This is a genomic window from Syntrophales bacterium (assembly GCA_035363115.1).
Lineage (GTDB): Bacteria > Desulfobacterota > Syntrophia > Syntrophales > PHBD01 > PHBD01.
Window position 1 is genome coordinate 115,344 of the sequence record DAOSEM010000004.1, and the last position, 114,960, is coordinate 230,303.

Sequence of the window (114,960 nt, forward strand, 5' to 3'; positions counted from 1 at the left end):
ATGATGCACCTGAGCCGGTTCTGCGAGGACCTGATCCTGTGGTCCACGGAGGAGTTCCGGTTCATCGAGATCTCCGACGCCTTCACCACCGGCAGCAGCCTGATGCCCCAGAAGAAGAACCCCGACGTGGCGGAGCTTGTCCGGGGAAAGACGGGCCGGATCTACGGCCACCTGGTGGCCCTCCTGACCGTGCTCAAGGGGCTGCCGATGACCTACAACCGGGACCTCCAGGAGGACAAGGAGCCGGTGTTCGACGCGGTGGACACCGTCCGGGCGAGCCTGTCGATATTCACCCGGATGCTGGGGCAGGTCACCTTCCTGCGGGACAGGATGGAGGAGGCCGCGGCGGGTGGATTCTCTACGGCCACAGACGTGGCGGAGTACCTCGTCAAGGCGGGGGTTCCCTTTCGGGAGGCTCATGGAATCGCCGGCCGGATCGTTGCCTTCTGCCTGGAGCAGGGCAAGACCCTGGAGGCGCTGACGCTGGAGGAGTACCGGGCCTTTCACAAGGACTTCCGGGAGGACATCCACGAGGCGGTCACGGTTCGCCGTTCCGTCGGCGCCCGGGACATCCCCGGCGGGACTTCCGGAAAAGCTGTCCGGCAGAGGCTCCGGGAGATCGGGAGGCGGCGTGCGCGGACGAAGCGTTGAGAAGCTGGTGATCCTGGTCCTGTCGCTCGTGATCGCGGTGGCCTGGACCGGGTGCGGCAAGAAGGGCGATCCCCTTCCGCCGGATCTGGTGCTGCCGGCGGCGGCCCACGATCTCCGCATCGGGAAGGACGCGGAGAGCATCCGCGTTTCCTGGCTCCTGCCGGAGAGGGAGCGGGACATCCGCCGGGTCGTCATCCAGCGCAGCGAGTTCCAGACGGTGCTGGACCGGTGCCCTGATTGCCCCCGGGATTTCCTGATCCTGGCCGATCTTCAGCCGGGAGATCCGCGGCTTGAACGGACGGGAAATCGCGCAATGGCCTACGTGGACCGCGACGTCCGGAGCGGGCGGCTGTACATGTACCGGATTGTCGTGTGCAACAGCAGGGGAGCGTGCAGCGATCCGTCGCTGCCCGTAGAGATCAAATTCTAAACGGGGCGGGACAGCCGCCAATATTCGGGAGCCATGAACGATTTCCACTACCGGAACAACGAGCTGTGGTGCGAGGACGTCCCCCTGAAGGCCGTCGCGCGGAAGGCGGGAACGCCGACGTATGTCTACAGCCGCAGCACCCTGGAGCGGCATTTCAACGTCTTCGACCGGTCCTTCGAGAAGATCGACCACCTGGTCTGCTTTTCCGTGAAGTCGAACTCCAATACGGCGATCCTCCGGATCTTCGCCCGGGAAGGCGGCGGCGTGGACATCGTTTCGGGCGGAGAGCTGTACCGGGCCCTGCAGGCCGGTGTGGACCCCCGCAAGATCGTCTATTCCGGCGTCGGAAAGCGGGTCGACGAGATCGAGTTCGCCCTGGAGGCGGGCATCCTCCTGTTCAACGTCGAGTCTCTCCAGGAGCTCGAGGTCATCGACGCCTGTGCCGCGCGCATGGGAAAGAAGGCGCCCATCGCCTTGCGGGTAAATCCCGACGTGGATCCCCAGACGCATCCGTACATCTCCACGGGCCTCAAGGAGAACAAGTTCGGCATCAACGTGGAGCGGTCGCTCCAGGCATACCGGCAGGCCCGGAGCCTGCCCAGCGTGGAAATCCAGGGGGTCAGCTGCCACATCGGATCCCAGCTCACGAAGATCTCTCCCTTCGTGGACGCCCTGAAGCGCCTGAAGCGGCTGGTGAGCCTCCTGCGGAAGGAGGGCATCCGGATCCGCTACCTGGATCTGGGCGGGGGCCTGGGGATCACCTACCGGGAGGAGGAGCCGCCCCACCCGTCGGAGTACGCCCGGGCCGTCATGAAGGCCGCGAAAGACCTGGATGTCACCTTCATCTTCGAGCCGGGCCGCGTGATCGTGGGAAACGCGGGAATCCTTCTGACGAAGGTCCTGTATACCAAGACGAACGAAGACAAGCGGTTCATTGTGGTGGACGCGGGGATGAACGACCTGATCCGGCCCAGCCTGTATTCGTCATACCACGGAATCCAGCCGGTGCTGAAAAGCCATCGGGAGACCGTGACGGCGGACGTGGTCGGTCCCATCTGCGAGTCCGGGGATTATCTGGCAAAGGGGAGGGAACTGCCGCTGTTCGAGCGGAACGAGTTGATGGCCGTCATGAGCGCCGGCGCCTACGGGTTCACCATGTCGTCGAACTACAACTCGCGGCCCCGGGCGGCGGAGGTTCTCGTGGACGGAAGTCGGTTCTCCGTGATCCGCCGACGGGAGACGTACCGGGACCTCGTGCGGGGGGAACGGATGCCGGAGTTCCTTACGGATTGAGGATTTCAGAAAAAAACATCAAGAATGATGGAGGAGGAGGAGTCTATGTTCAAGGGAGCAATCGTCGCCATTGTGACCCCCTTCCGGGACGGGAAGGTGGATGAGGAGGCGTACCGGAAGCTCATCGAGTTCCAGATCGCCAACGGCACGGACGGCATCGTGCCCTGCGGGACCACGGGGGAATCGTCCACCCTGTCCCACGCGGAGCACGACCGGGTCATCGACATCTGCGTGGACGCGGTGAAGAAGCGCGTTCCCGTCATCGCCGGCACGGGGTCCAACAGCACCGAGGAGGCGATCCGGATGACGCGCCATGCCTACGAAGTGGGCGCCGACGGGGCCCTGATGGTCTGCCCCTACTACAACCGGCCGACCCAGGAGGGCCTGTACCAGCACTACAAGGCGGTGGCGGAGGCCGTTCCGATCCCCATCATCGTCTACAACATCCCCAGCCGCACCGGCGTCAACCTGACCCCGGACACGCTGGCCCGCCTGGCGAAGATCCCCAACATCGTGGGCGTCAAGGAGGCCTCGGGGCTGATCAAGCAGATGAGCGACATCATTGGCCTGTGCGGAAAGGACTTCACGGTCCTCTCCGGGGACGACGGGTTTACCCTGCCGCTCATGGCAGTGGGTGGACAGGGGATCATTTCGGTCATTTCGAATGTCGCCCCGGCGGACATGGCGGGCCTGGTGGACGCATTCTTCGCGGGCGATCTCAAGAAGGCGCAGGAGCTGCATCATAAGATGGCGCCGCTCATCGACGCCCTCTTCATCGAGACGAACCCGACGCCCGCCAAGGCGGCCCTCGCCATGATGGGCATGATCTCCGATGAAGTCCGGCTGCCCCTCTGGAAGCTCTCCGACGGCAGCCGCGAGAAGCTCCGGAAGGTCATGCAGAACTACGGGCTCATCAAGTAAGGAGGAAGGGCCATGGTGAAAGCCGTCGTCACCGGCGCAGGCGGAAAGATGGGGGGCCGGATCATCAACATGATCCAGGCCGCGGAAGGGATTGAACTGTCCGGCGCCGTGGAGCGGAAGGACCATCCCTGGCAGGGCCGGGACATCGGCGAGTGCCTGGGCCTGGCGATCCGGGGGATCCGGGTCGGCGACGACCTGGCCGCCGCCCTGGCCGGCGCGGACGTGGTCATCGACTTCACCCACCACGAAGCGTCGCTCCGTCACCTGGAGATCGCCCGGGATCTGGGGAAAGCCATCGTGATCGGCACGACGGGGATTCCCGCCGCCTCGATGGACAGGGTCCGGGAAATCGCGAAAGACGTCCGTTGTGTCCTGGCGCCGAACATGAGCGTCGGAGTGAACGTCCTCTTCAAGGTCCTGGACCTCGTGGCGGGGATCCTCGGGGACGACTACGACGTGGAAATCGTCGAGTCCCACCACAACCTGAAGAAGGACGCCCCCAGCGGGACGGCCATGAAGATGGCCCAGGTCATCGCCGCCCGGCTGGGCCGCGACCTGGACCAGGTGGGGGTCTACGAGCGGAAGGGGCTGATCGGGGAGCGGACGAAAAAGGAAATCGGCATCCAGACCCTCCGGGGCGGAGACATCGTCGGGGAGCACACAGTGATGTTCGTCACCGGCGGCGAGAGGCTGGAGCTGATTCACCGCGCCCACAGCCGCGACAACTTTGCCCGAGGCGCTGTCCGCGCGGCCAAGTGGATCATCGACCGGCCCAAGGGCCTCTACGACATGCAGGACGTGCTGGGGCTGCGATCCTGAGGGATATCCGATGCAGGGGGAGGAACAGGCCGTTTCCGGCGTCCTGTGCTTCATCGGGATCGGGTCCAACCTGGACGATCCCCTGGAGCGCTGCCGGGAGGCCCTCCGCCGCCTGGCGGAGACGGACGGCGTAGGATCCATTCGTCCGGCGCCGTTCTTCAAGTCGGAGCCGGCGGGGCTGTCGGACCAGCCCTGGTTCGTGAACACCGCGGCGGAGATGCGCACCGTCCTGCCGCCGAGGGAGCTCCTGGGCAGGCTGAAGGAGATCGAGGCGGCCATGGGGCGGGTTCCGGGTCCCCGCTGGGGGCCCCGCAGGATCGACCTAGACATCCTCCTCTACGGCCAGGAGGTGGTCAAAGAGGGGGACCTCGTCATCCCCCACCCGGAGATGCACCGGCGTCGGTTCGTCCTGGTGCCGCTCCACGAGATCGCCCCCTGGGCGATCCATCCCGCCTTCGGTGTTTCCGTGGCGGGGCTCATGGCAAGACTGGAAGACCCGCTCCGGGTCCTTCCACTGGAGGAGTGAAGGGCATGTTCGGACTGATACGGCTGGCGATCATTCTCCTGATCCTGTACCTTCTCTACCGGCTGTTCCGCTGGATTTTCCTGCCCGGGGGGAAGGTTGTAAAGCCGCTGCCCCGTGAAGACAGCGGATCGCCGCGGGAGGACCTGGTGGAGGATCCCGTCTGCCACACCTACCTGCCGGCGAGCCAGGCGCGGAAGGCCCGGTTCGACGAACAGGATCTGTATTTCTGCAGCGAGGAGTGCCTCGAAAAATACCGCAGGGAACTCGAAGGAGAGCAAGAGGAATGAAATTTTTCATCGATACGGCGAACATTCAGGAGATCCGGGAAGGGCTCAGCCTCGGAATGGTGGACGGGGTCACCACGAACCCGAGCCTGGTGGCGAAGGAGAAGCGGAAGTTCCAGGATGTCGTCAAGGAGATCCTGGAGATCGTCGACGGCCCCGTCAGCCTTGAGGTGGTAAGCCTGGACGCGCCGGGCATGATCAAGGAAGGCCGGAAACTGGCGAAGCTGGGCAAGAACGTCGTCATCAAGGTTCCCATGACGACGGAGGGACTGAAGGCGACGAAGATCTTCGCCGGCGAGGGGATCGACGTCAACCAGACGCTCATCTTCTCCCCGCTGCAGGCCCTGATGGCGGCCAAAGCCGGTGCCGCCTACGTGAGCCCCTTCGTCGGCCGCCTGGACGACGTCTCCACCCGGGGCATGGAGCTGGTGGAGCAGATCCTCACGATCTACGGCAATTACGGATACGAGACGGAGATCATCGTGGCCAGCGTCCGCCACCCCATGCACGTGCTGGAGGCGGCCCTGATGGGTGCGGACATCGCGACGATCCCCTTCAAGGTCATCGCCCAGCTGGCACGCCATCCCCTGACGGACCGCGGGATTGACGCCTTCCTGGAAGACTGGAAGAAAGTTCCCGGGAAGTAACGGCCCCCGTGACGACCCGGAACAAGGGAATGGAGTAAGGAAAACGCAGATTCAACAGCCTGTCGAAGCCGGCGCGCCAACGCGTGCATACCGCTCATGCTGATCGACGTCCTCAAGCAATGGTTCGACCGACTGCCTCTCTCCCCGGCGGAGCGGAAGATCTTCAACCTTCCGAACACGCTGACGATGCTTCGCATCGCCGTGGTTCCGGTCCTCTTCTTCCTCCTGCTGTCGCCCGGGGAGACGTGGAGTCTCGTCATTGCCGGGCTCTTCGTCATCGCCTCCTTCACGGACATGCTCGACGGCTGGGTTGCCCGCCGGTACGGGATTGTCACCACCATGGGGAAGTTTCTGGATCCCATCGCCGACAAGCTCGTGGTGAACACGGCGATGATCCTGATGATCCCCATCGGCCGCATTCCCGCCTGGGTGGCGGCGATCATCGTGATCCGCGACTTTGTCGTCGACGGGGTCCGCTCCATCTCTTCGGCCGACGGGATCGTGATCGCGGCCAGCCCCCTGGGAAAGCAGAAGACCGTCTGCCAGGCCTTCGCCGTGACGGCCCTCATCATCCATTATCCCTTCCTGGGGGCGGACGCGCACCTGGTCGGGACGGTCCTGATCTACCTGGCCCTGGTCCTGACCGTCTGGTCCGGCCTCGAGTACCTGCTGAAATTCTACCGATCGGCCATCAGAAAGGACGTGGAGAGCGAATGAACACGCCCGGAGGGAAATCGTACGAGGCCCTGGACCGCCCGGAGATCCTGCGCGTCCTGTTCTACCCGCGCCCGGAGTGGGGATATCCCGACCGGGGCGCCTTCGAGCCCGTTCTCATTCCCGTGGGAGGGGACGTGGTTGTGGGGGGCCGGTTTCACCCGAGCCGGAAAGAGGGGCCAAATCTCCTCTTCTTCCACGGCAACGGCGAGATCGTGGCGGATTACGACGACATGGCGCCCCTGTTCACCCGGAGGGGCATGAACCTGCTCGCCGTGGACTATCGGGGATACGGCCGCTCCACCGGAACCCCGTCGCTGGCGTCGATGATGGCGGACAGCCATGCGGTCCTGACGTTTGCCCGGGACTGGCTGGAGAAGAACGGCCACACGGGGCCCCTCGTCGTCATGGGACGCTCCCTCGGCAGCGCCTCCGCCCTGGAGCTGGCCTCCGGCCACCCCGACGAAATCGATGGCCTCATCATCGAGAGCGGCTTTGCCTGGATCGGGCCGCTTCTGGCCCTCATGGGATTCCGCCTGGAGTTTTTCGGGCTCTCGGAGGAAGACGGACCGGAGAATCTCAGGAAGATCGGGACGTTCAAGAGGCCTACCCTGGTGATCCACGCCGAGTTCGACCACATCATCGCCCACCGGGAGGGGCAGGCCCTCTATGACGCCTCCCCGGCGGCGGTCAAGCGGATGCTTACCATCGAAGGGGCCAACCACAACGACATCTTCTACCAGGGCCTGGACCGTTATCTCGACGCCGTCGAGTGGCTGGCAAACGAGGCGGCGGCCGCCCGGAACAAATAGGTCGGGAAATAGATCCGTTTTTTTGCGATGCTGAAGAATCTGACCTGCTGATCTATTTGAGAGAGGACAGCCGCGCCAGCGTCTCCTCGCAGCCGCGGGCGATCCACCGGATGACGTCCCCGGCGGGAAGGATCTCCCGGACGGCGCCGACGGCCTGGCCGATCTGTAGTTCTCCTTCGGATAGATCCCCGTCGAACATCCCCAGCTTCGTCCGCTTCTCCCCGATGAGATCGAGCAGCTCCTGCTCTCCGGCGCCGCGGGCCTCCGCGTCGAGGACCCGCCGGGTCCACTCGTTCACGATGACCCGGGCGGGGATGAGCTTCTTGAGAACGAGAAACGTGCCCGTGGGGGAGGAGTCCACCATGGCCCGCTTGAAGTTCTCGTGGGCGCTCGACTCGACCGTGGCGGCCAGGCGGGTCCCGATCTGCACGCCCTCGGCCCCCAGGGCCAGCGCCGCCGCCATGCCCCGGCCGTCGTAGATGCCTCCGGCGGCGATGACGGGTATCCGGACGGCCGCGGCGGCCTGCGGCACCAGGACCATCGTGGTCAGCTCGTCCCGTCCGTTGTGTCCCCCCGCCTCGAACCCCTCCACCACCACCGCGTCGACTCCCGCCTCCTCGCACTTGACCGCCAGCTCCGGCGTGGCGGTGACATGAACGACCTTCATCCCGGCGTCCTTGAAGCGGGGCGTGAATTTCTTCGGGCTGCCGCCGGAGGTGAAGACAACGCGGACCTTCTCCGTAACCAGGATCCGGGCCATCTCCTCGGCATGCTGGAAGAAGATGGGCAGGTTCACACCCCAGGGCCTCTCCGGGCAGGCCTCGTGCATTTTGCGGAGATGCTCCCGGAGCAGGTCCGGGGTCATGGAGCCGGCGCCGATGAGGCCCAAGGCGCCCGCTTGGGTGGAGGCCGCCGCCAGCCTCCAGCCGCTGACCCAGATCATGCCCGCCTGGATGATGGGAAGCTCGATGCCGAACAATTCCGTGATGCGCGTCCTGAGCATGGCTGACCTCCTGCCGAATCGGTTGTCAAAGGCATTATATCAGAAGTGACACGTTGAAACTTCATGCAATCCGTGTATGTTAAATCAAACACGACTTCCGTTTCCTCTGCAACCAAAGGGTTCGTCAACCTGATTTCCCGTGAAGAAACCTTCCGTTATCCCGGAGGGCCCATGAGTCAAACCTTCAGGCGCACTTTCGCCGCACTGACAGGATGGGCCGACAAAACAAACCTTACGATCACTCATGAGAAAGGAGGCTGGATATTCGAAAAGCGGATGGATGTTGAAACGCAAAAGGATTTCTTTGCGTCCGGACAAGAGGGGTTATCTCCCGGTTGGCGCGAGAGATGAAAATCACCGCTGAGCTGCCTGGAGCCCGAGATCGCGTGAGAGCCCACCGGATAACCGAAACGTCGGCAAACCATGTTACGAGGAGCAAACCCGTTCAGAAAGGGGGCTGAATATGGACAAGCTGCTCCGGATCAATATGAGTGTCGAAGGGGGTCCCAAAGTAAGTGTGGAAGGGATGGGGGATTACGCGGGACTGGCGGGCAGGGCATTGACGTCCGCCGTCGTCTCCCGGGAAGTACCACCCCTGGCCCATCCCTTGGGTGAAGACAACAAACTGGTCATCGCTCCGGGAATGTTGAGCGGCACCCTCGCGGCCATGTCCGGCCGCATCTCCGTAGGCTGCAAGAGCCCTCTCACCGGGGGGATCAAGGAGGCCAACGCAGGCGGCCAGGGTTCCCAGGTGCTGGCCCGGCTCGGCTATGCCGCGATCATCCTGGAGGGAAAGCCCCGGGATGGCGATCTCTACAGGGTATTCATCAACAAGGACGGCGTCACCATCGTTCCGGACAACAGCCTGAAGGGGCTCGGGAACTACGACCTGGTCGACAGGATGAAAAAGGAGTACGGGGACAAAATCGCCTGCATTTCCATCGGCCAGGCCGGGGAGATGAAGATGTCCGCCGCGTCCGTGGCCTTTACGGACATGGAGCTCCGGCCCACCCGCCACGCCGGGCGCGGCGGGGTCGGGGCGGTCATGGGCGCCAAGGGGGTGAAGGTCATCGTCCTGGACGATACCGGCATGACGGCCCGCACCCCGAAAGATCCGGAAAAATTCAGGGCCGCCAACAGGGTCTTCGTGGAGGGTCTCCGGAAGCACGCGGTCACCGGGGAGGGCCTTCCCACCTTCGGCACCAACGTGCTCGCGAACGTCATCAACGAGGCGGGCGGATATCCTACCCACAATTTCCTCTGGGGACGTTTTGCCGGCGTGTCCCGGATCAGCGGGGAAACGGAGGCCGAGACGGAAGTCGCCCGTGGCGGCATTGCAACCCATGGCTGCCATCGGGGCTGTACGATCCAGTGCTCCGGCATTTACATGGACAAGGACGGCCACTACCTGACGAAGCAGCCGGAATACGAGACGGTCTGGGCCCACGGGGCGAACTGCGGGATCGACAATCTGGATGCGATTGCCATGCTGGACCGCCTGGACGACGATTTCGGCCTGGACACGATCGAGATGGGCGCAACCATCGGGGTGGCCATGGAGGCGGGGCTGGCCCGGTTCGGCGACGCGGAGGCGGCCATCCGCCTCATCCGGGAAGTCGGCAAGGGAACGCCCCTGGGACGCATCCTGGGAAACGGCGCCGCCGTGACGGGCAAGGTGTTCGGCGTGGAGAGGGTTCCCGTCGTCAAGGGACAGGCCCTGCCGGCCTACGATCCCCGGGCCATCCAGGGCATGGGAGTCACCTACGCCACATCGACCATGGGGGCGGACCACACGGCGGGCTACGCGGTCACCGCGAACGTCCTTCAGGTGGGGGGATCCGTGGATCCGCTGAAGGCGGAGGGGCAGATCGAGCTGTCCCGAAATCTCCAGATCGCCACAGCGGCCATCGACGCAACGGGGATGTGCCTCTTCATCGCCTTTGCGGTCCTGGATCAGCCCCAGACCTTCCAGGCCCTGCTGGATCTGCTCAATTCGTTTTACGGACTGGAGCTGACCGGCGACGACGTGACCGCGCTGGGGAAAAAGATCCTGACGATGGAGCGGGACTTCAATCAGCGGGCCGGATTTACCAGCAGGCAGGATCGGTTGCCTGAGTTCTTCAAAAAAGAGCTCCTCCCGCCCCACAATGCTGTGTTTCTGGTCTCCGATGAAGATCTGGACAAGGTTTTCAACTGGTAGTAAATCTTCTTCTCTCAGGAATGGGGAGTGCCGTGTGCGGCCTCCCCGTTCTCATCTTTCGTCCCGGGTGCCGGAATGAGCGATGAACCGTCTGATCAACTCCCCACAAACGGACCGAACCGCCTCCTCCTGACCGTGAAGGCGGAGTTCGTTCCGTTCTTCTTTCCACTCCTGCAGAAGGGGTTCGTACAGAAAACGGAGGTCGGCTGCAGCCTCCGGGAACTCCTCGCCGAGCGGTTCGGCGTCCCCGCTGAATACATCGAAAACAGGATCCAGACGGTCTTTCTGGACGGCAAGCCCGTGGACGACATGGATGCCGCCGTGGTCCGGGACGGGGCGGTCCTGGCGCTCTCTTCCGCCATGCCCGGCCTCTTGGGCGCGATCATGCGCAAAGGGGGGTACTATTCAAGGATGCGGAGCCCCATCGGCCAGGGGACGGGCGGCGATGCGCAGCGGCGGGCGGACGGGCAGGTCGTCGTGAAGCTCTTCAACCTGACCGTCCGGGAACTGGGGCCCCTGTTTCTGGAAAGGGGAATCCGGATCGATCCGGAGGACCTGAAAAACCTCTTCCGGAATCGGCCGGAGGCTCTGGAGGAGGGCTGTGTGGAGGCCGCGGCGGACGGCAGGCGGGTCGATCCGGCGCAGCTCCCGGCCTTGGACTTTCCCGGGACACAGGTATATCTCAAACTCCGGACAGCCTGAATCAGCCTCCCGCCACCGGCGGGAAAATGCCGACCCGGTCCCCCTCGTGCAGGATCTCGTCGCTCCGGGCGCGAAGGCCGTTCAGAAAGATGAGCTTGACTTTGTCCAGGGGGACCTGGAGATCCTGGAGGATCGCGAGGATGGTCGTTCCCTCGCTCACTTCGCGGATCCTGTCCCCCGGTGCCCCCGGGTCGCGGGGGAGGTAGCGGGCCAGAGAGGCGTACAGGTTCAGTTCGACTTTCATCCTGGAACTCCTCGCTTCCTTCGCAATCCGGACCTGCTTTCTCCTTCCATTCCGTTTGTTCCGTCTTTCACGAAATAGATACCTTGTCCCGGGGCGCCGGTCAACCGGCTGCTGCAAGCCAGGAAAGGGGGTTTCCCAATGACGTCGGACATCCATCTCCGTATCCGTGAGAAGGCAGCCCGAATCACCGACCCGGCGGGGCGCGAACTTGCCGTCCTGGAGGACCCGTCCGCCCTGGAGATCTCCGCCCTCTGCGGCCCGGACCTGCACGAGATCTACCGGGAGGCGCTGGGGATCGGTGTTTATCCCGGCCGCTACGTCCGCAACCTGGACGTCATCTCTCCGACGGAGCAGCTCAAGCTGGCCGAGGCGCAGGTTGCCGTCGCCGGTGCGGGGGGGCTGGGCGGGCAGGTCATCCTGCTCCTGGCGCGGATCGGCGTCGGCCGGCTGGTGGTCGTCGATCACGACCGGTTCGACGAAACGAACCTGAACCGCCAGGCCCTGTGCAGCCGGGAAACCCTGAACAGGCCGAAAGCGGAAGCCGCCGTGGAGGTCGTGGCCTCCGTCAATCCCGGGGTCCGGGTGATCCCGCACCGGACGAAAATCGGCGCTTCAAACGCGGAGTCGCTGCTGGCCGGCGCCGATGTGATCGTCGACGCCCTGGACAACGTGCCGGACCGGCTGGTGCTGCAGGAGAGGGCCCGGCGGCTTGGGGTTCCCCTGGTGCACGGCGCGCTGGCGGGTTTTGAGGGCCGGGTCATGACGATCTACCCGGGAGATCCGGGCCTGGAGCAGCTTTACGAACCTGCGGCAGCCGAGGCCGACCCGGAGCGGCCGGAGGCCCTTCTGGGCGTTCCGGCGGTGACCGCCGCCGTTGTCGGTTCCCTCCAGGCCATGGAAGTGCTCAAGATCCTCCTGCATCGCGGGAAGCCGTTCCGGCAGATCATGGCGCACATCGACCTGGAGAGCGGTCGTTTCGAGGAGTTCCGCTTCGACGGGACGGGGGAGGGCGGATTGCCACACCGGGAATCGAAGCCCCCTCTAACGTAATGCTCCAACATGGGAAACGCCATGTGCCGTCCAGGTTTCCTTTGACATGAAATATAATCGTATCTTATGGTTCTGCCGCAAGAAAAGGCTTTCTGGAGGGAAACTACTTTCAAGGAGGGAAAGACGGATGAAGAGATTGCTGTCAGTCTTAATGATCGTGGTGTTCACCCTGGCCGGATCCGCATTTGCCATGGAAATCAAGTTTGCGCACGTGGTGAACGAGAAGGACGCTTTTCACGTGGCGGCGTTGAAGTTCAAGGAACTCGTGGAGAGCCGAACCCAGGGCGCGCTTACCGTCACCATCTTTCCCAACGCGAAACTGGGAGACGAGCGCACGCTCCTGGAGCGGATGAAGATGGGCATTGTCGATGCGGGAATCATCACCAGCGGCCCGATCATCAATTTTGTTCCTTCCTTTGGAGTGATCGATCTTCCATTTCTTTTCCGGGATCCCAAACACGCTTACAAAGTCCTCGATGGAGGCATCGGGCAGAAACTGATGGCCGATCTGGAATCCCAGGGCTGGAAGGGTCTGGCCTTCGGCGAGAGGGGATTCCGCAACCTGACGAACAGCAAGCGCCCCGTGAATACACCCAATGACATCAAGGGATTGAAGATCCGGGTCATGCAGAATCCGGTCTATGTGGATTCTTTCAAGGCCCTGGGAGCCAATGCCGTGCCGATGGCCTGGACGGAGGTCCTCACGGCGCTTCAGCAGGGAACGGTGGATGGGCAGGAAAATCCCCTCAACGTCATCATGGCGTTCAAACTTTATGAAACGCAGAAATATCTGAGCATCACACGCCACGCCTATGCCCCCGCCCCCATCATCATGAGCATGAGCACCTGGAAAAAACTCACCCCCGCCCAGCAGGGAATCGTCAAGAAAGCCGCCCAGGAAGCGGCCGAATACGAACGGGCCTGGGACAACCGGATGGAGGCTGGCTGGCTGAAGGAACTGAAGGCGAAAGGCATGGTCGTGGCATCGCCAAACCTGAATTCCTTCCGCAAGGCCGTCAAGCCGGTCTATGACCAGTACACACCCAAATACGGAAAAGGCCTGATCGAATCCATCCAGAACACGAAGTGATGGAATCCGTGACGGCGTCGGAGCGGAAACGGGGAGAGGGGGCGGCAATCGCCTCCTCCCGCCTTTTGCAGTTGAGTGACCGGATCAACGGCTGGAGTGAAAAACTCCTGTTCGTGCTGATGCTGGCCATGATCTTTTTTACCACCATTCAGGTTGTCTTTCGGGTCTTCTTCACCGCATTTTCCTGGACCGAAGAGATCACCTGCTTCCTCCTTTTTTTCGCATCCCTGGTGGGGGCTTCCGTGGCATTCAAGAGAGGCTCCCACATTGCGGTGACGTTCGTCGCCCAGCGCCTACCCGGGGCGGTGCAAAAGGCCCTGGCGATCGGCGTTCATCTCCTCGGGATCCTCTTCTTCGCTGTCATTGCAATTCACGGAACCCTGCTCATGGGGACCGAATCCCAACAGCTGTCGCCGGGCCTGCAAATTCCAATGTTTTGGATCTATGTTGCCTTTCCCGTCATGGGTGCGGTGATCATCCTGCACCTTCTGGCCGGGATCCGGCAGACGATCAAGAAGGTCTGAGTCATGGGCTGGATCCTTTTCGGAAGCTTTTTCGTCTTCCTGCTCGTCGGCGTTCCCGTCGGACTGGCGGTGGGCCTCTCCGCACTCATCATCTTTGTCGTTTCGGGCATTCCCCTGCAGATGGTGCCCCAGACCTTCTTTGAAGGAAGCAGCTCCTATGCCCTGGTTGCCGTCCCCTTTTTCATCCTTGCCGGAGACATTCTGGCCCGGGGAGGCATCTCGGAGCGGATTCTGGCCATCGCCGAAGCGACCATCGGGCGAATCCGGGGAGGCCTTGGAATCGTGGCCACCTGCACGTCCATGTTCATCGCCGCGATTTCCGGTTCCGGGGCGGCGACCACGGCGGCGGTGGGCGCATCGCTCCTGCCGGAGATGAACAAGAAAAAATACGACACGGATTTTTCCGCGGCCCTCATCGCGTCCTCCGGAACCATTGGTGTCGTCATCCCGCCCAGCGTTCCCATGGTTCTCTACGCGGTCATCGCCGGGGAATCCGTGGCCAAGCTCTTCATGGGAGGCTTCATTCCGGGAACCATGATGGGAGTCGGCCTGATCACGTATGCCATCTGGTATTCGAACCGGCAGGGCTATCCCGCCAGCGAAAAGCTTTCTGCCCGAATGGTCGCCCAGCGCTTATTCAATGCCCTCTGGGGACTTATGACCCCCGTAATCATCCTGGGTGGTATTTTTGCCGGCTATTTTACGCCTTCGGAAGCGGCTGCCATCGCCGTCGATTATACGCTGCTCATCGCCTGGCTCGTCTACAGGAGCCTGACCTTCAGGCGGTTCTATGAGCTGGTGGTCGGCGCGGGGGTCACGTCCGCCCTGATCATGTTCATCATCGGCACCGCGAAAATCTTCGGCTGGGGGCTTGCCTTCTATGAAATCCCCGAAGCCGTGGCCAAATCCATGCTCGTCATCGCCGGAAACAGTGTTTTCCTGATTTACCTGATCATGACCATCATTATCCTCATCGCCGGATTTTTCATGGAGACGGCTTCCGCCCTGATTATTTTGACGCCGATTTTCCTTCCCCTCATTGCCGCAATCGGGGGTGACACCGTTCATTTCGGCGTGATCATGACGATCGGCCTGGCCATCGGCATGGCGACCCCACCCATGGCCATCAACATTTTCGTGGCCAGCGCAATCAGCGGCCGCTCCCTGGAGCAGATCAGCAGGGCGATCTGGCCCATGGTCATCATTCTCGTCGCCGTGCTTCTGATCTGCACCTATTTCCCCTGGTTTGTCATGGTCCTGCCGAAGGCCTTCATGGGCGTGCAATAGAAGACGCCTTTTCCTCTATGATCCGGGGTCGTGTCAAAAATCTTTCGATTTCTGCATTGCCGGAAGCCGTTCCGGCCGTGCATGGCGCACATCCACCTGGAGAATGGCCGCCTCGAGGAGTTCCGGTTCGATGGAACGACGTGGGCGACGACGATCCCGGTTCGGGACATGAACCCCTCATCCGATTCCATGAAGCGCCAATCCGCCGGACGGAACGGCAATTCCAGCCGCCACGTCGTTATTGTCTCCGGTTTTCTAAAACCATGCTATCTCCGGATGGACGGGTGACGACGCCGGCGAAACGTCCTGCAGGGTGGACCGGCTTTCAGAATATTGGAGCTACTCTTTTAAGAGTGGTGGTCGAAGCCGTAGGTTTTGTTTTTTAGCAGACCATCAAGACGCCTTCCTGAAAGGTATTTTCCCATTTTTGTGTTATTTCACGGGATTTCAGGTAATAATCACAAAACTGTTTGGGGGAATGAACCCGTTGTTGCAAGTGAGGATAGATTTTGGCGACGGATGCAGAAGCTCAGACACAGCTGACAAGGAAGCGATACAACCGGATTGCCTGGTTCTATGACCGAATGGAGTCCCTTCCGGAGGTCTTCTTTTCCGGGTGGAGAGGGCGACTCCTGGCCCGGGCACAGGGAAAAATACTCGAGATCGGAGTCGGAACCGGCAAGAATTTCCAGTATTATCCTGCCGGTGCCGACGTCACGGGGGTCGACATTGCCGACCGGATGATTACTATAGCTAAAAGGAAGGCCGCCGAACGCGGGCTGCCTTTCCGGCTCGAGGAGGGAGACGCGCAGGACTTGGCCTGGCCGGACGACTCCTTTGACACGGTCGTGGCGACATTCTTATTTTGCTCCGTTCCGGATCCGGTGAAGGGCCTCCGGGAGCTCCGCAGGGTTGTCAAGCCCGATGGCAGGGTCCTGCTCCTGGAGCACGTGCGGATCGACGGGCCGTTGATGGGCCGGCTGATGGACTGGCTGAATCCGCTGGTCGTCCGCATCGTGGGGGCCAACATCAACCGGCGGACGGTGGACAACGTGAGGGCCGCGGGCTTCGTGATCGAGGAGATGGAGCATCTGGGGCCGATGAAGATGGTCAAGATGATGATCGCCCGTCCGGACAAGGCGCGGTCTGATGAAGGAGGGAAGCCATGATCAGCTACGGATTCACAAAGGAATCGAGCCTCCCGTTCGAGAAGGTCCGGGAGGCCGTCACCGAGGAACTTCAAAAGGAAGGCTTCGGAATCCTCACGGAGATCGACCTCCGGGAGAAGTTCAAGGAGAAGCTCGGTGTCGACTTCAAGAGATACGTGATCCTTGGGGCCTGCAATCCACCGAATGCGTACAAGTCCGTTCAGGCGGAGGAGAACATCGGGCTGATGCTACCTTGTAACGTGATCATCTATGAACGGGGAAACAGGACGGTCCTGTCGATCGTCAGGCCGACGGTGGCTATGCAGATGATCGACAACGTGGAGTTGAAGTCCATTGCCGAACTCATTGAGAAAAAACTGAAAAATGTCTTCGATGCGGTTCCATAGGAGGCAGCCATGAAGATCTTGCGTTTTCCGGTTCTATTGCTCCTTATTGCCGGCCTTACGGCTTGTGCTGCGGATTATCCCTACGGTCCGGGGGGTGGCTGGGGACACATGATGTATTACGGTTATGGAGGAGGGTTTATGTGGATCCTGTTTCTCGTCGCAATCGGCGTCCTGGTCTACTTCATCGTCCGGAACGCCAAGACAGGAGGGAGTGCGGGGGAGCCGGGGGAGACCCCCCTCGACATCCTGAAGAAGCGCTATGCCAGGGGTGAAATCACAAAGGAGGATTTCGACCGGATGAAAAGGGACCTTTCTGAGTAGACGGCTGACAGAGACAGGGAAGAAGTTTTGAGAAAGGAGGAAGGCATGAAAAAGAGCGCGATCTTGATCGGGTTTGTCCTATTAACAATGCTCATTGCCTTGCCGGCGATGTCCCAGCCACGCTGGGGCTATGGGCAGGGATATGACAATGAAGGCAGTTACGGCGGGCCTTGGATGGGACGGGGCTGGGGACCGGATTATGGAATGGGCCACGGCGAAATGATGGGGTATGGGGTGTATGCCTACGTACCGCAGAAACTCCCGGTTCCCAAAAGCAAGGAGTGGATCGTCAAACTAAGGGAGATCCTTGCACTGGAGCGACTTTCCTACGAACAGTACGCAACAGACGCAGACAAATACAACACGTACATGCCCTACCGGATGGTCATTCCCCAGGAGCAGGACCATGTGATGACGATTGAGCGTCTATTCGCCGCCTACAGTCTCCCCGCAGACGGGAAGCCCGCAGCGGTAAAAGACACAAAGAGCCTTGAGGACGCCTACCAGCTGTGTGTGAAAATGGAACGCGACCTGATCCCGCGTTACGAATGGCTGATTCGGAACGCGGAGGACCGAGACACAGCAGGTGTCCTTAATGAACTCTTGATCCAGACGCGTTACCACCTTGCCATGTTCGAGCATGCCCTGCAAGTTGGGGGTTGGCATGGTAGAGGGCCGCGGGGCTGGAGAGGTCGGGGCCCTGGCATGATGTGGGGTTGGTAAAAGGTTTTCTTGCAAGTGAGGAAAACAAGGACTGGTTTGCATAACCCTGTTTCCCTGAAGGAACGGGGTTTTTTCATTGTGGGAGAAACTACGTCCCTTGGCTTGGTATTTGAAGGTTCCCTGTAAAAACGCTGGAAAGGAGAGCGCCATTTAAAAAAAGTTCCGGTTGGCAGTTGTCAACGGTCAGGATCCGGACGGTACACAAAATGCACATGGGATCCACCAGTCAAGGAAGCGGAAATGGATCACGAAGGAAGGTCGCAGGACATGCATGAAAGTCACGGTGGCCCTGATATGGAACGGCACCAGATGCATAAAGGCCATGAGGCCCACGAAGGAATGCGGGCTCCGGACCACCGCGGGCATGAAATTCACGGCAGAAAAGGGCACGCCGGCCATCATGCCCACATGGTCGCTGAGTACCGGAAGCGCTTCTGGGTCTCCCTGGCCGTGACCATCCCCATCATGCTTTTGTCCCCCATGATCCAGTCTTTTCTCGGGTTCAGGGAGGGGGCAAGATTTCCCGGTAACGCTTACATCCTCTGGGCCCTTTCTTCGGCCGTTTTCTTTTACGGCGGCTGGCCGTTTCTGAAAGGCATCCATGAAGAACTGGCCAAGAAAGAGCCCGCCATGATGACCCTGATCGCCGTGGCGATTACGACAGCTTACACGTACAGCAGTGTTGTCGTGTTCGGGCTGAGAGGCAAACTGTTTTTCTGGGAGCTTACCACGCTGATCGACATTATGCTTCTGGGCCACTGGATTGAGATGAAATCCATCATGGGGGCCTCACGCGCCCTGGAGAAATTGGCACAGCTCATGCCCTCCACCGCCCACAAAGTCGCGCCCGACGGCTCCACCCGGGAAGTATCCCTAGGCGAGTTGAAGGTAGGAGACAGGGTCCTCATCAAACCCGGTGAGAAGATCCCCGCGGACGGCGACGTGATCGACGGGGAGACATCCGTGAACGAGGCCATGCTCACCGGGGAATCGAAACCGGTCATCAAACAGGCAGGAGGACGGGTCATCGGCGGTTCGATCAACGGCGAGGGATCCATTACCGTCGAGATCCAGAATACCGGCGGGGAGTCCTTTCTCTCCCAGGTTATCGAGCTTGTCCGGCAGGCCCAGGAAAGCAAATCCAGGACCCAGGATCTGGCGAACCGGGCGGCCCTCTGGCTGACAATCACCGCCCTCGGCGGGGGGACCATCACCCTGTTCATCTGGCTGGCCATCATGCACAGTGATTTTTCCTTTGCACTCGAGCGAATGGTCACCGTCATGGTGATCACGTGCCCTCATGCCCTGGGGCTCGCAGTCCCCCTGGTCGTCGCCGTTTCCACGGCACTCGCGGCCGGGAGCGGTCTCCTGATACGGAACAGGGCTGCATTCGAAAAGGGGAGAAACATCCAGGCCATCATCTTCGACAAAACGGGGACCCTGACTCAGGGGAAATTCGGCATCACCGACACGATTGTCTTTTCAGACGACATCGAAGAAAGGGAACTCCTCAAGTTCGCCGCTTCCGTGGAAGCGCGCTCGGAGCACCCCATCGCGCAGGGAATCGTCTCATCCGTGAAGGAATCCTCTCCTGTTGAGGGTTTCAAGGCCATTCCCGGCAAGGGGGCGGAAGGACAAGTCGAAGGCATAGAGGTGAAAGTCGTCAGCCCCGGCTATCTCAGGGAAAACGGAATCAGCGTGAAGGATGAAAGGATCGAAAAGCTCAGTTCCCAAGGGAAGACCGTGATCTTTGTCATGGTGGATGGAACGCTCAAAGGCGCCGTTGCCCTTGCCGATATCATCCGGCCCGAATCGAGAGAAGCTGTTTCAAGGCTCAAGGAGATGGGCATCCGCTGCATGATGCTTACCGGGGACAACAGGCTCGTGGCCAAATGGGTTTCCGACGAGATCGGGCTGGACGAATACTTCGCCGAAGTGCTGCCACAGGAAAAGGCCGAAAAAGTCAAGCAAGTTCAGTCCCGGGGCCTGATTGTCGCCATGACCGGAGATGGTGTAAATGACGCCCCGGCACTCGCACAAGCCGACGTTGGGATCGCCATCGGCGCAGGCACAGACGTGGCGGTGGAGACGGCGGATATCGTCCTCGTAAAAAGCAATCCCCTGGATGCCGTTGCGATCCTCGGACTCTCACGCGCGACCTACAGGAAGATGGTCCAGAACCTCGCCTGGGCCACAGGCTACAACACCTTCGCTATTCCCCTGGCGGCCGGTGTGCTTTACAAATTCGGCATCCTCCTGTCTCCCGCCATGGGCGCGGTTCTCATGGCCTTGAGCACGGTCATCGTGGCGATCAATGCGCGGTTTCTGAGGGTGTCCAGGTGAACAGTGGCAAAGCGAATAGCTTCTGCTGCCACCCCTCCAGAAGCTATCTCAGTTGATGGGAACCAACACTCCCCCAATATTTGTAGGTGAAATCAGATCAGGGACATACTCCCAAGAGACGTCACAGGAAGCATCTCCCTTATGGCTTGGACGACGCGGAAGCCGCTCAAGGATCGATGATTACTGGATGTCTTCGCGGGCAGGTTCCATAGATCGCAACGTCACCGATATCCCGCCGCCCGGACCTGGCGGAGCGTCGGGATTCCTTCCCGGCCGCCGAGGCGGCGGCTCACCCTTGCGGCGGCCCAGGCGCCGAAGTCGAGGGAGCGTGCGTGCTCCCAGCCGTTCAGGAGGCCATAGACGAATCCGGCGTGGAAGACGTCGCCGCAGCCCGTGGTGTCCACCGCCCTGGCCGGCCAAGCGGGCTTGCGGACGATCCGGCCGTCGAGGAGGGCGGCGTATCCCTCCGCGCCCAGGGTGACAGCGACGAGACCCGGCCCCAGGGCCGCCATCCGCTTCAGGGCCTCCCCGGGGAAGTCGTCCCCCGCCAGGGCACGGCCGAAGGTCTCCGAGGCGATGAAGCAGTCGCTTCGCCTCGCCAGGTCCAGCATTCCCTCCCGGAGCGTCCCGGCGTCGACCACGACGGGGATTCCCGCCTTCCGGGCCTCGTCCGCGGCGAACAGGGCCGACTCGATGAACAGGCCGTCGGTGTGAAAGGCATGGGCCCGGAGGAGCCTCTCCAGGTCCACTTCTTCAGGACGGAGGGGATCGCCGGTGGGGCGCTGCCAGAAGATGGTGCGGCGGCCTTTCCGGGCCGGCTCGGCGAAGATGAAGGCCTGCTGGGAGAGGGCGCCGGGGCGTGTGACGAGGCCTGCCGTGTCGATGCCCTCGGCAAGGAGGGACGCGCGGATGGCATCGCCGGCCGTGTCGTCGCCGACGACCCCCGCGAAGGTGCAGGCGACCCCCCACCGGGACAGGGCCGCCAGGGCCGTGGCGACGGGACCGCCCCCCTGGACGGTCAGCCCGGAAAACTCGCATTTCACATCCGGCGGCGGGTAGGCCGCGATCCTCCCCAGGGCATCCAGGGAGCACTGCCCGAGGCCGAACACGCGGTGCTGCGGGGAGGTCGCTTTCCGTCTCATCTGTGAACGGTCAGAGGGGCGGTTCCTGCCGGGCCGGCGCCTCCCGGCCGTTGTTCACGGCGGACAGGGCAAGATCGCATTCCCGGCGGATGTAGTCCGGCATGGAGTTGCGGGAGGCATGGGTCAGGATCTCCTCCGCCCAGGGCTCCCGGATCGTCCCGAGGGAGCGGAGCAGGAGGACTTCCTTGTAGGTCCGCGGGGGATAGACTCGCTGCACGGTCTTCCTCTCCGGGTAGAAGTACCGGCTGTAGCCCTTGCGGACGGTCCTCCCGTAGACGTTGACGGTGACGGCCACGGTGTCGTTGATGTTTTCCATCTGGTGGATCCCGTCGTCCAGGGGGCGCACCACGGTGATCTCCCGGGGCATGAGGATGCGGTCCGCCGTCTCCTCCAGCTCGGCAAACCCCTCGACGGTCCCGTCGTCGAGGCGGCGGAATTTCCGCTCCCGGATCTTGTTGATGTAGGACCCGACGATTCCCCAGGCGCCGTGGTCGTGGACCGTGTCCATGGAGCCGGGTTCCCAGATGTAGGCCAGGATCTGGAACGAGCCGTCGGGATGGCGGTGGAGGGTGATCTCGTTGGGCCAGAGGGAGGGCTTCTGCTCGGCCAGGAGCGCCCGGTCCGTCAGGAGCCGGTCGATGAACTCGGCGAACCACTCGCGGCGGCCCAGGAGCTCCGTCAGGAGAAGTCGCCCCTCGCGAAGGACGGTCGCCGTGTCCTGCTCTGCTTCGAGGAGGCTGTGAAAGAGGGAGTTGAACTCGGTCAGATTCATGGTCAGCGAAACCTCCGTTGTTGTTCTGTTCCCGGCGGTCCGCACCGGGGCGGTCCGGACCGTGCGGTCCCGGCGTTTCTCCTCAAGGGGTCCCGTACCGGCGGACGTGGGTCCAGGAGCGGTATCGCGGATCGTCCGGATCCGCCGCCAGCGCTTCAGCCTCCTGGCGGTACTTCTTCATGGCTCCTTTTTCCCGGTAGAGCTTGCGGTCTTCCCCGATGGGGCAAACCTTCGTGCAGATCCCGCATGGGTAGCAGCGGCGGCGGGTCAGCTCCTCCGCCATCTCCAGGCAGGCCGGCATGTTGTAGTCACCGACGACCCGGTCCTTCCGGAGGGTGATGGCCTTCTTGGGACAGCAGTCGGCGCAGGCGCCGCAGCGGATGCAGAGGTCCTTTTCCAGGGGGGTGTCGGCAGGCAGGTCGGCCGCCGTGAAGACCGAGACGAAGCGGACCCGGGGACCGAAGGCCGGCGTCAGGAGGCAGTGGCTCGCCCCGACGGTTCCCAGGCCGGCGTAGTACGCCGCCATGACGTGGCTGAAGGCCGCCACGGGCCGCTCATGGAAGGGCTTCAGGCTGCTGAAGCCGTCCCGGGGAAAAAAGTAGGAGGCCACCCCCAGGCGGTTCAGGAGCATGGTGAGATCGTAGGCCAGGAGGTCCAGCTTCCGGTTGACCGTGCGGTACAGTTCCATGTGGACGATGGAGGGTGTCGTCTCCACCATGGGCAGGGGCATTCCGAGGCCCAGAACGACAACGCTCCGGGCGGGCGGCCACAGGGCGGCGGGGCGGAAGTCCGGCGGGACGCGGCCGTCCTTGTCCCAGCGGTCCGCGGGGGCGATGCCCACCAGGTCGGCGCCGGCATCCCGGCTGAATGCGATGATCTTTTCTCTCAGGGCCTGGGGATCCACGGGGAAGTCTCGATTTCAGGAAGTCTCGATTTCCGTTGCAATCCGGGGAACTCTAATCTATTTTGCCTGCGGTGTAAACGTCGAAGTCCCATTCCTGAAGAAACCGGGCCGATCCCATGATTCCCATCCGCGACTCCGTCCGTTCCCGCCGCTTCCCGGCCGTCAACACGGTCCTGATCGTGCTCAACGTCGCCTTTTTCCTGGTGGAGGTCGCCCAGGGAGAGGCCCTGGAGACGTTCCTCCTGACCTGGAGCCTGGTGCCGGCCCGGCTCACCAATCCCTCCCTGTCGGCTTACTTTTCCTGGTTCCACCAGGCATCGACCTTCGTCACCTACATGTTTCTCCACGGTGGCTTCTGGCACCTGCTGGGCAACATGTGGTTCCTCTACATCTTCGGCGACAATGTGGAGGACCGGCTCGGGCATCCCCGGTACCTGCTGTTCTACCTCCTCTGCGGAATCGCCTCGGGGGTGATCCATTTCATCTCGGCACCGGGATCGCCGATGCCCACGGTGGGTGCCAGCGGGGCCATCGCCGGCGTCATGGGGGCCTATCTCGTCCTCTATCCCCGGGCGCGGGTCCTGACGTTGATCCCGATCATCATCTTTCCCTGGTTCGTCGAAATCCCGGCCTTTGTCTTCCTGGGGATCTGGATCCTCGTCCAGTTCCTGAGCGCCGCCCTGACGGCGGGCCAGGCCTCGGGCGTGGCGTGGTGGGCCCACGTCGGCGGATTCATTGTGGGAATTGCGTTCCTGAAAATCATACTTTGGCTTCCGGAGACCGGCATGTCCAGAAAGATGGGCGAGGCCACCGTCCGGGAGCGCAGCCCGCGCCTGCAGAGAACCGGCGCCCTGGAGAGGGAAGGGGAGGGGAATCTCCTGGGCGTCCTGGAGATCACTCCCCGGGAGGCCCGGGAGGGAACGAAAAAGGTCGTGACGGTCCCGAGCGGCATCCGGGACCGGCTCATCCGGGTGGCCGTGCCGCCGGGCGTCCGGGACGGGACGGTCCTGCGCCTTCAGGGAGGAGGGGTACCGGGAGAGGCAGGCGGACGAGGCGATCTCTTCCTGACGGTGCGCGTTTCCTGAAACGCTGCCACCGGCGGTGCGTTTTCAGCCATCCGCTTTCTTGTAGAAATCCGGGTACAGCTTCTGTGCGCATTCCGGGCACAGGCCGTGGCTGAACGACACGTCGATGCGCTGTGACAGGTAAGCCTCCAGCTGGTTCCAGCTTCCCTCGTCGTCGCGGATTTTTTTGCAGCTTGCGCAGATTGGAATGAATCCGGCAATCGTCTTGATCTCTTCCCTGGCCGTCTTCAATTCGTGATTGATCCTCTGGCCGTTGAGAATGATCAGCCCGATGTCCACAATCACGTACACCTCGAGTCCGACGAGAATCACCACCTGGTTGATCAGGCCCACGGACAGGACCTCGGCGGGTTCCTGCGGGCCCATGAAAGTGGAGACGGCCCGCAGGATCGGAAAAACGGAGCAGAAAATGAAAAACCAGGAGAACGTCATGTCTCTTCCGGGAATAACAGCAGGGAGGTGCCTGTAAAGGATATATGCGGCCAACAGACAGAGGGACGCCTGGACCAGCGAATAGACGATCACCCGGAGGGGATAGCTGGGCCACAGGTACGTGAAACAGAGGATGAAGACAAGAAACAGGGCCATCGTCGCGGCATAGGACCTGTTCCGCGGATTCCGCGTCGCAAACAGGCTGAGTCCGCTGGTAATCAGCATCATGGCGGCCAGCAGCAGGACATCGGCAACGATGATGCTCAAAACGTCCGTTATGATATTCCGCTGGCTGATCAGAATCATGCCCGCGGCATTGAGCAGGGATGCAAAGGTCCAGCGCAGGAAACCGGGGTAGGTCTGCTGGTGTTCCCAGATGTAAAGCATGCAGAAGAACAGGACCAGGGACGTGAACCCCGAGACGAAGATCAGCGTGCGCATATCGAGTGGATCCATGATGGGTTCCTCGCTTTGGCGGCCTGCCGCCCGCCGTTTCCGGATCGTTCGGGCCGCCGGGTGAACGACCTGCCGGCAGCATGGAAAACGCTGGTCTGCACACGCGGAGTTTAGTAGACTCCCGGCGCGGTGCGGGACGCGGAAGTCTTTCCGGGAAAAGCCCGGTCGAACCGGGGTCCGGCCGCCGGTTTCAGGGTCCGGATCAGGCGGCGGGCGCTCTTTTCCAGGTGGCGATGTATTCCCGTCCGGGAGCCTCCGGCGGGGACGCCTCGACGGCCCACTGCCCGTCCAGTCCGAGTTCCCGGGCCGCCGCCTCGAAGTGGCACATGGCGATGCCCAGGTCGACGTTCTGGAGACGGATGCCGCCGGGGAAATCTCCGTACCGGGGCGTCCGTTTCAGGAACAGGTGGTGATCCGCTCCCCGGCGGAGGATGCGCCAGGGCTGTTTGTTCGACGCTGACGGCCCGAGCCGGACGCATTCGAGCACCGGCACCCAGGGGCCTGCCGCGTCGCGGTCGAGGGACCGGTCCCAGGTCTCGCTGAAGAAAAGATCGCCCCAGGGCATGCGTTTGTCCGAAGAGGCGGTAAAACGGAAGATCCGGTCCGTCAGGGTGCGCTTTCCCGCCGGGTAGCCCACCGGCGTCACGGCCGGGATGATTTCGTCCTCCGTGAGGTTCATGGCGGAGGCGAAGCCGCTCCGGCTGAAGGTGCCGCCGAGCCAGCAGGTTCCAAGGTTCTGCTCCGTCGCGCGGAGGATCATCGTCTCCATGGCGTGGCCGAAGTCTTCCATGGCGCGCGCACCCGCCATCACCGCGCCGGCGAGGAACGTCCTGGCGCCCCGGATCACGCCGTAGGTCCCCAGCCGGGCCTGTCCGGGATCCCCCCCGTCGAGGTCGAGCAGGGTGAAGCGGACCCGGTTTCCGAAAGGCGTCCGGCGGACCTCCGCCAGGGCCTGCCGAAGCGATTCGGTGTCCATCGGTTCGAGGGGACGGCCGTCAAAGGAGCGGCAGGAAACGCGCCTGCCGACGATCTCGATCACGGATTCCATGACAACCCCGGTGAAGTTCGGCGTCCCCGGGCCGCCGGACCTCCCGGAACAGACCGGGGAGGGCGATTCGCGGGCATGCCGGATAAAGCCGAAAGAAAACGATACTTTCCTATCATCCTCTGCATTTCCTTTGCCGTTTTCATGGTACGCCTGGACGGCTACATCGTCAACATCTCCCTGCCGACCATCGCCCGGTACTTCAAGGTAGGCACCGGCGAGGTGTCGTGGATTGTTCTGGCCTACCTCCTGGTCATGACCGGCTGCATGCTGATTCTCGGCAAACTCGGCGACCGGTTCGGGCTGAAGCGGATCTTTCTTTTGGGCTATCTCGTCTTTTCCGTCTCTTCGCTGTTCTGCGGCCTGGCCCCGACCATCCACGCCCTCGATCTTTCCCGCGCCGTCCAGGGGATCGGCGGCGCCATGATGATCGTCAGCGCCTTTGCGATCGTTTCCCGGCTCCTTCCGGAGCATCTCACCGGCTGGGCCTTCGGGGTCTGCTCCTTTGCCAACTCCCTGGGCATCATGGTCGGCTCCCCCCTGGGGGGCTTCATCACGGGGTTTTTCTCCTGGCAGTGGATCTTCCTCATCAACGTTCCCATCGGGTTTGCGGCCCTGTTCCTGGCCTGGAAGATCCTGCCGGCCATCGAGCCCGACCGCGGCGCCGGCGCCAAGGCCCCCTTTGACGTCTCCGGCTCGGTCCTGAGCTTCCTCTTTTTCACCACGCTTGTCTACGGATTCAGCATGGGCCAGGAGGAGGGCTGGGATTCGCCCCTGATCGTCGGCTCCTTCGCGTTGTCCGCCGTGTCCCTGGGGGCTTTCTGGGTGCGCGAAAAGCGGGCCGCCGACCCGGTCCTGCGATTCAGCCTGCTGGCCCGGCGGGATTTCGGATCCGCCGTCGTGACCACCTTTCTTGCGATGATGCTCCTGGCGGGCGGGAACTTCCTGATGCCGTTCTACCTGGAGCTGGCGAAGGGTCTCGCGCCGGAGGCCGTGGGCGCCGTCATCATGATCTATTCGATCGTGTACATGCCCGTCGGACCTTACTCGGGACGCCTCTCGGACCGCGTTGACCCGGCCCGAATCTGCGTCGGCGCGACGCTCCTGTGCCTGGCGACCTGTCTCTTCTTCGCCTTCACCCTGTCCCGGCCGGGGCTGCTGCCGCCGATCCTGTTCCTGGTGCTTCTGGCGGTGTCCTACGGCTTCTTCTTCGCCTCGAACAACCACCTGGTCATGAGCCTTGCTCCCCGGGAGTCCCAGGGCGTCGCCTCGGGCCTGTACACCACCGTCATGAACATGGGCATGCTCCTGGGGATCTGCCTGTTCGAGACGGTCTTCTCGGGGACGCTCCCGGAAGGGGTCTCCATCCGCCACCTGACCCGGGAGCAGGCCATCCTGGTCTCCGGCCCGCTCCTCGATGCCTTCCGGAACGCTTTCCTGGCGGGCGGCGCCGTGTGCGCCCTGGCGTTTCTCTCCTCCCTGCTGACGCTTCGCGCCAGGCGGACCCCCGAAAGATAGGCCCCCCGGGACATGTCCGATTTTTTGCGCGAAACGATCGGCCCTGTTTTTAAGCCGATGGAATGTGAACCTGGCGGGTAAGGTGGTGCTCCTCGCCGAGACGGCGGGCCAGGCTCATAAAGGCGTCCGGCAGCGGCAGGTCCCGGTCCATCTGCAGAATTCCCAGATCCCGCGCCTGAACGAGAAGCCGCGTATCGTCCGATCCCTCCCGGCTGTCGCAGAGAAACTGGATCCTGAGCGCATCCGTGAGGGGGATCTTCATGTCCGGAAAATCCGATGCGATCCGCCCCATCTCTTCCCGGATCTGCGACCGGTTGTCCCGGGCGAAGGTGAGAAACGGCTCTTCCCGGTTCGGCGTCCCGAACAGCTCGTTGACGACGGCGCCGGCCAGCCTGCTCGCCTGCTCGTCCTCCAGGGACGGATCCCTTTCGGTGAGCTCCTCCTTGAGGACCCGGTAGAGCACCATCTTGATCACGTGAATCCCCTCGCGAAGGATGGGGACGATCTTGCTTTCCGCGTTCATGAATCCATCCCGGCAGATTTTCCCGGTTCTTATCACGGGAGGCGCCTGCGCACAATCCCGGCGGATCGTGGAAGACCGGAAAAAACGGGTCCTGTTCATGATGCTGCACGGCAAAACGGACTGGACCCGTTTTTCGTGCTTGACGGAAGGGAAGGATTTCTATATCTCGTATACAAGATAAGTAAAGGAGGCCGTTCCGTGTCATACGAACATGTGATCCTGTTCATCCTGGCGAAGGCCAACCAGCGGGTCCACAGCCGCTTCAAGCCCATGTTCCAGCGCTACGGCCTGACGCCCATGCAGTCCCTTGTTCTCACGGCCCTGTTTGAAGACGAGGGGCTCCCGGTCGGGGAGATCGGGAGGCGGCTCGTCCTGGACAGTGCCACCCTGTCGGGCGTCCTGGACCGGCTGCAGGACAGCGGCTGGCTCGTCCGGAGCACCCCCGACGGGGACAGGAGGGTCACGAACCTCCACCTGACACAGAAGGCCCTGGGTATCAAAGACGCCATGTTGAAAGACGTCGAGGCCATGAACCGGGAGGTCCTTTCCGTTTTCAAGCCGGAGGAGAGGCTGCTCCTGGAGCGGATGCTGAAGGACCTGTGGCGTTGAACGGCTTCGCCATGAAAGATTGTATGCAAGATAAATGACCGTGCGGAAAACGGGACACGGAAAGGAGGCGGCATGAGAACGGAAAACGGCAGTTCCTCCAGCATTGCGGATCGGGAAGCGGTCCTGGCGGATGGAACGGACTACGAGCGGATCTTCCATCCGCGCCGGGTGGCCGTGGCGGGGGTCTCGCCCGGCGGCGGCATCGGCTTCGGCACGCGGTACCTGACGTCTCTCCTGGCCATGGGCTTCGAGGGGGAGGTCTTCCCCGTCAACCCGAAGGGCGGGGAGATCGCCGGGCTGAGCATTTATAAAAACGTCGAGGACATTCCCGGTGAACTGGACCTGATCGTCATCGCCGTGGCCGCGGAGGCGGTCCTCCCGATCCTCGAGGCGGGCCGCCAGAAGGGGGCCGCCGGGGCCGTCATCATCACCTCCGGGTTCCGGGAGCTGGGAACCGCTGAGGGAATCGCCCGGGAGGAGGAGGTCCGGCGGATCGCCGATTCGGGAATCCGGGTGATCGGGCCCAACTGCTTCGGCATCTACTGCCCGAAGAGCGGCCTCACGTTCTTCCCGAATCCGGACCTGTCCCGGGAGAGCGGTCCCGTCGCCTTCCTGTCCCAGAGCGGCGGCCTGGCCAGCGACTTCATGATGACAGGCATGTGGACGGGACTGCGCTTCAGCAAGGTCGTCAGCTTCGGGAACGGAGCGGACCTCCGGGAGGCGGAGCTCCTGCGCTACCTGGGCGAAGACCCGGAGACCGGGGTCATCGCCATGTACGTGGAGGGTGTCCGGGACGGCGACGAGTTCCTGGAGGCGCTGAAATTCGCCGCCGGGAGGAAGCCCGTCGTGATCCTCAAGGGAGGCCTGTCGTCGGCGGGCGGCCGGGCCGTGGTCAGCCACACGGCGTCCCTGGGCGGGAGCCGGGTCATCTGGGAGTCGGTCCTCCGGCAGGCCGGGGCGGTCCAGGTCCGGGACCTGCAGGAGATGGCCCAGGCCTGCCTGGCCTTTTCTATGCTCCCCGGCAGGGCCTACCGGGGCCTGTCCTTCACCGGCGGGGGAGGGGCCCTGGGCATCGCCGCCTGCGACGCCGCGGAAGCCTTCGGTCTTGAGGTCCCGCCCCTGGGGGCGGAGGCAAGAAACCAGGTCGAATCCCTACTGCCCAAGTCCGGGGCCAGCGGGGCGAATCCCATCGACGTGGCGAACCCCTATACGCCCCCGGCACTCCTGGAGAAGGTGTTCCGCGCCGCCGCCGGGGACGGCCGGATCGACCTCCAGGTTCTGATCCTGCTGGCCCACCATTTCAAAGGACTGGCCCTGGACCAGGGGAAAGCGATCGAGGAAGCGTTTCCCTACCGGGAACTGGCCGACCGGCTGCACTCCGTGGCCGCGGAGACGGGCAAGCCCGTCGCCGTCGTCCTGCCGAACGCGAAGCGGGGTCTGCCCGACATGGACGTCGTGGAGGTTCATGCGAAAGTCCGGCAGGCCCTCCTGGAGAAGGGAGTGCCCGTCTTTGACGAAACCGGGGAGGTCATGCGGGCCGTCGGGCATGTCAATCGATTTTATGGGCGCTATTACGGGAAGGGGGTGGCGTCATGAACCGGGAGCAGGCTGTGAAGATCCTCGAGGGCGCCCTCGGCAAGGGGCGCAAGGTCCTGTCGGAGTACGAGTCAAAACAGATTCTCAAGGCCTGCGGGATTCCCGTGACCCGGGAGGTCCTCGTGGACCATGAGAACGATGTTCCGCAAGCGGCGGCGGAGATCGGATATCCGCTGGTGATGAAGGGCTGCTCCTCCGAGATCGCCCACAAGACGGAAAAGGGCCTGATCCGTGTGGACATCCGGACGAAAGCGGAGGCCCAGGCGGCCTTCCGGGAGATCCGGCACGGCATGGCCGGGCACGCGGGCGGTGTCCTGGTCCAGGAGATGGTCAAGGGGCGACGGGAGCTCGTCATGGGAATGACCCGGGACAGCCAGTTCGGGCCCTGCGTCATGTTCGGCCTCGGCGGCATTTTCACGGAGATCCTCCGGGACATCGTCTTCCGCAAGGCCCCTTTCGATAGGGAGGATGCCGAGGCGATGATGCAGGAGATCCGGGCCCGCGCGATCCTCGACGCAGTCCGGGGCATGGAGGCGGCGGACCGCGACCGCCTCGCCGACATGCTGATCCGGCTGGGACGGATCGGGCTCGATTTCGAATCCGTCCAGGAGATCGACCTGAATCCCGTGATCCTCTCCGGGAAAGACCCCGTTGTCGTGGACGCCCTGATCGTCCTTGCCTGAGCTCCCTCCAGAAAGCCGGACACCGGAAGCGGATCCCGCCTCCGGCGTCCGGCCGGCGCCTTGAAGCCCGGCCCTCCGGCCGAATCGCCGATCCGGCGAAAAATCGGCCACGATTCCCCTTCTGAAAATTCATAGGATGTGCAATCCCGTCATCCGGCACTCAACATGTTGCGGCGGCTGCGCAACATTTGGTGCAACGGAGGCCGCAATCGGAAACGGCAAATCCGAATCATAAGTGAAATCCTATCGATAGAACATGACCGCCGGTTGGCACCCCTCTTGCAAAAAATATCCTGATCACCGCGGAAGCCGCCGCGACGTCCACCTGCCGCAACCTGCATGCGAACCGCCTGTCCCGGGTTCCGGAAAGCCGTCATGGGATTCGAAGAAAGACGACAACGGGAGAAAGACAGCCGCAGAAACGCCATCCTCAAGACGGCCCGAAAGCTGTTCCTGGAAAAGGGCTTCAAGAACGTCACGGTGGAGAGCATCGCCAGGAAGGCCGAGTTCAGCAAGGGGTCCATCTACCTCTACTTCTCCGGGAAAGAAGAGATCTACACCCACATCCTGCTCGTGGAGATCGGAAAATTCCGGACGAAAATCGACGCGATCTTCGACGAGGGAGGCGAGGCGTCGGCGATTCTCCGGAAAACCGCCGACCTCTATGTCGATTTCTTCCTCGCCGAGCCCGAGCTGTTTAGGATCCTGATGACGTTCATGCTTCACAGCGACCAGCGGGAGTCTTCTTCGGACCTCAACCGGCAGTTGATCCGGACGACCAATTCCGCCGCCGACGGCATCGAGAGGATCTTCCGCCACGGCATCGACAGGGGTGAGTTCCACCCGGGGCTCCGGCTGCGGGCGATCCGCAACGCCGCCTGGGCTCTCCTGAACGGGGCCATATCGCTGCACCTGTACACGGGACCGGAGTACGGAAGGAGGGACCGCATCCTGTCCACCATTCACGCCATGCTGGGTGTGTTCATCGAAGGACTGAAAAGGGAGTCACCGGGGCATCCTGCAGCAGCAGGGGACAATCCGCGGGTCCCGCGCTGAGACCGGCGGACCGGCGGCTCCGGGACGCGATCAAACCGGAAAACCATTTTTACGAAAGAGGAGGTTCCTGAATCATGGGCAATTCACTGGTGAGCATGAGGGATCAGCAGTTTGTGCTCTTCGAGCAGCTCGGGATCGACAGGCTGTTCGCAAGCGAGAAGTTCAAGGATTTTTCCAGCGACGACATCCTGATGATGCTCAACGAGGCGGAGAAGATGGCCGTCAACACCATTCTTCCCACCTACGTGGAAGGAGACAAGGAAGGCTGCCACTTGAAGGACGGCAAGGTGACGACGCCGGCGTCGTTCAAGCCTGCATTCCGGAAGTTCGTCGAGGCCGGCTGGCTCTGCCCCACCAAGTCTCCCGACGTCGGCGGCCAGGGCCTGCCGATCTCCGTGGGCACGGCCCTGACGGAGGTGTTCGCCGCGGCCAACATCGCCTTCCTGATGTACAGCGGCCTCACCTTCGGGGCGGCGGGCCTCATCGAGCGCTTCGGGACGGAAGAGCAGAGGAACAAGTACATGCTCAAGATGTTCGCCGGGGAGTGGTGCGGCACCATGTGCCTCACCGAGCCGGGTGCCGGCAGCGACGTCGGCGCCCTGAAGACCACGGCCCGCCGGAATCCCGACGGAACGTTCAGCATCACCGGGACCAAGTGCTTCATCTCCGCGGGGGACCATGACCTGGCCCCGAACATCGTCCATCCCGTCCTGGCCCGGATCGAGGGGGATCCCCCGGGGACGCGGGGCATATCGATCTTCATCGTGCCGAAATACCGCGTCAATACCGACGGCAGCCTCGGGGAGCCCAACGACGTCAACACGGGCAACGTCGAGCACAAGATGGGCCTCAAGGGCAACGCCACCTGCACCCTGAACTTCGGCGAGGACGGAAAGTGCATCGGCGAGCTTCTCGGCAAGGAGCGGGAGGGGATGCGGATCATGTTTCACATGATGAACGAGGCACGCCTCGAGGTTGGCATGCAGGGCCTCGGCCACGCCTCCGCCTCCCTGGAGCACGCCGTCGCGTACGCCAAGGAGCGGATCCAGAGCACCCCGGTCTGGGAGATGAAGAACCCCGAAGCCAAGGCCGTCGCCATCATCGAGCACCCCGACGTCCGGCGCGACCTGCTGTGGATGAAGGCCTACGTGGAGGGGCTCCGGGCGCTGAACTACTTCACCGCCGCCTGCATGGACCGGGTGGAAGTGGCCGAGACGGAAGCGGAAAAGGATAAGTGGCAGGGCTTCGTGGAGCTCCTGACGCCGATCTGCAAGGCCTACTCCTCCGACCGCGGCTTCGAGGTCTGCGGCAAGGGCATCGACGTGTACGGCGGCTACGGCTACTGCCAGGAATACCCGGTGGAGCAGTACCTGCGGGACTGCAAGATCGCCAGCATCTACGAGGGGACCAACGGGATCCAGTCCCTGGACCTCGTGGGCCGGAAGCTGGGCATGCGCAAGGGCGCCAACATGATGAACCTGCTGGGCGAGATGGGCGCCACGGTCGCGAAAGCGAAGGGCAGCGAGGACCTGAAGCCCTATGCGGGCAGGCTGGAAGAGGCCATGAATGCCCTGATGGAGCTGACGATGACCTTCGCCTCCCTCGGCAAGAGCGGCAGTTTCCTGATCCCCGTTCTTTATGCGTCGCCGTTCCTGGACATCATGGGCGACGTGGTGACGGGGCACTTCCTCCTGCAGGCCGCTTCCATCGCCGAGGAGAAGCTCAAGACGATCTACGCGGAGGCGGGAGCGGAGAAATCGAAGGGCCGGCAGCGCGCCCTTGTTCGCGAGAACCGGGATGTGGCCTTCTACACCGGGAAGATCGCCAGCGCGAAGTTCTTCGCCTCGGAGATCCTGCCGACCATCAAAGGGCGGTGCGAGGCCATCAAGATCGGCGACAAGATCGCCCTCGAGATCGCCGACGAGTCCTTTTCGGTATAGGCGGCAAAAAAAGCAGTTCGCATTCGTTTTCGCACCATAAAAAAAAATGAATCGGACTTGTTTTCCCACACAAACTGCGACGGGCGCCGCCGCGACCAGAGACGGCATACGGCGGCGCCCTTCGGGAGATCACCACCAGAGGAGAGAAACCATGTCTTACCAGATCAAGAAAGCGGCAGTTCTCGGCGCCGGCGTGATGGGAGCCACCATCGCGGCCCACCTGACCAATGCGGGGATCGAGTGCGTCCTGTTGGACATCGTTCCCTTCGAGCTGACCGACGCGGACAAGGCCAAGGGCCTCACCGAAAAGAGCCCCGCCTGGCGGAACCGCTTCGCCGCGAACGGCCTGGCCGGCGTCACCAAGGCCAAGCCGGCGGCCTTCTTCGCGAAGAAAAACGCCTCCATGATCAAGATCGGAAACCTGGAGGACAACCTGAGTCTCCTGGCCGACGTCGACTGGGTCTGCGAGGTCGTTGTGGAGAACCTGAAGATCAAGCAGGAGCTCTTCGCCAAAATCGAGAAATACCTGAAGCCGGACTGCATCATCTCGACGAACACCTCCGGGATCCCCATCCGGGACATCACGGCGAAGTTCAGCCCCAAAATGAAGGAGCGCTTCCTGGGGACCCACTTCTTCAACCCGCCCCGGTACATGAAGCTCCTGGAGATCATCCCGGGCAAGGAGACGAAGAAGGACGTCGTCGATTTCATGACGCGCTTCTGCGAGGACGTCCTCGGAAAGGGCGTGGTCATCTGCAAGGACACACCCAACTTCATCGGGAACCGCATCGGCCTGTTCGACATCTCCAACGTCATCCACCTCATGATCGAGAAGGACATGAAGGTGGAGGCGATCGATGCCATCTTCGGCAAGGCCATGGGCCGCCCCGGCACGGCCATCTTCGGAACCATGGATCTCGTGGGCCTCGACACGGGCCACCACGTCATGAAGAACCTCTACGAGGCCGTCCCGGACGATGAGATGCGCGACTGGTTCCTGCCCCCCGACTGGTTGACGGCCATGATGGAGAAGAAGTGGCTCGGCAACAAGACCAAGCAGGGCATGTACAAAAAGACGAAGGACGAACGGGGTAAGAAGCAGAAACTGGTCGTCGACTGGAAGACGCTGGAGTACGGCGCCCCCGCCAAGGTATCCTTCGCGTCCGTCTCCGCGGCCAACAAGGCCGAGGGAGAGACGGCCGAAAAGATGAAGGTCCTCTTCAACGGCAAGGACGCCGCGGCGGAGTTCGTCCGCGAGTTCCTCTGCAACAACTTCATCTACGCGGCCAACCGGATTCCCGAGATCGCGGACCGGGTCCTGGAAATCGACAACGCCATGAAGTGGGGCTACAACCAGAAGCTGGGTCCCTTCGAGTCCTGGGACGCTGTCGGCGTGCGCGAGTCCGTCGAGGTGATGAAGAAGCTGAAGAAAAAGGTGCCCAAGAAGATCGAGGAGATGCTCAAGGCGGGCTGCGAGTCCTTCTACCTGAAGAAGGAGGACGGCCTGTACTATTACGACTTCGACAAGAAGGGCTATGTGAAGTTCGAGGAAAACCCGAAGATCATCCTCCTGCCCGCCCTGAAGGAGCGGCAGAAGGTCATCCGGTCGAACGGCAGCGCGAGCCTGGTGGACATGGGCGACGGCGTGGTCTGCCTCGAGTTCCACAGCAAGATGAACGCCATCGACGACCTGATGATCCACATGCTCACCGAGGGCTGCGACATCGTCGAGAAGGACTTCCTCGGCATGGTCGTGGGCAACCACGATCCCCGGGCCTTCTCCGCCGGCGCCAATGTCTTCAAGGTCCTGATCGCCATCCAGCGCGGCGCCTGGGACTTCGTGGAGGACTCCATCACGGGCATCCAGAGCGCCCTGATGCGCATGAAGTATCTCTCGAAGCCCGTGGTCACCGCCCCGGCGGGCCTGGCCCTGGGCGGCGGGTGCGAGATCGCCATGCACGGCGCCCGGTGCCAGCCCTGCGGCGAGACTTACATGGGCCTGGTCGAGGTCGGCGTCGGCGTCATTCCCGCCGGCGGCGGCTGCAAGGAGACGGCTCTGCGCCTCACCGAGGGCCTCCCGACGGGCGTCGTGGAGGGCGGACTCAACCTCCAGCAGTTCTACGCGAAGGCCTTCGAGAACATCGCTACGGCGAAAGTCTCCACCAGCGCCGCCGAGGCGATGGACCTGGGCTACATCCGCAAGACCGAGAACATCAGCCTGAACCGTGACCAGCACCTCTGGGACGCCAAGGAACTCGTCCTGGGGATGGCCCGGTACTACAAGCCGCCCCGGCCGGCCCTGATCCCCGTCATGGGGGAGAGCCTGCGGGGCATTGCCAACGCCGCCCTCTACAACATGCGGCACGGGAACTACGTCTCCGACTACGACGTCCACGTGGCCAAGAAGGTCGCCCACATCCTCTCGGGCGGCGACTGCGCCGAGGGGACCTTCGTGACGGAGCAGAACATCCTGGACCTGGAGAAGGAGGCGTTCCTCTCCCTCTGCGGCGAGTCGAAAACCCAGGACCGGATCATGCACATGCTGACGACGGGAAAGCCCCTGCGCAACTAAACCATCAAATGATCGGGGCGCGGCTCGAGGGAGCCGCCTCCCGCCGCTTATGAAGGAGGAATATCATGGGTGAAGCAGTTATCGTGGAAGCCGTCCGGAGCGCCGGCGGGCGTTCGAGAAGGGGTGGCCTCGCGGGGACGAGGGCCGACGAGTTCGGCATCCAGGTCATCAAGGGCCTCATGGCCCGCGTTCCATCCCTGGACCCGGCCGACGTGGACGACGTGATCGTGGGCTGCGCCTTCCCCGAGGGGGAGCAGGGCATGCAGATGGGAAAGATCCTGGCTGTCGGCGCCGGGCTCCCCGAGCCGGTCTGCGGCATGACCATCAACCGCTTCTGCTCCTCGGGACTCCAGTCCATCGCCGACGCGACATCGAGGATCAACAACGGCTGGGCCGAGGTCATCATTGCCGGGGGGTGTGAGTCCATGTCCCACATCCCCATGGGCGGGGGCGTGCTCCGGCCCAACTTCGACTGGCCCGCCGACCTTCCCTGGGTCTACATCTCCATGGGGTTGACGGCGGAGAATGTGGCCGAGCGCTACAAGGTCTCCCGGGAAGACATGGACGCCTTCGGCATGGAGAGCAACCGCCGGGCCTACGAGGCGATCAAGGCGGGAAAATTCAAAGGCGAAATCATCCCGATCCAGGCCTACCGCTACAAGGTCACGAAGGACGGGGAGCGGGTCCGTGAGACCTTCGTCTTCGACACCGACGACGGCGTCCGGTGGCCCGTCAGCCTGGCCGACATGGCCAAGCTGAAGTCCCCCTTCAAGAACGGCGGGACGGTCACGGCGGCCAACTCGTCCCAGACGACCGACGGCGCGGCCTTCGCCCTGGTCATGACGGCGGAGAAGGCCAAGGCCATCGGCGTGAAGCCCCTGGCGAAACTCTCCAATTTCGCCGTCGCCGGCTGCCCGCCCGAAGAGATGGGCATCGGCCCGGCCGTGGCGATCCCCAAGGTCCTGAAGCAGGCGGGGCTGAAGGCGAAGGACATCGACGTCTTCGAGATCAACGAGGCCTTCGCCTCCCAGGCCCTTTACAGCATCCGGGTGGTGGGGATCGAGGACCGGCTCAAGGCGGGCGACATCAATCCCAACGGCGGGGCCATCGCCCTGGGTCATCCCCTCGGGGCCTCCGGGGCGAAGCTGACGGCCCAGCTCCTGGCAGAGATGAAGCGCCGCGGCTCCAGGCGGGGCATCGTTTCCATGTGCATCGGCGGCGGGATGGGGGCCGCGGGCATCTTCGAGATGCTCTGAACGGATCGCTGAAATGCCCCCTGCGGGTCAAGAGGCCATGCTCCTTCGGGACATGGCCTTTTTTTTGCAAATTATTATTTCGGATGCGTTCGCTCCAAGGGAGCTGATGCCGTGCGATGCCCTGCTGATCCCGGTCGGGACGGGATGGACCTGCAGCGGGGACGCCTGCAGGTGTCCCCGCGGAGTCAAGAATCCGCTTGGAGCGTCAAAGTTTTGATCCGTCTTCCCGCGGTCGAAACGATGCCGGCGCCGTGCCGGGGCGGAAGCGGATGAACCGGCATTACATGGTTTTTCAGAGGTCTGCTCATGGGATCCGACGACAGGACGAGAGAACAGCTTCTCCAGGAACTCAAGGATAAGGAGTGCCGCCTCGCCGGGCTGGAGAAGAAGCTGTCCGAACAGGACGCACACAGGGAGCATGCGTGCATTTACCGGAGGGCTCTCGACAGGGCTGACGATCTCACGGTGATCATCCAGGACGGCAAGTATGTCTACGTCAACGACCGACACCTGGATCTTTTTGGGAGAAGCCGGCAGGATCTCATCGGCGCGCCCTTGGGCGAATTCATCCACCAGGAGGACCGCCCCCGGGTGAGGGAGTACCAGCGGCTCCGGCAGGAAGGGAAGGCCGTACCCTCCATTTATGAAGTCCGCCTGACCCTGCCCGACGGATCCGTGATGGACGGCGAGGTGTCCGCCATGGACATCGAGTATGAGGGGAGGAGCGCCTCCCTGGCCTTTGTGCGGGACATCACGGAGCGGAAACGGATCGAGGCTGCTCTCCGTGAAAGCAGGGATCAGTTCAACCGGATGATGGACAGCGTGTCGGACATCATCATGGTCCTGGACGCCCAGGGGAACGTACTGTTCGAATCGCCCTCGACGGCCCGGATCCTCGGCTATCCGCCCGGCCATTTCATCGGCGGCAGCCCCTTTCCGCTGATCCATGAGGAAGACCTGGAGACGGTCTTCAACGATTTTGGCGAGGTGATCCGCAGCGAGAACACCGGGGTGCCCACGGAGTTCCGGATCCGGAAGGCCGACGGATCCTGGATCTGGCTGGCCGCCGTCGGCAGCAATCTCAGCGAGGCGCCGGGCGTGCAGGGCATGGTGATCACGGCCCGGGACGTGACGGAAAAGCGGCAGATGGAGGACAAACTGAGGCAGAGCGAGGCCCGCTTCCGGGACCTGGCGGATCTCTTGCCCCAGGTGATCTTCGAGATGAACCAGGAGGGCGTCTTCACTTACATGAACCGTTTCGGGCTCTCCCTGTTCGGCTACACCGACAAGGACTTCGCCTCGGGGATCCATTTCCTGAAGATCATCTCGCCGGCGGATCACGCCCGGGTCTCCGAAAACATCGCCCGGGCGCTGAAAGGCGAACTGAACCAGACGCGATCGGAGTACACGGCCGTCCGGAAGAGCGGGGAGGAGTTCCCCCTGTTCGTATCTTCCTCATTCATCCAGGAGGAAGGGGTCATCCGGGGCCTCCGGGGCGTCGCCGTCGACTTCAGCGAGGTCCGTCAATCGCAGCGACTGCTGAAGGAGAGCGAGGAGCGATGGCAGTTCGCCATCGAGGGGGCGGGCGACGGGATCTGGGACTGGAACGTCCAGACGGGAACGGTCCTCTACTCCGGGCAGTGGAAGGCCATGCTGGGCTACGGGGAAGACGAGATCGGGGATTCGCTGGACGAGTGGGAGCGGCTGCTCCATCCGGACGACCGGGCCCGGGCCCACGGGGAGCTGGAGCGGCACTTCCGGAGCGAGACGCCGGTTTACACCTGCGAGCAGCGCCTTCTCTGCAAGGACGGTTCCTACAAGTGGATCCTGGATCGGGGCCGGGTCATGACCTGGACCCCAGACGGCAAACCGCTCCGGGCAATCGGCACCCACACGGACATCGACAGCCGCAAGCGGATGGACGAGGCCCTGCAGGAGTCGGAGAGCAAGTTCCGGGATCTAGCCGAGAAGTCCATCGTCGGCATCTATCTCATCCAGGATGATGTCTTCCAGTATGTCAATTCGGAGTTTCTCCGCATCTTCGGCTATGAAACGGATGAGATCACGGGCCGGGTGGGGATCCACGACGTCATCCATCCCGAAGATTTTTTGCTGGTTAGCGAGATGCTGGCAAAGAGGATGTCCGGGGAAATCAAATCCCTGCGCTATGACTTCCGGATCTGTACGAAAAGCGGAGAGGTCAGGCATGCCGAGGTCTACAGTTCCCGAACCATATACAAGGGAAGGCCGGCCGTTATCGGGACGCTGCTGGACATCACGGAGCGGAAGAACGCCGAGCAGATGCTGAAAGACAGCGAGGAAAAGTTTCGGATCCTCTTCGAATCGGCCAACGACGCCATCGTTCTCTGGGACGAGGAGCATTTCATCGACTGTAACCAGAAGGCATTGGAGATGTTCGACATCGAGTCGAAGGAGCGGGTTCAGGGGCAACCGTTCTCCATTGCTTCCCCCGCATACCAGCCGGACGGCCGGCTGTCCGAGGATGTTGCAAGAGAGCGGATCAGGGCCGCCCAGGAGGGAACCCCCCAGTTCTATGAATGGCAGCACGTCCGCAGCGACGGTTCCATTCTGGAAGCGGAAATCAACCTGCATGCCGTCGACCTCCAGGGAAGAAAGCTGGTTCAAGCCATTGTCCGCGACGTGACGGAGCGCAAGCGCAACGAGGAGGTGCTTCAGCGCCTGAGCCTTGCCCTCGAGCAGGCCGCGGAGGAGATCATCATCACGGATCCCGAGGGAATGATCGAGTACGTCAACCCGGCCTTCGAGAAGATCACAGGTTACTCGAGGCACGAGGCAATTGGCGGGACCCCGCGGCTCGTCAAGAGCGGCGTCCACGACAGGGCCTTCTACGAGAGGCTCTGGAGCACCATCAAGCGGGGGGAGATCTGGACGGGTCGGATCACGAACCGGCACAAGAAGGGGATGCTCATCCAGGAAGACGCGACCATCAGCCCCATTGTCAGCTCGTCGGAGCGCATCACCGGCTTCATCTCCCTCAAGCGGGACATCACCGAGGAGGTCAAGCTGGAGACCAAGCTTCGCCAGGCCCAGAAAATGGAGGCCATCGGCACGCTGGCCGGCGGAATCGCCCACGATTTCAACAACATTCTCGGGGCCATGATGGGATACACGGAGCTGGCCAGGCTGAAGGCCGCCGACCCGCAGATCCACTCCTACCTGGACCAGGTCCTGAAGGCCTGCAACCGCTCCCGGGACCTGGTCAACCAGATCCTCACCTTCAGCCGCCAGCGGGAGCAGGAGAAAAAGCCCGTTGCGGTGATTCCCGTCGTGAAGGAGGCCATGAAGCTGATGCGGTCCTCCTGCCCCTCCACGGTCGAGATCAAGCAGAACTACAGCCTCGACAGGGACATCGTCCTCGCGGATCCCACGCAGGTCCACCAGGTGGTCATCAACCTCTGCACCAATGCGATCTACGCGATGCGAGACAGGGAAGGGATCCTGGAGGTGAGCCTCGGCCGGAAGGACATGACGGTCTACGATCCGTTCTTCGACTCGGATCTGAGGGAAGGGCCGCACCTGGTGCTGACGGTCAGAGACACGGGCCAGGGTATCGACCCTGCCGTGAAGAACCGGATTTTCGATCCCTTCTTCACGACCAAGGTCCCGGGAGAGGGAACCGGGCTCGGGCTGTCCGTGGTATACGGCATCGTGAAGGATCACGGGGGCGCCATCGCCGTGGAGAGCGAGACCGGGAAAGGGACCGTCTTCACGGTGACCCTGCCGCTGGTCGAGGCCGACGAGGCGGGCGACAGGGGGGAAGCGAGTCCCCTTCCCCAGGGGAAGGGACGCATTCTCCTGGTCGATGACGAGGAGCCCCTGGCCGCCCTGGGCCAGGAAATGCTCACCTCCCTCGGATACGACGTCTCAGTGAGGCTGAGCAGCCTGGACGCCCTGGAGGCGTTCCGTACGAACCCGGCCCGCTTCGACCTGGTGATCACGGACATGACCATGCCGAACATGACCGGCGACCACCTGGCCCGGGAGATGCTGAAGATCCGTCCCGATATCCCGATCATCCTGACCACCGGGTTCAGCGAGCGGATCAGCGAGGAGGAGGCGAAGAGAATGGGGATCCGGGTCTTCGTCATGAAGCCCGCATCCCTCCAGGCCCTGGCCCGGGCCGTCCAGACGGCGCTGCAATAGGGCAGGGGCTCGCCCGGCCTGGACAGGAGGGTCCTCCGTCCCGTGTTCAGGGAATCCGTCGGCCGTCGAGGAACAGGCCCGTGATCAGACCCCGGCCGTCTTCCCGGAGGGCCACCTCCACCCGGAGGTCCCGGGCGTTCCTTGCCTGCTCGACGGTCCTTCCCTTTCCTTCCTCTACGAAATAGTGCTCGATGCCGTATTCGACGGCCGCCTGGCGGAAGGGGATTCTCTTCACGGACGTCACCGTCCCGGCCAGGGCCTCCCCCGCGCGGCACCGGGCATCTTCCTTCTCCCGGATCGTCGTCTGGACGCGGCCGCTTCGATCCAGGCAGAAGATCACCCGATCCCCCTCGCGGAATGAAAACCAGCGCGGCTCGAAGGTGCGCTCGCCGGAGTGGTCCGTCCGGACCGTGACCTCGTAGCGGACAGCCCGCTCGTTCACGCGGGTCACCCGCCCCCGGAGGAACTTTCCTCCCGGCGGAGCCGTCGGGCTTGCGGACGCCATGCGATACGTCCCGTCGTCACCCTTCTGAAGAACCGTCCAGATCCGGTCGTTGCGTCGGACGATCCCGCGGATTCCCGCCCGGTCGAGGTCGATGGTCGACCCGTCGTAGCTGAGGGTCACGTAATCGCCCCGGAAGAGGTCCCGCGGATCGACCGGGGCCGACTGGAGGAGGATGCGCTCCCCCGTGGCCACCCGGTATTCCCGGAAGCCGATGATTCCGACCAGGATCAGGACCTGTAGGAGGATCACGACGGCGAATTTCAGCCTCATGGCAGATCCTCCCCGACCTGGAACGATTCCAGGACGGAGCGCCGCTTCCGCTCCAGGAACACCCCGCCCGCCAGGAGAATGCATCCGCCGGCAATGAAGAAGAGCGATCTCGGCAGGAGCTTCCAGAAGAAGTCCACGTAACGCGCCGCCACGTCCAGGACGAAAAAGAAGAGGCCGATGTTGATGTACAGGGGCCGCCGGCGGATGTAGCCGAGGCAGATCAGGCCGATGATGCCCGCGGCGAGGAGCAGGTTGAACAGCAGCCGCGGCGACAGGAAGATCGGACCGGCCGGCAGTTCCGGGGCCGTTGCCGCCAGGAGACAGAGACCGGCCGTCAGCGTGGCGAGCGCCGCCAGTTCGGCCCTCCAGCCGGCATCCTGTTCGCCTTTCCGGGCGGCCATGAACGCCGCCCCGGCGAACAGGACCAGGATCCCCAGGTAAAACGGCAGCAGGTCCGGCGTTCCCAGGCTCTCCCCGCGCGTGTCGAAGGTGAGGAGAAATGCCCCCCCGTAGGTCATCAGGATCCCCGCCAGGATATACGGGAAGGAGAGCGTGCGGAACGAGGCCGTCCCTCCGTGGGCCAGGCCGACCGCCCAGACCGCCATGCCGGCCGTCCAGTAGAGGACGATGATCGGGACGTGTTGAAAAAGATCCGAAACGTGGAAGCTCGCCTCCATGCCCAGCCACAGGGAGAGCGCCAGGAGGGAGAGCAGGAGGACGCTCCGGAAGCGCAGCAGGTACGCCAGGGGCAGGATGCCCAGCCCCCACAGGAGCGGGCCGTTGGGGTAATGCACGGTGATGTTGTAGATCTGGGCAATCAGGAAGATCCCCGCTCCGAAGAGGATGGAGCCGAGCAGGATCAGCGAGGCCCCCACCCGGGGATAGCTCTTCTTTTCGTGCCGGAGCCAGTAGCCGGTTCCGTGGCTGGCCAGGAGCGAGACGAAGATGATGCCGAGCTTGGCAAAGCGGGGGATCTCCGACCAGTTGGCGGCGATGAAGAGAAGCACCCCGATCCCCACGAGAATGGAGCCGAGGATGGAAATCGTCTGGATCATCCGGCCGGAGCCGGCCTTTCGCTCGATTTCCTCGATGTGCCGGTAGCGCTCCAGGATCCGCTCCTGCTGCTCCTCCGACAGCAGGCCGTCGGCCCGCCACCGCTCCATTTCCCGCTGGAGCTTCCGCCGGAACGAATCGTCGATGGAATCCTGCGTCATGGTCCCTTCCACTGTGTATGGCTGTTTGCCGATGTCTCGCCGTTCATTTTACCCTTTCATGAACATCCGGTACATTCGCCCAGGACCCAGGGAATTTCACCCATCTCCTGCGTCCGGTTCCGGTCGATGCCCAGGTCGTCCAGCAGCGGCGCCAGGGGGGCGGGCTCCCGGTAATAGCCCAATTCCTGCAGCTCCTGCAGTGCCTCCTCACGGGAAACAAGCCCGAAATAAACGCCCGCACTGACTTCGACCACGGACTGGGGGAACAGGGTGGTTCTTGCGGCATGAAAGCGTTTGAACTGGCAATAGTCCTTCACCTTTTCAATCCGGCAACTGGTGTGCAAAAGCCCTTTTTGTCCCGGCGGCATCTGCCAGTCCATTTCCCTCCTGATAACCTCGACAACGTCACTCCACGAGCCATAGGTGACGTTGGTCTGCAGCCTGCGCAACGTGGGAATGGGCATGTCCGGATCGTTCTCCGCCCGGGCCAGGATGCTTTCCAGGGGAGCGAAAACGGGGGGAATACGCATTTTGACGGTAGCCATCAATCGCAGGATTTCGGCATTCAGGGAATAAGGCTGCAGGGTCTCCGCGGTTTTCGTGATCGTCCGCAAAAAGTTCAACGTGTTGGCACGATGATCGGGGGTTTGCTCTTTCCGGGGTTGTCCCGACTTGATTTCGCTCATCACATAGTTCATGACCGACAGCTGCACCTCTTCAACCCCGTGCATGATCAGGGGAATGTTTTCCTGCGCCGCCAGAGGGTAAAAAAGCGCATGCGCCGCCATCGGACAGAGGCAGGGAAGACCGGTGTGCTCGAACTGGCTGCGCATGGCCTGGCGGACCATGTTCCAGGGCAGGGTGCGCTCCACGAATTCCACGTCTGGAAGCAGGCGCATGGCCCGGCGGGCATTCTCCCGGCACGTTTCATTGGTGTAGGGCATGTTCCATGAGGCGACAAGCGTCCGGAGACCGAGCTTTTTTGCCAGGTACCACAGCAGGAATGTCGAGTCCTTTCCCCCCGTATACAAGACCATGACGTCAAAGCGGGAACCGGTGTTTTGAGATGCAATCCGAAGGAGATCCTCGTCTGTGGTTCCCTCCTGTGCCAGGGAGTCCGCTCCGGACTCTTTTGCCCGCTCATAGCACTGGCAAAAGGCGCACAGGCCGTTCTCATCGAATTCCAGTCCGGGCAGAAGAAAGTCGTTGTTGACGCAGCGCACGCACTGACGATGGCTGTCCCTGGTGGAAGGCAGGCGGACTTCCGCCGCCTCCACGATGACCCCTTCCGCAACCAGCCGGGCGTAGATTTCATGGTGCTTGAGGTCCGACGGCAGATCGGCGCCGGCGGTTCCGCCGTTCAGCAGTGATATGCGCTCGGCCAGTTCGCGCGGCAGGGGGATGATGTTTCGTGTATGGTTAGGCGGGTTGCGAAGGCCGTAATAGACCAGCCGCGCTCCGTCGCCGGTCTCCCGGAGATGCCAGCGGTATTGGAGGGACGGGTATTTCAGTTCGCTCATGTGCTTCTCCTTGATCGTTTTTCTTTTTTTTCAGCGGACCGTCGTTTCGGTCATCTTCCGGCCATGCGATCGGTTTCTGGTCCGATTGTCCGCAAGTCTGCTGGTCGTTTCAATCCGCCGTGACATCCACTACTTCCATGGCCGCCCGGAAAAGATCGATCACGGCAAACCTGGGTGCGAAGACAATATCGCGGTTCACAAGACCGGTCCCGCGAAGGAGATAGGCCAGCACTTCCGATGCAAGCAGAACCCCTGACAGGGCGCCGCCGATGCTTGTCGTGGCGAGCTTGCCTGTTTGAGCAACACGGTCGATCCGTTCCATGGCGGTGCGCTCGAACCGGTCGGAAACGAAAGAGGGAAAAATCCCTTTCCCGTCGGACTTCTTCATCAGGAGCGCCCAGAATTCATCGGGCATCATGCCCCGGGGATGGTGGGCGACCAGCAGGGCACCGAACCCGACGGCGCCTGCGGTAAACAGCGGAAGGTCGAACCGCCTGAGAAACTCCGGGGTCATGGCCTTCACGTCTGCTCCCTTTTCGAGATCGATCACACCCGCATAGACATCGCTGCCATCAAGAAACCGCTCCATATTGCCCGCCAGGATTCCCTCCGGAAACAGCTCCAGTTCGACATCCGGGTTGATCTCGCGGGCAAGCCGTTCGTAGACTTCGATCTTCGCCCTGCCCATGGTCGATGCGAAGGCGGCCGCCTGGCGATTCATGTCGGGAGGATCGAAAACGCCGTTTTCCGCAAGCCGGAAACGTTTCACGCCGCAGCGAACGAGATTCAGAAAGGCGCCGCCGCCGACTCCGCCAAGGCCCGCAAAGGCGATCAGCGGGGTGGAAAGCGCTTCCATCCCTTCTTTCCCCAGGATTGGAAGCGTGCGATCAAGAAAACTCTGCATGGATTTGCTCCTTTTTCATTCGCCGTCAGTGCATCCGCCCATGCATGGCAAGGGATGATCAGGAATTGCAATCCTTTGTAAATGTTGTATGAATTTTGTCAATGACGAATTTATCCTGACGTCCACCCCAGGATGATTCTCATCCGAACCGTGGTCCGGTTTCAGCCACCTCATAATCCTTAATAATATTATCTTGAACAGCATGTTCACTGACCGGCCGGGGAGTAGGGATGCCATGGCCGTGATTGAAAATCATCCATCCGCCGGTTTCGGAACCCCTGTCCGGAAGGGGGGAACTCTCCGTTCCGGGCATCCTATGTATTCGCATTGATGCAGGAATTCCATATTTCGGAAGAAGAGGGATCCATCAGCCTCCCGAAGGTGGCACGAATCTGGCTGAATACTCCCCAAGTTCTCTTGATCGATCCCTCGGGACCTTGATTCGAACAGCCGGCGCGGCCGGAAAAGGGCGTTTCGAATCGATCCGGGGAGATGATTGCCTTTGTGCGTTTGATGTCCGCATCACTCCGGGCGGGATTCCCACGGTTCCGGACGGACGCATACCCTTCTGTGCCCATAACGACGCGGCAGCGTCTCCTTCATATCCATCCATGATGGCCGCTTCATGTCCGGGACCCGGCCTGCGGGGCATCCCTGCGGAGCGGATCGACGATTCGAGCGATCCCGCTTCACCCGGGTATTCCTGCTCGGAGCGGAGCAAAGGGCCGGAATGAATGATGGAGCGGAGGGAGGGCGCCGGAAAAACCAATCCATAGAGCGGGAGGGAGCGGAATGAACAAGGATTGTTTCGAGGACTACACGGTAGGAGAGTGCCTGGTCAGCCCGGGCCGGACCATTACGGAGACGGACATTGTCTTCTTCTCGGCCTTCACCGGGGACTGGCATCCCATCCACACCGACGTGGAGTACGCGAAGAAGTCGTTTTTCGGGGAGCGCATCGCCCACGGGATGCTGGGGCTGGTCGTGGGGTCGGCCCTCATGTTCCGACTGGGTCCCAACGTTCTCCTTCCAAAGAGTTTCATCGCCTTTTACGGGATGGACAAGATCCGCTTCACCGGCCCGATCAAGATCGGCGATACGATCCGTTGCGAAGCCGTGGTGACGGAGCTCAAAGCGAAGGACGAGAAGATGGGAGTCCTCCGGTACGAGGCGAGCATCATGAACCAGCGCGACGAGACGTGCATCGTCTTTCATCCCGGATTCCTGGTGGGCCGCCGGAGGGTGTAGCGGGCGGCCGGAAATCGCAATTGCCGGGCAGGCCGACGGCCGGAGACGCGGGACAACATGGATGGAGCGGCTCACAGGGGGCGCTTCGCGGGAGAAGTTTTCCAACCGAATCGAGGAGTATCGTCAACCGATCGGAATTACAGGAGTGCAAGGAGAAACAGGAAATGACGGGTTAAACGCAACACAAGAAAAGGAGGGGAGCTATGGACGAGCGGATTGTGCAGAACATGATGCGGCGTGTGGCGTACGGGGACTGCCTGAGACGGGCGGCGCTCCGGTATCCGAAGCGGGAAGCCGTCGTGGACGGCGCGAGGCGGGTATCCTTCACGGAACTGGACGGCATGGCCAACCGGTTCGCCAATGCCCTCAAGGGCAGGGGCTTCCGGAAGGGCACGAAAATCGCGTTCATCTCCCTCAACGCCCTGGAGCACTTCGTCGCGTTCTACGGGACCGCGAAGGCGGGCATGGTCTTTGTCCCCATCAACCCCCTCTTCAAGACGGACGAGCTTGCCTTTGCCCTGAACCACGCGGACTGCGAGGTCGTGATCTTCAACGGCATGCTCTACGGCGGCTTCAAGGACGCCTTTGCCCAGGCGGAAAAAGCCAAGCTCTTCATCGCGTTCAATCCTCCCCCGGGGGACTTCCTCACGTTCGACGCCTTCCTGGAGGAGGGATCGGACACGGAGCCGGAGACCTTCATCGAGGCCGACGATGACCTCCTGATCCTCTTCACCGGCGGGACCACCAGCTATCCCAAGGCGGCCGTCCTTTCCCACCTCAACCTGTTCGTCTGCACGAACGGGATCCTCATCGACATCCCCTTCACCCACCGGGACAAGCTGTTCATGGTGATGCCGCTGTTCCACGTGGGGGCGTTCATCATCACGAGCCTCGTCAACTTCGTCGGCGGGGCGGTGCACGTCTACATGCTCCCCGACCTGAAGCAGGTGCTCGTGAACGTGGAGAAGGAGAAGATCACGTGCACCCTCCTCATCTCGCCCCTGTGGAGGCAGCTGATCGACCACCCCGACTTCGAAAAGCACGACCTCTCGTCGCTCCGTCTCTGCGTCTACTTCACGGCGGTCATGCCGGAGGACCTCCTGAAGCAGGTGATGGAGAAGGTCTGCCCCAATCTCTGCCTGTGCTTCGGCCAGACGGAGATGTCCCCGTCCACGACCTGCTTCAAGCCGGAGGACCAGCTCCGCAAGATGAAGTCTCTGGGGAACTCGACGGTGAACGTCGAGATCGCCATCATGGACGAGGCCGGGAATCTCCTGCCCACCGGCGAGGCGGGGGAGATCGTCTACCGCAGCCCCCAGGTCATGAAAGGGTACTACAAGCAGGAGGAGGAGAGCAGGCAGGTCTTCGCCCACGGCTGGTTCCACAGCGGCGACGTGGGGTATCTCGACGAGGAGAACTACCTCTATTTCCTGGACCGCAAAAAGGACATGATCAAGACGGGCGGCGAGAACGTAGCCTCTCTCGATGTGGAGAAGACGATCTACCTGGATCCGCGGGTCCAGGAGGTGCACGTCATCGGCCTGCCCCACGAGCGCTGGATGGAAGCGATCACCGCCTTCGTCATCCTCAAGCCGGGACAGACGGCGGAGGAGAAGGAGATCATCGCCCTGTGCAAGGAGAAGATGGTGGGGTTCAAGGTGCCCAAGCGGGTCGTCTTCGTGCCGGACCTGCCGCGGTCGGCCGTGGGGAAGGCCCTGAAGCGGAAGATCCGGGAGCAGTATCTCGATCTTTACCAGGGGGAACGATGAACCGCTGACACCGTTGCGACAGGAGGAGCCATGCCGAAAAATTTCTCCAGGTGGCCCAGGGGCGTTTCGAAGACGCTGGCGTATCCCGATGTGCCCCTGTTTCAGATCGTCCGTTCCTCCGCCAGGCTCTGGCCGGAGCGCAATGCGATCGTCTTTGCCGGGTTGGAGCTGACCTTCCGGGAGCTCGACCAGCTCTCCGACCGGTTCGCCGCGGCGCTGTTCGAACTGGGGGTGCGAAAGGGCGACCGGGTCGCCATCCACCTGCCCAACTGTCCCCAGTTCGCCATCGCCTATTACGGGCTCCTCAAGGCGGGGGCCGTCTTCGTTCCCATCAGCCCGCTCCTCGCGGAGAAGGAGTTCGTCTTCCAGCTCAAGGATTCCGGAGCCGGGATCTACATCGGCCTGGACCTGCTTTACGGGATGCCCCAAAAGGCCCTGCCGGAGACGCCGGTCCGGCACGTCATCCTGGTGAGCCTGGCGGACTGCTACGCCCCGCTGGCAGCACCCGCCAAGATGCTTCGGAAAAGTCCGTTCCCGGAGCCGGCCATCGACTTTTCCGAGCTTTTGTCGAAGTCGCCTCCCGAGGCGCCGGAAATCCAGTTCTCCCCGGGAGAGGACCTGGCACACATCTCCTACACGGGAGGCACCACGGGAACGCCAAAGGGGGTCATGGTGACGCATTTCAATGGCATCGCGGCCTCCTGCCAGCTCTGCTACTGGTTCCTGGGCGGAGACGTGGATTTCCGGGACGGCGTCTTTGGGGTGAAGCGATCCGACGGCGACCGGGAGGAGGATCACGTCATCCGGCGGGGCCGGGAAATGAGCCTGGTGATACCGCCCTGGTTCCACGCCATGGGGGCCTTCGCCTTCCTGAACATGCAGCTAATGGCCGGCTGCACGCTGATCGTCCAGCCCCGGTTCGATGCGGCGGATTTCCTGAACGCCATCCCGAAGTACGGGATCTCCATCTTCGGCGGCGCCCCGCAGATCTTTTACCCGCTGGTGGAGCACCCGTTCTTCCCGGAAACCGACATGTCCGGCGTCCGGCTCATCGCTTCGGGGGCCGCGCCCATCTCCCACGAACTGCTCCGGACGCTCACCGAGACCATGGAGTGCGTCATCTGCGAGGCCTATGGCATGACGGAGGTGACCGTCGGTTGCGCTTTCACCCCGGCGGAGAAGGGGGCCCTGCGCATCGGCTCGGTCGGACTCCCCATCCAGGACACGGAGATCCGGGTCGTGGACCCGGCGGACGCCTCGAAAGAGATGCCCGCGGGCAAGATCGGGGAGATCTGCGTGAAAGGTCCCCAGGTCATGAAGGGGTACTGGAACCAGCCGGAGGAGACGAACCTGGTCCTGGACGGGGAGGGATGGCTCCTGACGGGGGACATCGGCCGGTTCGACGAAGACGGGTATCTGTATATCGTCGACCGGAAGAAGGACATGCTCATCTACAAGGGCTACAATATCTATCCGCGCGACTTGGAAGAGGTTTTGAACCGACATCCCGCCGTCGTGCAGTCCGCCGTGGTCGGCAAGCGGGACGACCGGTACGGGGAGCTGCCCGTGGCGTTCGTGCAGATCGCATCCGGGAGCCCCGTCACGGCGGACGAACTGATGGAGTTCGCCAACGCCCAACTGGCAAAATACAAGAAAGTGAGATGGGTTGAAATCGTGGAGCAACTTCCGGCGAGCGCCGCCGGGAAGATCCTGCGGCGCGAGCTCAGGGACCGGGCCCAGGTCCTCGCCGTGACGGTCTGAGGGGCGGGCCGGCGGGATCACCGGGGCGCATTCGGAAGGAGCGGGATGTAAGCGGAAGATTGCCGGTCGGATCACGGGAGGTATCGTCCTGTAGCACCGTTGACACAACATCATGCACCGACGGAAGGAGGCTGCGATGACGGAGAAGACGGTTCTCATGAGCAGGCAGGGGGACATCTGCACCATCACGATCAACAGGCCCTCGGTCAGGAACGCCTGGACCCGCGAATTTGCGGGGGAGTTGGCGGAGGCCTTCCGGCTGGCCGGGAAGGAGAAGAGCAACCGGGTGATTGTCCTGGAGGGGGCGGGACGGGACTTCTCCTCCGGGGCGGACATCGCCCTCTTCAAGGCGGAGTATCCCCCCCCGGTCTGGCTGGACGGGATGAGGGACTTGAAGGAGCTGATCCTGGTCATGCGGCGGATCCCGCAGCCGGTGATCGCCAAGGTCCGGGGGGTGGCCATCGGCGGCGGCATCAACCTGGCCCTGGCGGCGGATTTCGTCGTAGCCGCCGAGACGGCCCGGTTCTGTGAGAACTTCTCGAACATCGGGATCGTCGTCGACGCGGGAGGGAACTATTTTCTGCCGCGCCTCGTGGGGCTCGTCAAGGCCCGGGAGCTGGCCATGCTCGGAGACGTCATCGACGGGAAAACGGCCGCCGCCATGGGCCTGATCCACAAGGCCGTTCCCGACGGGGAGCTCGACGCCGCCGTGGCGGCCCTGGCGGCCCGGCTGGCGGGGAAATCGCCGGAAGCCATGGCCCTGATCAAGGAGGCCCTGGACACGAGTTTCGAGATGTCGCTGCCGTTGACCCTGGAGTGGGAGGCGGCTCACCAGGCCGTCATGACGCAGACGGAGACGCTGAAGACGGCGGCCAGGCTGTTTCTTCAGTCCCGCGGGAAGGGATGAATCATGAATGTTTCGTTTTCCGAGGAGGAAATCCAGTTCCGCAATGATGTGGATGCCCTTGTCCGGCGGGAGCTCCCGCCGGACTGGGACGGGCGCGCCTTTTACTGGCCGGCGGCTTATGGCGCCATTGCGGTGTTCGAGGAGGAGCACCAGGCGTTCTGCCGCGCCTTTCTCCGCAAACTGGGGGAGCGGGGCTGGTTGAGCCTGGGGTGGCCCGGGGCCTACGGCGGCACGGGGTCGTGGATGAAGCAGGCCATCGCCGACGACGTCATCAGCTACTACCGGGCGCCCTCCAGCACCATCGCCTCCGTCATCGGCGGCCCCACGATCATCTTCGTCGGCTCGGAGGAGATGAAGCGGGAGTTCCTGCCTCCCATCGCCCGGGGGGAGATCAATTTCTGGCTGGGCTACAGCGAGCCCAACGCCGGATCGGACCTGGCCTCGCTGAAGACGACCGCCATCGCCGACGGGGACGATTTCATCATCAACGGCCAGAAGATCTGGAGCAGCGGCGCTCACGTCTCCGACTATGCGTGGCTCCTGGCCAGGACCGACTCCTCCGCAGGCGCGTACCGGGGATCGACGCTCTTCCTGGTGGACAACCGGCTGCCGGGCATCACCATCCGTCCCATCGAGAACATGGTCGGCTTTCATTCCTTCAACGAGGTCTTTTTCGACGATGTCCGCGTGCCGGGGCGCTTCGTGGTCGGCGGGGTCAACCGGGGGTTCTACAACGTCATGGTGGCCCTCCAGTTCGAGCGGCTCGTCGTGGGGATCGGCGCCTTCCGGCGGACGCTCGACGACCTGATCGGTCATATGAAGGAGAAGTATGCCCGGAAAAAGAAATGCGCATCGTATGTTGTGGCCAGAGACGCCCTGACGTCCGTGGCGATCGAAATCGAGGTCCTGTACGGCCTCTACTGGCAGAACGTCTGGATGATGGACCAGGGACGGGTGCCGGAGCTGGAGGCCTCGGCCATGAAGCTCTTCAGCACGGAGCTGAGCCGGAAGCTGGCCGGTGTAGCCGTGGACGTTCTCGGCCTGTCCGCGCAGCTGGACAGGGGCTCCCCGTATGCCCCCCTGCATGGCCGCGTCCCGGCGGGCTACCTGGATGCCGTGTCGGGACCCATCGGTGCGGGGACCTCGGAGATCCAGCGCGGCATCATCGCCACCCGCGGACTGGGGCTGCCCAGGGCCTGACGGCCCGCCCAGGGCAAAGAAAACGGCAATCATCAACCAACGAGAAGGAGAGAAGCCGATGTATTTCGACGAGACCCATGAGGCGTTCCGGGCGTCCGTCCGGAGATTCATAGACCGGGAGATCAATCCCCACATGGACGTCTGGGAAGAGGATGGCGTGCCGCTCCACGACCTGTTCGGGAAAATGGGGGAGCTGGGATTCCTGGGGATCCGCTACGATCCCCGCCACGGCGGGCAGGGCCTGGACTACTGGTACGAGACCGTGTTCATCGAGGAGCTCGGCCACGTCCACGGGTGGGGCGTTCCGACGGCGATCATGGTCCAGACGAACATGGCGACGCCGGCCATCGACATGTTCGGGAGCGAATCCCTGAAGGAGAGGTACCTGGCCCCGGCCATCGCCGGCAAGCTTGTGGCGGCCATCGCCGTCACGGAGCCCGGTGCGGGCTCCGACGTGGCTGCCCTGAAGACCCGGGCGGTCCGAGACGGCGACTCCTACGTCCTGAACGGGTCGAAGACGTTCATCACGAACGGATGCCAGGCCGACTTCCTGACCCTCCTCGCCCGGACCGCCGACGGGCCGGGGCACCACTGCTACGGCCTGTTCGTCGTTCCTACGGATCTGCCAGGCTTCGGTGTCAGCAAGCGCCTGGACAAGGTGGGCCTCCGGAGCAGCGACACGGCGGAGCTGTTCTTCGACAACCTCCGGATCCCGGTTCAGAACCTCATCGGGAAGGAAGGGGAGGGCTTCATCTACCAGATGATGCAGTTCCAGCACGAGCGCTTCACGGTTCTCCCCATGACGTACATTGCGTGCCGGGACATGATCGACATGACCGTCGCCTACATTCGGGAGAGGATCGTCTTCGGGAAGCCCCTGATCACCAAGCAGGTCCTCCGGCACCGCCTGGTGGAATGGCTGGCCGAGATCGAGAGCCTCCGCCACCTGACCTACCACATCGTCCGGATGAAACTGGCCGGGAAGGACGTTACAAAAGAGATCTCCATGGGAAAACTCCTGGCGGGTCCGCTTCTGAACAGGGTATCATCCGGCTGCCTGCAGATGTTCGGCGGGATGGGGTTCATGAACGAGACGCTGATTTCGCGCCATTTCCGGGATACCCGGGTCATGTCGATCGCCGGCGGGGCGGACGAGGTGATGAAGGACATCATCGCCCGCCAGGAGGGATTCTGAAACCATGACGAAGATCCTGGCTATCAACGGCAGCCCGCGGGCCAGGCGGGGAAACACCGACAAGATCCTGCAGCCGTTCCTGAATGGAGCCGCCGAAGCGGGCGCCACCACGGAGACCCTCTATCTGAAGGAGCTCCGGATTCAGGAATGCCAGGGCTGCTACGCCTGCCACATGGTCACGCCGGGCCGGTGCGTCCTGAAGGACGACATGGCGCGGGTGACGGAAAAGATGCTGGCGGCGGACGTACTCGTCTTCGCGTCCCCCCTGTACGTCTTTTCCGTCAGCGCCCTGCTCAAGGCGCTCCTGGACCGGATGATCGTGTTCGGCAGCCTCGACCTGGAAGTCAAGGACGGGGTCGTGGTCCATCCCCCGCGCTGGCCGGAGAAGAAATGGACCTGGGTGATCGTCTCCAACGCCGGCTTCCCGGAGCGGGAGCACTTCGCCCCCCTGGAGGACCTCTTCCGGAGATTCGCCCGGGCCATCGGCGGGGGAACCCAGGTGACCATCGGCGGGATGATTCTCAAGGGAATGGGCGAGATGTTCTCCGTTCCCGCCCTCCTTCCGAACTACGAATGGTTCTTCGATGCCTGCCGGCAGGCCGGGCGGGAGGTTGTCCGGGACGGCTCCATCGCGGAGGCGACACAGGAAATCCTGGACCGTCCGCTCGTGGAGATCAGCATGGAGGAGTTCGCCGCCATGAGCAACGCCTTTATCGAAATGGCCGTGAAGAAGGCCCGGAAACGGAAAAAGGAAGCGGCGCCGGAACGAGGAGGATGATCCATGGATTTTTCCCTGACGGAGGAACAGGCCCTTCTGCAGAAGACGGCTTGCGACTTTCTGGCGAAGTCGCTTTCCCGGGAAGCGGTGAAGCGGATGGAAGAGAGCGAGGCCGGGCATGATCTCGACCTGTGGAAGAAAATGGCCTCCCTCGGGTGGCTGGGACTTCCCTTTCCCGAGGAGTACGGCGGCAGCGGCGGCGGCCTCACCGACCTGACGGTTCTCCTGGAGGAGATGGGATACCGGGCCTGCCCGGGTCCGTACTTTTCCACCGTCGTCCTGGGCGGCCTGCCGGTCCTGGCCTTCGGCACCGAAGAGCAGAAGCGGGAGAGCCTGCCCGCCATCGCGGCGGGAGAGCGGATCATGACCTTTGCCCTGGCGGAGAAGGACGGTGGCTGGGATGCCGGCGGCATCCGCGTCCGCGCGGTTCCGTTCGGTGAGGCGTGGCGGATCAACGGGGCCAAGCGGCATGTCGCGGACGCCCATCTGGCCGACGGGTTCCTCTGTGCGGTCCGGACGGGGAAGCCGGCGAAATCCAGGGTCGGGATCACGGTTTTCCTGGTGGACGGAAGGACCCGCGGCATCCGGATCGGGGACATGAAAACGGCGACGGGGGACCGGCAGAGCGAGGTCCGGTTTTACCAGGTGCCGGCCCGGAGGGAGCAGATCGTCGGCGTCTTCGATGACGGCGCGGAGGTGGTCCGGGATACCCTCGACAAGGCGGCCGTGGCGAAGTGCGCCGAGATGATCGGCGGGGCGAGGGCCGTCCTGGACATGGCCCTGGCCTACGCCAGGGAGCGGGTCCAGTTCGGCCGGCCCATCGGCAGCTTCCAGGCGGTGCAGCATCACTTCGCCGACATGTGGACCGACATCCACGGGTCCCGGTACCTGTATCGGAAAGCGGCCCTCGAAATCGACGGCGGTGCCCCGGCGGCGCGGGTCGCCGCCATGGCCAAGGCGAGGACGGGCGAGACGTATCGCCGCGTCACGGCCTTGGGCCACCAGATCTTCGGCGCCATCGGCTTCACCATGGAGCACGAGATGCATCGCTACCACCGCCGCGCCCTGGGGGGCGACGTGACGTTCGGGGGCGGGGCGTTTCACCGGGACCGGGTGGCCGAATCGATGGGGCTGTAGGGTGACGAAGGCGGACGGTGCGACTCAGGTCCCGGCGGGCCCCCGAGCCGGATCCTCTTCTTTCATCCGCTCCAGGATCTCGATGACGCTGTGCACGCAGGGCCTGCAGATCCTGCCCATGGTGTCCTCGGCCTTGGCGTGCCGCCGTCCCTCCTCGGTCTTCAGATCGTAGCCCCGGAGAAGGTCGCGGCAGACACAGCTTCCGTGCCGTGCCGCGAAGCGTTCCATCAGCTCCACGGTCTTGAGATACGTGTGCTCCGTCGCCGGGCGGCCGTCCGCCGCGCCGCGGCCATGGCGCAGTCCCAGCACGAGGATGCCGCCGGTCACCGCGCCGCACACTTCCCCCGTCCTTCCCATTCCCGCACCGAGGCCGGTGGCGATCCTCAGCGCCAGGTCGTTATCCAGGCCCGTTTCGTCCCGAAAAGCGGACAGCACTGACTGCGCACAGTTGTATGTATCCTGGAGTCTGGTTGATGCCATTTCTTTTCGTGTGCTCATATTTATGTCACCTGATTCGTATTCATCGATTGATTCAACATCCCTCAACGGCGACCAGCAATCCCTTTGCCGCGCCTTCACGCAGTTTCTTTATCTGCTGATATTCTTTTGAGTGATACCATTCCTTCGCTTTCTGCACAGAAGGGAATTCGATGATCACGACCCTTCCCGCCGGATCGTCCCCTTCCAGCACGACGGTCTCGCCGCCCCGGGCGATATATTTCCCTCCATACCGGGCACTCACAATGGGCGTTTCCTTCAAGTATTCCCTGAATCTATCCCAATCCGTCACTTCTACCTGGACAACGACATATGCAGCCATTTGAAGACTCCTTCTTTTCTATTATTGAAACGATCAGCAATACCAACTCCTGTTGTGGTCGAGTACAGTTCCCGTCATGTCATGGTTACGATGGTTGTTAAGAAGGAAGCTGATATTCCTTCTCCCGGAAAAGCCGCAAGCAGGCATCGACCACGGCGTCGTCGTAAAGGGCTCCCCTGTTTTTCCCGATTTCCTCCAGTGCGGCCTCGATGCCCAGCGTCGGACGGTAGGGCCGATGGGAGGCCATCGATTCCACAACATCCGCCACGGCCAGAATCCGGGCCTCCAGGAGGATGTCTTCGCCCCTTAATCCGTTCGGATATCCGGAGCCGTCCATCCGCTCGTGATGCTGGAGAACGGTCCGGGCAATGGGCCAGGGGAACTCGACGTCCCTGAGAATTTCGTAACCGGCCTCGGGATGAACCTGGATCAGCTCGAATTCAACGAGAGACAGTTTCGATGGCTTGCTGAGTATCTCCGAGGGAATGGAGATCTTCCCGATATCGTGGATTACGCCGGCCACGCGGATTCCTTCGATTTGATCGCCCGGAAGCCCCATTTCACGGGCGATGGCCCGCGCCAGGTCGGACACTCTCCGCTGGTGGCCGGCCGTGTACGGATCTCTGGCCTCCACGACGGCGGTGATGGTCTGCACCGTCGCCGCCAGACCCTCTCTCAGTTTATCGATGATGACCTGCCGCTCCAGCTCCAGCCGCTTGCGCTCGGTGACGTCCCATACCGTTGAAACCGTCAGGCCTTCGCCGGGAAGGGGAATGTTCCGCGCGGTAATGTACGTGGTTTCGCTCCCTCTGCGGGTAATCGGGACATCGGGCCAGTACAGCCTTGCCGGATCTCCGCTGGCATAATCCTCGAGAACCCGCTTTTTCATTGTTTCCCTGAACTCCGGATCTTCATAAACGGCGTTCCAGAAGGCGTCTTCATTCGTGATGGCCTCCCTCGTGGTCCGGTAGTATTTGGGGAAGAGATCGTTCATATACCCGAACACGACGCGGGGATTGACGGAGTTCACGGCGACACCGATGGGCAGATTGTCCAGGACCGCCCGGATGAACCCCTCTCTTTCCCTCAACTTTTCTTCCGTCTGCTTCAGCTCGGTGATGTTTGTCCAGACCCCGATCGCCTCCCGGGGCGTTCCGCTTTCATCGCGGACAAGCCGGAGCTGATCCTGGATCCAGATCACCGTTCCGTCCTTGCGGAGGAAGCGATACTTGTGGTCCAAGGCGCCCGTTTCAAAGAGCGAGGACCAGACGTTGGCCCGAGCCTCTTCCCGGTCGTCGGGATGGAGGTGATCGTCCCACCAGCTCGGCTGCTGCAGCTCCTCCATGGTATATCCCAGGATCCCCACAATATTTTCACTCACCCAGATCGGCGAAGCCTGGTCGTTCTCGATTCGGAGGGCGTAGCTGATGACGGGACTGACGGACAGGTAGTGCTGCAGGCGCTCCATGAGCTCTTTTTGTGCGTCCTGAGCCCGCTCCAGCAGTTTCAGCCGACGGGACAAAACCACATAAAGCAGAGCGGCGCTGACGAGGACAAAACCCCAGCCCTTGTAGGTCTGCATCCACAGGCAGAGGTCGGGATCTTTCACCAGCCAGCGCAGCGCCTGGTCGGAAAGCAGGACCCACGCGCCGGCAATCAGAATATAAAGGCCGACGATCTCCAGGGTTGCTTTTCTCATCGCTTGCCTTTCCGTGAACGGTCCTGCACGGCATGGCACAGGCGGTTTCCCCGATTCAGGGCATTACAAGCGGGGCCTCCTGAGACGGGACCGACACCTGGTTTGCTACCCGGGCACCCGTAACTATTTCCCGAAGACCGTCTTCAGGATGTCCGTCACCCGGGCGGCGGGATCGGTCCGGATCTTCTTCTCCTCGCTTCCGATCATGAGGAAGAGGCCGTCCAGGGCCTTGCCGGTCACGTAGTGATCAAGGTCGATGGACTCCTTCGGCACCAGCGGCAGGGATTCAACGGGGGCCATCATGTCCTTGTAGGCCTTCGTCACGCCGACCCTGTTCATATTGGCGGCGACCGCGGGCTTGAACGCGGCGTAGAGTTTCTCCGATGTTCTGGCCCTGAAATAGTCCGTCGCGGCCGTGTCGCCTCCCTGGAGGATCTTCCGGGCATCTTCGAAGGACATGTCCCGGATGGCGTCCGCGAAGAGGTCCGCGGCTTTCGGGGCCGCCGCCTCGGCCGCCCGGTTCATGCTGAGTGTGAAACGGTCCACCTGCTTCCGGAAGCCCAGCCGGGAGGCCATGTCGGCGGCCGTCCGGACTTTTTCGGGGAGCAGGATCTTCACCAGCTCGTTGCCGAAATAACCATCCTGCTTCGACAGGGCGTTCACGGCGTTCTTCGTGCCGACGGCCAGGGCCTCTTTCAGGCCGGCGATGGTCGTCTTCTGGTCGGGACCGGCCAGGGACGCCGTTCCCTTTGCGTCGGGCAGCCTCTCCAGGATGTCATCGAGGATACCCGCCCCGGCCGGCGATGCCGCGCCCACCGCCCAGAGAAGAGCAAAAAACCACATGATCCTTTTCATCTCGCTGCCTCCTCCATCGGCCGGGCAATCCCGGGCCCGGACGAGCTTTATTTCCTTGTTTCCGGTGAACAAGCTGCCTTATGATTCCAGAAAAAAACAGGGGAGACAAGACATGTTTGCCTGGATGACCGGTATCGAGGGATGGATTGCCCTCGGAACGCTGGCGGCCCTGGAGATCGTCCTGGGCATCGACAACATCATTTTCATCTCCGTCCTCGTGGGACGGCTTCCCGCCGAAAAGCGGGACCTGGCCCGGAAGGTGGGACTCCTGTTGGCCATGCTGACGCGCCTGGTCCTGCTGTTCTCGATCGTCTGGGTTGCAGGCCTGACGCAGCCCTGGTTTTCCGCCTTCGGGATTGAGATCTCCGGACGCGACCTGATTCTGATCGGCGGTGGCCTGTTCCTGATGGCCAAGGCGACCCATGAAATCCACAACAGCCTGGAGGGCGTTCAGGAGACCGCTCACACACCCGTCAAAGCAAGCATGGCCGCCGTCCTGGCCCAGATCGCCGTCCTGGACGTCGTCTTCTCCCTGGATTCGGTCATCACCGCCGTCGGCCTGGCCCAGCACATCTCCATCATGGCCATCGCCATCGTCGTCGCCGTCGGGGTGATGCTGTTTGCCGCGGGGCCGATCAGCACGTTTGTCGACGCCCACCCGACCATCAAGATGCTGGCGCTGTCGTTTCTCATCCTCGTCGGCGTGACGCTGATCGTCGAAGGCTTCGACGTCCATGTTCCGAAGGGCTACATCTACTTTGCCATGGCGTTTTCCGTGACCGTGGAGATGCTCAATCTGCGGATGCGGAAAAAGCAGGAACGGAAGCCGGTCAAGCTCTACAAGCCGAGCCTGAACTGACGACCGCCGTGCGGGATGCCGGTTGGTCGAAGCCGGTCGAGCCCCGCCGGCCGGCGTCGTCTCCACATAATTGTCCCGCTGGCCTTCGATCGGCCGAAATTGTTTCGTTCCGACGCAATGATTCCGGGGTGCGGCAATGCTCACCATGAATGAATCCGGGCAGTTTGCCTGGCGATCCGGTCTGGTATTCAACTTGCGATAAAAAAAGGTTCAGGGGTTATCCGGCCGGAGAGGGGATGCTCCCGAGAAGGTACGCTGACTGTGAGGAGCTCCATTGACCGATTGCCCGGATACGCCCCTTTCCCTGTCGGAATTGAAGGAGATCATCGCCGCCGAAGGGATCGTCGTTCAGTTTCAGCAGATCCTGTCCGCCCGCAACCATTCCGTCATCGGGTGCGAGGGGTTGATCCGGGGCCTGTCCCCGGAGGGGTGCCTCCTGCCGCCCCTTTCCCTGTTCGACGCCGCCCGGGGCCACGGCCTTGCCCTGGAGCTCGACCGCCTTTGCCGGGAGAAGGTCCTGGCCTCCTTCCGCAATCTCCTTGATTCAGAGAGGAACCACCTGCTTTTCGTCAATCTGGAGACGTCGTTTCTCTCTTCGGAAACCGTGGGCTCGGGATATTTTCTCGATCAGGCTATCCGGAACGGGATCCCGCCCGCCAATATCGTGATCGAGTTCGTGGAGTCCCTGACGGCGGACAGCGGTGCCCTTCTCCGGTTCGTGAACGCCTACAGCGAATGCGGATTCAACATCGCCCTCGACGACGTCGGAACCGGGCACTCCAACTTCGAGCGCATCTCCCTCATGCGGCCCGACATCATCAAGGTCGACCGCTCCATCATCAGCGGGATCGCCTCCAACTATTACAAGCAGGAAATCTTTCGGTCCCTTGCCAACCTGTCGCAGGGCATCGGATCCCTGATCCTGGCCGAGGGCGTGGAAACGGGAGAGGAGGCGCTCTCCTGCCTGGAGCTCGGAGCGGACCTGTTTCAGGGGTACTACTTTGCCCGGCCCTGCGACCGCACCGGTCTCGACCCGGCCGAGGCGGAGCAGAGGCTCACGGACGCGGCGAACCACTACAAGCTCAAGTGCATCGACACGGTCAAGGCCCGCCGTCGGCGGAACAAGCTGTATCAGAGGGCGGCCCGGAGGGTCATCCGGGAGCTGGAAGGGAGGCCGCCGGAGAGGTTCGAGGGCGTACTGAGGCAAAGCATGCTGCATTTCGACTTTATCGACGCGCTGTATGTCGTGGACGACGAGGGGATTCAGCAGACGGACACCATCATGAAAGGACCCGAAAACAGGAACGTCAACCCGCTGTTCCAGGCGGCCAGGAAGCACGAAGACCTGTCCTACAAGGAATATTTCTTCCAGCTGATCAACACCGATCTGGAGCGGTATACAACGGACCACTACATCTCGTTCGCCACGGGAAACCTCTGCATCACCCTGAGCCAGCTCTTTCGGGGAGGCAACGGCCGGCGCTACATTCTCTGCCTTGATTTCCTGGCCGGCGACCGGTCGATCTGACGGCACGGCCGTTCAAGGGCCGGCTCCCATGCCGGCCCCATCCACTCCGGAGCCGTTCCCATTCACTTCCTACGTAAAGTTCCGGTGCTGGATGGCCTCGATGAAGCCCAGGGTGCCGGGGGTGATCTGGGCGGCGTTGGCCTCGTCCGTGTCAAGGTGCATGTCCATCCGGTAGGTCGGATGGACGCGGATGAGAACGTCGCCGAAGATGAGCTCCCGGACACCCTTGACCTTCACCATGACGACGTCCCGGTCCCGGAGACCCAGGTTGAGGGCCTCCTCGGGGGACATGTGGATGTGGCGCTTTGCCGAGATCACGCCCTTCTCCAGCCGGATGGTGCCCTTTTCCCCTTCCATGACGATTCCCGGCGTGCCCTCCAGGTCCCCGGAGTCCCGGATGGGGGCGTCGATGCCGAGTTTGAACTGCTCGGTCCGGGAGACCTCCACCTGGGATTCCTTCCTGAGGGGGCCGAGAATCCGGACCTTTTCGATCCGCCCCTTGGGACCCACGAGATTCACCGCCTCCACGGCGGCGAACTGGCCCGGCTGGCTCAGCTCCGAGCGCGGCGTCAGGTCCCCGCCGGGGCCGAAGAGGACGTCGAAGTCCGCCCGGCTGAGGTGGACGTGGTGGGCCGACGTGGACAGGGGGATGCCCCGGGAGCGGAACTTCTCGATGGTCTCCTGTGTGACCACCCGGCCGAGGGCATGGACCGTCTCCCGGGCGATCATCCGCTCCTCGTCCGCCGGGACGATCAGGATCCGCACCTTCGACTCGGGATCGGAGATGTCGGCGGGCTGACCCCGGCCCGCCGCGGCCGTCCGGTTCAGCTCGTCGGAAAGGTCGATGCCGAACGTCTCCAGTCCCTGACACACCCGGGCCCGGATCTCCGCGGAGTTTTCCCCGATGCCGCCGGTGAAGATCAGGACATCCAGGCCCCCCAGGGCGGCGACGTAGGAGCCGATGTACTTCCGGAGGCGGTAGCAGAAGGCGCTGACGGCAAGCTTGCAGTGCGGATCCTCCGCCTCGGCCCCCTCCAGGACCTCCCGCATGTCGTTGCTTCGGCCGCTGATTCCCTTGAGGCCGCTCTCCTTGTTGAGCATCCGGTCCACCTCTTCGAGGGTCATGCCCCGGTGCCGCATCAGGTGCAGGATCGCCCCGGGGTCGAGGTCCCCGGCCCGGGTGCCCATGATGAGCCCCTCCAGCGGCGTCATGCCCATGCTGGTGTCGATGCTCCGGCCGTGATCGATGGCGCAGACGGAGGCGCCGCTTCCCAGGTGGCAGGAGATGATCTTCATCTCCCCCACGGGCCGCTTGAGGAAGGTCGCCGCGCTCATGGCGACGAAGCGGTGGTTCGTTCCGTGGAAGCCGTAGCGCCGGATCTGCTCCTCTTCGCCGACGGCGAAGGGGATGGCATAGGTGGAGGCGGCTTCGGGCATGGTCTGGTGGAACGACGTATCGAAGACGGCCACCTGGGGGATCGCCGGCAGCAGCTTCTCCAGGGACTCGATCCCCTCGATGTTGAAGGGGTTGTGGAGGGGCGCGATGGGGATGTAGGAGCGGATGGCCTCCTTGACCTCGTCACTGACGACGGTGGAACTGGAGAATCGCTTTCCCCCGTGGACGACCCGGTGTCCCACCGCATCGATCCCGCTCAGGGATTCCAGGGCCTTGATCTCCGGGTCCGTCAGCGCGCCGAGCATGACCCCGAGGGCGTCTCCCACCGTGGCGATCCCCGCGGCGGGCAGATCCTTCCGGGTCTCCGGGGTCCGCACGTGATGGACCGCCTCGCCGGAGCCGATCTTCTCCACGGCCCCTTCCAGGAGCGGCTCCGGGGCGGCCGTGTCGAAGAGCGAGTATTTCAGGGAGGAGCTGCCGCTGTTCACGACCAGGATCTTCATCGGTTCGGAGACGGAGGAGAAATTCAGGTCGTAGGGATCAGTGTTTTCCCGGAGGGCGACGCAGGCCTTTTCCCGCTCCGCCAGGATCCGCTCGTCCGCGAGAAGCCGCCGGGTGATGATCCTGGTGATCTTTCCCAGGGTCTTGGGATTGGTTGCCACGACCCGGGACACGATTTCCCGGGGGATGCGGATGAGCTTCGACGACCAGCCGGACACGACGCTGGCCATGGCCGGCTCCCCGGTCATGATGGACATCTCCCCAAGGACGGCCCCCCGCTCCAGGGCGGCGATGGGCTTTTCCGTTCCGTCGGGGCAGGGGAGGGTGACCTCCACTTCCCCTTCGTAGACGATCCAGAGGTACCGGCCGATCTCTCCCAGACGGATGATCGGGGCGCCGTCCGTGAATTCCAGGTACTGGGAGTGTTCGGCCAGGAGTGTGATCTCCTCGTCGGTCAGATCGGAAAGAATGTCGACACTCCTGAGAAACGGGGAAAGGTCCATGGTGTCCGCTCCTTTCTGCTCTTAAAGATATTCTTCTTCGCTCATCTCGACGGCCCGGTCAATCTCCGCCTTCAGCGCGGGAGGCAGGCCCGGGATGTCGACGCTGAGGAAGCCCCGGACGATCGTCGCCGTGGCCTCGTCTTCCGTGAGGCCCCGGGACATCAGGTAGAGGATCTCCTCCTGGGCGATCTTGCCGACGGCGGCCTCATGGGACATCTCGACGCCGTCGACCCTGGCCTGCAGTTCCGGGATGGCGTGGATCAGGCCGTCCCGGAGCATCAGGCCCCGGCACTCCAGGTGGGCCTTGACGCCGGCCACCTCGCCGATCAGGTCCCCCCGGTTGATGATCCGCCCGCCGTTAGAGATGGCCCGGGCGACGATCTCCGCCCGGGTTTCCGGGGCCGAGAGAACAATCCGTCCCCCCACGTCGAGCTCCGAGCCGGGGCTTCCCACCAGGAGGCTGTAGAAGCGTGAGACGGCGCCCTTTCCCGCCAGGCGGGTGGTCGGATACATCTGGAGGGAGCGGACGGGCTTCATGCAGATGTAGTTGTTCAGGAAAAGGCCTCCTTCCTCGACGATCCCGACGGACCGGGGCCGGACACTCATTTCTTCCGCCCAGTTGTGGATCATGGTGAAGCTGAGCTTCGCGTTCTTCTTCACGAAGAACTCCGAGATCCCCACGTGGAGCCCCCGCTTGAGGTTCGGGGCGGTGGCGCAGCCGGTGATCACGTGCAGCTCCGAGTCCTCCTCGGCGATGATCAGGTTGTGGACGTACTGGCTGAGCCCCTCCTTGTGGATATAGAGACAAGCCTGGACGGGGAGGGTGACCTTTGCCCCGGGGAGGGCCCGGATGACGTAGCCGTCATGAAGATGGAGCTGGGCCGCGGCGGTGTATTTGTCGGCGTCGACGGCGACGAGCTTCCAGTAGTAATCCCGGATCCAGTCCTTTTCCTTCAGGGCGCGTTTGATCGGGAGGACCTCCAGGCCCTCCTGTCCGGAGTGGACATGGAGGACGCTCGTGTCCTTCTGGACGTACGTCCCGGAGCGGCCCTCCTCCGTGGCGTCCACGCCGGATTCCAGGATTCTCTGCCGGTCGATCATGGGGAGCTTCGTCAGGTCTTCCAGGTAGCCGTGGTCCGTCGGCTCCGCCGTGAAGGTGGAGAGATCGATGTCGGGACCGAGGGCGGCCTTCTTCTCCGCGGCCTCTGCGGCCTTTTCGCTCATCATGTCGTGCATCGCACACACTCCTCGTATCCCGCCTGCTTGATGCAGCGGAAAATCTCCAGGGGGTTCTGCTTGCAGGTCATGACCCCTTCGTACAGCACCTGGCCCCTGTCCGCCGTGACGTAGTCTAGGATGAAGCCGGTGTGGGTGATGATGAGGCCCATTTTGGTCCGCTGCCGGAGGCGGTCCTTTTGGGAGAGATCCCCGTCGATCCGGAAGTCCCTCTGGAGAAGCTCGCTGATGGTGTTGCCGATGAGGGCGATGTTTTCCAGGTCCACCCCCGATTCGGGCTCGTCGAAGAGGAGGAGGTCCGCGTCCTGCGCCATCAGCTGCAGCAGTTCGGAGCGCTTGATCTCGCCGCCGGAGAAGCCTGCGTTGATGTCCCGGTCCAGGAAGTCCGTGAAGTTGACTTTTGCCGCCAGGGCCTCCACGTCCACGGCCCTGCGCCCGCAGATCTGAATCATCTGGCGGGTCTTGAGCCCGTGGATCGTGGGCGGCCGCTGGAAGGACATGCCGATTCCCAGGCGGGTCCGCTCGTTGACGGGCATGTGGGTGATGTCCACGCCCTTGAACTCGATCTTTCCGGCGGTCACCCGGTACTGGGGGTAGCCGAGAATGGTCATGAGGAGCGTCGTCTTGCCGGACCCGTTGGGCCCGAAGAGGATGTGGGTTTCGCCGGGCTTGATCTCGAGATCGATGTGCCGGAGGACTTCCCGGTCGCCGATGCTCACCTGCAGATCTTCGATTTTCAGCATGGCCTCCTCCTTTGCAGGGCGGGGGAAAAGGGGCGGATCGGGAAATCTGCCCCTTTTCCGGCCGGTCAGGATACCAGTTCCTCGATGACTTCGCGGACTGTCTTGATCTCCCGGATGAGGGCCGCTACCTGGCCGGCCCCAGCGGGGAAGAGATCGAGGTCCCCGGCGAGCCAGCCCTTCGGTGCGTCGAAGAGGCTGTACCGCTCCGACAGCGTGACCTGGGGATCGTTCATCTCCTGATCGAGTTTCGGATTCCGGATCACCCGCATGTTCATGTTTCCCAGGTTGAGGAGGACCGTTCCGCCGTCTCCGCAATGCAGGATGGCCTCCTTCCAGGCGGCCGGGGCGGGGCTCTCCACCGTGGCGATGAGTCGCGTCCCGATCTGCACTCCCTGGGCACCCAGGGCCAGGGCGGCCCGGTAACCGCGGCGATCGGCGATTCCTCCGGCGGCGACGATGGGAACCCTCGCCGCGTCGGCCACAAGGGGAACAAGGACCAGGGTCGAGGATTCGGAGCCGAGGGACCGGAGCCCGCCCGATTCGGAGCCGGAGACGACGAGGCCGTCGACCCCCGCATCGATGGCCTTGACCGCCGCGTTCAGGGAGAGGAGGACGTGGAGGCCCTTCATGCCGAGGGCGTGGATCTGCGGGTAGAGGGCCTTCGGCGATCCCGCGGAGGTTGTCACCGTCTTTACACCCGCCTCGGCGAGGATCTCCAGGATCTTCGGGTTCTCCTGGTTCATGACCATCAGGTTCGCCCCGAACGGCTTTGCCGTGAGGGCCCGGACGCCCGCGACGAGGCGCTTTGCGTCTTCTTTGTTGCTGAAGCCGAGGGACAGCATCCCGAAGGCGCCGGCCTCGCTGACGGCGGCGGTGTAGTGGGGGGCGTTGAGCGCGCCGACGGGACCTTGAATGATCGGATGGCGGCAGTCGAGCATTTCCAGCAGTGCGGACATAAGAACCTCTCCTTTCGATGAATTCGGTCGCGGTGGGGAAATCACCACGTAATCCTTGCGTTATCCCTCCAAGCGGATGGCCTTGCGCGGACAGTCCCGGGCCGCCCGCTCGACGGCCTCCCGGTGTCGCTCCGGCTGCTTCACTTCGAAGACCGGCCGGAGATGGAGACCCCACTGGCAAAAGACGTCGAAGCAGGTTTCGATGCAGCGCTCGCACCCGTTGCAGGACTGTGGATCGATGACGATTCGCACCGGATCGATGCCCCCCTATTTCCCGGACAGTTGCCGAACCAGCTCCGGCAGGCCGTCCAGAAGCCCCTCCTCCGTTTTCTGGAAGACCAGCTCGACGTCCGGCGAGTACGGAACGAAAAAAGCATTGGATTGCCGGGCATTATAATGCGGTTTTCAGGGAAGATCAACAGGAGGGCAACGCTCAGGGATAAAACGGCTCCGCGGCCTTGTTCTTGAGGTAGGCCTCGGCAAAGATGTGCCAGCGGTCGCGTCCGCCTTTCCGGTAGAGGGTGATTCGGGTCTCGCCGTTGACGGTCTCGATGACGGCGAAGGAAGCCGGGATGGCGGCGCCGAGATACTGGTCGCCGGGATTCAGGACGACCGTGTCTCCGACGATGTCCAGGAGGGCCTGGTGGGTATGTCCGAAGAGTACCCCCCGGGCCTTTCTCTTTTTCGCCATTTTCACGAGCCGGTCGATGGTCTCCCGCCAGACCGACGGAGGGTGGTAGGGGTTCATGTCGAGCTGGAAGCCGTGGAGGAGCAGGTAGGGTCGGCCGTCGAGCTCCGCCACCTCCATGTCGGGGTAGTTGCTTCCATAATCCTCATTCCCGCGGACGCCGTAAAACGGGATTCCCGACTCGTCGGCGATCGTCCTCCCGTCAAGCACTCCATCGCCCAGGTGGATCAGGCCGTCGAAGGGACCGAAGAGTCCGACGGCGTTCCTCAGATCGTGCCGGTTGCCGTGGGTGTCGGAAACGACGAGATAGCGCATGGGACTCCCGGTATCCGTTTTTTTCCTGGGAATGTGGAAAGAATGGCTCGTGAGGTCCCAGCCTAGTCGGGGTGGGACCTCACGAGCGATGGAATTACAGGAATGGAGGCGGTTTGTCAAGGACGGCAGGCGATTCCTTGCCGATTGAGCGGCAAGGCTCCGGTGAGGCCTCCCGGCGGGGGCCTGACGCGGCGAACGCCCCGGCGCCCCCGCCCCGTCTCCGGCGGGAGGGCGCGGCAGGTGCTTAGAACTTCATGACCTTGCTGACGATCTCCTTCATGATCTCGGTGGTTCCGCCGCCGATGCTCAGGATCCGGGAGTCGCGGTACAGCCGCTCCACCATGTATTCCCGGGTATAGCCGTATCCGCCGTGGATCTGCACGGCGTCGAAGACGACCTTGTCGCAGACCTCGCAGGCGAAGTTCTTCGCCATGGAGACTTCCCGGATGCAGTCGATGCCCGCCTGCATTTTTGCTGCAACGCGGTAGTTGTATTCCTTGGCCACGGAAACCTTCGTCGCCATGTCCACGAGCTTGTGGCGGGTCACCTGGAATCCGGAAAGGGTTTTCCCGAAGGCCTCCCGGGTCTTGGCGTACTTGATCGATTCCTCCAGGGCCAGTTCCGCCGTGGCGTGGGCCATCACCGAAAGGGCGAGGCGCTCGTTCTGGAAGTTCGCCATGATGCCGTAGAACCCCATGCCTTCGCCGCCCAGGAGATTCTCCGCGGGGACGCGGCAGTCCTCGAAGGCAAGCTCCGCCGTGTCGGAGGCGTTCCAGCCCATCTTGCGGATTTTCTTGGCCACGGAGAAGCCCGGGGTGGAGGAGTCAATGACGAGCAGGCTGATCCCCTTGAAGCCGGATCCGCCGGTCCGCACCGCCGTGGTGATGTAGTTGGCCCGGCAGCCGCTGGTGATGAAGGTCTTGGCGCCGTTGACGACGTAGTGGTCGCCGTCCCGGACGGCCCGGGTGCGGATGTTTGCCACGTCGGAGCCGGCATCGGGCTCCGTGATCCCCAGGGCGGCGATCTTCTGCCCTCCGAAGACCGGCGGCAGGAAGCGCTGCTTCTGCTCCTCCGTTCCCATATGCAGGATCGGGGGGCAGGCGATGGCGTAGCTCCCCAGTCCCGACACGAGGCCGATGGAGCCGCAGCGGCAGATCTCCTCCGTGTAGGCGACGTGCATGAACTTGTCGCAGGGGATGCCGCCGTAGGCCTCCGGGAAGTCGAGGCCCATCAGCCCTGCCTGGGCGGCCTTGACGTAGAGCTCCGCCGGGAAGATCTCCGCGTCCTCCCAGTGCTCGATGTTCGGCATGATTTCCTTTTCCACGAATTTCCGGACGGTAGCGCGGAAAATCTGGTGATCTTCAGTGAAATACTCCTGGTACATGGGATGAGCCTCCTCTTTTTTGTTTTATGAGCGATACACGCCGACCCCCGGCCGCGCCCCCGCGGCTGTACGGTCTATCCGGGTCGCGGGGGCTGCCACGACCGTCATGCCTTCGTGAACTTTTCCCGCAGGATGTTCTTCAGGATCTTGCCGCTCGGGTTGCGCGGCAGGGCGTCCGTGAAGATGATCTTTTTCGGGACCTTGTAGCCCGCCATCTCGCTCTTGCAGAAGTCGATGATCTCCTTCTCGTCCAGGGTCTGCCCCGGACGCGGGACGATGACGGCCGTGACGATCTCGGACCAGCGGTCGTCGGGCATGCCGATGACGGCGGCGTCGGCCACCTTGGCGTGCTTGAACAGGGTCGCCTCCACTTCCTGGGACGACACGTTTTCGCCGCCGGTCTTGATGATGTCTTTCGCCCGGTCGACGAAGTAGACGAACCCCTCGCGGTCCATCCGGACCATGTCGCCCGTGTGGTGCCAGCCGCCGCGGAACGTGTAGGCCGTTTTTTCCTCTTCCCTGTAATAGCCCAGCATGACGGAAGGCCCCCGGGCCACCAGCTCGCCCGTCTCGCCCCGGGGAACCTCGCGTCCGTCGGGGTCGAAGACCTTCAGTTCGAGGGGCAGGTGGGACCGGCCGATCGAGTCGGGCCGCTTCGCCATGTCGTGGTGTTGGAGGCATGTACCCAGGGGGCTCATCTCGGTTTGGCCGTAGTAGTTCATGAACTCCGCGTCCGGCAGGAGCTTCCGCCAGCGGTCCAGGACGGCCGGGGGCGCCAGGGCGCCGAAGACAATGCACATCCGGAGGGAGCTCAGGTCGTAGCTATCGAAGTCCGGCACCATGGGCAGGTAGAGGTACAGGGCCGGCGGCCAGATCCAGTATGTGATCTTCTCCTCCCGGGTGAGCTTGAGGATCTCCACGGGATCCGGGGCGTACTCCATCACGTAGAGGGCACCCACGGCAAAGCTGGCGATGCACAGGTACATGGCCGCCACGTGGTACAGGGGAATGCCGCCGATGAGGACGTCCTTCTCCGTGACCTTCAGGTCGGCCAGCGCACTCAGGAGGACCATGTAGAAGTTCAGGTGCGAGTTGAGGACTCCCTTCGGAGCCGCCTCTGTCCCGGAGGTGTAGAGAAGGATCGCCGGGTCGTCGTAGTCGATCTCCGCCTCCGGCTCCGTGGCGGGATTCGCCTCACTCCAGAGGTCCTCGATGTTCATCCATCCCGCCGGTGCCTCCTTGCCCCCCAGGTCGATGTACCCGAAGGTACGGACGCTTTTCAGCTCGTCCTGCATGCCGCCGAGCTGGGGGATCAGGGCGTCCTCGACGAAGAAGACCGTTGGCTCCGAGTGGTTGATGATGTACCGGATCTCGTCCCCCTTGAGCATGAAGTTCAGGGGGGTGATGACGGCCCCTAGTTTCATGAGGGCCCACCAGTAGATGACATAATGATGGCAGTTGTGGGACAGGATGGCCGCCCGGTCGCCTTTGCCGACGCCAAGCTTTGCCAGGCCGTGGGCGCAGCGGTTGACGGCCTCGTTCAGCTCCCGGTACGTGAAGTTCCGGTCCCGAAAGCGGAGGATCCGGCGGTCGGGGGTGCGGGCCGTCGAGCGGACCAGAATATCGCCGACGGCGGTTCTGCGGATGACATTCTTCTGGAGAGACGAGAGCGTACTCATGGAAAAAGCCTCCTTTTGGCCGAAGTCCCCCCGATAGGGGGCATGGCTGCCCCCCGGGGAAGGCGTTATCTGGGGTTGAGAAACGGAGGCAGGGGCCCCGGCGGGGCCCCTCCTGTCCTGGTTGTCAGGGTTGAATGGAACTGCCGCTCAGGCAGGCTTGTAGCGGTTCAGGCTGTCCCGGGCGATGAAGGCGCGCTGCATCTCCGAGGTGCCGTAGGCAAGCTCGGCGAAGCGGGCGTCCCGGTACAGGCGCTCCACGGCGGCTCCCTTGACATATCCGTGCCCGCCGTGGACCTGCATGGCCAGGTCCGCGATCTTGTTGATGGACTCGCTCGTGAAGAGCTTTGCCGAGGCCGTGAGGATCGGCGCCTCCGTCTCCTGGTGGTCCGTGCTCCAGGCCGCACGCAAGGTCATCATCCGACCCAGGTCGTTCAGGGTAAACATGACGGCCAGCTTCGCCCCCACGCCCTCGAACAGGCCGATGGGTTTCCCGAAGGCCTTCTTCCCCTTCCCGTGTCCCGTGGAGACCTCCATGCAGGCGACTCCGAGGCCCACCGACATGGACGACAGGGAAATCTTGATCCACTCGGTGATGCGGCCGAGAAGGGCGTACCCTCCGCCCGCCTCGCCCACGAGCGCGTCCGCGGAAACGGCGCAGCCCGTCAGGCTGATGCCCGCCGTCGGGGCGCCCCGGAGACCCATCGTCTCCACCGTCTCGCCCACGGCAAGACCGGACGCGCCCTTCTCCACAACGAACAGCGACAGGCCCTTGTCGAGGCCCGCCTCCCGGTCCGTCCAGGCCAGCACCAGGAAAGCGTCCGCCACGGGGGCGTTCGTCACGAGGTCCTTCGAGCCCGTCAGGACCCACCCGTCCCCCTTCTTCTCCGCCTTCGTCACCATGCCCGAGAGATCCGAACCGGCGTCCGCCTCTGTGCACGCCAGCGCCCCGATGAACTCGCCGGCGGCGATGCCCGGCAGGTATCGTGTCTTCTGCGCCTGGGACCCGAAGCATTGAATCGCCATCCCGAAGGCCGTCCCCGAAGACATGGCCGCCAGGAACGTGGCCGGGCACGCCTTCGCCAACTCTTCGCCCGCCACGCACTGGCTGACGAAGTCCGCTTTCAGAAGGAGGTCGAAATACCCCGCCCCCGCCAGCTTCCTGAACCGGGCCCGGAGCATCTCCGGGACCTTGTCTGGCGCGGCCGCATCCAGCTCCGCCGCGGCGGGTGCGATCTCGGCCCTGCAGAACGCTACCATCCGCCCCTGCAGGTCTTTCTGTTCATTGGTCAGTTCGTAATCGATCATGATCCTTCACCTCCCTCACATCATCATGAAGCGGGCGACGATCATGCGCATGATGTCGGATGTCCCGCCGCCGAGCTGCCCCAGCTTCGCATCCCGCATGCCCCGCTCCACCGGGTACTCGTGAATGTACCCGTACCCGCCGAACAGATCGACGGCTGCCGAGCACATCTCGAATCCCTTGTCGCCCACGTACATCTTGTTGACCGAGGCCAGGAGAGGATTCAGCATCACCCCGTTGTCCTTCGAGGCCGCCACGCGGTATACCGCCAGACGCGCCGCCTCCAGGAACACCCGCATGTCGGCGATCCGGTTCTGGATTGACTGGAACTCGCCGATCGTCTTGCCGAAGGCCCGACGCTCGTTGGCATAGCGGGCGCAGTTCTCGATCATGAACATACCGCCCCCCAGGAAGGGGGAAAGCAGCGTGCTCCGGTCCCACTCCACGCCGCCCAGGGCGATCCGCCAGCCGGCGCCCTCGCCGCCCAGGATGTTCTCCGCAGGGACTTCACAGTCCTCCATGAAGACCTCCGAGGTCGTCGAGCACTTGCAGCCCATCTTGTGCATCGGCTTCCCCGTCGAGAGACCCGGAGTGCCCGCGTCCACGATGAACGTCGTGATTCCCTTGTGCCTCTTCGACTTGTCCAGCGTCGCGAAGATCACGAACACCTTCGCCAGCGGGGCGTTGGTGATGAAGGTCTTCGAGCCGTTGAGGATGTATTTGTCCCCCTTCTTCACGGCCGTCGTCGCCAGCGCCGCCGCGTCGGATCCGCTGCCCGGCTCCGTCAGCCCCATGCAGCCGATGTCCTCGCCCGTCGCCAGGCCCGGCAGGTACTTCTTCTTCTGCTCTTCCGTGCCGTGCTCCATGATGTTCGCGCCGCACAGGTACGTGTGGGCTCCCAGCGCCAGCGTGTGGCCGCCGTCGAGGCCGGCATGGCCCATGGCCTCGCCGGCCAGGCAGCAGGTGGTGAAGTCCGCTCCCGATCCGCCGTACTCCTCCGGGAACGGAAGACCCAGGAGCCCCATGGAGCCCAGCTTTTTCCAGACTTCCATGCTGAACTCCCCTTCACGGTCCGCCGCCTCGCACAGGGGAGCCACCTCCTCCTTACAGTAGCGGTAGATCGTGTCGCGGAACATCCGCTGTTCGTCGGTAAACGTAAAATCCATCTATGTGACCCTCCCTTCAGGCCTTGCGAATGCCCATGATTGCCCTCGCCTCCGCGGGCGTGGCGGGTGTCCGGTTCAGGGAGGCGGCGACCTTCACGCACCACTCCACCTGCTCCCAGCTCCCCTTGGCCAGTTCACCGTTGGGCATCCGGGTGTTGTCCTCCATGCCGACCCGCATGTTGCCGCCCATGAGGCAGGACATGACGTTGGCGGGGAACTGCTCGTTGCCCACGGCGCAGGTCGTGAAGTTGGCTGTCGCCGGGATGGCGTTGACCATGGAGATGAACACGTCGGGGCGGAACTTCTGGCCGCCGACGACGCCCCACACGAAGTTGAAGTTCATGGGCTCCGTGAAGAAGCCCTGCTTGGCGATCAGGAGCGTGTTGTCGATGCCGCCGATGTCGTAGCACTCGATCTCCGGCTTCACGCCGTTGGACTCGAAGGCCTTGCCGAAGTCCTGGAGCATGGTGAACGTGTTGTCGAAGACGTAGTCGAAGAAGATCTGTCCGGTGTGGCGGTCGACGATGCTGAAGTTCATGCTGTTGGTGTTGTACGAGGCCATCTCCGGCTTGACCGCCACGATCTGGGCCAGCCGCTGTTCCGGCGTCTTGAAGATGCCGACGGCGGAGCTCAGGCAGACGAGCAGCTCGGGGCAGCGGGCCTTGATGGCGTCGTGCACGGCCCTGATGCGGTCGATCTCGTGGGTCGGCTGGCCGTCGTCCGTTCTTGCATGGACGTGGACCATGGCGGCCCCGGACTGGTAGCACTTGTACGCTTCCTCGGCGAACTCCTCGACCGTGTAGGGCACGCTGGGGTTGTTGTTCTTCATGGTCGCGGCCCCGGTGAGAGCCGCCGTGATGATGACCTTCTTTTCATCCTTGGCCATGGTGATACCTCCTTATGGGTATTTGTTTTGTTATCGTCCAGGTGGATCCCTATGGCCGCGTCTCAGGCGGGCTCGAAGTGATCCAGCTGCATCAGGGTGTTGACGGGCCCCTCGGCGAAGACGGCCTTCACCTTCATGCCCACGTATACGTCCAGCGGATCCACATCGGCCACGATGTGGGTGAGCGGCGTGTCGGCCCCGTCCAGCTTGATCTGCCCCAGGATGTACGGTGCCTTCCGGGGAAGATGCTTGTCGTTGTAGTTGACGATGGTGTAGTTGACGAGTTCCCCCGTCGTGCCAACGTCCACCCAGTTGTCGGCGATCTTCGCCCCGCACTTGTTGCAGTATTCCCGGGGCGGGATGTAGGTGATGCCGCACGTTTCGCACTTGAGGCCCGTAATCTTCTTCTTGTCCCTCATGGCGATGATCCACTTCGAGCCGATCCGTCCCACGAAGTACTGGTTGGGCAGGGCCATCCTCGCCTCGATGACGAAGCAGTCTTTTATATTTTCACTTGTGCAGGTCATGATCCGATTCTCCTCTCCCTTAGTCGATGATTTCAAAATGGAGGATGTCACGGAAGCTGCCCGTGGGCTTCTCCGCCCAGACGGGCCGTACCCTCGATCCGATCTTCAGCTTCGAGAGGTCCTTTCGGTTGATCTCGAAGGCGAAGGCTTCCTCCGGGGTGGCATTTTCCAGCATGATCCAGGCGCAGGCGTAAGGGGTGTCCCGCACTTCGCCGGTGAGGGGATCGGGGCTGGCAAAATACACCAGGTCGAAGTTCGTGACGTACCCTTCCGGTCCCAGCTCCACGTAGTCGGTGGTGCGTACGTGGCAGAACTGGCAGATCTCCTGGGGGAGGATCAGGGTCCGCTTGCAGAGGGGACAGACGCTGGCGAGGAGCTTCTTGTCCCGAAGCCCGGCGAACCACTTGCCCATGACGGGGCCCGTGGCGAAGCGCTGGTTGATGGAGGTGACCACCTTCAGGGAAAGCAGTTCCTCCGCCTCCTCGGCATTGGGATCCACGTACTTGTCGAAATACTTGCCGGTGGCGGCGGCGGCCATCATGTCGCCGTCGATCCGGACCTTTCCGGAGGTGAAGGCGGAGGCGCCGTCGATTGTTCCGGTCATCATGCCGACATAGGTGGCGGCCTCCATGGTCATTTTCACGGCCAGGTCCGCATCGAGACCTTCCTTGAGGGTGCACGTCCCGTCGGTGATGGTGATGGTGAACTGCCCGCCGCCTTCGCCCGTCAGGTCATACCCGTATTTCAGCGTTACGCCCGCCGCCTTGTCAGGACGGAAACGGTCTCCGATGGCGGAGAGGATTCCCCGGGCGGTGACTTCCGTCTTTTTCTCCGGCACGGTGTACTGCACGAAGATCTGGGGCAGGAGCGTCATCAGCATCCGTGTGTCGCCGACGACCCTCATCTTGCCCTGGGAGAGGGCGTCGATGGCGCCGATCTTCTGCAGGGTGACGCCGATGAACGTCTCCGCGTCGGAGGCGGTGATCGTTGCCGTGCACGGTCCGAGGTCGCCCTCGACGGTCTCGATTTTGGCGGTCTGATCCTTGACGGTGAGCTTCCATTTTCCCCCGCCCTCGCCGCCGCAATCGTACCCGATGACGACGTCCACGCCCTTGGACGCCTCGGGTTTGAAGCGCTTGGGCATCGTATTGAAGATATCCGCTACGGTGGTTCCGAAGAATTCAGCCATGGTCAACCTCCTACCAGTTCAATTCTTTTTCGAGCATAAGCATAACGGTCCACAGGGTGCCGCCGAACCCGGAGGCCAGGGCATGGCGGACCTCCTTCTTGATCTGGTGGCCGCCGGCGTCTCCCCGGATCTGAAGGGCCGCCTCGGCGGGACGGAGCATGGCCGTGGCGCCGATGGGATTGCTGGCGATGACGCCTCCCGAGGGATTGACCGGGAGCTTGCCGTCCATGTCGAATTCGCCGGCTTCCATGAGCTTCAGAACCTCGTCATCCTTGAGGAGCAGGAATTCCCGGAGCCAGTCGAGGCCCCAGTAGGCGGACGGATCGTACATCTCGAAGACGTCGAAGTATTCCAGCGGGTTTTCAATGCCGTTTCGCTTGAAGAGCTTCTCCGCACAGTCGCGGTGGGTGCTCTTGGGTTTCTTCGCGCCGTACAGGTTGGACATGTTTTCCCCCCGGTGGGAGGTTTCATGATCCCGGATCCAGACGGGCGGCTTGGCGGTTCCCTTCTTCACCCGATCCTCGCTGGTGAGGATCATGGCGCAGGCCCCGTCGGACTGGGAGCACATGTGGATCAGCCGGAGCTCGCCGACGAGCTGGGGAGACGTCTCCATCAGGGTCTCCAGCTGGTCGTACTCGAGACCGAGGCGTCGGTGCGCCCGCTCGTTCAACATGGCGTGCTTGTCGATCATGATCCGGTACTTCATGGCGGCCCGGAGAACCCGCTCTTTCCCGAACTCCTTGATCATTTCCGTGGCCGTGGTGGATGTGAGCGCTCCCGTCTGGAGGTTGCGGAACCAGAGGGGGTCGGCCATGTTCGTGATGCCGCCGGTGGTGTTCCCTTCCTGGAGCTTCTCGAAGCCGAGGCACAGGACGTTGTCGTACTGGCCGGAGGCCACGAGGCTGTCGGACGCGCAGACCAGGGTGGCCCCGACAGTGCCGCCCGTGGTGATCCGGTACTCATCCTTTCCGTAGGACCCGCAGCCCAGGGCATGCCACATGTCCGGCTGGAACTGCATCTCGAAGAGCTCCATGTTGCCGTGGACGATGCAGTCGATATCGTCAAGCGTCATGTTGGCGTCCGCCAGGGCGTTGCGCACCGCCTCGGAGACCATTTCCACCTGGTTCTGGTCTTCCTTGTGGCTGGACAGGGTCGTCTGGCCGATCCCGATAATGGCTACATTTCTGTTTTTTATGTGTTTTTTCATGATGCCTGCTCCTTACGCTTCGAGAATGAGAACGGAGTGGAACTGGCCGGCGGGCCCGTTGGTCGAGTGGGCCACGGCGCATTTCGCGTCCGGAACCTGGCGGTCGCCGGCGCCGCCCTGAAGCTGGAGAGTCGCCTCGGCGGCCCGGTAGAGGCCGGCGATAATGAGCGGGTTCCCCGCCAGGGTTCCGCCGGAGAGGTTGACCCGATGCTTCCCGGGGCCGCCTTCGGCGATGAAGCGTCCGCCTTCTCCCTCTCCGCAGAAGCCCAGTCCTTCCATCCACATGGGCTGCTGGTAGGCGTAGCAGTCCATGACCTCGACCACGTCGGCGGCCTTTTTCAGGTCCTGGATGCCGGCTTTCCGGCAGGCGTTCGCGGTGGCCTTCTTGAGGGCGAAGTTGCTGGTCAGATCCCGGTCACCGAAAAAGAAGGTGTCCATGCAGTTGGCGAATCCGGTGATCCATACCGGATTGTCGGTGAATTCCTTCGCCCGCTCCTCCGAGGCCAGGAGCAGTCCCACGGCACCGTCGGAGACGGGGTAGGCGTGGAGCTGGCGGATGGGATCGCACAGCATGGGCGAGGACTTGACTTTCCCCGCCGGAATGGCTTCCTGCGCATTGGCGTAGGGGTTCTTGACGGCCCACTGGCGGCTTCGGACCACGATCTCGGCGAGCTGGTCGTCCGTGAGGCCGCTCTTTTTCATGTAGGCCCGCGCCTGCAGACCGGCGGCGTTCAGGTAATCCAGGCCCGTGGCCCGGCCGTAGAAGGGATCGAAGCCGCAATTCGTGATCATGTTGCGGCTCTCGCCCTGGGATTCCTTGCAGTGCCCCATGATCAGGACTAGATCCTTGTGCCCCGAGAGGATGATGGCGTTGGCGTAGCCGATGGCATTGAGGCCTTCCTGGGCCATCTTTTCTTCCGCGAGATACTGCCCACCGATGACGTCCGTGACGCCGTTGTTCGAGATGGTCCGGGCATCGAAGAAATCGTCGGAGGTGCTGACGATCATTTCCACGCCGCCTTCTCCGTATTTGAATCCTGTCTGCCCCTGAAGATCCTCCAGTACGTCCAGAAGCATGTTCTGAAAACGCCTGTACCAGAGGTCCGGTTCGTTCTTGTGCTGGGCAACCGCACAAATCGCTACCCGCTTTGTTGCCATAGAACGTCTCCTTCCTTAATATGGTTCTGAATCGTATCGCGGCGCGGGGTCCGTCCCGGCCGCAGTCTCATGCAAATCGGATCAGCCGCAGGTCCACCGCGGGCTTTCGGCGGGCCTTGTCGCCCGCAAAGCAGTTCATGAACCGCCCCTCCTTGATGGTCCGGATGATTCCGTCCCGGTCCCGGGGGGCCTCCAACTCGATCCATCCGCGCCCGCAGCCCAGGAGGTTGTGGGAATCGTCGGCCGCCACCTTGGGATAGGGGATCTCCGGGATATCGAACTGGGGCGTGTAAAACCCGTGGGTTGTGATCTCCACCGCGTCGATGGGATAGCGCTCCGCCACCTCCGCGATGATGCGGATACAGTCGCGCAGGCCGAGATCGATATCGGCGGGGTGGTTGAAGACATGCAGGACTTCCCTTTCTCCCTCGATCCGGCTGACGTGGACGTATCCCTTGCGGCAGTGCACCGTCAGCTCGATTCCCGTGAAGATCAGCATGTCCGACCGAACCCGGGTGATGGCATCCCCGTAGGAGGGCTTCAGGAGGTGGTCGTGGTCCGTGATGGCGATGAAATCGTAGCCCAGGCGCGCATAGGCATCGGCGACCTCCTGGGGTGTCATGGTCCCGTCGGAGTAGGTTGTATGGGTGTGGAGCTGTCCCTTGAGAATCATAACCGTCCGTCCGATTCCGTCAGGCGCCCGGGCACGGCGCCCCGCCTGCGTCCGCTGGAATGCCGGAATCCGTCTTCCCGTTTCTGCTCCGCTCTGGTCCGCCGGGGATTGGCGCCTCGATGCGTTCGGCGGGAATCCATCTCAGTGCTCTGCTTCCGCCTCGGCCCCATGAAGAAAAACATTTGTCAGGCTCTCGATGATCCGCTTCTCCCTGGACTTGCTCAGGGTCTCATTGCCCAAGATCATGACCGACAGGAACGTGTCGATGGCACCCAGGAAAACATAGGTGAGGTAGTTGGACTGGATGTCGGACCGCAGGGTTCCCCGGGTCTGGCCTTCGCGGATGATGTCTTCACAGAGGTTGAACAGTTTCCGGAACTTGTCCTTTCCCCGGGGACTCGAGTGATAGATGAAGCCCCGGGAGACTTCCGCCACGAAGATGGACATCTGGCTCGGCGTCGCGGTGTAGGCGTTCATCATGAACTTGATGATCTCCACCAGCTTTTCCTTGGTGGCCGCGGTGCTCTTCTTGAGCATCTCCAGCTCGTCGTAGAAGGATTTCCACCAGTTCTCGACGATGGCGTCGAAAAGTTTTTCCTTGTTCTCGAAATAGTGATAGATGAGCCCGTACGAGAGGTTGGCTTCCTTGGCGATATCAGCCATCCGGGCTTCGGCGAATCCTTTCGTGCTGAAGACCTTCAGTGCCGCTTCGACGATGATTTTTTCGCTGGCTACTTTTTCCATGCGCTCCGGTGTAGCAAATGTTGATTGACATGTCAATCGGTATTTGGCGGCCGGGTGTCCGGGGCGTGGACGCTTGGCATGGGTTTTGAGAACGATATGAATATGTTGCGAAATGTGCGGAACAGGATCGAACGGAAGGAGCGAGGGATGAACAAGGGGTTGGCCGTTATGGCCGCGGTGGTGGTCATGTTCTGGTGCGCCGGCGACGCATTCGCCTTTCGGTGCAACGGTGGAAAAGGCCTGGTCAGTACCGGCGACACCAAGACGCGCGTCACGATCGAATGCGGAAAGCCCGACAGTGTCGAGCGTGTGAAATCCGTCACAAGGGGCCGCTTTATCGGAGGCGAAGACCCGCGTACCGGCAGGAGTCACGGCGGAGTCTATGCGGAAGAAACGGTGTCCGTCGAGAAATGGTACTACAACTGCGGAGACAGTGATTTCCTCTACGTTCTGACCTTCGAGGGGGACGTCATGATGGCGGAAGAAACGGCCGGCCGGGGGAAAGGTCCGTCCCGCTGCACATTTTGAGACGGGACGGGGATATCGGCCGATCGCTGCGTTCCGCGACATGTGTTTCCGTCCGGAACGGATACCCGTGGAGCTGTGATTACGCCTTTCGTTTTCTTCGTGCCGTCCATGGCTGAAGCATGCCATGGATATTTTTTATCCATCCGGCCGTGTCGAGCTGGATAGAATGTATCCGGAATCGCATTCCATTGTTCTGCGTTCGCGCTCTTTCCCCATGATTAGCGAATGAATCCGGTATATTGGGAATGACGTCCAGCCGGGCACGGTCCTTGCCAAGCATATGATCCGGGGATGCCTTCCGGATGTCCATAACATGTCAGGCAGCCCCGGCGACTCCCGGGGCTTCGCCTTGACAGCCCCTTTCATCCATAGCATATGGACCGGCCATGAAGAAAAACATCGTACATTTCCTGCTTTCAGCCTTCCTTGTCGTCCTGTTCGTCCCGGCGGCGGTGCATCCGGAAGAGTCGATCCGCCCCGGGGAAACGCTGGATCTGAAGCGCTGCATCGCCATCGCCCTGGAACGGCACCCGAGCATCCTCGGCGCAGCCGGCGGCCTGAAGGCCAGCGAAAGCCGGGTGGGTCAGGCCCGGGCCGGCTACTATCCGCAGGTCAACGCATCGGCGGATTACGACCGCAACTCCGTAGGCGGCACCATGTCCAGAACAGCGGGGACCGTATACGACAGCTATGCCACCGGCGTCAGTGTCAACCAGACCCTTTTCGATTTCTTCAAGACGTCCACCCAGGTGAAGATCCAGCGACTTGGGGCGGATTCCTCCCGGGCCGATCTGGAGCAGGCGATGAGCCAGATCGCCTATGACGTCAAGAAAGCCTATTACGGCCTTCTCCAGGCCCGGCGCCTGAGAGACGCCAACGCGGAGGCCGTGGGCTCCTACCGGCAGCACCTGGCACAGGCAAAAAAATTCTTCGAGGTCGGCCTGAAACCGAAGTTCGACGTGACCAAGGCGGAGGTCGATCTGAGCAACGCACGCCTGAACCTGTTGAAAGCGGAAAACGCCATGAACCTGGCCCGCCTGACCCTGGGGAATGCCATGGGCTTGCCCGGAGCGCCGACGTTCGAGATTCGCGACAGCCTGGCCTTCCAGCCCTACCCGGCCTCGCTCGACGAGGCGCGGAAGAAGGGGGAAGAGCGGAGACCGGACCTGCGGTCGGTCCGGTCGAAGCGGGAGGCGGCGGAGTCTTCCGTCGACCTGGCGAAGAAGGGATACTTTCCCGTTCTGACCGGGAGCGCCGGATACGGATGGTCGGGGGAGGATTTTCCCCTGGAGAGGGGATGGAATGTGGGGGCGACCCTGTCGGTGCCGCTGTTCAGCGGCCTGTCCACGAAGTACCAGACCGACGAGGCCCGGGCAAACCTGGAAGTCCTGAAGGCGAACGAAGACCTTGTCCGCCAGACCGTACAACTGGAGATACAGCAGGCCCTGCTGAACCTTCAGGAGGCCCGGGACCGCATCGCGGTCGCGGAGTTGGAGGTTCGGCAGGCCGCGGAAAACCTTGAACTGGCCCGGGGGCGATACGGCGCCGGCGTGGGAAGCCCCATGGAGGTAACCGACGCCCTGCTGGCGGACATCAACGCCAAAACGGCCCATACGGCGGCCCTTTACGATTACCGGCTTGCCCAGGCAAGCCTGGAGAAGGCGACCGGGGAAAAATGAAAATCGCAGGCATGAACCGAAAGAAGATCCTGATCATGGCCGGCATCGCCGCCCTGATCGCGGCGGCGGCCATCTGGTTTTTCTTCCACAGGAACAGCAGTCCCGCTTTCAAGACGGCCAGGGCCGTCCGCGGTGAGGTTGTGGCTGCCGTCACCGCCACGGGCACGGTCAACGCCGTCACCACGGTGCTGGTGGGAACGCAGGTGTCCGGGACCATCAAGGAGCTCTTCGTAGACTACAACTCGCCGGTGAAGAAGGGTCAGGTTCTTGCCCAGATCGACCCGGTCTCCTTCCAGGCCCAGGTGGACCAGGCGCGGGCGAACCTTCGTCTGGCCGAGGCGAACGTGGAAAAGGCCGAGGCAACCGCCCGGGACACGAAGCGGACCTTCGAACGCAACAAGGAACTCTATACTGCAAACTTCATTGCCCGGAGCGACCTGGACACGGCGGAGACGAATGCCTCGACCGCCGCCGCCTCGCTCAGCGCGGCCCGGGCCCAGGTCCAGCAGAGCCGGGCGGCCCTGACCGCGGCGGAGACCAACCTCCACAACACCCGGATCCTCTCCCCCGTGAACGGAACCGTCATCTCGCGAAGCATCGACATCGGCCAGACCGTGGCGGCGAGCTTCCAGACCCCCACGCTGTTCAACATCGCCCAGGACCTGACCCGGATGCAGATCGACGCGAACGTGGACGAGGCGGACATCGGCAAGATCAAGGTGGGCCAGCAGGTGACGTTCACCGTCGATGCGTATCCGGAGGCCCCCTTCCAGGGCGATGTCTCGGAGGTCCGCAACGCGCCCACGACGGTGCAGAACGTGGTGACCTACGACGCGGTGGTCAAGGTTGCCAACCCGGAGCTGAAGCTCAAGCCGGGCATGACCGCCAACGTTTCCATCATCATCGACCGGCGGACGGAGGCGCTGAAGGTGCCCAATGCGGCTCTCCGTTTCCGGCCCGCCGGCAGGGACGGAAAAGGAGCGTCGTCCGCCGCCGTCCAGGGAAGAGAGGGCAGGGATGGACGGGAAGCAGGGCGGGGGCAGGCGGTGTGGGTCCTCGAGGGCAAAAAGCCGAAGCGCGTTGCCGTCACTGCCGGGATCAGCGACGGCCAGTTCACGGAGATCGTCTCGGGAGACCTGAAGGAAGGCCAGGACGTGATCGTCGAGGCCGCCGGCGCCGGGAACAGCAAGCAGCAGCAGCAGATGAGCCCGAGGTTCTTCCGGTGACGACCCTGATCGAGACGGTCGACCTGATGAAGATCTACGACGTGGGGGACAGCCCCGTCCACGCGCTGGACGGCGTCTCCGTGACGATCGACCGGGGGGAGTTCGTCGCCGTCATGGGGCCGTCCGGCTCCGGCAAGTCCACTTTCATGAACGTCATCGGTTGCCTCGATCGGCCCACCAGCGGCGAATACCGCTTCGACGGCATGGACGTGAGCCGCCTCGATCCCGACGAGCTGGCGGAGATCCGGAACCGGAAGATCGGCTTCGTCTTCCAGGGGTTCAACCTGCTCTCCCGCTCGACGGCCCTGGAGAACGCCGAGCTGCCGATGCTCTACAGCTCCATTCCGGCGGGAGAGAGGAAGAAACGGGCCCTGGATGCCCTCCGGCTGCTGGGCCTCGAGGGACGGGAGCATCACCGGCCGAACCAGCTCTCCGGCGGGCAGCAGCAGCGCGTGGCCATCGCCCGGGCCCTGGTGAACGACGCCCCCATCGTCTTTGCCGACGAGCCGACGGGAAACCTCGATGCCAGGACAAGCGTCGAGATCATGGAGCTCTTCGTCCGGCTCAACCGCGAGTCGGGCATCACCATGGTGGTGGTGACCCACGACCCCGACGTGGCATCCTTCAGCCGGCGGGTTATCCGGTTCCTCGACGGCCGCGTGGTCAGCGACGAGGCGGTGACGACATGATCGGCATCCCGTCCACCCTCAAGATTTCTTTCCGGGCCCTGTGGGTCAACAAGATGCGGTCCTCCCTGACCATGCTGGGCATCATCATCGGTGTGGGGGCCGTCATCGCCATGCTGGCCGTGGGCACCGGGGCGAGCCGGAAGATCTCCCAGCAGATCGCCTCCATCGGGAGCAACCTGATCATCGTGATCCCCGGCAGCATCACCCAGGGCGGGGTGCGCCTGGGAGCGGGAGCCCAGTCCTCCCTGACCCGGGACGACGCCGAGGCGATCCGGAGGGAGTGCCCGGCCGTGCAGGCCGTCTCCTCGGAGATGCGCCGGGCCGCCCAGGTGGTCTTCGGGAACCAGAACTGGGCCACGGCGATCACCGGCGTGGAGCCCGGCATCCTGGAGGTCCGGGACTGGGACCTCGCGAGCGGACGGAACTTCTTCGAACAGGACGTCCGGAACGCCACGAAGGTCTGCCTCCTGGGGCAGACGGTGGCGGACAGCCTCTTCGGCAGCATGGACCCCGTCGGCCAGATCATCCGGATCCGGAAAATTCCCTTCATGGTTGTGGGGATCCTGGATCGGAAGGGCCAGTCGCCCATCGGGCAGGATCAGGACGACGTAATCTACATTCCCATCACGACGGCCCAGAAGAAGGTCTTCGGGACGGCTCACGCCGGGACGATCGGTTCCATCCAGGTGAAGGCCGTCAGCGCCGAGGCCCTCCCCGAGGCGGAGCGGCAGGTGACGGAGCTGCTCCGGCAGCGCCACCGCATCGGCCCGGGACGGGAAGACGATTTCACGGTCCGGAACCTGACCTCCATGCTCCAGGTGGCGGAGCAGTCCACGAGGGTCATGACCCTGCTGCTGGGGGCCATCGCCTCGGTGTCGCTCCTGGTGGGCGGCATCGGCATCATGAACATCATGCTCGTCTCGGTGACGGAGCGCACCCGGGAAATCGGCATCCGCATGGCCGTGGGCGCCAAGGCCCGGGACATCCGGCTGCAGTTCATCATCGAGGCCCTGACCCTCTCCCTCATCGGGGGCGTCGCGGGCATCCTCCTGGGTGTGACCGTGTCCGGAATCCTGTCGTTCCTGGCCGGGTGGTCCACCGAGGTGTCCGTTCTCTCGATCTTCCTGGCCTTTGGCTTTTCGGCCCTCGTGGGCATCTTCTTCGGCTTCTATCCGGCCTACAAGGCCTCCCTGCTCCATCCCATCGACGCCCTGCGGCACGAATAGCGGCAGAATTCCGTTGCAAGGGCCCCGGCCCTTGGGGTACCGTGCCGGGCCATGAAGACCTCCCGGATCCTGATCTTCATCTCCGTTCTGCTCGTACTGGCAGCGGCCTGCTCGCGGCCGGAAGGAGATGAGCGCCGAAAAGGTGCTGCCGACGCCCCTCCCGCCTACGGCGACATCCTGGTGACCGGCTCCATCGGCGACGCCAGCAACCTCATCCCGATCCTTGCCTCCGACAGCGCCTCCCACGATATCGCAGAACTCGTCTTCAACGGCCTCGTCAAGTACGACAAGGACATGAACGTCGTCGGCGACCTGGCCGAGTCCTGGGACATCTCGAAGGACGGGCTGGTCATCACCTTCCACCTGCGGAAAGGCGTGAAGTGGCACGATGGCGCGCCTTTCACGGCGGAGGACGTTCTCTTCACCTACCGCCTCACCATCGATCCGAAGACACCGACGGCCTACGCGGGGGACTTCCTGAAGGTGAAGAAGGCGGAGGTCCTGGATCCGCACACCTTCCGGGTCACCTACGACCGGCCCTTCGCCCCGGCCCTCACGAGTTGGAGCGCCTCGGTTCTTCCCAGGCACCTGCTGGAAGGCAAGGACATCAAGTCCACGCCGCTGGCCCGGAGGCCCGTGGGGACGGGGCCTTACCTCTTCAAGGAGTGGGTGACGGGGCAGAAGCTCGTGCTGGCGTCGAATCCCGATTATTTCGAGGGCCGGCCGTACCTGGACGGCTACATCATGCGGATCATTCCCGACACGGCCACCATGTTCCTGGAGCTCCGGGCCGGCGGGATCGACCGGATGGGCCTCACGCCCCTCCAGTACACCCGGCAGACGGAGAGCACCCTGTTCCGGCGGGACTTCAACAAGTACCGCTACCTCTCCTTTTCCTACACCTACATGGGCTACAACCTGCTGAACCCGATGTTCTCCGACAAGCGGGTCCGCCAGGCCATCGCCTATGCCGTGGACAAGGAGGAGATCATCCGGGGGGTCCTCCTGGGGCTGGGGCGGGAGGCCACGGGACCGTACAAGCCGGGGACCTGGGCCTACAATCCCTACGTCCGGAAGTATCCCTATAATCCGCAGAAGGCACGGGAGCTTCTGGCCGAGGCGGGCTGGCGGGACACCGACGGGGACGGCGTCCTGGACCGGGACGGGAAGCCGTTCACGTTCGAGATCCTGTCCAACCAGGGAAACGAGGTGCGGGGCAAGTGTGCCGAGATCATCCAGCGCCGCCTGGCGGAGGTGGGCATCCACGTGAAGATCCGGGTCGTTGAGTGGGCCGCTTTCGTCAACGACTTCATCAACAAACGCAAGTTCGACGCCACCATCCTGGGCTGGACGATTCCCCTGGATCCGGACATCTACGATGTGTGGCACTCCTCCAAGACGGGGCCCCAGGAGCTGAACTTCGTCTCCTACCGGAATCCCGAGGTGGACGCCCTGATCGAGAAGGGAAGGGGAACTTTCGACCAGAAGGAGCGGAAGAAGGCCTACGATCGCATCCAGGAGATCCTGGCGGAGGAGCAGCCCTATTTGTTCCTGTACGTGCCCGATGCGCTGCCCATCGTTTCGGCCCGTATCCGCGGCATCGAGCCGGCGCCGCTGGGGATCACCTACAATTTCATCAAGTGGCATGTTCCGAAGGAGGAGCAGAAGCTCGTCATGGTCCGGTAAGGACGGGTTCCGGGGCGGCGGGCGGATTTTTCGTTCCCCGAACGTGTCCGGGCCGGCGGGACTCCCGGCAGCAGATCAATCCGGCGGCAAGCCGGTCGACAGGAAGGTATGGAAACATGGCGGAGATCAAGAGCACCATCGATCTGATCATGGAGAGGACGAAGAACCTCTCCCTGTCGGAGGAGGAAAAGACGGCCATCCGGAGGCGGGAGGCCGAGGGGAAGGCCAAGGGGTGGATTCAGCGCTACCGGGACGGAATGGCCACTCTCCGGGACCTGAAGAAGGAATACGCCGAAGAGAAGAAGGAGTTTCCCGAATCGGAGAGGATTTTCCGGTCGGCCCTGCTGGAGCACGTGGAACCCGGGGGAGAGAACGGAGCCGTCTTCGAGCTCATGGAAAAGGTCTTGAAGATGAAGACGGAGCCGGCGCGGGAACTGGCCGAGGCCGGCCGGGAGGACCTGTCCCGGATCGTGCTGGAAGGCCTGGAGGCGGTGCGGGAGGCCCTGCGGCGGAAAGGGGTCTCCGGTGCGGCGGTCATCCCGAATCCCAATCGGGATCAGGCCCTCCTGGAGAGGGTCCGGGAGGAACGATCGGCTTTCCGGAAGCGGCTCCTGAAGCGGCTGGCCGTCTGACGATCAGCGAAGGTAGGGGAACCAGGTCTTCTCGATTTCCTTGAAATTTTTCCGGACGGCGTCGCGGCCGGCGACGATCCCGCCGTGGCCCGTCAGGAGGTATTCCACGTCCAGGGCGGCGAGGCGGCGGATGCTCTGCATCAGGGCCTTCCCACTCCCGCCGGGCATGTCGGTCCTTCCGATTCCCCGGTCGAAGACCACGTCCCCCGTGATCAGCACCTTCTTGTCCGCCCAGTAGAGACAGACCGAGGCGGGCGAGTGGCCCGGAGCCAGGATCACCTGGAGCCGGATGTCCCCGATCATGAGGTCCCCCTCTCCCAGGAAGAAATCCGGCTCCGGAAGCTTCATGTATCCCGCGGCGTACTGATTGAAGAGATCGTATTCCCGCTGGTTCATGGCAAAGAGGGCCGGGGGCGAGAATTCTCCGATCGACTCCAGGTGATCCGGGTGGGCATGGGTGATCAGGACGACGTCGATCCGGTCGCGGGAAAGCCCCGCATCCTTCAGTCCCCGGTCCACGTGGTCCAGCAGGTGCCGGTGGCCCGGATCCACGAGGATATTCTTCTCCCCCTCGAGCAGGTAGGCGTTGCAGTTGTTCTCCGAGTAGCTCTGCCACAGGAAGGCGTGGACGCCTTCGGTCACATTCATGGTCGGTCCTCCGTTCGTTCGTCGCGGGCGCTATAGCACAATCAGAATTCGATTCCCAGGCGGATCCGGGGTTCGACAATCACCCCGACCCCCTCGATGGTCTCCCGGTAGGAGCCGGAGCGAAGCTGGCCCGGAAGGCTCTGAAACCGCTCCCAGCGCCTTGTCTCCGGGGTCTCCCAGGGGGTGAGGCGCTTCAGGTGATCGTCTTCTCCGGGCATGGTGGACAGGGACAGGCGGAAGTTCCCATAGTAGAACTCGTTCCATGTGCTCCCGTTTGTTTTTTCTCCCTGCCCCGGGCCGGTATCGGACGGGGCGGCCCAGAATTTCTCCCGGTCCTGCCAGGATTTGCCGAAGGGGAGAAAGCCGTTTCCTCCCAGGTATCGGCGAAGCTCCTCCCGGACGGCGGCCTCCTCCTTCCGGACCGATTCCCCGCTGCGGACCTCTTCTCCGGCAGACGATGCCGTGGAAGGGCCGGCGAGAACCTCATCCGGCGCCAGGCCCGCGACGATGAATCCGGCGGGCCGGAAATCCGGACGCGACCCGGCGTGTAGAGCCGCGGGCTGCGGGGCCAGCAGCAGGATCAAGAGGACCTGCACGAGCAGCTTCTTCATCATCGCTTTTATCGGCCGGCAGGAGCCGGGACCCGGAGACGCCGGTTTACGTAGAGGGGATCGTCGCGCTGGATCGAATTCAGGGCCATCAGGCTCTCCACGGAGGTGTGATGGCGGCGGGCAATCTCCGTCAGGTTGTCGCCCTTCTTTACCCGGTAATAAATCATTCGTTCGCTCTTGCCCGCCGATGCCTTCTTCGGTTTTTCGTCGGACGCGGCGTCATCGGGATCCGTCCCGTCGGCGGGAATTTTCAGGAGGCGTCCCACAAACAGGGGATCGTCCCGCTTCATGTCGTTGGCCTCCAGGAGGGCCTGGAGCGAGACCTGCCGGTCCCGGGCGATCGATCCGAGCGACTCCCCCCTTTTCACCCGGTAGGTGAGGATGCGCCGCTTCGGTGCCTTCTCCCGGGTCCCCGCCACCTTCTTCGGCGCGACCGCTTCTTCTCCGGAGTCCAGGGCAGGCACCTTGATTTTCAGGCCCCAGAGGAGCGGATCGTCGATCTTCCTGTTGTTGAGCTTCAAGAGGACCGCCAGGGTTGTGCCGTACTTTTTCGCAATTCCGTCGAGGGTTTCACCTCGCTTTACGAGGTGAAGGGCCACGTCCGTCCGTTCACCCCGCCCCCTTTTCACGATCTTCACATCCGGGCCGCCGGTCTCTTCCGTCGGCAGAAACTCGGTGACGGCGTCGGCGATGGCCGCGGCGATCTTCTGCTGGTGCAGGCGGTGCTTGAGGAGCTTCTCCTCCTCCGGGTTAGAGATGTAGGCAGTCTCAACCAGGACGGAAGGAATGTCCGGCAGCTTCAGGACCCGGAAGGGGGCATGCTGCACGGTGGCGAACTTGATGCTTCCCACATGTCCCATGTGATTCAGGACCGTCGAGCCGAAGAGCCGGGACTGGTTGATGGTGTTCGTCTGGAACATGTTGAGCAGGATCGCATCGGTATCTTCGCCGTTCTCTTCCTCCGATACGCCGCCGATGATGTCCGAGAGGTTTTCATTGGTCGCCAGGAGGCGGGCCGCCTCGTTGGAGGCCCCGGTCAGCGACAGGGCGTAGACAGAGCTGCCCCGGGCGTGGGTTCCCTTCACGGCGTCGGCATGGATGCTGACGAAGAGGTCCGCACCGTATTCCTTCGCGATGGTGACGCGCTTACGGAAGGGCACATAGTAGTCGCCGCTCCGGGTCAGGAAGGCCCGGTAGCCCTCCCGGCCGTTCAACTCGTCTCGGAGCTTCCTGCCGATCTGGAGGACCACGTCCTTTTCCTTGGTGCCGTGGCGTCCGATCGCCCCCGGATCGTCTCCTCCGTGGCCGGGATCGATGATGACGATTCGGTCCCTCCGATCCTTCTTCACGGCCCGGCGGGTCTCGCTCTCCTTCTTTTCCAGGGCGGGCAGCCGGAGGTCCACCACCACCCGCTCGGGCCGGTCCTGGAAACGCTTCAGACGGAACACGTTCGACTCGGCACCCTCCGGGAGATGGAGCTCCGCCCGGAGGGCGTTCCCGGGGCCCCGTCCCAGGACGATCTTTTCAATGGCCGGCTTGTTCATTTCGAAGGAAGAGGGGAGGGAGTCCCGCGGGGTGGCATTCTGGAAATCGATGAAAACCCGGCCGGCTTCCTTGTGTACGGTGAAGACGATTCCATCGCTCACGTCAAAGACGACCCGGGTCTGGTCCGGGGCCGTCCAGTGGCGGACGTTCTGGATTTCCGCTCCCGCAAAAGCCGGGGCGGACATGAGCAAAATCAGGGGAATGACCGCCATGGCGGCCCGCAAAAGCGGACAGATCCTGGAATACAACACCGACATGAAGGCGATGTACCAGCATTGACCAGGAAAATCAACCGGTTTCACGAAATGTGGTTGACAAGGAACGGCCGAAATGACATGAATACCGGCCTTTAACGGAGCCTCGATATGGAAATCAAGAAAATCCTGAAGGAAAACCGATTCTGCCTCTCCTTCGAGGTATTTCCGCCCAAGCGGGAGGGAAACCTGGAGAGCCTGTTCTCGACGATCGGGGAACTGGGCACGTTCGATCCCCACTTCATCTCCGTCACCTATGGCGCGGGCGGAAGCACCCGCGACAAGACCCTGGAGATCGCCTCGAAGGTGAAAAACGACTTCCAGCGGGAAGTGCTGGGGCACCTGACCTGCGTCGAGGCCACCCGGGACGACATTGCCCGGACGCTGGACGCCTTCCGCGAGCGGAACATCGAGAACATCCTTGCCCTCCGGGGAGATCCGCCGGCGGGACAGGAGACATTCACACCCACCCCCGGGGGCTTCCACTTCGCCAGCGACCTGGTGGAGTTCATCCACCGGGGGTGGCCCTTCTGCATCGGCGTGGCGGGATATCCCGAGGGCCATCCCGAAGCGGCCTCTTTCGACGACGACCTGAAAAACCTCAAGAAGAAGATTGATGCCGGGGCGGATTTCATCGTTACCCAGCTCTTCTTCAACAACGAGTTTTTCTTTCGTTTCCGCGACCGCGCCCGGGCCATGAAGATCCAGGTCCCCATCCTGCCGGGGCTGTGGCCCATCCTGAACTACAACCAGATCAAGCGGATCGTCGGCCTCTGCGGCGCCACGATTCCCTCCGGCCTGGGCGATAAGCTGGACCGCGTCATGGAGCGGCCCGGGGAGGTCGAGAAGTACGGCCTGGAGCATGCCGTCCGGCAGGCCGAGGAGCTGATCCGGAGTGGTGTCGACGGCCTGCACATCTACTGCATGAACCGGAGCGAGCCCGTCAGGGCCATCCTGGGGGCCGTGAGCATCCCACGGGGAAGGGCGGAAGATCCGGGAGCGGCGGAGGCCGGGCGGATCCGGTCCTGACGAACATTCCCGGAATATTCACGAAGACGGAATCAGGCGGCGGGAAGATTCCCTGAAACTTCCCGGCACCTGGTGAGACAGACCGTTCGAAAGCGGGCGATCGGCCCGGACGGTACAGGCGTCGACCGACGGATTCAATCCGGGTCGACGCTTTTTTTTGCCCTGCAGAAAGATCCGTAAACGCGTCTCGGAGGAAGAATCAGATGTGTAAGTAAAATAAACTTGACAATATGTAAAATAGAGTATACTAACGCCCATCACGATCAAGACCAAGGAAACCCGGGATGCCGAAATCTCTGCCGCAGTTGAAAATTGTGAATCGCCTGCATGTTCTGCGGGCGGAGCGCCGGATCACCCAGGAGCAGCTTGCAAGGGAGGTCGGTGTGACGAGGGCGACGATCATCGCGATCGAGGGAGGGGGGTACAATCCGTCCCTTGAACTGGCGTTTCGCATCGCCCGGTATTTTCAGACGGACATAAACTTGATTTTCCAGATTGCTGAGGAGGAGAAATGAAACGGTTCGATACAATCCTGCTGAAGGTCTTTCTATATGGGCTTCCCGTCGGCGTCGTATTCGCCGTTTTCGGCTATTGCTACAGCCAGGGTTTGCTGGATCGGAACAGCAGTCTTGCCGGACTTGTGAATTCGCTTTCCGGATTGTTCATTGCGGCCTGGATGGCGATTTCCCTTTATCTTTGTTTTCGGTTGATGGTCTCCGAGACCCTGAGAGATCAGGTGATCTCCAGGATCACCTTCATGAGAGAGCGGGACGAGCGCGAAGCCGTCCTGACGGGAAGGGCAACCAGAACCACGTTTCTGATCACGCTGGCCATGTTGTTTTTCCTGTTTTTCCTCTCCTGTGTTCAGGTGTCGGTTTACCGCGTCCCACCCGAGCAGGCTGTTGACGGCAAGACGGGGATGATCAGCCTGGGTGTTGGTTTCCATCTGCTCGAACAGGATAAAGAGGTTCAGGTATCAGGAACGCTCCAGCGGGAAAACATCTTTCTGTACAATGGATTGCCTGTTTCAAGCGAGGCGCTCATCCTGCTCTTGATCGCGCTGCAGATCGGTTCCTATAATGATTCGATGCGTCGGCTCATGAAATGATCGCCCGAAATGCGGACCGGTCCTTCCACTCTCCTGCCGGCATAGAAACACGATTTTACCGGCACGCATAAAATTTTGGGAAGAGGTGATTCAGGAGAAAAGGGTGATTGGACAGGATGTCCAGAGAAGGGAAAGCCCGCACCATGCGGGAACATGATCCGGGCTCCGCTTTGTCAAGCGTGTTTCCCTGTCGCGTTCAACCTCTGGATTAGGTGATTTTCTAACATACAAAGCTTCAAAAGGGAACGGAAATATTTAAGCATGTTTAAGATCCGAAAGATCAACAGGGAGTTCTGCGGGAGGAGATGACAGACAGGACATAAAAAGCGAAAGCCCGGTCCATGTTCCCGCATGGCCGGGCTCTCTAAATCTCGTTCCAGAGTTTTCGAACGCATAACAGGGAAGAGATGAACTCCTGGAACGGACCTGCGTGCATTATGCAAAAAAAGATACATCTGTCAATACGGGTTTTCCGTACGTAAATGAGTTTTCTGTGAATTTACAATGTTAAGTGGATCAGAGAACTACGTTCAAGCCGGAGATCTTCGTCTCCAACCGGAACCGGAAAAAGGGGTCAACGGTTCTTCATTGACATAGAATCAATAAATGCAAGGCATTCGGCATCCGGTCATTCAGCGGGACTGCAGGGGGGAATCCGCCGATCTTTTCGCCTTTGCCTTCCGATACACCATTGGGAGCACGATTCGGCACAGGAATTTCCTCCAGCCGGATAGTGAGTGAGCGTGACCGGAAAGGCTGCGGCCGCATTGACTGCATTCCGATGCATACCAAGAAAACGGAGTGCTGCATTCGGAGCAGGACCAGCGCTTCTTTTGCGTATCCAGCCAATGGACGGCGCCGTCACGTTGAATGGATTTGAGGTTGGGTACGGCCTCGCGGGCATGGGGGAGGAACTTGGCGGAGGACTGCCACGCCCTGTACGTCCTGCAGGGATAATCGCCACAGTCGATGCAGTGTGCAATCCCTTTGTCCCGGGCACAGCGGCGCAGGCTGCACATGCTGCAACCAGCGTATACGACGTCCGATTTGCACCCGCCGCAGACAAGATCCGCACTGGGCACGCTTCCGAGACAGGCGGCCAATCCGTCCGCACGACCGGTTTGGCCGAACATGGCGATCGAACAGGCGCTGCAGTAGAGCCCGCAATACGTATCCGGGTTGAAAGGATTCATATAACCCCAATTCAGAACAGGTGAACCGCCATTGACGCGAACAGGCCGATGGCGCCAAGAATCAAGGCAACCACTCCCAGACCTCCCGATATCCAGATCAGGGCGGCCACACCCGTGATGATTTCCGCCGAGGCCATGACGATGGTGATCTGCAGTGCCGCAGAGGATAGTTCATAATAGTGGCAAGCGGCCATGACACGCAAGCGGTTCTGCACGGCCGCTTTGGCACGGACGTACACATTCCATGCGTCCCTCCCTGAGGTGAAATCCCCGGACCTCAATGCCGAGACTCGCGACGGCGGGATCCTGAATCGGAGACCGGGCGGCTGGAACCCGAAAGACCGGGGCATTCCCGGAAAACTCATGAAGGACGAGGAGATCCGCGGCATTGCCGCGAATAAGCGGTTGACAACGGTTCTGAAAAATGGCAAAAGCGGTTCCTTCTTTGAACACGTCCAGCCGGAGAAGGAGTCCCGGGAGGGCTCGACACCGGCGGATGATCGGCGCTTCGGACGACCGGCATGAGCGGTTGCCGCGAGCGGCCGTAACAATACAGGGCGATTAGCTCAGGTGGATAGAGCGTTGGTCTCCGGAACCAAAGGCCCCGCGTTCGAGTCGCGGATCGCCCACCATAAAAATCGCGGACTTGGCGGAGGAGGGCAGGGAATCAGAAAGGCAAAAATCGGGATTTGTGACAAAATGTGACAGTCCGGTTTCTTGCTCCCCCGAACCGTCAGGTTTCGCGTTCACATCAAGGGCGGTCAGCTTGTTCAGCAGGTTGACCGCCTTTTTCTTGTGCTCTTGGCTAAGATGTACGTAGCGGAGGGGCATGCTCATCGTCTTGTGCCCAAGAATCTCCTGGACATCCTTCAGGCTGGCACCGGCCATAATAAGTTGACTGGCAGCCGTTGCCGTAGGTCATGGAATCGGAAATCATGTATCCCGGCCTCTTGCAGGGCCTTGCGATATGACTTCTTGATGTCTTTGATCGGCTCGATCCTGTTGTTAACAGCCAATTTGCAGACGTTCGTGTTAACGATGTCGTTTCCTTTTTCCGCTTCTTCTCTTTTCCAGATGATGGGTCATAGATAAAGACGTGCTCAGGGCAGGTCAACCTATTATCGCACGGCGGAATACCCGGGAGAGGCGTTTTCGATTGGAAAAGACATCAAGAAGAAATCGAAGTGAGTTAAAATTGATAGCTTACGATTCAGAAGCTCAGTTATAAATATGTAAAAAATATACAACTCCAGCGACATACGTGTTAAGAACAGACACGATATTTCATCGAAAAGGAGCATGATCATGAAATCCCAGTATCAAAGCACAAAGCTGGGTTTGGTCTTGTTGTCGGGTCTGCTGATTTTCTCTTTATTCGGATGCCTGCCATGTCTCGTTAAAAAACAAACTCAGTACGCGGGCTACCCGATTGCAGCCGACGTGCAAACCACGGTTCAAAGGACGATTGTGCCCGGCCCCGCGCCGACGACTGCGATCAATCTCTGGGAAATTTCCAAATATGATGCACAAGGCTATGGAAACTGGACCTACGGTCCGGGGCTTGCCTTCGACCGGCGGCACGATCTGATGCCGGCGGGTTACAGCGGCGCCTCTGTCGTAAAAAAAACAAAACTTGTGCATTTCTTTACCTTCTCGGACATCCATATCACTGATAAAGAATCGCCCAATCAGTTGATCTATCTTCAACGCCTGCATCCGAATTTGCCTGTAGGGGCATCTCTGTATTCCGGGATCATGCTCTACACCACGCATGTGCTTGATGCCGCTATTCAGACCGCAAATGTGCTGCACAGGCAAAACCCCATCGACTTCGGACTGTCGCTGGGCGATACCTGCAACACCACGCAGTACAATGAAACACGCTGGTATATCGATGTCATCGACGGCAAGATTATCACTCCCAGCTCAGGCGCGCATCTGGGGGTCGACACCATCGAATATCAGAAACCATACAAGGCGGCGGGACTGGATAAGACGATCCCCTGGTATCAGACGCTCGGCAACCACGATCATTTCTGGATGGGGTCCATCCCCGTGGACTACAGCCTTCGCAAAGATCTTCGGCAATCTTATACGACCGATGAAGTTTTCGCGACGGGCGATGTGCTTCGTGACCCCCGGAATATTAACAGCCGCAATTATTACATGGGTGTACTCGACGGTTCGACGCCTTACGGCGACATTATCCATGCCGGGCCCGTCGGGGATTTCAAAAGTCCGCCGAAAGTTGCCGCCGATCCTAACCGCCGTTCACTTTTAAGAACCGAGTGGATGGGTGAATTTTTTAAAACGTCTTCCCATCCGGTCGGTCACGGTTTCGATCCGATGGACGCCCGGAAGGGCTTTGCCTGTTACAGCTTTGTTCCCAAGCCGGATATTCCGCTGAAGGTGATTGTCCTGGACAATACGCAAAACGAAGATAGTGGCTCTGTCGATATCCACGGACACGGCTTTTTGGATCAGGCTCGCTGGACCTGGCTTAAAAAGGAACTTGCTGATGGCAGCGCGGCGGGACAGCTTATGATTATTGCCGCACATATCCCGATCGATGTCGAAGTCACCGCACCCCATTCCGAAATGGGCTGGTGGACCGATCCGAAAAATGCCGTCACCCTGCCAGAGCTGATTGCAGAACTGCACAGTCATCCGAACCTGATTCTGTGGCTTGCCGGTCATCGTCACTTCAATACCGTGAAAGCCTTTATCTCGCCAGATCCAACTCAGCCGGAAAAAGGGTTCTGGCAGGTCGAGACCCCGTCGCTTAGGGACTTTCCTCAGCAATTTCGAACGTTCGAAATTTATTTCAACAACGACGGGACGCTTTCCATTGTGACCACCAATGTTGATCCGGCGGTGAGGGAAGGATCACCTGCTGCGACCTCGCGCAAATACGCCATTGCGACCGCGCAGATTGTCAAAACATGGGATACGACAACAAAATGGAATCCAACGAAAGATCCCACGATTAAGCCTATGCCGACCGGTTCATACAACGCTGAGCTTGTCATCCCCTTAAGCCCGGCTATGCAAGCCGCATTACAAAGAAATAGATAATTGATCCTGTTCTGGCGCCCTTATCACAGGTTCCAGAACAGGATCAATTACCTAAATTTGTACTTGTTTTTGCCTTACTGCTTTCTCGGCTCCTCCAGCAGGACCTTCCGCAGGGTCATCTTCTCCAGTTTGCCCGTCACCGTCTTAGGCAGAGTTTCGAAGAAACGGATGTACTTCGGCACTTTGTATGAGGCCATGTTCTTCCGGCAGAACAGGATGACATCCTCTTCGGTAGTTGTATTTCCCGGCTTCAGGGCCAGGCAGGCCACAACCTCCTCTCCCTTGACCAGATCCGGAATGCCGACCACCTGAACCTCGGCAATGGCCGGATGGGTATAGAGGACGTCCTCGAGTTCTTTCGGATAGATATTGAAGGCCGAGCGGTTGATCATGTCGTTCTTGCGGTCCCGGATATAATAATAACCGTCCTCGTCAAAGCTGACCATGTCGCCCGTGTAGAGCCACCCGTCCCGGAGGCTTTTTGCCGTCGCCTCCGGCTTGTTCCAGTACCCCTTCATGACGTTGGGTCCCTGGATGATCAGCTCGCCCGCCTCTCCGACGGCCACGGGCTTGCCGTCGTCGTTGACAACGCCGACTTTGATTTCCGGGACAATGGGAACCCCGCAGGACATCGTTTTCTGCACGCCCTTTCCGGGAAGCGGGTTCATGAACACCACGGGCGCCGCCTCGGTGAGGCCGTACCCCTCGCTCAATGGCGTGAACTTTGCGTTCCAGGCCTGGAGGATCGGCTCGGGCGTCACCGCCGCTCCGGTCACGCAGTACCGCAAGCGGATCTTCCGGGCGTATTCATCCACGTTGGGATGGTTCACCAGCGCGTAATACATCGTGGCCACGCAATGGCAGGCCGTTGCCCGATGACGGGCCATGGCATCCAGGAAGGACGTCGGATCGAAGCGCTTCAGCCAGGCCACCGCCCCGCCCTCGATGAAGAGCTCGCCCACCACGTGTGTGAGGGCGTAGGAATGGAAAAGCGGGAGGGCACAGACGGTGAGGTCGTTGTACGTTGTCTCCGCCCAGTCCGCGCAATGCCGCGCGTTGGTCCAGAGGTTCAGATGGGTCAGCATAACGCCCTTCGGCTGTCCCGTCGTTCCGGATGTATAGAGGATGGCGGCGAGATCGTCCTGTTCGACGGGAATCGCATGGAAGACCGGAGGGTATCGCTTCACCCACTTTTCGTTGGCCAACATTCCGTCTTCGTCTTTCCCGTTGACGACGATCATCTTCCGGATTCCTATCCCGGGCTGTCCGTAAACGTGGCGCGGAACCGCCGCCAGCTCTTCCGCGGTAACAAGGACCTTCGGAGTGCAGTCCCGAATCACGTATTCCAGCTCCCTCTCCTTGAGCATGGTATTGATCGGATTGACGACGGCCCCCATCTTCAGGGCTCCGAAATACCAGAACAGGAACTCCGGGCAGTTCGGAAGAAAGAGCGACACCCGGTCTCCCTTCTCCACGCCCAGATCCACAAGGCCGTTGGCGATCCGGTTGGCTTCGGCGTCAAGTTCTCTGAACGTCCAGCGCTCCTCTTCGAAGATCAAAGCCACTTTCCCGGGGTGGGCATGTACGGAATTCTCCAGATAGCTCGCTACATTGACTCCCTTCATGATTGTCTCCTCCTTTTTTTCGCTCTATGAATGCCGACTCGCCCGCCGATTGGGGGGTGCCCTTACGTAACAGAAACCAGGCTCTGAGTGATATATGAATGTGGGGCGAATCGGGCGAGGATGGGCTGCCAGGGAGATAGATCATGGGGAAGGTGACATTTTTATCCTTTACTGGCTCTGCCCAGGGGTCCGTCTTTGGAACCAGGGGTGCCGGCCTGGCGATCCCTCTTGAGTTCAAGAGTCTTTTGGAAACCAGGGAATGAATACGCTGGTCCTCCTCCTGTATTCTGCAAAAGAAGGATTGCTCTCCATCAGCTTTTCCGTCATGGGTATGCCCGAGACAAAGACGATCAGGAGCGTGATCGTTGCAGGGCCGAAAATGGAGACCCATCCCCAGGGAACAGACAGGGCAAGCGTGTAAATGCCCCACCACATGACCACCTCACCGAAATAATTGGGGTGCCTCGAATAGCGCCACAGACCGCGGTCCATAATGATTCCCCTGTTGCCGGGATCCCTCATGAAACGGTCCAATTGCCAGTCCGAGACCGCTTCAAAATAAAATCCCACAAGCCAGACCAGCACGCCGAATCCGTCCAGTAGCGTCAGGGCAGCCGCATCGCCCGCATTGATGAAGAGAACGGGGGATAGGTTCAGAAGCATCAGGAATCCCTGCAGCATGAATACCTGGAAATAGCTCCGCACGATAAAGGAACGGCCCCATTCTTCCCTCCAGCGGCGGTATCGAACGTCTTCCCCCTTCCCGCGGTTTCGCAAATAAATGCGGATGGAAAGCCTCACGCCCCAGATCAGCACCAGCACGTTGGCGATCAGATGCCGATTCGTGAACTCACCGAAGAACAGGAGCGTCGTCCAGGATACAAGGACAAAACCCATGCCCCACGCCACGTCCGCGATGCTGTTGTCACGGTGTTTCAAGGCCACGAAAAAGAGTGCGGTCATGTAGAGAAAGACAGACAAGGCCGCGAACCGGATGGTTTCTGCAATTTCCATTTTCGTTTCCTTCTGCACAAGGCCGAGGGCGATGCCGTTTCACGGGCTGCAGGGAAGCAACATCATGCCTCGAACCTGGCATGGCGGTCGATCCCCCGCTGGATGACGCCCCTCACATCCCGGATGAAATCATCAAGGCGGTCTTCCCCGTATTCGTCGCCGGGCAAGGGTTTGTGGACGACCAGCGTGACGCGGCCGGGAAAAAGATCCAGCGTTCCGGGTGGCAGGATGTGCCTCGTGCCGACGATGGTGACCGGAAGCACCGGGATTCCGAGGGCCAAAGACATGGCAAAGGCGCCTTTTCTGAACTCCCGCAGTTTGCCGTCGCGGCTTCTCGTCCCCTCGGGAAGCATGATCACGGAAACGCCGTTCTTCAGGATTTTGCCTGCACCTGCCAGGCTTTCGTGGGCAGACCTCCGGTCGCTCCGGTCGATGTAGATGTTTCCGCCCAGCTTTCCGGCAAGGCCGAACAGAGGGATCCTACGCAGTTCCTTCTTGATGACCCAGCGGGCATCAACGCCCAGATAACCCCAGAGAACGAAAATGTCATAGGAGCTCTGGTGATTGGCAACGACCACATAGGACTGGCCTTTCCGGATGTTCTCCCTGCCGACGAGGGTGACCCGCATGGGGGTCATGAAACCGTTGAATCGAGCCCATCCGCGGCCGGCGATGCGATTGGCGGCATCCGGACCGAAGAGGGCGATGATCGGCATGCCCAGGAGGAGGAAGGCGACCGTCGAGGTGACGAAAAGGGGCAGGTAAACGAGCCACTTGTAGGGCTGGTACAGGATGCGGAGGACGTTTCCGTTCATCGAGAGGCTCTCCTCCGGAGGACGCGAAGCTCAGGCCATGACCCACTTGCCGATGAAGAAACTTGCCGCGGCAACGGTGGCGGTGAGCACCATGCCCCAGGCAATGTCCACGAACACGACGTTGAGAGGCCAGTCCTTCAACGTCGCCAGGTTGGTAAGGTCATACGTCGCATAGGTGAAAAGGCCGAACAGACCTCCCGACACGATCGCCTGTCGCAGGGAGCTCTTTTCGAGGGCCGGCATGGTCGCAAAGATCAGGATGCCCGCGATGTACAGGAGGTAAAAGAGAAAGGCTGCCGCCCAGTTGACGTCCGGGCGAAGAAGATGACCCAGGTTGCTGCGGTAGAAGCCCCTGGCCACGAAACCCAGCCAGACCATGTCGATTGCAAAGAACACGGGCACCGTCAGCAGGTAGAGACAGATCAGGTTCTTCATCGCTTTCCCTCCGTTCCGGGCTTTGAAATACCCATGATATGCGGCAGGAAACGCAGAAAACCACCGCATCCGGATTGTTCGGTCGTTCGGGGTTTCTCGGACCTGTATGCTTATGTTGAGCGAGCCGGCATTCGGTGCCTATTGGAACAGCATATGTGTACCCGGGTCATCTGCCGGTATGCGGCCAGCGCTGCGGCACTTTCTTCAGCTTGTCGATATCGTAACCCTGAAGGGACACCTCTTTCACAAGCTTCCTGTAATCCTCATCGGGGATCGCCGGCGTCCGCGCCATGATCCACACGTAATCCCGTTTGTTGCGGCTGATGATTGTCCGTGTGTATCCTTCGTCAAGATAAGTAATCAAATATTCCGCTTTGATAGGCCACAAGAACTGCATCCCCCAAACGGCGTTGCTCACCTTGTCGAGAATGAAACCCCGTGGCCTGTATGTCTTAATCGGGCCATCAAATGAATTTTGTCGGAATGTAAAGGTTGTGGCAATGGTTCCGTCCGAATCGAGCCGATAGCTCTCCACGGCGTTGTGAGCCCTTTTTTCGATCATGGTTGGAATGCTCGCGATGACATACCAGTCGCCCATGAAACGGTTGATGTCAACGCAGGCAACTATCTTGATCGGCGCGAGTTTGGCACTGCAACCCGAGAGAAGGATTGCCGCCAGGAATGTGCTGATGATTTTCTTGGCAATGGACATCGCCACAGTGTGATGGTATCTTCCCATGACCATCCTCGTCAGTGATTGTCGGCGCATTATCTTCACTGGTGTATCCGGCTCGATTGCCGGCGGAATATGCTGTTTCCGGAAAAAGAAGAGAATGAAGGATCAGAAGAACGATCCTGATCTACCGCTGAGTCGGATTCCCTCCCGTCCGGATCACGGTTCTTCCAGGCAGACCTTCCAGCCGCCCTTTTCAAGGACCAGGTGGAAGGAGGTTGTGCCGGTCCGCGTGGGGACCGTTTCCCGACGATACTTGTCCAGGTAGTGACTGATCTTTCGGCACACGAAGATGTGGGCTTCCAGGTTGTCTCCAGGCAGGCCGTCCGTTTCCGCGTCCAGCATCGCTTCGTGCAGCAGCCCCGCGTAATCCGGCGCCGTGACGGAGGCGACGGCCGTCGCCCGGCCGTTTTCCGTCTCCGCCGTCTCGATGGTGAAGGAGACGCTGGGGGCGATCAGACCGGCGACCAGTCCGCTCCCCAGGGAGCGGCGCGCCCTGTACTCGGCCTGGGACTCCCGGGTGCGATCGGCCGCGGAGAGGAGTTGGTATGCCTCTTCCGTGCGACCGCTGATGAGGGCGTTCAGGTAATTGGCCAGGGTCTCCCCGGCTGTCGCATCCCTCCCCCTCCTGACGAGGAGGACGGTGAACAGCGCAAGCATCGTCGCCAGAATGACCAGTGACAGCATGGATCACCTCGCCTGTCTGCTGCGGGAAACAGTCCCGCCGATCGTTCCAAAAGTGTCAACGGCCGTCAGGACAGCCACGTTGTGATGCTGTCCACGGACTCCCGGGTGCTTTCCAGCCGGTTGGCGGGAAAGCCCGGGTTGGGATAGCCGATGGCGATGGCAATCACGATCATGTCCGCATCGGGGATCCCGCAGTGTTTCCTCACCACGTCCGGGTACATCACGCCCTGGTCCTCGATGCAGGTCCCCAGACCGTATTCCAGCGCCGCCAGGCAGATGTTCTGCATGACGGCCCCCATGTCGAGAATGGGGGAACCTTCCATCAGCGCCCGGTCGGTCAGGAGAATGACGGCGGCCGGCGCGTCAAAGAACCGAAACCCCCGCTCGATCCAGCGGGCCCTCTCCTCCCTGTCCTCCCGCTTGATCCCCATCAGCTGGAACAGCTGCATGGCCAGCTCCACCTGGCGCCGGCGATATACGCTGTCCTGGGACCATCCGACGATCAGGTGCTCCTCCCCGGGCATGATTCCCGCCCTCAGCCTCTCGATGTTCTCCCGCTTGATCTCCTCCAGTGTCCTGCCGGTTACGACCAGGAATTTCCATGGCTGCGTGTTCATGGCCGACGGTGCGCGGCAGGCCAGGTCCAGGATATCCCTCAGGATGTCTCCAGGAACCGGGTCGGGTTTAAAGTCGCGGATGCTCTTGCGCTTTCGGATCGCCTCCGAAACGTTCATGACGAACCTCCTTGGATTACGGGATCGACTGCTGATTCAAGACTTCCCCCGAATGGGGCACCGCTCCGGGACCATCGCCCCGGTCATCCTCCCGGGACCATCCCCGCAGGCTTCCCTTGTTCAAGCCATAAAACCGGACACGGTTCCGGTGTACCGAAGGTGGATCCGGAACCGCTGCGGAGCCAGGGACGGCTCCTGGAACAGAGGGACAAGTCGTGCTGCAAGGTTCACGATGATCAGGCGTGGCCCGGATTCCAGTCGAGCCATGCCGGATTTCCCTTATGCGAACGGACGTCCGAGCTCGGCCCGGATGGCCATTCCGATCTTTTCCATCAGGTAGGGCTTCCTGACGTAGATGCCCGCTCCCAGCCGCTGGGCCTCCTTCACCCGGTCCGTCTCCGAAAATCCGCTGACCAGGATCGCTTTCTGCCCCGGATGGAGCTCCAGGATCCTCCGGTAGGTTTCCAGGCCGTCGATCCCCGGATCCATGATCATATCCAGAACCAGGATGTCCGCCCTGTTTCCCCGGAGGTATTCCACCGCCTCTTCCCCGCTGGAGACGGTATGAACCTGATATCCGATCCGCTTCAGCAATCCGGAGGCAACCTCGCGCTGCTCCGCAATGTCGTCGACCACCAGAACCGATTCCCCGCTCCCCATGTATTGCTCCAGTGGCACCTCCTGCCGGGGGGTGGTCAGCTCCTCCCTGGTGACAGGGAAGTAAAGCGTGAAGACGGTTCCCTCGCCGATCCTTGTCTGTACGTCGATGTATCCGTTCTGATCTTTCACGGTTCCCCAGACGATCGCCAGCCCCAGTCCCGTTCCGCTCCTGCCCATCGTCTTCTTGGTGTAAAAAGGCTCGAATATCCTCGCCATGTCCTCGGCCGGGATGCCCATCCCCGTGTCGGATACCGTCAGGATCGCATAGTCTCCCTCACGGATCTCGTCGTAGCCCCGGACGGGCTTGTCGAGATAGCGGTTTTCCGTCCGGATCGTGACCTCTCCCTGGCCGTCGATCGATTCCGCCGCATTCGACACCAGGTTCATGAGCGTCTTTTCAAGGTGGACGAGTGAGCCCCGGATGTTCAACAGCCCCTCCCGGCACTGCGTCCTGAAGTTCACGCGGGGATGGAACTCCCTGATCTTTTCGAAGACGGCGGTTTTCAGGAAGCCGGAGACCAGGTCGTTCAGATTCATCACATCGGACGAAGAGACTCCCCGCCTGGCCAGGGTGAGGAGGTCCTGGATGATGGCTGCCGCTTTCTCCGTGGACTGCAGGATTCTCTCCACGTGGCCTCTGGCCTTCTGGCCTTCGGGAATCTCCAGCAGCAGCAGTTCCGAATAACCGGAAAGGGCTCCCAGGACGTTGTTCAGATCGTGGGCTACCCCGCCGGCCAGCCTGCCGAGGGCCTCCATCTTCTGGGCACTGTTCAGCCGGGCCTGAAGGGCCTCCCTTTCCGCCTCGGCGGCTTTCCGGTCCGTAATGTCGTAGATCGTAAAGATCGTGGCCGGCTTCCCGTCGTATTCGATGACCGCCGCCCCGGCTTCCGCCCAGCGGATGCCGCCGTTCTTGGTCAGGACGGAAAATTCATAGCGCTCGGGCACCGGTTTCCCCTCCAGTCGCGCCATGGCCCGCCGTCGGATCAGCTCCTTCGATTCCGGGGTCACAAAATCGAGCATGGGCCTGGAGAGGTATTCCTCTTCGCTGAATCCCGACATCTTTCGGGTCATGGGGTTGACGTAGATGAATCGCTCTCCGTCGATGATGGCAATGCCGACGTTTGACGCCTCGGTCATTTTCCTGAATTTTTCCTCGCTGTTGCGCAGCGCGTCCTCGACGCGCTTGCGCTCGGTGACGTTCAGGAGGATCCCGTCAAAAACCAGGCGATCCTCGTGGCGTGTCGGTGTGGACAGGCCCTGGAACCACAGGATCTCGCCGGACGGACGGACGTAGCGGCCTTCGAAATCCCATGATTCGCATTTCTCCACAGCTTCTCTGAGAGAGGAGGTGAATCGGTCGCGGTCCTCTTCGTGAATATGAGAAACGAAATCCTGGTACATGGATTCGACGTCAGCCGGAATCCCGAACAGCTTCATCATGCGTCCGCTGGCATGGCTTATGCTGTATTCACCGCTGTTCTTCGCATAGAACTGGTAGACGACGCCCGGCAGGTTCATGGTGATGCCGCGCAGCCGCTCCTCGTTCTCCCGCAGGGTACGCTCCGTTTCCTTGCGTCGGGTGATGTCCTGAAGCATGAAGATGATGCAGGGTTCGCCTGACAGGTTGAAGGTCCGGGCGGAATACACGCCGCTGCGCACTGCTCCGTCCCTGCGGCGGAACAGGAACTCCCGGTTCATGACGTCCCGGCCCGCCGACAGCTCCCCGGCCATGAAATCCCGATCGGAAGGATCGACCCAGAAATTCATCTCAAGGGAAGTCCTGCCGACGGATTCTTCCCGCTTCCAGCCGATCGTTTCTTCAAACACCGCGTTGACATCGATAATCAGCCCGTCCCGCAACCGCGTAATCGTGATGCAGTCCGGCGCCGTCATGAAAATGGTCGAGAATTTCTCCTCGGATTGGCGGGTACGCTCTTCCTCCTGCCTGCGCCTGCTGATGTCCCGGCACACATTGACAATGCCGAACGGTTTCCCTTCCTTGTCCAGGAGCACGTCTCCATTCACCTCGAAGGGGATGGTCCGGCCGTCCTTCATGACCAGGTTGTATTCCTTGGGCCCCAGCCTGTTGTCCATCATGAGAGTGACATTCATCAGCAGTCTTTCGTGCTCTTCGGGAGGCACGAACCGGAGGATGTTCTCGCCCATGAACTCCTCCCGGCTGTAACCGCTGATTTGAAGGGCATAGTCATTGATGAAGAGAATATTTCCCTCGAGGTCGGTATGGACGATCACGTCCGGGACCGTATCGACCAGCCTTGCATACCGTTCCTCGCTTGCCTCCAGCTCTCTTTTGGCATGCGCAAGTTCGGTTTCCGCCTCTTCGAGTTCGAGGATGCGCAGGCGCAATGCTTCCATGTCTTTTATAAGCTGCGCTTTCGTCTTCCTTTCATCTTTCATCGTTCATTCCCCGGTGAGGGCTGATGATCGGAAAGATCTTGACGCCCGATCCGTTCGGTGTATTCGCTGAACCGTGGAGGGTATCCCGGCACGGGTCGGATGGCCGGGCTTCGGTGACCCCGCTTTTTTCTTGAAAACCAACCTGTTGTATTGTGTGAATGAGAATCCGCAGGATGTCAAGAAAACAGGCATTCGACCGGATCGGCCAATATTGGGGAGGTGAATTCATCCGATGTGCAGTTGGCCGTTGAGAGGGATGCTGGTCCTGGCGGGGGCCGCGCTTCTTTGGTTCGGAGTCGCGGGGCTGCGCAGTGGAGTCGTCCGGGTCAAGGGTGGCAGGTGGATCGGGCGACAGGAATCCCCGCTCCAGTATTGGCTATTCGTGGGAACCTATTTCATAACCGGTGCCGGCGGGATCCTGTTTGCCGTCTTTGCGGGATTCGTCCGGTGAGAAGGACTGCGACCATGCAAAATCGTTTCGAGAGGTCACGAACATGATCATCCGGGAAATCCACGCCAGGTCCGTCCTGTCCAGGTCCCAGGTGTACGACTATGCGGTCAATCCTTACGTCGGGTGCAGCCACTCCTGCAGGTACTGCTACGCCGCGTTCATGAGGAGGTTTACCGGCCACCGGGAAACGTGGGGGGAGTTTGTCGACGTCAAGATCAATGCGCCGGACGTGCTGGCCCGGGAAATCGCCAGGAAACCGGTCGGCCGGGTCTGGGTGAGCGGCGTGTGCGACCCCTATCAGGCCGCTGAGAAGCGGTACGGGATCACGCGGTTGTGCCTTGCGCTCCTGGTGGAGAAGGGCTGGCCCGTGAACGTCCAGACCAAGTCGCCCCTGGTTCTCAGGGACATGGAGATCCTGGAGAAGTCAGACGATGCGGAAGTCGGGTTTTCCATTGCCACGGCGGATGAAAGGCTGCGCAGGCTCTTTGAGCCCGGCGCTCCCCCCGTCCGGGAGAGAATTCACGCCCTGGAGAGCCTTCGGGCAAGGGGAATCCGGACCTATGCCATGATCGCCCCAATTCTGCCCGGCGCCGCGGTTCTGGCCGGCGAGCTGGCGGGAAAGGTCGACTATGTGCTGCTGGACCGGCTGAACTACCATTATGCGGACCGGCTCTATGCGGAACATAAGATGGAATGGGCAAGGAAGGAGCCGTTTTTCATCAGTGAGGGCGGCAGCTTGAGGAAGGGCCTGGAGGATGCGGGCATACCCGTAACCGTTTTGTTCTGACGGTCGACCGGCCCGGGAAGGCTCTACGGACTCCGGGGTGCTCGCCGGACTGTTTTCCCGGTATTCCTCAAAACCTGTATTGCAGCTCCAGGGCCAATTTCTGGCTCGTCGTTTCCCGCCCGCGTTCCAGCCCGTAAGAGGCGGCCAGTGTAACGTCGCCGCCCGTCGTGAGGGTGAAGCCGGCGCCGGCGGTCCAGAAACCCGCCGGTCGGTCGTTACCGTAAACGACAAAGTCATCGGGCTGCGAGCGGAGTCCGGCTGTGAGGGAGCGATCGTCCAGGGGATGGTGATACGCCCAGCCGACCCGGAGCTGCGGCGTGAAAACCGATTTCTCCCCCAAAGGGATTTGCTTCGAGACGGCCACGTCCAGGTGACTGCGCAGCGTGCGGGCCTGGACGGAACCGACGCGCAGGTCGAGGCTGCCGGCCCCTGTTTCACTGAATCCCCTCCGGTACTGGTGCACGTAGTCGACGGCCAGGGAGGGCACGGCGTCCATCATGGCGATCGGCAGCCGGTACCCCAATCGCAGCCGGGGGTTCACCTCCCAGCTCTCGGGATGCGACTCGGCCTCGCGGGCCAGGTATGAGAAGGAGATGGGCCGGGTCGCGTCGCCTGTCGCGTATCCGCCGCTGAGACCGGCCTGAACAAAATAGTCTCGTGCCAGCCAGGCCGCGTACATGCCGAGCCGGGTGTAATCCGTCCGCGCTCCGCCTCCCCCGTCCGTCCAGGACTGGGTGCTGCGGATGAAGCCCAGGGACAGGCCGACGAGAAGGTTTCGCCCGGATCTCCGGTCGACGCCCCCGACGACGCCCCCGGAGACGGCGTTGAATCCCATGTCCCCCGCCCGCTGGATTCCTCCGGCCATCTGCATCCATGCCTGCAGGTTTTTCCCGTCATGGTCTCCCGAAGGAAGAAATACGGGTCCGGCGACCTGCAGGAGTGCACCGGTTTTCGTTCGATCTTCGAGAAAGGCCGCGGAGACACGCTGATCGACGGCGTCGCTGGTCATCCCGCCGGTCCTGAGCGCATCCGCCGTGAGGCGGTCGTAGCGGCCCGGGCCGATCCGGTCGAGTGCCTCCTGCAATGGGCCGGAGAGGGCCGGAAGGTAGAGCAGGTCCAGGTTGAGATACACCGTCTCCAGGTCGGACCAGGCCTCCGGGATTCTCGCGTCCAGGTACGTTGCGATCCGGTTGGCGTTGCCGGCGGTCGCCCGCGTCCGGTAGCAGAGAATGCAGGACTCGACGGCCTGCCGGTTGAAGAAATTGTCCGCCGGGACCCAGGGTGGACCGATCAGCTTGGACTGCTGTTCCCCGCCGGCCCCCCAGCCGGCGATGGGCGCTGCGATGCCGGTGTAGATCAGGGTGCCTGCCGGTACGAGCACCATCGTCATGTTGGTCGGGAAGGAGGGAAGCGCGAACAGATCGCGCACCTGGGCCGGCGTGAGGCCGCGTACCGTCGCCGTCCGCATGACCCACGACCCGACGGGATTCGAGGGATTGACGGGGTCCGCGGGATTGTAGAACCGGATGAAATACTGGGGTACGGTGGTCTGGATGGTGGTGACGTCGGTGCTGTTTTCGAAGGGGGGGATCCCGCCCAGCCTCGCGTTCACGGTTGCCGCCGTCTCCACGGCGATCAGGGTCCCGAGCGGCTGCACCAGGTTGCGCCAGTCCTCGCTCCACGCAGGGGAGAGCGGGGCGCAGAGGATGGCGGCAAGCAGGCAGAAGAGGAGAGATGTCTTCTTCAAAGCTCCCTGTCACCCAGGGGGGTGATCCGTACCGTTGCCACTCCCCGCCGGATGATGCCGAGATCGCGGGCCGCCGCGCGGGACAGGTCGATGATCTCGAAATTCCGCTTTCTGCAGCGGTCGTTGACCGTCACGACGACCGAGCGGTTGTTGGCCAGGTTCTTCACTCTGACCTTCGTTCCGTGCGAGATCGTCGGATGGGCCGCGGTCATTTTCCGCTGGTCGAAGATTGCGCCCGAACTGGTCCTCCTGCCATGGTAACGGTCGGCATAATAGGTTGCCTTGCCCAGCTTTCCTTCCGCTTTCTTCACCGTGGATGAAACTTCTTTTGTCCCGGCCGGGGATCCCGGCGCGTTCTCTTCCTCCGCCAGAGCGGGCAGGGCCGTGACAAGAAGGGCCAGCAGGAGGCAGGCAAGGGTCATAAACAGAAATGTATGCTTGGGATTTTCAGGTCTCATGGGGATCTCTCTTTCGTGATATTTTTCCGGGGTATTTGAGCGGGAAGATTGTCAACGTGAGGGGACCCCTTTACCCCGGACACACCGGCGAAGTCAAGTTTTTTAGCCTTTCTTAAGGAAATACGAGTGGTTGGTTTAATTATGGGCCGAACATTTCCTGCCTTGCAATTCAAGACGAAGTATCCCACATTACAATTCGGCCATTGGTTGTATCACCGGCAAAACCGGGAACGCGGCTGTTTGTCTATTCTATGTTACCGGGAGTGAGTCGAATGGATTCGATCGTTCCGTCGGACATCCGGTACCTGTTCCAGGAGCATGGCACGGAGCAGATTCTTGAGGCGGGGCAGGTCCTGTTTCTTCAGGGGGAGGCCAGCGACGCGGTTTACTACGTCGTGAGCGGAAGCCTGGATGTATATGCGGGATACGGCGACGATCCGGTCTTGCTCAATCATGTCGAGCCCGGCCACCTGGTCGGGGAACTGGGCGCCATCACGCAAAGTCCGCGCTCCGCCACTCTGGTCGCCACCACCCGGGTGGTCCTGTCCCGAATATCGACGGAGCATTTCCGGGGCCTTCTCGCCAATGCTCTGTCGCTGGTGGAGACCATGCTCTCCAGCGCGCGCGGGTATGTGATCTCCGCGGACACGGCGAGGATCGACCTGGGGAATACCTTTCAGCAGGTCCAGAAACGCTTGAATGTGCTGGGGGAAGAGAAGAAGCAGCTCGAGGAGCTGCTGCGGCTGCGCGACGAACTCGAGTCCATGGTGGTTCATGACCTGCGCAATCCGCTGAACACGGTCACCCTGGTCCTGGACCTGCTGGAGCCCCTGAAGGATCAGGTCAGGGACACCGAACGATTCACGCTCCTCGTCCGCATGGCGAAGACGGCCACGCAGAGCATGACGCACCTGATCTCCATGCTGCTCGATATCGCCCGGCTGGAGGCCGGCAGACTCGTCCTGGACATCAGTGAATTCGACCTCTCCGTGATGCTCGAAGAGCTGGCCGCCATGCAGCAGATGCAGGTGATACGCAAACAGATCGAGATCGTCACCCAGTCTCCGCCGGGCATGATGGTGAAGGCCGACCGGAGCATGCTGTGGCGCGTGGTGTTGAATGTCCTCGACAATGCGATCAAGTTCGCGCCCAGGATGAGCAGGATCGAAGTCGCGGCTTGTCCCGTGGGGAATCGGAATATACACATCCGCGTCACCGACTCCGGACCGGGGATACCGCCCGGAGAGCGGGAGCGCATATTCGAGAAGTTCACGCAGGTGAGCGACGCGGAGCATATGTCGCGCGGCGGCACCGGCCTTGGGCTGACCTTCTGCCGCATGGCGGTGGAGGCGCACGGCGGCTCCATCCGGGCGGACGAAGGGCCGTCCGGCACCGGAAACAGCATCCACATCGAACTTCCGCAGGACTGAGCCTCAGGATTCGGGGAGGGGATTCACATCCGCCCGATTGCCCTTCTCATGCCCCGGCGTACCGCCCGATGAGGCCGGACGGATCTTCGGCGGCAATCCGGCCCCGGTTTCACCGGACGTGTGAAAACCCTTTCCGGCGGGCAGCGTCCCATCGGTTCCATCCGGAAAGGCAACGGGCGGAGCGGACTTGTTGACCGCGTCGAGCAGCAGGGCGAATCGCAGGTGGCCGATGGCAGGCCGGTAGAGCGGATTCGATCCGGAGGCGTGGTTCGAATGAGGGAAGACGAGGACGTGGACGGAGTTCCTGCCGTGTCCGCGACGTCTCTGAATGGACGTCCAGTCACCGAAAAAAGCCATGTTCGTCGTGGCATCCAGCGTCATCCAGCCGTCGGAGAAGGCGGCTTCATTCATCATATGACCGTGGGCGATGACGACCCGGCGATTGGGAATTCCGGAACGATCGAGCAGCACCTTCAGAACGTGAGCCGAGTCGCTGCAGCAGCCGATCTCGCTCTCCAGGTAGTCCCGGATTCCTTCTGGGACATCGATCCGGAAACCGGTCTTCTCGTTCTGCTCCACGCAGCCCTCCCTGGTGTAGTGAACGGAGTTTCCAAATCCCCAGAGGGCGGATACGCTGTTCATCAGGAACAGGGCCTCCAGCTTCCGGGGATCTTCGATTCCCCATTGTACACGGAGGGTTTCCCGGACCTGGTTGAATCGCTTCATGCAGGCACGGTGCAGTTCGTCTTCGTCACGAATCCCGTCCACGGCGAGATTCGATTTGTTGAAAAAACCGGAATCCGCCATCGCGGGCACCGCCGTGACCTCGATCTGTTCCAGCAGCGCGGCGTGATGAACGGGGTATTGAAGAAACGCGTATACGGCGAGGTATGCCGGCACGAGCAGGGTGAGAACGGCCGTCCGCCCGGCGAGCCCCGGTTTGCGGGCGAAGAAGAGAAAGATCGCCGCGGTGACGGCGAGGCAGCAGCCCATGAGGATGGTCAGCAGCAGCAGTTTTTTCTCGCCGATGTTCGAGCTGTTGCCGATCGCCGCCAGGAGATCGATTCCGGTTGCATCCATCAGGAGCCGGCTCAGGGAGGCCAGCGCCGCCGCGCACAGGAAAACAAGGAACAGCACGCCGGAAAGAAGGGAGAAGAATATGGACGGGGAATTCAGGAGCCGTCTTCTCAGCGGTGTTCGGCGTGACGATGTGCGTGTCGTTTCCAATGAACGTTTCACGGGTCACTTCCCGCGGGGCTCCCCCGCCGTTGGATGTACCTTTCCTGATGGACCGGGCCGATGATCGCCCTGGGTGTTCCGATCATTCGGAGGGACTCTGGCAAAAAAAGATGAATGAATTCCGTACAGGAAAATGAAAAAGCTGTAACGCGGATCGCACCCTGCATGGCAATGCGATCCCATGCAGAAAAACCTTGAGCAGTTGCCTTCCTGACGGCTAAAGATGACAGCGTTGCCTCGTGAATCGGCAGCGGCGGGTTTCCTCTGCGATGCGCATCCGGAGCCTGTTCCCGTCGCGCATAACAGGAGACCGGGATTGTGCCGGACATGGAACAAGGCAAAATGACCGGAGTCCCCGCCGGGAAGATCGACACGCTGTTCTTCGACCGACCGGATCGACCGGATGAAGGACAGACGGGGCACAGCGGTTTTTCAAACCCCAATCCTCGAAAAGGAGTTACCGGCGATCCATGAACACACGTTACCTGATGGCGCTTGATGCCGGAGGAGGATCCGGCCGTTGCCTCCTCCTGGACCCTGAAACAGGGGCCAACACAACGGCCCGGCGAAGCTGGACCCACCCCGTCGCCCCCGGCACGAGCGGACTCGGCTTTTCCGTCGAGACCGGCGACGTCCTGAAGAAGCTCGGCGATGCCTCCCGGGAGGTCCTCGCCCGGGCGGGTGCTGTGCCGGGCCAGGTTGCCGGCATCGCCGTATGCGGGATGCGCAATACGACCGTTGTCCTGGATGCACAGGACAGCGTCCTCCTGGCAACGCCCAACAAGGACGCCCGGGCGCTGGGGGAGGGCATGCTGCTGGGCATGGAAAGGGGCGCGGAGTTCCACGCCGTCACGGGCCACTGGCCGACCCTCATGTTTCTAGGCACGCGGCTCCTCTGGATGAAGAACAACGCCCCGGACCTTTTCAACCGCGCCTCCGCCGCCCTGTCGCTCACCGACTGGCTGGCCTTCATCCTGACGGGGAGAATGGCGGCCGAGCGCTCCCAGGCGGGCGAATCGCTTCTCTTCGACCTGAAGCGGCGCGAGTGGGCCTTCGACCTGATCGATTCCCTCGGATTCCCCCGGTCGCTCTTCCCCGAGCCGGTGGACTCCGGAGCCCGCCTCGGCGAGCTGACGCAGCGGGGGGCCGATCTCCTGGGGCTGGTCCCCGGCATTCCCGTGGCCGCGGGGGGCGCCGACACCCAGTGCGGACTCCTGGGAGCGGGGGCCGTCCGGGACGGCGACCTGGCCGTTGTCGCCGGCACGACCATGCCCCTGCAACTCGTGACGGACGACCTGGTCCTGGACGGATCGGGGCGGCTCTGGAGCGGGCAGCACGTGGTTCCGGGGCGGTACGTCATCGAGAGCAACGGGTTGATGACGGGAGATGTCATCGACTGGTTCGCCCGGCTTCTCTACCCGGACTCCCCCGACGCGACCCTGAGCCTTTTCGCGGAATGTGCCGGATCCCTTCCGGGGGCCGCCGGCGTGTATTCCACCTTCGGCTCCGCCCTGTTCGACGGGAGGACCGTCGGCTTCCCCGTCGGCAATCTGACCCTGTCCCACATGATCACGGGCGACGCTGCCCGGAGCCGGCGGCACATCGCCCGGGCCCTGGTGGAGGGGATCGCCTTCTCGATCCGCGCCAACCTCGAACAGATCCTGGCCGTCTCCGGCAGGGAGATTCCCGTCCTCCGGGTGGCCGGGGGCATGTCCCGGAGCGCACTCTTCGACCAGATCGTGTCCGATGTGACGGGCCGCCCGGTCCTCGTTCCCCCCAACGCCGAGGTGTCTTCCGTCGGCGCGGCGATCCTGGCGGGGGTCGGGGCGGGCGTCTTTGCCGAGCCAGCCGACGGTGCCGCTCTTGTCGCCGCGGCCCTGCGCGAGCACCGGCCAGGGAAGGCGGAGAAGTACGGGAGCCTTTACGCCGGCTGGCGGCAGGCCTTCGACAAGCGCGCCGCGGCGGACGCCCAGGTCGGCGACCTGCTGACCGCCGCCCTCTTCGAACCGTCACCCGCGGCGGGCAGGGCGGCCGACCCGTCCTTTTCACCGAACATCCTTGTCACCGCCTCCATGGACCGGGCCGCCCTCGATGAACTGGAGGGGATCGGCCGCGTGGATTATGCCGAGTGGCGGGAGAAGGTCCGGATTTTCGACGGCGGAGCCGAACTGGCGCAGGCGCTCTCGGGCGTGCAGATCTTCGTCACGGAGATGGACGTGGTGGATTTCCCGGCCATCCGCGACGCCCGGGATCTGCGGGCCA

At 62.1% G+C, this 114,960-nt stretch carries 108 protein-coding genes and 1 tRNA gene (2 of these 109 running past the window's edge); 60 read left to right on the forward strand and 49 right to left on the reverse strand.

Annotation, left to right across the window (positions count from 1 at the left end):
- The 10 genes from argH to PLO63_10300 form a co-directional block, all read left to right on the forward strand.
- Positions 1–651 carry the final stretch of an argininosuccinate lyase gene (gene argH, locus PLO63_10255; protein ID HOI74518.1) on the forward strand. The gene continues 744 nt to the left of window position 1, outside the view, so 651 of the gene's 1,395 nt are visible here — the last part of the coding sequence; the start codon falls outside the window, past its left edge; its stop codon occupies positions 649–651.
- Positions 632–1,081: a hypothetical protein gene (locus PLO63_10260; GenBank protein HOI74519.1), complete on the forward strand. Its 450-nt coding sequence runs from the start codon at positions 632–634 to the stop codon at positions 1,079–1,081. The genes argH and PLO63_10260 overlap by 20 nt, the downstream gene beginning before the upstream one ends.
- A gap of 33 nt (positions 1,082–1,114) precedes the next feature.
- Positions 1,115–2,374 carry a diaminopimelate decarboxylase gene (gene lysA, locus PLO63_10265; protein ID HOI74520.1) on the forward strand — a complete coding sequence of 420 codons (1,260 nt, stop codon included), beginning with the start codon at positions 1,115–1,117 and terminating at the stop codon, positions 2,372–2,374.
- Between the two features lie 45 nt (positions 2,375–2,419).
- Positions 2,420–3,295 carry a 4-hydroxy-tetrahydrodipicolinate synthase gene (gene dapA, locus PLO63_10270; GenBank protein ID HOI74521.1) on the forward strand — a complete coding sequence of 292 codons (876 nt, stop codon included), beginning with the start codon at positions 2,420–2,422 and terminating at the stop codon, positions 3,293–3,295.
- Between the two features lie 12 nt (positions 3,296–3,307).
- Positions 3,308–4,114: a 4-hydroxy-tetrahydrodipicolinate reductase gene (gene dapB / locus PLO63_10275; protein ID HOI74522.1), complete on the forward strand. Its 807-nt coding sequence runs from the start codon at positions 3,308–3,310 to the stop codon at positions 4,112–4,114.
- 10 nt (positions 4,115–4,124) lie between these two features.
- Positions 4,125–4,640 (forward strand): 2-amino-4-hydroxy-6-hydroxymethyldihydropteridine diphosphokinase, encoded by a 516-nt coding sequence (gene folK / locus PLO63_10280; protein ID HOI74523.1) that lies wholly within the window; start codon positions 4,125–4,127, stop codon positions 4,638–4,640.
- 5 nt (positions 4,641–4,645) lie between these two features.
- Complete coding sequence (locus tag PLO63_10285) at positions 4,646–4,927, forward strand: YHS domain-containing protein (protein HOI74524.1); 282 nt, start codon at positions 4,646–4,648, stop codon at positions 4,925–4,927.
- Positions 4,924–5,571 carry a fructose-6-phosphate aldolase gene (gene fsa, locus PLO63_10290; GenBank protein HOI74525.1) on the forward strand — a complete coding sequence of 216 codons (648 nt, stop codon included), beginning with the start codon at positions 4,924–4,926 and terminating at the stop codon, positions 5,569–5,571. The genes PLO63_10285 and fsa overlap by 4 nt, the downstream gene beginning before the upstream one ends.
- A gap of 96 nt (positions 5,572–5,667) precedes the next feature.
- A complete protein-coding gene (gene pgsA, locus PLO63_10295; protein ID HOI74526.1) occupies positions 5,668–6,288 on the forward strand; it encodes a CDP-diacylglycerol--glycerol-3-phosphate 3-phosphatidyltransferase in 621 nt (206 codons plus the stop codon).
- Complete coding sequence (locus PLO63_10300) at positions 6,285–7,097, forward strand: alpha/beta fold hydrolase (GenBank protein HOI74527.1); 813 nt, start codon at positions 6,285–6,287, stop codon at positions 7,095–7,097. The genes pgsA and PLO63_10300 overlap by 4 nt, the downstream gene beginning before the upstream one ends.
- 52 nt (positions 7,098–7,149) lie before the next feature.
- On the opposite strand, the gene PLO63_10305 is transcribed toward PLO63_10300, so the two are convergent.
- Positions 7,150–8,100: a nitronate monooxygenase gene (locus tag PLO63_10305; protein ID HOI74528.1), complete on the reverse strand. Its 951-nt coding sequence runs from the start codon at positions 8,098–8,100 to the stop codon at positions 7,150–7,152.
- 171 nt (positions 8,101–8,271) lie between these two features.
- Here PLO63_10305 and PLO63_10310 point away from each other — a divergent pair, with 171 nt between their 5' ends.
- The 3 genes from PLO63_10310 to PLO63_10320 all read left to right on the forward strand — a co-directional run bounded on the left by PLO63_10310 (position 8,272) and on the right by PLO63_10320 (position 11,002).
- Positions 8,272–8,451, forward strand: a complete 180-nt coding sequence (locus tag PLO63_10310; GenBank protein HOI74529.1) for a hypothetical protein — start codon at positions 8,272–8,274, stop codon at positions 8,449–8,451.
- 112 nt (positions 8,452–8,563) lie between these two features.
- Positions 8,564–10,300, forward strand: a complete 1,737-nt coding sequence (locus PLO63_10315) for an aldehyde ferredoxin oxidoreductase C-terminal domain-containing protein (GenBank protein HOI74530.1) — start codon at positions 8,564–8,566, stop codon at positions 10,298–10,300.
- A 75-nt stretch (positions 10,301–10,375) separates the two neighbouring features.
- Positions 10,376–11,002 (forward strand): hypothetical protein, encoded by a 627-nt coding sequence (locus PLO63_10320; protein HOI74531.1) that lies wholly within the window; start codon positions 10,376–10,378, stop codon positions 11,000–11,002.
- 1 nt (position 11,003) lies between these two features.
- On the opposite strand, the gene PLO63_10325 is transcribed toward PLO63_10320, so the two are convergent.
- Positions 11,004–11,246, reverse strand: a complete 243-nt coding sequence (locus PLO63_10325) for a MoaD/ThiS family protein (GenBank protein ID HOI74532.1) — start codon at positions 11,244–11,246, stop codon at positions 11,004–11,006.
- Positions 11,247–11,384: 138 nt separating this feature from the next.
- Between PLO63_10325 and PLO63_10330 the strand changes: the two genes are divergently transcribed.
- The 10 genes from PLO63_10330 (at position 11,385) to PLO63_10375 (ending at position 20,139) form a co-directional block, all read left to right on the forward strand.
- On the forward strand, positions 11,385–12,296 hold the full coding sequence (locus PLO63_10330; GenBank protein ID HOI74533.1) for a HesA/MoeB/ThiF family protein: 912 nt from the start codon (positions 11,385–11,387) through the stop codon (positions 12,294–12,296).
- A gap of 127 nt (positions 12,297–12,423) precedes the next feature.
- Positions 12,424–13,386 carry a TRAP transporter substrate-binding protein gene (locus PLO63_10335; GenBank protein HOI74534.1) on the forward strand — a complete coding sequence of 321 codons (963 nt, stop codon included), beginning with the start codon at positions 12,424–12,426 and terminating at the stop codon, positions 13,384–13,386.
- Positions 13,386–13,910, forward strand: coding sequence for a TRAP transporter small permease (locus PLO63_10340; GenBank protein HOI74535.1), 525 nt, complete (start codon positions 13,386–13,388; stop codon positions 13,908–13,910). Before PLO63_10335 ends, PLO63_10340 begins: the two co-directional genes overlap by 1 nt.
- A gap of 3 nt (positions 13,911–13,913) precedes the next feature.
- A complete protein-coding gene (locus PLO63_10345; protein ID HOI74536.1) occupies positions 13,914–15,197 on the forward strand; it encodes a TRAP transporter large permease in 1,284 nt (427 codons plus the stop codon).
- Positions 15,198–15,278: 81 nt separating this feature from the next.
- Positions 15,279–15,485, forward strand: a complete 207-nt coding sequence (locus PLO63_10350) for a hypothetical protein (protein HOI74537.1) — start codon at positions 15,279–15,281, stop codon at positions 15,483–15,485.
- A 221-nt stretch (positions 15,486–15,706) separates the two neighbouring features.
- A complete protein-coding gene (locus tag PLO63_10355) occupies positions 15,707–16,366 on the forward strand; it encodes a class I SAM-dependent methyltransferase (GenBank protein ID HOI74538.1) in 660 nt (219 codons plus the stop codon).
- Complete coding sequence (locus PLO63_10360; GenBank protein ID HOI74539.1) at positions 16,363–16,752, forward strand: DUF302 domain-containing protein; 390 nt, start codon at positions 16,363–16,365, stop codon at positions 16,750–16,752. Before PLO63_10355 ends, PLO63_10360 begins: the two co-directional genes overlap by 4 nt.
- A gap of 138 nt (positions 16,753–16,890) precedes the next feature.
- On the forward strand, positions 16,891–17,073 hold the full coding sequence (locus PLO63_10365) for an SHOCT domain-containing protein (GenBank protein HOI74540.1): 183 nt from the start codon (positions 16,891–16,893) through the stop codon (positions 17,071–17,073).
- A gap of 45 nt (positions 17,074–17,118) precedes the next feature.
- Positions 17,119–17,796 (forward strand): hypothetical protein, encoded by a 678-nt coding sequence (locus tag PLO63_10370; protein ID HOI74541.1) that lies wholly within the window; start codon positions 17,119–17,121, stop codon positions 17,794–17,796.
- A 294-nt stretch (positions 17,797–18,090) separates the two neighbouring features.
- Positions 18,091–20,139, forward strand: a complete 2,049-nt coding sequence (locus tag PLO63_10375; GenBank protein HOI74542.1) for a copper-translocating P-type ATPase — start codon at positions 18,091–18,093, stop codon at positions 20,137–20,139.
- Positions 20,140–20,360: 221 nt separating this feature from the next.
- Here PLO63_10375 and PLO63_10380 read toward each other — a convergent pair whose 3' ends face one another.
- The 3 genes from PLO63_10380 to PLO63_10390 all read right to left on the reverse strand — a co-directional run bounded on the left by PLO63_10380 (position 20,361) and on the right by PLO63_10390 (position 22,957).
- The gene (locus PLO63_10380; GenBank protein HOI74543.1) at positions 20,361–21,281 is read right to left on the reverse strand and encodes a PfkB family carbohydrate kinase; all 921 of its coding nucleotides are present in this window, start codon (positions 21,279–21,281) and stop codon (positions 20,361–20,363) included.
- A gap of 10 nt (positions 21,282–21,291) precedes the next feature.
- Complete coding sequence (locus tag PLO63_10385) at positions 21,292–22,053, reverse strand: cysteine dioxygenase family protein (GenBank protein HOI74544.1); 762 nt, start codon at positions 22,051–22,053, stop codon at positions 21,292–21,294.
- Positions 22,054–22,135: 82 nt separating this feature from the next.
- Positions 22,136–22,957, reverse strand: coding sequence for a 4Fe-4S dicluster domain-containing protein (locus PLO63_10390; GenBank protein ID HOI74545.1), 822 nt, complete (start codon positions 22,955–22,957; stop codon positions 22,136–22,138).
- 116 nt (positions 22,958–23,073) lie between these two features.
- Between PLO63_10390 and PLO63_10395 the strand changes: the two genes are divergently transcribed.
- Complete coding sequence (locus tag PLO63_10395; GenBank protein ID HOI74546.1) at positions 23,074–24,042, forward strand: rhomboid family intramembrane serine protease; 969 nt, start codon at positions 23,074–23,076, stop codon at positions 24,040–24,042.
- A gap of 24 nt (positions 24,043–24,066) precedes the next feature.
- Here the strand turns inward: PLO63_10395 and PLO63_10400 are convergent, their stop codons facing one another.
- Positions 24,067–24,930 carry a hypothetical protein gene (locus PLO63_10400; protein ID HOI74547.1) on the reverse strand — a complete coding sequence of 288 codons (864 nt, stop codon included), beginning with the start codon at positions 24,928–24,930 and terminating at the stop codon, positions 24,067–24,069.
- A 202-nt stretch (positions 24,931–25,132) separates the two neighbouring features.
- Positions 25,133–25,978 (reverse strand): nitroreductase family protein, encoded by an 846-nt coding sequence (locus tag PLO63_10405; GenBank protein ID HOI74548.1) that lies wholly within the window; start codon positions 25,976–25,978, stop codon positions 25,133–25,135.
- A gap of 75 nt (positions 25,979–26,053) precedes the next feature.
- Between PLO63_10405 and PLO63_10410 the strand changes: the two genes are divergently transcribed.
- The gene (locus PLO63_10410) at positions 26,054–27,493 is read left to right on the forward strand and encodes an MFS transporter (GenBank protein ID HOI74549.1); all 1,440 of its coding nucleotides are present in this window, start codon (positions 26,054–26,056) and stop codon (positions 27,491–27,493) included.
- A 49-nt stretch (positions 27,494–27,542) separates the two neighbouring features.
- On the opposite strand, the gene PLO63_10415 is transcribed toward PLO63_10410, so the two are convergent.
- Positions 27,543–28,016 carry a hypothetical protein gene (locus PLO63_10415; protein ID HOI74550.1) on the reverse strand — a complete coding sequence of 158 codons (474 nt, stop codon included), beginning with the start codon at positions 28,014–28,016 and terminating at the stop codon, positions 27,543–27,545.
- 198 nt (positions 28,017–28,214) lie between these two features.
- On the opposite strand from PLO63_10415, the gene PLO63_10420 reads away from it, so the two are divergent.
- From PLO63_10420 to PLO63_10455, 8 genes are all read left to right on the forward strand, one after another.
- Entirely contained in the window at positions 28,215–28,625 is a 411-nt protein-coding gene (locus PLO63_10420; GenBank protein HOI74551.1) for a MarR family transcriptional regulator, read from the forward strand.
- A 72-nt stretch (positions 28,626–28,697) separates the two neighbouring features.
- Complete coding sequence (locus PLO63_10425; protein ID HOI74552.1) at positions 28,698–30,221, forward strand: CoA-binding protein; 1,524 nt, start codon at positions 28,698–28,700, stop codon at positions 30,219–30,221.
- A complete protein-coding gene (locus tag PLO63_10430) occupies positions 30,218–30,904 on the forward strand; it encodes an acetate--CoA ligase family protein (protein HOI74553.1) in 687 nt (228 codons plus the stop codon). The genes PLO63_10425 and PLO63_10430 overlap by 4 nt, the downstream gene beginning before the upstream one ends.
- A gap of 375 nt (positions 30,905–31,279) precedes the next feature.
- Positions 31,280–31,960, forward strand: coding sequence for a TetR/AcrR family transcriptional regulator (locus PLO63_10435; protein ID HOI74554.1), 681 nt, complete (start codon positions 31,280–31,282; stop codon positions 31,958–31,960).
- 74 nt (positions 31,961–32,034) lie between these two features.
- Positions 32,035–33,900 carry an acyl-CoA dehydrogenase gene (locus PLO63_10440; GenBank protein ID HOI74555.1) on the forward strand — a complete coding sequence of 622 codons (1,866 nt, stop codon included), beginning with the start codon at positions 32,035–32,037 and terminating at the stop codon, positions 33,898–33,900.
- 151 nt (positions 33,901–34,051) lie between these two features.
- Entirely contained in the window at positions 34,052–36,472 is a 2,421-nt protein-coding gene (locus tag PLO63_10445) for a 3-hydroxyacyl-CoA dehydrogenase/enoyl-CoA hydratase family protein (protein ID HOI74556.1), read from the forward strand.
- 65 nt (positions 36,473–36,537) lie between these two features.
- Positions 36,538–37,728 (forward strand): thiolase family protein, encoded by a 1,191-nt coding sequence (locus tag PLO63_10450; GenBank protein ID HOI74557.1) that lies wholly within the window; start codon positions 36,538–36,540, stop codon positions 37,726–37,728.
- 306 nt (positions 37,729–38,034) lie between these two features.
- Positions 38,035–41,913 carry a PAS domain S-box protein gene (locus PLO63_10455; protein ID HOI74558.1) on the forward strand — a complete coding sequence of 1,293 codons (3,879 nt, stop codon included), beginning with the start codon at positions 38,035–38,037 and terminating at the stop codon, positions 41,911–41,913.
- Between the two features lie 46 nt (positions 41,914–41,959).
- On the opposite strand, the gene PLO63_10460 is transcribed toward PLO63_10455, so the two are convergent.
- From PLO63_10460 to PLO63_10475, 4 genes are all read right to left on the reverse strand, one after another.
- Positions 41,960–42,688, reverse strand: coding sequence for a GDYXXLXY domain-containing protein (locus PLO63_10460; GenBank protein ID HOI74559.1), 729 nt, complete (start codon positions 42,686–42,688; stop codon positions 41,960–41,962).
- Positions 42,685–43,902, reverse strand: a complete 1,218-nt coding sequence (locus PLO63_10465; GenBank protein HOI74560.1) for a DUF2157 domain-containing protein — start codon at positions 43,900–43,902, stop codon at positions 42,685–42,687. Before PLO63_10465 ends, PLO63_10460 begins: the two co-directional genes overlap by 4 nt.
- Before the next feature lie 56 nt (positions 43,903–43,958).
- Positions 43,959–45,422, reverse strand: coding sequence for a hypothetical protein (locus PLO63_10470; protein HOI74561.1), 1,464 nt, complete (start codon positions 45,420–45,422; stop codon positions 43,959–43,961).
- Between the two features lie 109 nt (positions 45,423–45,531).
- Positions 45,532–46,326: a ThiF family adenylyltransferase gene (locus PLO63_10475; protein ID HOI74562.1), complete on the reverse strand. Its 795-nt coding sequence runs from the start codon at positions 46,324–46,326 to the stop codon at positions 45,532–45,534.
- 792 nt (positions 46,327–47,118) lie between these two features.
- Between PLO63_10475 and PLO63_10480 the strand changes: the two genes are divergently transcribed.
- From PLO63_10480 to PLO63_10515, 8 genes are all read left to right on the forward strand, one after another.
- Positions 47,119–47,574, forward strand: coding sequence for a MaoC/PaaZ C-terminal domain-containing protein (locus PLO63_10480; GenBank protein ID HOI74563.1), 456 nt, complete (start codon positions 47,119–47,121; stop codon positions 47,572–47,574).
- Between the two features lie 203 nt (positions 47,575–47,777).
- Positions 47,778–49,343 carry an AMP-binding protein gene (locus PLO63_10485; GenBank protein ID HOI74564.1) on the forward strand — a complete coding sequence of 522 codons (1,566 nt, stop codon included), beginning with the start codon at positions 47,778–47,780 and terminating at the stop codon, positions 49,341–49,343.
- A gap of 30 nt (positions 49,344–49,373) precedes the next feature.
- Positions 49,374–51,104, forward strand: a complete 1,731-nt coding sequence (locus PLO63_10490; protein HOI74565.1) for an AMP-binding protein — start codon at positions 49,374–49,376, stop codon at positions 51,102–51,104.
- Positions 51,105–51,240: 136 nt separating this feature from the next.
- A complete protein-coding gene (locus PLO63_10495; protein HOI74566.1) occupies positions 51,241–52,011 on the forward strand; it encodes an enoyl-CoA hydratase/isomerase family protein in 771 nt (256 codons plus the stop codon).
- 3 nt (positions 52,012–52,014) lie between these two features.
- Complete coding sequence (locus PLO63_10500; protein ID HOI74567.1) at positions 52,015–53,211, forward strand: acyl-CoA dehydrogenase family protein; 1,197 nt, start codon at positions 52,015–52,017, stop codon at positions 53,209–53,211.
- Positions 53,212–53,269: 58 nt separating this feature from the next.
- Complete coding sequence (locus PLO63_10505) at positions 53,270–54,406, forward strand: acyl-CoA dehydrogenase family protein (protein ID HOI74568.1); 1,137 nt, start codon at positions 53,270–53,272, stop codon at positions 54,404–54,406.
- 4 nt (positions 54,407–54,410) lie between these two features.
- Positions 54,411–55,184, forward strand: coding sequence for a flavodoxin family protein (locus tag PLO63_10510; GenBank protein HOI74569.1), 774 nt, complete (start codon positions 54,411–54,413; stop codon positions 55,182–55,184).
- A 3-nt stretch (positions 55,185–55,187) separates the two neighbouring features.
- Positions 55,188–56,321 (forward strand): acyl-CoA dehydrogenase family protein, encoded by a 1,134-nt coding sequence (locus PLO63_10515; GenBank protein ID HOI74570.1) that lies wholly within the window; start codon positions 55,188–55,190, stop codon positions 56,319–56,321.
- A 24-nt stretch (positions 56,322–56,345) separates the two neighbouring features.
- Here PLO63_10515 and PLO63_10520 read toward each other — a convergent pair whose 3' ends face one another.
- From PLO63_10520 to PLO63_10535, 4 genes are all read right to left on the reverse strand, one after another.
- A complete protein-coding gene (locus PLO63_10520; GenBank protein ID HOI74571.1) occupies positions 56,346–56,819 on the reverse strand; it encodes a C-GCAxxG-C-C family protein in 474 nt (157 codons plus the stop codon).
- Between the two features lie 34 nt (positions 56,820–56,853).
- Complete coding sequence (locus tag PLO63_10525) at positions 56,854–57,141, reverse strand: DUF1330 domain-containing protein (GenBank protein ID HOI74572.1); 288 nt, start codon at positions 57,139–57,141, stop codon at positions 56,854–56,856.
- 97 nt (positions 57,142–57,238) lie between these two features.
- Positions 57,239–58,840: a PAS domain-containing protein gene (locus tag PLO63_10530; protein ID HOI74573.1), complete on the reverse strand. Its 1,602-nt coding sequence runs from the start codon at positions 58,838–58,840 to the stop codon at positions 57,239–57,241.
- Between the two features lie 123 nt (positions 58,841–58,963).
- Entirely contained in the window at positions 58,964–59,695 is a 732-nt protein-coding gene (locus tag PLO63_10535; protein ID HOI74574.1) for a DUF4197 domain-containing protein, read from the reverse strand.
- Positions 59,696–59,807: 112 nt separating this feature from the next.
- On the opposite strand from PLO63_10535, the gene PLO63_10540 reads away from it, so the two are divergent.
- A complete protein-coding gene (locus PLO63_10540) occupies positions 59,808–60,554 on the forward strand; it encodes a TerC family protein (GenBank protein ID HOI74575.1) in 747 nt (248 codons plus the stop codon).
- A gap of 274 nt (positions 60,555–60,828) precedes the next feature.
- Entirely contained in the window at positions 60,829–62,082 is a 1,254-nt protein-coding gene (locus PLO63_10545; protein HOI74576.1) for an EAL domain-containing protein, read from the forward strand.
- Between the two features lie 69 nt (positions 62,083–62,151).
- Here the strand turns inward: PLO63_10545 and PLO63_10550 are convergent, their stop codons facing one another.
- The 17 genes from PLO63_10550 to PLO63_10630 all read right to left on the reverse strand — a co-directional run bounded on the left by PLO63_10550 (position 62,152) and on the right by PLO63_10630 (position 80,336).
- Entirely contained in the window at positions 62,152–64,482 is a 2,331-nt protein-coding gene (locus PLO63_10550) for an acetate/propionate family kinase (protein ID HOI74577.1), read from the reverse strand.
- Between the two features lie 21 nt (positions 64,483–64,503).
- Positions 64,504–65,718, reverse strand: a complete 1,215-nt coding sequence (locus PLO63_10555; protein HOI74578.1) for a SufD family Fe-S cluster assembly protein — start codon at positions 65,716–65,718, stop codon at positions 64,504–64,506.
- Positions 65,706–66,461, reverse strand: a complete 756-nt coding sequence (locus tag PLO63_10560; GenBank protein HOI74579.1) for an ABC transporter ATP-binding protein — start codon at positions 66,459–66,461, stop codon at positions 65,706–65,708. Before PLO63_10560 ends, PLO63_10555 begins: the two co-directional genes overlap by 13 nt.
- Positions 66,462–66,526: 65 nt before the next feature.
- On the reverse strand, positions 66,527–67,417 hold the full coding sequence (locus PLO63_10565; GenBank protein ID HOI74580.1) for a nitronate monooxygenase: 891 nt from the start codon (positions 67,415–67,417) through the stop codon (positions 66,527–66,529).
- A gap of 60 nt (positions 67,418–67,477) precedes the next feature.
- Positions 67,478–67,669, reverse strand: coding sequence for a ferredoxin (locus PLO63_10570; protein HOI74581.1), 192 nt, complete (start codon positions 67,667–67,669; stop codon positions 67,478–67,480).
- A gap of 181 nt (positions 67,670–67,850) precedes the next feature.
- The gene (locus tag PLO63_10575; protein HOI74582.1) at positions 67,851–68,420 is read right to left on the reverse strand and encodes a metallophosphoesterase family protein; all 570 of its coding nucleotides are present in this window, start codon (positions 68,418–68,420) and stop codon (positions 67,851–67,853) included.
- Between the two features lie 244 nt (positions 68,421–68,664).
- On the reverse strand, positions 68,665–69,804 hold the full coding sequence (locus PLO63_10580; GenBank protein HOI74583.1) for an acyl-CoA dehydrogenase family protein: 1,140 nt from the start codon (positions 69,802–69,804) through the stop codon (positions 68,665–68,667).
- Positions 69,805–69,908: 104 nt separating this feature from the next.
- Positions 69,909–71,483: a long-chain-fatty-acid--CoA ligase gene (locus PLO63_10585; protein HOI74584.1), complete on the reverse strand. Its 1,575-nt coding sequence runs from the start codon at positions 71,481–71,483 to the stop codon at positions 69,909–69,911.
- Between the two features lie 147 nt (positions 71,484–71,630).
- Positions 71,631–72,788, reverse strand: a complete 1,158-nt coding sequence (locus tag PLO63_10590; GenBank protein ID HOI74585.1) for an acyl-CoA dehydrogenase family protein — start codon at positions 72,786–72,788, stop codon at positions 71,631–71,633.
- Positions 72,789–72,803: 15 nt separating this feature from the next.
- Positions 72,804–73,952: an acyl-CoA dehydrogenase family protein gene (locus PLO63_10595; protein ID HOI74586.1), complete on the reverse strand. Its 1,149-nt coding sequence runs from the start codon at positions 73,950–73,952 to the stop codon at positions 72,804–72,806.
- Positions 73,953–73,968: 16 nt separating this feature from the next.
- Positions 73,969–74,838: a 3-keto-5-aminohexanoate cleavage protein gene (locus PLO63_10600; GenBank protein ID HOI74587.1), complete on the reverse strand. Its 870-nt coding sequence runs from the start codon at positions 74,836–74,838 to the stop codon at positions 73,969–73,971.
- A gap of 62 nt (positions 74,839–74,900) precedes the next feature.
- On the reverse strand, positions 74,901–75,365 hold the full coding sequence (locus tag PLO63_10605) for a Zn-ribbon domain-containing OB-fold protein (GenBank protein HOI74588.1): 465 nt from the start codon (positions 75,363–75,365) through the stop codon (positions 74,901–74,903).
- A gap of 19 nt (positions 75,366–75,384) precedes the next feature.
- Positions 75,385–76,554 (reverse strand): SCP2 sterol-binding domain-containing protein, encoded by a 1,170-nt coding sequence (locus PLO63_10610; protein HOI74589.1) that lies wholly within the window; start codon positions 76,552–76,554, stop codon positions 75,385–75,387.
- A 10-nt stretch (positions 76,555–76,564) separates the two neighbouring features.
- Entirely contained in the window at positions 76,565–77,761 is a 1,197-nt protein-coding gene (locus PLO63_10615; protein ID HOI74590.1) for a hypothetical protein, read from the reverse strand.
- A gap of 12 nt (positions 77,762–77,773) precedes the next feature.
- The gene (locus PLO63_10620; protein ID HOI74591.1) at positions 77,774–78,919 is read right to left on the reverse strand and encodes a thiolase family protein; all 1,146 of its coding nucleotides are present in this window, start codon (positions 78,917–78,919) and stop codon (positions 77,774–77,776) included.
- A gap of 67 nt (positions 78,920–78,986) precedes the next feature.
- Positions 78,987–79,592 carry a PHP domain-containing protein gene (locus tag PLO63_10625; GenBank protein HOI74592.1) on the reverse strand — a complete coding sequence of 202 codons (606 nt, stop codon included), beginning with the start codon at positions 79,590–79,592 and terminating at the stop codon, positions 78,987–78,989.
- Positions 79,593–79,733: 141 nt separating this feature from the next.
- Positions 79,734–80,336 (reverse strand): TetR/AcrR family transcriptional regulator, encoded by a 603-nt coding sequence (locus PLO63_10630; GenBank protein ID HOI74593.1) that lies wholly within the window; start codon positions 80,334–80,336, stop codon positions 79,734–79,736.
- 147 nt (positions 80,337–80,483) lie between these two features.
- Between PLO63_10630 and PLO63_10635 the strand changes: the two genes are divergently transcribed.
- The 7 genes from PLO63_10635 to PLO63_10665 all read left to right on the forward strand — a co-directional run bounded on the left by PLO63_10635 (position 80,484) and on the right by PLO63_10665 (position 88,002).
- Positions 80,484–80,864, forward strand: a complete 381-nt coding sequence (locus PLO63_10635) for a DUF2845 domain-containing protein (GenBank protein HOI74594.1) — start codon at positions 80,484–80,486, stop codon at positions 80,862–80,864.
- Between the two features lie 386 nt (positions 80,865–81,250).
- Positions 81,251–82,543, forward strand: a complete 1,293-nt coding sequence (locus tag PLO63_10640; protein ID HOI74595.1) for a TolC family protein — start codon at positions 81,251–81,253, stop codon at positions 82,541–82,543.
- Between the two features lie 11 nt (positions 82,544–82,554).
- Positions 82,555–83,769, forward strand: a complete 1,215-nt coding sequence (locus tag PLO63_10645; protein HOI74596.1) for an efflux RND transporter periplasmic adaptor subunit — start codon at positions 82,555–82,557, stop codon at positions 83,767–83,769.
- A complete protein-coding gene (locus PLO63_10650; protein ID HOI74597.1) occupies positions 83,766–84,458 on the forward strand; it encodes an ABC transporter ATP-binding protein in 693 nt (230 codons plus the stop codon). The genes PLO63_10645 and PLO63_10650 overlap by 4 nt, the downstream gene beginning before the upstream one ends.
- Positions 84,455–85,684 carry an ABC transporter permease gene (locus PLO63_10655; protein HOI74598.1) on the forward strand — a complete coding sequence of 410 codons (1,230 nt, stop codon included), beginning with the start codon at positions 84,455–84,457 and terminating at the stop codon, positions 85,682–85,684. The genes PLO63_10650 and PLO63_10655 overlap by 4 nt, the downstream gene beginning before the upstream one ends.
- Positions 85,685–85,735: 51 nt before the next feature.
- Positions 85,736–87,370, forward strand: a complete 1,635-nt coding sequence (locus PLO63_10660) for a peptide-binding protein (GenBank protein HOI74599.1) — start codon at positions 85,736–85,738, stop codon at positions 87,368–87,370.
- A 116-nt stretch (positions 87,371–87,486) separates the two neighbouring features.
- On the forward strand, positions 87,487–88,002 hold the full coding sequence (locus tag PLO63_10665) for a hypothetical protein (protein ID HOI74600.1): 516 nt from the start codon (positions 87,487–87,489) through the stop codon (positions 88,000–88,002).
- Positions 88,003–88,005: 3 nt separating this feature from the next.
- On the opposite strand, the gene PLO63_10670 is transcribed toward PLO63_10665, so the two are convergent.
- From PLO63_10670 to PLO63_10680, 3 genes are read right to left on the reverse strand one after another with little or no spacing between them, the layout of a single operon-like run.
- Complete coding sequence (locus PLO63_10670) at positions 88,006–88,650, reverse strand: MBL fold metallo-hydrolase (protein ID HOI74601.1); 645 nt, start codon at positions 88,648–88,650, stop codon at positions 88,006–88,008.
- A gap of 41 nt (positions 88,651–88,691) precedes the next feature.
- The gene (locus tag PLO63_10675; protein ID HOI74602.1) at positions 88,692–89,264 is read right to left on the reverse strand and encodes a hypothetical protein; all 573 of its coding nucleotides are present in this window, start codon (positions 89,262–89,264) and stop codon (positions 88,692–88,694) included.
- A 5-nt stretch (positions 89,265–89,269) separates the two neighbouring features.
- The gene (locus PLO63_10680; protein HOI74603.1) at positions 89,270–90,991 is read right to left on the reverse strand and encodes an N-acetylmuramoyl-L-alanine amidase; all 1,722 of its coding nucleotides are present in this window, start codon (positions 90,989–90,991) and stop codon (positions 89,270–89,272) included.
- A gap of 180 nt (positions 90,992–91,171) precedes the next feature.
- On the opposite strand from PLO63_10680, the gene metF reads away from it, so the two are divergent.
- From metF to PLO63_10695, 3 genes are all read left to right on the forward strand, one after another.
- Complete coding sequence (gene metF / locus PLO63_10685) at positions 91,172–92,089, forward strand: methylenetetrahydrofolate reductase [NAD(P)H] (protein HOI74604.1); 918 nt, start codon at positions 91,172–91,174, stop codon at positions 92,087–92,089.
- 284 nt (positions 92,090–92,373) lie between these two features.
- Complete coding sequence (locus tag PLO63_10690; GenBank protein HOI74605.1) at positions 92,374–92,604, forward strand: helix-turn-helix transcriptional regulator; 231 nt, start codon at positions 92,374–92,376, stop codon at positions 92,602–92,604.
- Positions 92,601–93,197 (forward strand): hypothetical protein, encoded by a 597-nt coding sequence (locus PLO63_10695; GenBank protein ID HOI74606.1) that lies wholly within the window; start codon positions 92,601–92,603, stop codon positions 93,195–93,197. Before PLO63_10690 ends, PLO63_10695 begins: the two co-directional genes overlap by 4 nt.
- Before the next feature lie 1,204 nt (positions 93,198–94,401).
- Here PLO63_10695 and PLO63_10700 read toward each other — a convergent pair.
- On the reverse strand, positions 94,402–94,629 hold the full coding sequence (locus PLO63_10700) for a DUF4337 family protein (GenBank protein ID HOI74607.1): 228 nt from the start codon (positions 94,627–94,629) through the stop codon (positions 94,402–94,404).
- Positions 94,630–94,753: 124 nt separating this feature from the next.
- Here PLO63_10700 and PLO63_10705 point away from each other — a divergent pair, with 124 nt between their 5' ends.
- The 3 genes from PLO63_10705 (at position 94,754) to PLO63_10715 (ending at position 97,465) form a co-directional block, all read left to right on the forward strand.
- Positions 94,754–94,915, forward strand: coding sequence for a hypothetical protein (locus PLO63_10705; protein HOI74608.1), 162 nt, complete (start codon positions 94,754–94,756; stop codon positions 94,913–94,915).
- 30 nt (positions 94,916–94,945) lie between these two features.
- Positions 94,946–95,022 (forward strand) — tRNA-Arg (locus tag PLO63_10710).
- Positions 95,023–95,695: 673 nt separating this feature from the next.
- Positions 95,696–97,465: a TIGR03768 family metallophosphoesterase gene (locus PLO63_10715; GenBank protein ID HOI74609.1), complete on the forward strand. Its 1,770-nt coding sequence runs from the start codon at positions 95,696–95,698 to the stop codon at positions 97,463–97,465.
- A 74-nt stretch (positions 97,466–97,539) separates the two neighbouring features.
- Here PLO63_10715 and PLO63_10720 read toward each other — a convergent pair whose 3' ends face one another.
- The 9 genes from PLO63_10720 to PLO63_10760 all read right to left on the reverse strand — a co-directional run bounded on the left by PLO63_10720 (position 97,540) and on the right by PLO63_10760 (position 106,586).
- The gene (locus tag PLO63_10720; protein ID HOI74610.1) at positions 97,540–99,090 is read right to left on the reverse strand and encodes a long-chain fatty acid--CoA ligase; all 1,551 of its coding nucleotides are present in this window, start codon (positions 99,088–99,090) and stop codon (positions 97,540–97,542) included.
- A 234-nt stretch (positions 99,091–99,324) separates the two neighbouring features.
- The gene (locus PLO63_10725; GenBank protein HOI74611.1) at positions 99,325–100,104 is read right to left on the reverse strand and encodes a DUF1295 domain-containing protein; all 780 of its coding nucleotides are present in this window, start codon (positions 100,102–100,104) and stop codon (positions 99,325–99,327) included.
- A 62-nt stretch (positions 100,105–100,166) separates the two neighbouring features.
- The gene (locus PLO63_10730) at positions 100,167–100,919 is read right to left on the reverse strand and encodes a lysophospholipid acyltransferase family protein (protein HOI74612.1); all 753 of its coding nucleotides are present in this window, start codon (positions 100,917–100,919) and stop codon (positions 100,167–100,169) included.
- 30 nt (positions 100,920–100,949) lie between these two features.
- Positions 100,950–101,354, reverse strand: a complete 405-nt coding sequence (locus PLO63_10735) for a DUF2177 family protein (GenBank protein ID HOI74613.1) — start codon at positions 101,352–101,354, stop codon at positions 100,950–100,952.
- A gap of 166 nt (positions 101,355–101,520) precedes the next feature.
- Entirely contained in the window at positions 101,521–102,093 is a 573-nt protein-coding gene (locus PLO63_10740; GenBank protein HOI74614.1) for a lipocalin family protein, read from the reverse strand.
- A gap of 153 nt (positions 102,094–102,246) precedes the next feature.
- A complete protein-coding gene (locus tag PLO63_10745; protein ID HOI74615.1) occupies positions 102,247–102,774 on the reverse strand; it encodes a hypothetical protein in 528 nt (175 codons plus the stop codon).
- A gap of 65 nt (positions 102,775–102,839) precedes the next feature.
- Complete coding sequence (locus PLO63_10750; protein ID HOI74616.1) at positions 102,840–103,508, reverse strand: nitroreductase; 669 nt, start codon at positions 103,506–103,508, stop codon at positions 102,840–102,842.
- A 120-nt stretch (positions 103,509–103,628) separates the two neighbouring features.
- Positions 103,629–103,775: a hypothetical protein gene (locus tag PLO63_10755; protein ID HOI74617.1), complete on the reverse strand. Its 147-nt coding sequence runs from the start codon at positions 103,773–103,775 to the stop codon at positions 103,629–103,631.
- A 12-nt stretch (positions 103,776–103,787) separates the two neighbouring features.
- A complete protein-coding gene (locus PLO63_10760) occupies positions 103,788–106,586 on the reverse strand; it encodes a PAS domain S-box protein (GenBank protein HOI74618.1) in 2,799 nt (932 codons plus the stop codon).
- A gap of 232 nt (positions 106,587–106,818) precedes the next feature.
- On the opposite strand from PLO63_10760, the gene PLO63_10765 reads away from it, so the two are divergent.
- Both PLO63_10765 and PLO63_10770 read left to right on the forward strand, forming a co-directional pair.
- Positions 106,819–107,037, forward strand: coding sequence for a hypothetical protein (locus PLO63_10765; protein ID HOI74619.1), 219 nt, complete (start codon positions 106,819–106,821; stop codon positions 107,035–107,037).
- Positions 107,038–107,080: 43 nt separating this feature from the next.
- Positions 107,081–107,824 carry a radical SAM protein gene (locus tag PLO63_10770; protein ID HOI74620.1) on the forward strand — a complete coding sequence of 248 codons (744 nt, stop codon included), beginning with the start codon at positions 107,081–107,083 and terminating at the stop codon, positions 107,822–107,824.
- A 67-nt stretch (positions 107,825–107,891) separates the two neighbouring features.
- Here the strand turns inward: PLO63_10770 and PLO63_10775 are convergent, their stop codons facing one another.
- On the reverse strand, positions 107,892–109,571 hold the full coding sequence (locus PLO63_10775; protein HOI74621.1) for an autotransporter outer membrane beta-barrel domain-containing protein: 1,680 nt from the start codon (positions 109,569–109,571) through the stop codon (positions 107,892–107,894).
- A complete protein-coding gene (locus PLO63_10780) occupies positions 109,568–110,029 on the reverse strand; it encodes a septal ring lytic transglycosylase RlpA family protein (protein ID HOI74622.1) in 462 nt (153 codons plus the stop codon). Before PLO63_10780 ends, PLO63_10775 begins: the two co-directional genes overlap by 4 nt.
- Before the next feature lie 272 nt (positions 110,030–110,301).
- Here PLO63_10780 and PLO63_10785 point away from each other — a divergent pair, with 272 nt between their 5' ends.
- Positions 110,302–111,459 (forward strand): HAMP domain-containing sensor histidine kinase, encoded by a 1,158-nt coding sequence (locus PLO63_10785; GenBank protein ID HOI74623.1) that lies wholly within the window; start codon positions 110,302–110,304, stop codon positions 111,457–111,459.
- A gap of 3 nt (positions 111,460–111,462) precedes the next feature.
- Here the strand turns inward: PLO63_10785 and PLO63_10790 are convergent, their stop codons facing one another.
- On the reverse strand, positions 111,463–112,698 hold the full coding sequence (locus PLO63_10790; GenBank protein HOI74624.1) for a hypothetical protein: 1,236 nt from the start codon (positions 112,696–112,698) through the stop codon (positions 111,463–111,465).
- Positions 112,699–113,168: 470 nt separating this feature from the next.
- On the opposite strand from PLO63_10790, the gene PLO63_10795 reads away from it, so the two are divergent.
- On the forward strand, positions 113,169–114,960 hold the 5' portion of the coding sequence (locus tag PLO63_10795) for an NAD(P)-dependent oxidoreductase (protein ID HOI74625.1). 872 nt of this gene lie beyond the right edge of the window; the window shows 1,792 of its 2,664 coding nt (coding positions 1–1,792); the start codon lies at positions 113,169–113,171; its stop codon lies beyond the right edge, outside the window.

Bases quoted from the DNA above. Each gene is read 5' to 3' on its own strand.
- lysA (HOI74520.1), top strand. From the start codon at position 1,115: ATGAACGATTTCCACTACCGGAACAACGAGCTGTGGTGCGAGGACGTC.
- dapA (HOI74521.1), top strand. From the start codon at position 2,420: ATGTTCAAGGGAGCAATCGTCGCCATTGTGACCCCCTTCCGGGACGGG.
- dapB (HOI74522.1), top strand. From the start codon at position 3,308: ATGGTGAAAGCCGTCGTCACCGGCGCAGGCGGAAAGATGGGGGGCCGG.
- folK (HOI74523.1), top strand. From the start codon at position 4,125: ATGCAGGGGGAGGAACAGGCCGTTTCCGGCGTCCTGTGCTTCATCGGG.
- PLO63_10285 (HOI74524.1), top strand. From the start codon at position 4,646: ATGTTCGGACTGATACGGCTGGCGATCATTCTCCTGATCCTGTACCTT.
- fsa (HOI74525.1), top strand. From the start codon at position 4,924: ATGAAATTTTTCATCGATACGGCGAACATTCAGGAGATCCGGGAAGGG.
- pgsA (HOI74526.1), top strand. From the start codon at position 5,668: ATGCTGATCGACGTCCTCAAGCAATGGTTCGACCGACTGCCTCTCTCC.
- PLO63_10300 (HOI74527.1), top strand. From the start codon at position 6,285: ATGAACACGCCCGGAGGGAAATCGTACGAGGCCCTGGACCGCCCGGAG.
- PLO63_10305 (HOI74528.1), bottom strand. From the start codon at position 8,100: ATGCTCAGGACGCGCATCACGGAATTGTTCGGCATCGAGCTTCCCATC.
- PLO63_10310 (HOI74529.1), top strand. From the start codon at position 8,272: ATGAGTCAAACCTTCAGGCGCACTTTCGCCGCACTGACAGGATGGGCC.
- PLO63_10315 (HOI74530.1), top strand. From the start codon at position 8,564: ATGGACAAGCTGCTCCGGATCAATATGAGTGTCGAAGGGGGTCCCAAA.
- PLO63_10320 (HOI74531.1), top strand. From the start codon at position 10,376: ATGAGCGATGAACCGTCTGATCAACTCCCCACAAACGGACCGAACCGC.
- PLO63_10325 (HOI74532.1), bottom strand. From the start codon at position 11,246: ATGAAAGTCGAACTGAACCTGTACGCCTCTCTGGCCCGCTACCTCCCC.
- PLO63_10330 (HOI74533.1), top strand. From the start codon at position 11,385: ATGACGTCGGACATCCATCTCCGTATCCGTGAGAAGGCAGCCCGAATC.
- PLO63_10335 (HOI74534.1), top strand. From the start codon at position 12,424: ATGAAGAGATTGCTGTCAGTCTTAATGATCGTGGTGTTCACCCTGGCC.
- PLO63_10340 (HOI74535.1), top strand. From the start codon at position 13,386: ATGGAATCCGTGACGGCGTCGGAGCGGAAACGGGGAGAGGGGGCGGCA.
- PLO63_10345 (HOI74536.1), top strand. From the start codon at position 13,914: ATGGGCTGGATCCTTTTCGGAAGCTTTTTCGTCTTCCTGCTCGTCGGC.
- PLO63_10350 (HOI74537.1), top strand. From the start codon at position 15,279: ATGGCGCACATCCACCTGGAGAATGGCCGCCTCGAGGAGTTCCGGTTC.
- PLO63_10360 (HOI74539.1), top strand. From the start codon at position 16,363: ATGATCAGCTACGGATTCACAAAGGAATCGAGCCTCCCGTTCGAGAAG.
- PLO63_10365 (HOI74540.1), top strand. From the start codon at position 16,891: ATGTGGATCCTGTTTCTCGTCGCAATCGGCGTCCTGGTCTACTTCATC.
- PLO63_10370 (HOI74541.1), top strand. From the start codon at position 17,119: ATGAAAAAGAGCGCGATCTTGATCGGGTTTGTCCTATTAACAATGCTC.
- PLO63_10375 (HOI74542.1), top strand. From the start codon at position 18,091: ATGGAACGGCACCAGATGCATAAAGGCCATGAGGCCCACGAAGGAATG.
- PLO63_10380 (HOI74543.1), bottom strand. From the start codon at position 21,281: ATGAGACGGAAAGCGACCTCCCCGCAGCACCGCGTGTTCGGCCTCGGG.
- PLO63_10385 (HOI74544.1), bottom strand. From the start codon at position 22,053: ATGAATCTGACCGAGTTCAACTCCCTCTTTCACAGCCTCCTCGAAGCA.
- PLO63_10395 (HOI74546.1), top strand. From the start codon at position 23,074: ATGATTCCCATCCGCGACTCCGTCCGTTCCCGCCGCTTCCCGGCCGTC.
- PLO63_10400 (HOI74547.1), bottom strand. From the start codon at position 24,930: ATGGATCCACTCGATATGCGCACGCTGATCTTCGTCTCGGGGTTCACG.
- PLO63_10405 (HOI74548.1), bottom strand. From the start codon at position 25,978: ATGGAATCCGTGATCGAGATCGTCGGCAGGCGCGTTTCCTGCCGCTCC.
- PLO63_10410 (HOI74549.1), top strand. From the start codon at position 26,054: ATGCCGGATAAAGCCGAAAGAAAACGATACTTTCCTATCATCCTCTGC.
- PLO63_10415 (HOI74550.1), bottom strand. From the start codon at position 28,016: ATGAACGCGGAAAGCAAGATCGTCCCCATCCTTCGCGAGGGGATTCAC.
- PLO63_10425 (HOI74552.1), top strand. From the start codon at position 28,698: ATGAGAACGGAAAACGGCAGTTCCTCCAGCATTGCGGATCGGGAAGCG.
- PLO63_10430 (HOI74553.1), top strand. From the start codon at position 30,218: ATGAACCGGGAGCAGGCTGTGAAGATCCTCGAGGGCGCCCTCGGCAAG.
- PLO63_10435 (HOI74554.1), top strand. From the start codon at position 31,280: ATGGGATTCGAAGAAAGACGACAACGGGAGAAAGACAGCCGCAGAAAC.
- PLO63_10440 (HOI74555.1), top strand. From the start codon at position 32,035: ATGGGCAATTCACTGGTGAGCATGAGGGATCAGCAGTTTGTGCTCTTC.
- PLO63_10445 (HOI74556.1), top strand. From the start codon at position 34,052: ATGTCTTACCAGATCAAGAAAGCGGCAGTTCTCGGCGCCGGCGTGATG.
- PLO63_10450 (HOI74557.1), top strand. From the start codon at position 36,538: ATGGGTGAAGCAGTTATCGTGGAAGCCGTCCGGAGCGCCGGCGGGCGT.
- PLO63_10455 (HOI74558.1), top strand. From the start codon at position 38,035: ATGGGATCCGACGACAGGACGAGAGAACAGCTTCTCCAGGAACTCAAG.
- PLO63_10460 (HOI74559.1), bottom strand. From the start codon at position 42,688: ATGAGGCTGAAATTCGCCGTCGTGATCCTCCTACAGGTCCTGATCCTG.
- PLO63_10465 (HOI74560.1), bottom strand. From the start codon at position 43,902: ATGACGCAGGATTCCATCGACGATTCGTTCCGGCGGAAGCTCCAGCGG.
- PLO63_10470 (HOI74561.1), bottom strand. From the start codon at position 45,422: ATGAGCGAACTGAAATACCCGTCCCTCCAATACCGCTGGCATCTCCGG.
- PLO63_10475 (HOI74562.1), bottom strand. From the start codon at position 46,326: ATGCAGAGTTTTCTTGATCGCACGCTTCCAATCCTGGGGAAAGAAGGG.
- PLO63_10480 (HOI74563.1), top strand. From the start codon at position 47,119: ATGAACAAGGATTGTTTCGAGGACTACACGGTAGGAGAGTGCCTGGTC.
- PLO63_10485 (HOI74564.1), top strand. From the start codon at position 47,778: ATGGACGAGCGGATTGTGCAGAACATGATGCGGCGTGTGGCGTACGGG.
- PLO63_10490 (HOI74565.1), top strand. From the start codon at position 49,374: ATGCCGAAAAATTTCTCCAGGTGGCCCAGGGGCGTTTCGAAGACGCTG.
- PLO63_10495 (HOI74566.1), top strand. From the start codon at position 51,241: ATGACGGAGAAGACGGTTCTCATGAGCAGGCAGGGGGACATCTGCACC.
- PLO63_10500 (HOI74567.1), top strand. From the start codon at position 52,015: ATGAATGTTTCGTTTTCCGAGGAGGAAATCCAGTTCCGCAATGATGTG.
- PLO63_10505 (HOI74568.1), top strand. From the start codon at position 53,270: ATGTATTTCGACGAGACCCATGAGGCGTTCCGGGCGTCCGTCCGGAGA.
- PLO63_10510 (HOI74569.1), top strand. From the start codon at position 54,411: ATGACGAAGATCCTGGCTATCAACGGCAGCCCGCGGGCCAGGCGGGGA.
- PLO63_10515 (HOI74570.1), top strand. From the start codon at position 55,188: ATGGATTTTTCCCTGACGGAGGAACAGGCCCTTCTGCAGAAGACGGCT.
- PLO63_10520 (HOI74571.1), bottom strand. From the start codon at position 56,819: ATGAGCACACGAAAAGAAATGGCATCAACCAGACTCCAGGATACATAC.
- PLO63_10525 (HOI74572.1), bottom strand. From the start codon at position 57,141: ATGGCTGCATATGTCGTTGTCCAGGTAGAAGTGACGGATTGGGATAGA.
- PLO63_10530 (HOI74573.1), bottom strand. From the start codon at position 58,840: ATGAGAAAAGCAACCCTGGAGATCGTCGGCCTTTATATTCTGATTGCC.
- PLO63_10535 (HOI74574.1), bottom strand. From the start codon at position 59,695: ATGAAAAGGATCATGTGGTTTTTTGCTCTTCTCTGGGCGGTGGGCGCG.
- PLO63_10540 (HOI74575.1), top strand. From the start codon at position 59,808: ATGTTTGCCTGGATGACCGGTATCGAGGGATGGATTGCCCTCGGAACG.
- PLO63_10550 (HOI74577.1), bottom strand. From the start codon at position 64,482: ATGGACCTTTCCCCGTTTCTCAGGAGTGTCGACATTCTTTCCGATCTG.
- PLO63_10555 (HOI74578.1), bottom strand. From the start codon at position 65,718: ATGCACGACATGATGAGCGAAAAGGCCGCAGAGGCCGCGGAGAAGAAG.
- PLO63_10560 (HOI74579.1), bottom strand. From the start codon at position 66,461: ATGCTGAAAATCGAAGATCTGCAGGTGAGCATCGGCGACCGGGAAGTC.
- PLO63_10565 (HOI74580.1), bottom strand. From the start codon at position 67,417: ATGTCCGCACTGCTGGAAATGCTCGACTGCCGCCATCCGATCATTCAA.
- PLO63_10575 (HOI74582.1), bottom strand. From the start codon at position 68,420: ATGCGCTATCTCGTCGTTTCCGACACCCACGGCAACCGGCACGATCTG.
- PLO63_10580 (HOI74583.1), bottom strand. From the start codon at position 69,804: ATGTACCAGGAGTATTTCACTGAAGATCACCAGATTTTCCGCGCTACC.
- PLO63_10585 (HOI74584.1), bottom strand. From the start codon at position 71,483: ATGAGTACGCTCTCGTCTCTCCAGAAGAATGTCATCCGCAGAACCGCC.
- PLO63_10590 (HOI74585.1), bottom strand. From the start codon at position 72,788: ATGATCGATTACGAACTGACCAATGAACAGAAAGACCTGCAGGGGCGG.
- PLO63_10595 (HOI74586.1), bottom strand. From the start codon at position 73,952: ATGGATTTTACGTTTACCGACGAACAGCGGATGTTCCGCGACACGATC.
- PLO63_10600 (HOI74587.1), bottom strand. From the start codon at position 74,838: ATGGCCAAGGATGAAAAGAAGGTCATCATCACGGCGGCTCTCACCGGG.
- PLO63_10605 (HOI74588.1), bottom strand. From the start codon at position 75,365: ATGACCTGCACAAGTGAAAATATAAAAGACTGCTTCGTCATCGAGGCG.
- PLO63_10610 (HOI74589.1), bottom strand. From the start codon at position 76,554: ATGGCTGAATTCTTCGGAACCACCGTAGCGGATATCTTCAATACGATG.
- PLO63_10615 (HOI74590.1), bottom strand. From the start codon at position 77,761: ATGAAAAAACACATAAAAAACAGAAATGTAGCCATTATCGGGATCGGC.
- PLO63_10620 (HOI74591.1), bottom strand. From the start codon at position 78,919: ATGGCAACAAAGCGGGTAGCGATTTGTGCGGTTGCCCAGCACAAGAAC.
- PLO63_10625 (HOI74592.1), bottom strand. From the start codon at position 79,592: ATGATTCTCAAGGGACAGCTCCACACCCATACAACCTACTCCGACGGG.
- PLO63_10630 (HOI74593.1), bottom strand. From the start codon at position 80,336: ATGGAAAAAGTAGCCAGCGAAAAAATCATCGTCGAAGCGGCACTGAAG.
- PLO63_10635 (HOI74594.1), top strand. From the start codon at position 80,484: ATGAACAAGGGGTTGGCCGTTATGGCCGCGGTGGTGGTCATGTTCTGG.
- PLO63_10640 (HOI74595.1), top strand. From the start codon at position 81,251: ATGAAGAAAAACATCGTACATTTCCTGCTTTCAGCCTTCCTTGTCGTC.
- PLO63_10645 (HOI74596.1), top strand. From the start codon at position 82,555: ATGAACCGAAAGAAGATCCTGATCATGGCCGGCATCGCCGCCCTGATC.
- PLO63_10655 (HOI74598.1), top strand. From the start codon at position 84,455: ATGATCGGCATCCCGTCCACCCTCAAGATTTCTTTCCGGGCCCTGTGG.
- PLO63_10660 (HOI74599.1), top strand. From the start codon at position 85,736: ATGAAGACCTCCCGGATCCTGATCTTCATCTCCGTTCTGCTCGTACTG.
- PLO63_10665 (HOI74600.1), top strand. From the start codon at position 87,487: ATGGCGGAGATCAAGAGCACCATCGATCTGATCATGGAGAGGACGAAG.
- PLO63_10670 (HOI74601.1), bottom strand. From the start codon at position 88,650: ATGAATGTGACCGAAGGCGTCCACGCCTTCCTGTGGCAGAGCTACTCG.
- PLO63_10675 (HOI74602.1), bottom strand. From the start codon at position 89,264: ATGATGAAGAAGCTGCTCGTGCAGGTCCTCTTGATCCTGCTGCTGGCC.
- PLO63_10680 (HOI74603.1), bottom strand. From the start codon at position 90,991: ATGTCCGCCCCGGCTTTTGCGGGAGCGGAAATCCAGAACGTCCGCCAC.
- metF (HOI74604.1), top strand. From the start codon at position 91,172: ATGGAAATCAAGAAAATCCTGAAGGAAAACCGATTCTGCCTCTCCTTC.
- PLO63_10690 (HOI74605.1), top strand. From the start codon at position 92,374: ATGCCGAAATCTCTGCCGCAGTTGAAAATTGTGAATCGCCTGCATGTT.
- PLO63_10695 (HOI74606.1), top strand. From the start codon at position 92,601: ATGAAACGGTTCGATACAATCCTGCTGAAGGTCTTTCTATATGGGCTT.
- PLO63_10705 (HOI74608.1), top strand. From the start codon at position 94,754: ATGAAGGACGAGGAGATCCGCGGCATTGCCGCGAATAAGCGGTTGACA.
- PLO63_10715 (HOI74609.1), top strand. From the start codon at position 95,696: ATGAAATCCCAGTATCAAAGCACAAAGCTGGGTTTGGTCTTGTTGTCG.
- PLO63_10720 (HOI74610.1), bottom strand. From the start codon at position 99,090: ATGAAGGGAGTCAATGTAGCGAGCTATCTGGAGAATTCCGTACATGCC.
- PLO63_10725 (HOI74611.1), bottom strand. From the start codon at position 100,104: ATGGAAATTGCAGAAACCATCCGGTTCGCGGCCTTGTCTGTCTTTCTC.
- PLO63_10730 (HOI74612.1), bottom strand. From the start codon at position 100,919: ATGAACGGAAACGTCCTCCGCATCCTGTACCAGCCCTACAAGTGGCTC.
- PLO63_10735 (HOI74613.1), bottom strand. From the start codon at position 101,354: ATGAAGAACCTGATCTGTCTCTACCTGCTGACGGTGCCCGTGTTCTTT.
- PLO63_10740 (HOI74614.1), bottom strand. From the start codon at position 102,093: ATGGGAAGATACCATCACACTGTGGCGATGTCCATTGCCAAGAAAATC.
- PLO63_10745 (HOI74615.1), bottom strand. From the start codon at position 102,774: ATGCTGTCACTGGTCATTCTGGCGACGATGCTTGCGCTGTTCACCGTC.
- PLO63_10750 (HOI74616.1), bottom strand. From the start codon at position 103,508: ATGAACGTTTCGGAGGCGATCCGAAAGCGCAAGAGCATCCGCGACTTT.
- PLO63_10755 (HOI74617.1), bottom strand. From the start codon at position 103,775: ATGGCTCGACTGGAATCCGGGCCACGCCTGATCATCGTGAACCTTGCA.
- PLO63_10760 (HOI74618.1), bottom strand. From the start codon at position 106,586: ATGAAAGATGAAAGGAAGACGAAAGCGCAGCTTATAAAAGACATGGAA.
- PLO63_10765 (HOI74619.1), top strand. From the start codon at position 106,819: ATGTGCAGTTGGCCGTTGAGAGGGATGCTGGTCCTGGCGGGGGCCGCG.
- PLO63_10770 (HOI74620.1), top strand. From the start codon at position 107,081: ATGATCATCCGGGAAATCCACGCCAGGTCCGTCCTGTCCAGGTCCCAG.
- PLO63_10780 (HOI74622.1), bottom strand. From the start codon at position 110,029: ATGAGACCTGAAAATCCCAAGCATACATTTCTGTTTATGACCCTTGCC.
- PLO63_10785 (HOI74623.1), top strand. From the start codon at position 110,302: ATGGATTCGATCGTTCCGTCGGACATCCGGTACCTGTTCCAGGAGCAT.